Origin of the sequence: Mobiluncus sp. (genome assembly GCF_034180645.1) — a bacterium.
GTDB lineage: Bacteria > Actinomycetota > Actinomycetes > Actinomycetales > Actinomycetaceae > Mobiluncus.
In genome coordinates this window covers 1-115,343 of sequence record NZ_JAXFNY010000010.1, presented here as the reverse complement: position 1 = coordinate 115,343, position 115,343 = coordinate 1, and the positions used below count along the sequence as shown (strand labels likewise).

114 protein-coding genes (1 of these 114 running past the window's edge) are annotated in these 115,343 nt (G+C 55.9%); 23 read left to right on the top strand and 91 right to left on the bottom strand.

Features of this window, described 5'->3' with window-relative positions; genetic code table 11:
- On the bottom strand, nt 1-173 hold the beginning of the coding sequence (locus tag SPI05_RS04475) for an NAD(P) transhydrogenase subunit alpha (protein ID WP_321076509.1). 988 nt of this gene lie to the left of the window's left edge; only the first 173 of its 1,161 coding nucleotides appear in the window; it begins with the start codon at nt 171-173; its stop codon lies beyond the left edge, outside the window.
- Between the two features lie 252 nt (nt 174-425).
- A complete protein-coding gene (locus SPI05_RS04470) occupies nt 426-2,093 on the bottom strand; it encodes a fumarate hydratase (RefSeq protein ID WP_321076507.1) in 1,668 nt (555 codons plus the stop codon).
- A 413-nt stretch (nt 2,094-2,506) separates the two neighbouring features.
- Here SPI05_RS04470 and SPI05_RS04465 point away from each other — a divergent pair, with 413 nt between their 5' ends.
- Nucleotides 2,507-3,820, top strand: a complete 1,314-nt coding sequence (locus tag SPI05_RS04465; RefSeq protein WP_321076506.1) for an ATP-binding protein — start codon at nt 2,507-2,509, stop codon at nt 3,818-3,820.
- Nucleotides 3,821-3,865: 45 nt separating this feature from the next.
- Complete coding sequence (locus SPI05_RS04460; RefSeq protein WP_321076504.1) at nt 3,866-4,678, top strand: type I 3-dehydroquinate dehydratase; 813 nt, start codon at nt 3,866-3,868, stop codon at nt 4,676-4,678.
- A 110-nt stretch (nt 4,679-4,788) separates the two neighbouring features.
- Here the strand turns inward: SPI05_RS04460 and dnaG are convergent, their stop codons facing one another.
- Both dnaG and SPI05_RS04450 read right to left on the bottom strand, forming a co-directional pair.
- Nucleotides 4,789-6,873: a DNA primase gene (gene dnaG, locus SPI05_RS04455; RefSeq protein ID WP_321076503.1), complete on the bottom strand. Its 2,085-nt coding sequence runs from the start codon at nt 6,871-6,873 to the stop codon at nt 4,789-4,791.
- A 26-nt stretch (nt 6,874-6,899) separates the two neighbouring features.
- Nucleotides 6,900-8,201, bottom strand: coding sequence for a deoxyguanosinetriphosphate triphosphohydrolase (locus SPI05_RS04450; RefSeq protein ID WP_321076501.1), 1,302 nt, complete (start codon nt 8,199-8,201; stop codon nt 6,900-6,902).
- Nucleotides 8,202-8,540: 339 nt separating this feature from the next.
- On the opposite strand from SPI05_RS04450, the gene SPI05_RS04445 reads away from it, so the two are divergent.
- A complete protein-coding gene (locus SPI05_RS04445; RefSeq protein WP_321076499.1) occupies nt 8,541-9,320 on the top strand; it encodes a hypothetical protein in 780 nt (259 codons plus the stop codon).
- A 10-nt stretch (nt 9,321-9,330) separates the two neighbouring features.
- Here SPI05_RS04445 and dusB read toward each other — a convergent pair whose 3' ends face one another.
- Both dusB and SPI05_RS04435 read right to left on the bottom strand, forming a co-directional pair.
- On the bottom strand, nt 9,331-10,614 hold the full coding sequence (dusB, locus tag SPI05_RS04440; protein WP_321076497.1) for a tRNA dihydrouridine synthase DusB: 1,284 nt from the start codon (nt 10,612-10,614) through the stop codon (nt 9,331-9,333).
- 45 nt (nt 10,615-10,659) lie between these two features.
- On the bottom strand, nt 10,660-12,033 hold the full coding sequence (locus SPI05_RS04435) for a glycine--tRNA ligase (RefSeq protein ID WP_414601964.1): 1,374 nt from the start codon (nt 12,031-12,033) through the stop codon (nt 10,660-10,662).
- Nucleotides 12,034-12,314: 281 nt separating this feature from the next.
- Between SPI05_RS04435 and SPI05_RS04430 the strand changes: the two genes are divergently transcribed.
- The 7 genes from SPI05_RS04430 (at nt 12,315) to SPI05_RS04400 (ending at nt 18,975) form a co-directional block, all read left to right on the top strand.
- Nucleotides 12,315-13,085 (top strand): hypothetical protein, encoded by a 771-nt coding sequence (locus tag SPI05_RS04430; protein WP_321076492.1) that lies wholly within the window; start codon nt 12,315-12,317, stop codon nt 13,083-13,085.
- Nucleotides 13,086-13,114: 29 nt separating this feature from the next.
- A complete protein-coding gene (locus SPI05_RS04425; protein ID WP_321076491.1) occupies nt 13,115-14,398 on the top strand; it encodes an aminotransferase class III-fold pyridoxal phosphate-dependent enzyme in 1,284 nt (427 codons plus the stop codon).
- A gap of 157 nt (nt 14,399-14,555) precedes the next feature.
- Nucleotides 14,556-15,410, top strand: a complete 855-nt coding sequence (locus SPI05_RS04420; protein WP_321076489.1) for a transketolase — start codon at nt 14,556-14,558, stop codon at nt 15,408-15,410.
- 2 nt (nt 15,411-15,412) lie between these two features.
- A complete protein-coding gene (locus SPI05_RS04415; RefSeq protein WP_321076487.1) occupies nt 15,413-16,423 on the top strand; it encodes a transketolase family protein in 1,011 nt (336 codons plus the stop codon).
- A 12-nt stretch (nt 16,424-16,435) separates the two neighbouring features.
- Nucleotides 16,436-17,392 carry a hypothetical protein gene (locus SPI05_RS04410; protein WP_321076485.1) on the top strand — a complete coding sequence of 319 codons (957 nt, stop codon included), beginning with the start codon at nt 16,436-16,438 and terminating at the stop codon, nt 17,390-17,392.
- Between the two features lie 10 nt (nt 17,393-17,402).
- A complete protein-coding gene (locus tag SPI05_RS04405) occupies nt 17,403-18,149 on the top strand; it encodes a VOC family protein (RefSeq protein WP_321076483.1) in 747 nt (248 codons plus the stop codon).
- Nucleotides 18,150-18,567: 418 nt separating this feature from the next.
- Nucleotides 18,568-18,975: a type II toxin-antitoxin system death-on-curing family toxin gene (locus SPI05_RS04400; protein ID WP_321076481.1), complete on the top strand. Its 408-nt coding sequence runs from the start codon at nt 18,568-18,570 to the stop codon at nt 18,973-18,975.
- 352 nt (nt 18,976-19,327) lie between these two features.
- On the opposite strand, the gene SPI05_RS04395 is transcribed toward SPI05_RS04400, so the two are convergent.
- From SPI05_RS04395 to SPI05_RS04380, 4 genes are all read right to left on the bottom strand, one after another.
- Nucleotides 19,328-21,601: an ATP-binding cassette domain-containing protein gene (locus SPI05_RS04395; RefSeq protein WP_321076479.1), complete on the bottom strand. Its 2,274-nt coding sequence runs from the start codon at nt 21,599-21,601 to the stop codon at nt 19,328-19,330.
- A gap of 173 nt (nt 21,602-21,774) precedes the next feature.
- Nucleotides 21,775-22,686, bottom strand: a complete 912-nt coding sequence (locus tag SPI05_RS04390; protein ID WP_321076477.1) for a carbohydrate ABC transporter permease — start codon at nt 22,684-22,686, stop codon at nt 21,775-21,777.
- Nucleotides 22,683-23,654, bottom strand: a complete 972-nt coding sequence (locus tag SPI05_RS04385; RefSeq protein ID WP_321076476.1) for a sugar ABC transporter permease — start codon at nt 23,652-23,654, stop codon at nt 22,683-22,685. The genes SPI05_RS04390 and SPI05_RS04385 overlap by 4 nt, the downstream gene beginning before the upstream one ends.
- Before the next feature lie 184 nt (nt 23,655-23,838).
- The gene (locus SPI05_RS04380) at nt 23,839-25,128 is read right to left on the bottom strand and encodes an ABC transporter substrate-binding protein (protein WP_321076474.1); all 1,290 of its coding nucleotides are present in this window, start codon (nt 25,126-25,128) and stop codon (nt 23,839-23,841) included.
- Nucleotides 25,129-25,368: 240 nt separating this feature from the next.
- On the opposite strand from SPI05_RS04380, the gene SPI05_RS04375 reads away from it, so the two are divergent.
- The gene (locus SPI05_RS04375) at nt 25,369-25,626 is read left to right on the top strand and encodes a hypothetical protein (RefSeq protein WP_321076472.1); all 258 of its coding nucleotides are present in this window, start codon (nt 25,369-25,371) and stop codon (nt 25,624-25,626) included.
- 106 nt (nt 25,627-25,732) lie between these two features.
- On the opposite strand, the gene SPI05_RS04370 is transcribed toward SPI05_RS04375, so the two are convergent.
- The 3 genes from SPI05_RS04370 to SPI05_RS04360 form a co-directional block, all read right to left on the bottom strand.
- Nucleotides 25,733-26,719 (bottom strand): malate dehydrogenase, encoded by a 987-nt coding sequence (locus SPI05_RS04370; protein ID WP_321076470.1) that lies wholly within the window; start codon nt 26,717-26,719, stop codon nt 25,733-25,735.
- A 124-nt stretch (nt 26,720-26,843) separates the two neighbouring features.
- Complete coding sequence (gene pgi, locus SPI05_RS04365) at nt 26,844-28,517, bottom strand: glucose-6-phosphate isomerase (protein ID WP_321076468.1); 1,674 nt, start codon at nt 28,515-28,517, stop codon at nt 26,844-26,846.
- A 105-nt stretch (nt 28,518-28,622) separates the two neighbouring features.
- Complete coding sequence (locus tag SPI05_RS04360; RefSeq protein WP_321076466.1) at nt 28,623-30,953, bottom strand: 6-phosphofructokinase; 2,331 nt, start codon at nt 30,951-30,953, stop codon at nt 28,623-28,625.
- Nucleotides 30,954-31,109: 156 nt separating this feature from the next.
- Between SPI05_RS04360 and SPI05_RS04355 the strand changes: the two genes are divergently transcribed.
- On the top strand, nt 31,110-31,526 hold the full coding sequence (locus tag SPI05_RS04355; protein WP_321076465.1) for a hypothetical protein: 417 nt from the start codon (nt 31,110-31,112) through the stop codon (nt 31,524-31,526).
- A 121-nt stretch (nt 31,527-31,647) separates the two neighbouring features.
- Entirely contained in the window at nt 31,648-33,129 is a 1,482-nt protein-coding gene (gene amrB / locus SPI05_RS04350; protein WP_321076463.1) for an AmmeMemoRadiSam system protein B, read from the top strand.
- 59 nt (nt 33,130-33,188) lie between these two features.
- Here the strand turns inward: amrB and SPI05_RS04345 are convergent, their stop codons facing one another.
- The 19 genes from SPI05_RS04345 to SPI05_RS04255 form a co-directional block, all read right to left on the bottom strand.
- On the bottom strand, nt 33,189-34,604 hold the full coding sequence (locus SPI05_RS04345; RefSeq protein ID WP_321076462.1) for a hypothetical protein: 1,416 nt from the start codon (nt 34,602-34,604) through the stop codon (nt 33,189-33,191).
- A gap of 132 nt (nt 34,605-34,736) precedes the next feature.
- Nucleotides 34,737-35,246 carry a hypothetical protein gene (locus SPI05_RS04340; RefSeq protein WP_321076460.1) on the bottom strand — a complete coding sequence of 170 codons (510 nt, stop codon included), beginning with the start codon at nt 35,244-35,246 and terminating at the stop codon, nt 34,737-34,739.
- A 195-nt stretch (nt 35,247-35,441) separates the two neighbouring features.
- The gene (locus tag SPI05_RS04335; RefSeq protein WP_321076459.1) at nt 35,442-36,071 is read right to left on the bottom strand and encodes a TetR/AcrR family transcriptional regulator; all 630 of its coding nucleotides are present in this window, start codon (nt 36,069-36,071) and stop codon (nt 35,442-35,444) included.
- A gap of 60 nt (nt 36,072-36,131) precedes the next feature.
- On the bottom strand, nt 36,132-37,493 hold the full coding sequence (locus tag SPI05_RS04330) for a proteasome accessory factor PafA2 family protein (RefSeq protein WP_321076457.1): 1,362 nt from the start codon (nt 37,491-37,493) through the stop codon (nt 36,132-36,134).
- Nucleotides 37,490-37,678 carry a ubiquitin-like protein Pup gene (locus SPI05_RS04325; RefSeq protein ID WP_295027035.1) on the bottom strand — a complete coding sequence of 63 codons (189 nt, stop codon included), beginning with the start codon at nt 37,676-37,678 and terminating at the stop codon, nt 37,490-37,492. The genes SPI05_RS04330 and SPI05_RS04325 overlap by 4 nt, the downstream gene beginning before the upstream one ends.
- Nucleotides 37,675-39,513 carry a proteasome accessory factor PafA2 family protein gene (locus SPI05_RS04320; RefSeq protein WP_321076455.1) on the bottom strand — a complete coding sequence of 613 codons (1,839 nt, stop codon included), beginning with the start codon at nt 39,511-39,513 and terminating at the stop codon, nt 37,675-37,677. The genes SPI05_RS04325 and SPI05_RS04320 overlap by 4 nt, the downstream gene beginning before the upstream one ends.
- A gap of 35 nt (nt 39,514-39,548) precedes the next feature.
- A complete protein-coding gene (gene arc / locus SPI05_RS04315; RefSeq protein WP_321076453.1) occupies nt 39,549-41,081 on the bottom strand; it encodes a proteasome ATPase in 1,533 nt (510 codons plus the stop codon).
- A 247-nt stretch (nt 41,082-41,328) separates the two neighbouring features.
- Nucleotides 41,329-42,642: an MFS transporter gene (locus SPI05_RS04310; protein WP_321076451.1), complete on the bottom strand. Its 1,314-nt coding sequence runs from the start codon at nt 42,640-42,642 to the stop codon at nt 41,329-41,331.
- Between the two features lie 66 nt (nt 42,643-42,708).
- Nucleotides 42,709-43,773, bottom strand: coding sequence for a DMT family transporter (locus tag SPI05_RS04305; RefSeq protein ID WP_321076450.1), 1,065 nt, complete (start codon nt 43,771-43,773; stop codon nt 42,709-42,711).
- Between the two features lie 216 nt (nt 43,774-43,989).
- Nucleotides 43,990-45,117, bottom strand: a complete 1,128-nt coding sequence (locus SPI05_RS04300; protein ID WP_321076449.1) for a serine/threonine protein kinase — start codon at nt 45,115-45,117, stop codon at nt 43,990-43,992.
- A gap of 375 nt (nt 45,118-45,492) precedes the next feature.
- The gene (locus SPI05_RS04295; protein WP_282922041.1) at nt 45,493-46,242 is read right to left on the bottom strand and encodes a succinate dehydrogenase/fumarate reductase iron-sulfur subunit; all 750 of its coding nucleotides are present in this window, start codon (nt 46,240-46,242) and stop codon (nt 45,493-45,495) included.
- Complete coding sequence (locus SPI05_RS04290) at nt 46,239-48,212, bottom strand: fumarate reductase/succinate dehydrogenase flavoprotein subunit (protein WP_321076447.1); 1,974 nt, start codon at nt 48,210-48,212, stop codon at nt 46,239-46,241. The genes SPI05_RS04295 and SPI05_RS04290 overlap by 4 nt, the downstream gene beginning before the upstream one ends.
- An 18-nt stretch (nt 48,213-48,230) precedes the next feature.
- Nucleotides 48,231-49,013 carry a succinate dehydrogenase cytochrome b subunit gene (locus tag SPI05_RS04285; protein WP_321076445.1) on the bottom strand — a complete coding sequence of 261 codons (783 nt, stop codon included), beginning with the start codon at nt 49,011-49,013 and terminating at the stop codon, nt 48,231-48,233.
- Nucleotides 49,014-49,200: 187 nt separating this feature from the next.
- Nucleotides 49,201-49,713, bottom strand: a complete 513-nt coding sequence (locus SPI05_RS04280) for an N-acetyltransferase (protein ID WP_321076443.1) — start codon at nt 49,711-49,713, stop codon at nt 49,201-49,203.
- A 25-nt stretch (nt 49,714-49,738) separates the two neighbouring features.
- Nucleotides 49,739-50,464 (bottom strand): tRNA (adenosine(37)-N6)-threonylcarbamoyltransferase complex dimerization subunit type 1 TsaB, encoded by a 726-nt coding sequence (tsaB, locus tag SPI05_RS04275; RefSeq protein ID WP_321076441.1) that lies wholly within the window; start codon nt 50,462-50,464, stop codon nt 49,739-49,741.
- Between the two features lie 10 nt (nt 50,465-50,474).
- A complete protein-coding gene (locus SPI05_RS04270) occupies nt 50,475-51,599 on the bottom strand; it encodes a hypothetical protein (protein WP_321076440.1) in 1,125 nt (374 codons plus the stop codon).
- Nucleotides 51,600-51,619: 20 nt separating this feature from the next.
- A complete protein-coding gene (tsaE, locus tag SPI05_RS04265; RefSeq protein ID WP_321076438.1) occupies nt 51,620-52,231 on the bottom strand; it encodes a tRNA (adenosine(37)-N6)-threonylcarbamoyltransferase complex ATPase subunit type 1 TsaE in 612 nt (203 codons plus the stop codon).
- A 46-nt stretch (nt 52,232-52,277) separates the two neighbouring features.
- Nucleotides 52,278-53,606 (bottom strand): alanine racemase, encoded by a 1,329-nt coding sequence (alr, locus tag SPI05_RS04260; RefSeq protein ID WP_321076436.1) that lies wholly within the window; start codon nt 53,604-53,606, stop codon nt 52,278-52,280.
- 65 nt (nt 53,607-53,671) lie between these two features.
- The gene (locus SPI05_RS04255) at nt 53,672-55,237 is read right to left on the bottom strand and encodes a bifunctional ADP-dependent NAD(P)H-hydrate dehydratase/NAD(P)H-hydrate epimerase (protein ID WP_321076434.1); all 1,566 of its coding nucleotides are present in this window, start codon (nt 55,235-55,237) and stop codon (nt 53,672-53,674) included.
- A gap of 145 nt (nt 55,238-55,382) precedes the next feature.
- Between SPI05_RS04255 and SPI05_RS04250 the strand changes: the two genes are divergently transcribed.
- The gene (locus SPI05_RS04250) at nt 55,383-56,552 is read left to right on the top strand and encodes a hypothetical protein (protein ID WP_321076432.1); all 1,170 of its coding nucleotides are present in this window, start codon (nt 55,383-55,385) and stop codon (nt 56,550-56,552) included.
- Nucleotides 56,549-57,643, top strand: coding sequence for a type I pantothenate kinase (gene coaA / locus SPI05_RS04245; protein WP_321076538.1), 1,095 nt, complete (start codon nt 56,549-56,551; stop codon nt 57,641-57,643). Before SPI05_RS04250 ends, coaA begins: the two co-directional genes overlap by 4 nt.
- Nucleotides 57,644-57,682: 39 nt before the next feature.
- Here the strand turns inward: coaA and SPI05_RS04240 are convergent, their stop codons facing one another.
- The 3 genes from SPI05_RS04240 to glmM are packed head-to-tail and all read right to left on the bottom strand — an operon-like array spanning nt 57,683 to nt 61,934.
- Complete coding sequence (locus SPI05_RS04240; protein WP_321076430.1) at nt 57,683-58,426, bottom strand: DedA family protein; 744 nt, start codon at nt 58,424-58,426, stop codon at nt 57,683-57,685.
- Between the two features lie 15 nt (nt 58,427-58,441).
- On the bottom strand, nt 58,442-60,454 hold the full coding sequence (glmS, locus tag SPI05_RS04235) for a glutamine--fructose-6-phosphate transaminase (isomerizing) (protein ID WP_321076428.1): 2,013 nt from the start codon (nt 60,452-60,454) through the stop codon (nt 58,442-58,444).
- A gap of 25 nt (nt 60,455-60,479) precedes the next feature.
- Nucleotides 60,480-61,934: a phosphoglucosamine mutase gene (glmM, locus tag SPI05_RS04230; RefSeq protein WP_321076427.1), complete on the bottom strand. Its 1,455-nt coding sequence runs from the start codon at nt 61,932-61,934 to the stop codon at nt 60,480-60,482.
- Nucleotides 61,935-62,128: 194 nt separating this feature from the next.
- Between glmM and SPI05_RS04225 the strand changes: the two genes are divergently transcribed.
- Nucleotides 62,129-64,837: a C69 family dipeptidase gene (locus SPI05_RS04225; RefSeq protein ID WP_321076425.1), complete on the top strand. Its 2,709-nt coding sequence runs from the start codon at nt 62,129-62,131 to the stop codon at nt 64,835-64,837.
- Between the two features lie 283 nt (nt 64,838-65,120).
- Here the strand turns inward: SPI05_RS04225 and rpsI are convergent, their stop codons facing one another.
- From rpsI to SPI05_RS04210, 3 genes are all read right to left on the bottom strand, one after another.
- The gene (gene rpsI / locus SPI05_RS04220) at nt 65,121-65,615 is read right to left on the bottom strand and encodes a 30S ribosomal protein S9 (RefSeq protein ID WP_282922056.1); all 495 of its coding nucleotides are present in this window, start codon (nt 65,613-65,615) and stop codon (nt 65,121-65,123) included.
- 29 nt (nt 65,616-65,644) lie between these two features.
- Complete coding sequence (gene rplM, locus SPI05_RS04215) at nt 65,645-66,088, bottom strand: 50S ribosomal protein L13 (RefSeq protein ID WP_296182650.1); 444 nt, start codon at nt 66,086-66,088, stop codon at nt 65,645-65,647.
- Nucleotides 66,089-66,835: 747 nt separating this feature from the next.
- Complete coding sequence (locus SPI05_RS04210; RefSeq protein WP_321076422.1) at nt 66,836-67,489, bottom strand: hypothetical protein; 654 nt, start codon at nt 67,487-67,489, stop codon at nt 66,836-66,838.
- A 269-nt stretch (nt 67,490-67,758) separates the two neighbouring features.
- Between SPI05_RS04210 and SPI05_RS04205 the strand changes: the two genes are divergently transcribed.
- Nucleotides 67,759-68,010, top strand: coding sequence for a hypothetical protein (locus tag SPI05_RS04205; protein ID WP_321076420.1), 252 nt, complete (start codon nt 67,759-67,761; stop codon nt 68,008-68,010).
- The gene (locus SPI05_RS04200; RefSeq protein ID WP_321076418.1) at nt 67,985-68,398 is read left to right on the top strand and encodes a PIN domain-containing protein; all 414 of its coding nucleotides are present in this window, start codon (nt 67,985-67,987) and stop codon (nt 68,396-68,398) included. Before SPI05_RS04205 ends, SPI05_RS04200 begins: the two co-directional genes overlap by 26 nt.
- 90 nt (nt 68,399-68,488) lie before the next feature.
- On the opposite strand, the gene SPI05_RS04195 is transcribed toward SPI05_RS04200, so the two are convergent.
- Both SPI05_RS04195 and SPI05_RS04190 read right to left on the bottom strand, forming a co-directional pair.
- Complete coding sequence (locus tag SPI05_RS04195) at nt 68,489-69,112, bottom strand: hypothetical protein (protein ID WP_321076416.1); 624 nt, start codon at nt 69,110-69,112, stop codon at nt 68,489-68,491.
- Complete coding sequence (locus SPI05_RS04190) at nt 69,109-69,546, bottom strand: methyl-accepting chemotaxis protein (protein ID WP_321076537.1); 438 nt, start codon at nt 69,544-69,546, stop codon at nt 69,109-69,111. The genes SPI05_RS04195 and SPI05_RS04190 overlap by 4 nt, the downstream gene beginning before the upstream one ends.
- A 53-nt stretch (nt 69,547-69,599) precedes the next feature.
- Between SPI05_RS04190 and SPI05_RS04185 the strand changes: the two genes are divergently transcribed.
- Nucleotides 69,600-69,863, top strand: a complete 264-nt coding sequence (locus tag SPI05_RS04185; RefSeq protein ID WP_321076415.1) for a hypothetical protein — start codon at nt 69,600-69,602, stop codon at nt 69,861-69,863.
- Here SPI05_RS04185 and SPI05_RS04180 read toward each other — a convergent pair.
- Nucleotides 69,852-70,856: a class II aldolase/adducin family protein gene (locus SPI05_RS04180; RefSeq protein ID WP_321076413.1), complete on the bottom strand. Its 1,005-nt coding sequence runs from the start codon at nt 70,854-70,856 to the stop codon at nt 69,852-69,854. The genes SPI05_RS04185 and SPI05_RS04180 overlap by 12 nt on opposite strands.
- 40 nt (nt 70,857-70,896) lie before the next feature.
- A complete protein-coding gene (locus SPI05_RS04175; RefSeq protein WP_321076411.1) occupies nt 70,897-72,369 on the bottom strand; it encodes an aspartate aminotransferase family protein in 1,473 nt (490 codons plus the stop codon).
- Nucleotides 72,370-72,437: 68 nt separating this feature from the next.
- Between SPI05_RS04175 and SPI05_RS04170 the strand changes: the two genes are divergently transcribed.
- Both SPI05_RS04170 and SPI05_RS04165 read left to right on the top strand, forming a co-directional pair.
- Nucleotides 72,438-74,045: an FGGY-family carbohydrate kinase gene (locus SPI05_RS04170; protein ID WP_321076409.1), complete on the top strand. Its 1,608-nt coding sequence runs from the start codon at nt 72,438-72,440 to the stop codon at nt 74,043-74,045.
- A 15-nt stretch (nt 74,046-74,060) separates the two neighbouring features.
- On the top strand, nt 74,061-74,672 hold the full coding sequence (locus SPI05_RS04165; RefSeq protein WP_321076408.1) for a GtrA family protein: 612 nt from the start codon (nt 74,061-74,063) through the stop codon (nt 74,670-74,672).
- A 42-nt stretch (nt 74,673-74,714) separates the two neighbouring features.
- Here the strand turns inward: SPI05_RS04165 and truA are convergent, their stop codons facing one another.
- The 22 genes from truA to rplN form a co-directional block, all read right to left on the bottom strand.
- Nucleotides 74,715-75,611, bottom strand: a complete 897-nt coding sequence (gene truA, locus SPI05_RS04160) for a tRNA pseudouridine(38-40) synthase TruA (RefSeq protein ID WP_321076406.1) — start codon at nt 75,609-75,611, stop codon at nt 74,715-74,717.
- A 183-nt stretch (nt 75,612-75,794) separates the two neighbouring features.
- Nucleotides 75,795-76,343: a 50S ribosomal protein L17 gene (gene rplQ / locus SPI05_RS04155; protein ID WP_321076404.1), complete on the bottom strand. Its 549-nt coding sequence runs from the start codon at nt 76,341-76,343 to the stop codon at nt 75,795-75,797.
- Between the two features lie 34 nt (nt 76,344-76,377).
- On the bottom strand, nt 76,378-77,364 hold the full coding sequence (locus SPI05_RS04150; protein WP_282922073.1) for a DNA-directed RNA polymerase subunit alpha: 987 nt from the start codon (nt 77,362-77,364) through the stop codon (nt 76,378-76,380).
- Between the two features lie 164 nt (nt 77,365-77,528).
- The gene (gene rpsK, locus SPI05_RS04145; protein ID WP_282922074.1) at nt 77,529-77,924 is read right to left on the bottom strand and encodes a 30S ribosomal protein S11; all 396 of its coding nucleotides are present in this window, start codon (nt 77,922-77,924) and stop codon (nt 77,529-77,531) included.
- A 12-nt stretch (nt 77,925-77,936) separates the two neighbouring features.
- On the bottom strand, nt 77,937-78,311 hold the full coding sequence (gene rpsM / locus SPI05_RS04140; protein WP_282922075.1) for a 30S ribosomal protein S13: 375 nt from the start codon (nt 78,309-78,311) through the stop codon (nt 77,937-77,939).
- Nucleotides 78,312-78,496: 185 nt separating this feature from the next.
- Nucleotides 78,497-78,610, bottom strand: coding sequence for a 50S ribosomal protein L36 (gene rpmJ, locus SPI05_RS04135; RefSeq protein ID WP_004008316.1), 114 nt, complete (start codon nt 78,608-78,610; stop codon nt 78,497-78,499).
- Nucleotides 78,611-78,633: 23 nt separating this feature from the next.
- Nucleotides 78,634-78,855 carry a translation initiation factor IF-1 gene (infA, locus tag SPI05_RS04130; protein WP_036324108.1) on the bottom strand — a complete coding sequence of 74 codons (222 nt, stop codon included), beginning with the start codon at nt 78,853-78,855 and terminating at the stop codon, nt 78,634-78,636.
- A gap of 191 nt (nt 78,856-79,046) precedes the next feature.
- Nucleotides 79,047-79,715: a S26 family signal peptidase gene (locus SPI05_RS04125; RefSeq protein ID WP_321076401.1), complete on the bottom strand. Its 669-nt coding sequence runs from the start codon at nt 79,713-79,715 to the stop codon at nt 79,047-79,049.
- Nucleotides 79,716-79,785: 70 nt separating this feature from the next.
- Nucleotides 79,786-82,041: a hypothetical protein gene (locus tag SPI05_RS04120; RefSeq protein ID WP_321076399.1), complete on the bottom strand. Its 2,256-nt coding sequence runs from the start codon at nt 82,039-82,041 to the stop codon at nt 79,786-79,788.
- 168 nt (nt 82,042-82,209) lie between these two features.
- On the bottom strand, nt 82,210-83,079 hold the full coding sequence (map, locus tag SPI05_RS04115; RefSeq protein WP_321076397.1) for a type I methionyl aminopeptidase: 870 nt from the start codon (nt 83,077-83,079) through the stop codon (nt 82,210-82,212).
- Between the two features lie 4 nt (nt 83,080-83,083).
- Nucleotides 83,084-83,665, bottom strand: a complete 582-nt coding sequence (locus SPI05_RS04110; RefSeq protein ID WP_321076395.1) for an adenylate kinase — start codon at nt 83,663-83,665, stop codon at nt 83,084-83,086.
- Nucleotides 83,662-84,957 carry a preprotein translocase subunit SecY gene (secY, locus tag SPI05_RS04105; protein WP_321076535.1) on the bottom strand — a complete coding sequence of 432 codons (1,296 nt, stop codon included), beginning with the start codon at nt 84,955-84,957 and terminating at the stop codon, nt 83,662-83,664. Before secY ends, SPI05_RS04110 begins: the two co-directional genes overlap by 4 nt.
- Nucleotides 84,958-85,079: 122 nt before the next feature.
- Nucleotides 85,080-85,643, bottom strand: coding sequence for a 50S ribosomal protein L15 (rplO, locus tag SPI05_RS04100; RefSeq protein ID WP_321076393.1), 564 nt, complete (start codon nt 85,641-85,643; stop codon nt 85,080-85,082).
- On the bottom strand, nt 85,643-85,828 hold the full coding sequence (rpmD, locus tag SPI05_RS04095) for a 50S ribosomal protein L30 (protein WP_282922082.1): 186 nt from the start codon (nt 85,826-85,828) through the stop codon (nt 85,643-85,645). Before rpmD ends, rplO begins: the two co-directional genes overlap by 1 nt.
- Entirely contained in the window at nt 85,828-86,568 is a 741-nt protein-coding gene (gene rpsE, locus SPI05_RS04090; RefSeq protein WP_321076391.1) for a 30S ribosomal protein S5, read from the bottom strand. The genes rpmD and rpsE overlap by 1 nt, the downstream gene beginning before the upstream one ends.
- Before the next feature lie 14 nt (nt 86,569-86,582).
- Complete coding sequence (rplR, locus tag SPI05_RS04085; RefSeq protein ID WP_282922084.1) at nt 86,583-86,954, bottom strand: 50S ribosomal protein L18; 372 nt, start codon at nt 86,952-86,954, stop codon at nt 86,583-86,585.
- A 2-nt stretch (nt 86,955-86,956) separates the two neighbouring features.
- Nucleotides 86,957-87,490 carry a 50S ribosomal protein L6 gene (gene rplF / locus SPI05_RS04080; RefSeq protein ID WP_282922085.1) on the bottom strand — a complete coding sequence of 178 codons (534 nt, stop codon included), beginning with the start codon at nt 87,488-87,490 and terminating at the stop codon, nt 86,957-86,959.
- Between the two features lie 11 nt (nt 87,491-87,501).
- Nucleotides 87,502-87,900: a 30S ribosomal protein S8 gene (gene rpsH / locus SPI05_RS04075; RefSeq protein WP_004008328.1), complete on the bottom strand. Its 399-nt coding sequence runs from the start codon at nt 87,898-87,900 to the stop codon at nt 87,502-87,504.
- A 54-nt stretch (nt 87,901-87,954) separates the two neighbouring features.
- Entirely contained in the window at nt 87,955-88,140 is a 186-nt protein-coding gene (locus SPI05_RS04070) for a type Z 30S ribosomal protein S14 (protein ID WP_004008329.1), read from the bottom strand.
- Between the two features lie 2 nt (nt 88,141-88,142).
- Entirely contained in the window at nt 88,143-88,703 is a 561-nt protein-coding gene (gene rplE / locus SPI05_RS04065) for a 50S ribosomal protein L5 (protein WP_282922086.1), read from the bottom strand.
- The gene (rplX, locus tag SPI05_RS04060) at nt 88,703-89,077 is read right to left on the bottom strand and encodes a 50S ribosomal protein L24 (RefSeq protein WP_282922087.1); all 375 of its coding nucleotides are present in this window, start codon (nt 89,075-89,077) and stop codon (nt 88,703-88,705) included. The genes rplE and rplX overlap by 1 nt, the downstream gene beginning before the upstream one ends.
- Nucleotides 89,077-89,445, bottom strand: a complete 369-nt coding sequence (gene rplN / locus SPI05_RS04055) for a 50S ribosomal protein L14 (RefSeq protein ID WP_004008332.1) — start codon at nt 89,443-89,445, stop codon at nt 89,077-89,079. Before rplN ends, rplX begins: the two co-directional genes overlap by 1 nt.
- Nucleotides 89,446-89,773: 328 nt before the next feature.
- Between rplN and SPI05_RS04050 the strand changes: the two genes are divergently transcribed.
- Both SPI05_RS04050 and SPI05_RS04045 read left to right on the top strand, forming a co-directional pair.
- The gene (locus SPI05_RS04050) at nt 89,774-90,169 is read left to right on the top strand and encodes a carbonic anhydrase (protein WP_321076386.1); all 396 of its coding nucleotides are present in this window, start codon (nt 89,774-89,776) and stop codon (nt 90,167-90,169) included.
- 182 nt (nt 90,170-90,351) lie between these two features.
- Nucleotides 90,352-90,783 (top strand): hypothetical protein, encoded by a 432-nt coding sequence (locus SPI05_RS04045; RefSeq protein ID WP_295026572.1) that lies wholly within the window; start codon nt 90,352-90,354, stop codon nt 90,781-90,783.
- Between the two features lie 209 nt (nt 90,784-90,992).
- Here the strand turns inward: SPI05_RS04045 and rbsD are convergent, their stop codons facing one another.
- The 27 genes from rbsD to rpsL form a co-directional block, all read right to left on the bottom strand.
- Nucleotides 90,993-91,382, bottom strand: a complete 390-nt coding sequence (rbsD, locus tag SPI05_RS04040) for a D-ribose pyranase (protein ID WP_296183134.1) — start codon at nt 91,380-91,382, stop codon at nt 90,993-90,995.
- Nucleotides 91,382-92,305, bottom strand: a complete 924-nt coding sequence (locus SPI05_RS04035; protein ID WP_321076382.1) for a ribokinase — start codon at nt 92,303-92,305, stop codon at nt 91,382-91,384. The genes rbsD and SPI05_RS04035 overlap by 1 nt, the downstream gene beginning before the upstream one ends.
- On the bottom strand, nt 92,302-93,273 hold the full coding sequence (locus SPI05_RS04030) for a D-ribose ABC transporter substrate-binding protein (RefSeq protein ID WP_321076380.1): 972 nt from the start codon (nt 93,271-93,273) through the stop codon (nt 92,302-92,304). Before SPI05_RS04030 ends, SPI05_RS04035 begins: the two co-directional genes overlap by 4 nt.
- A gap of 123 nt (nt 93,274-93,396) precedes the next feature.
- On the bottom strand, nt 93,397-94,389 hold the full coding sequence (locus tag SPI05_RS04025; RefSeq protein ID WP_321076379.1) for an ABC transporter permease: 993 nt from the start codon (nt 94,387-94,389) through the stop codon (nt 93,397-93,399).
- Between the two features lie 14 nt (nt 94,390-94,403).
- On the bottom strand, nt 94,404-95,900 hold the full coding sequence (locus SPI05_RS04020) for a sugar ABC transporter ATP-binding protein (RefSeq protein WP_321076377.1): 1,497 nt from the start codon (nt 95,898-95,900) through the stop codon (nt 94,404-94,406).
- Nucleotides 95,901-95,912: 12 nt separating this feature from the next.
- Nucleotides 95,913-96,899, bottom strand: a complete 987-nt coding sequence (locus SPI05_RS04015; protein WP_321076375.1) for a LacI family DNA-binding transcriptional regulator — start codon at nt 96,897-96,899, stop codon at nt 95,913-95,915.
- Between the two features lie 230 nt (nt 96,900-97,129).
- Entirely contained in the window at nt 97,130-98,275 is a 1,146-nt protein-coding gene (locus SPI05_RS04010) for a MalY/PatB family protein (protein WP_321076372.1), read from the bottom strand.
- A 179-nt stretch (nt 98,276-98,454) separates the two neighbouring features.
- Nucleotides 98,455-98,739, bottom strand: coding sequence for a 30S ribosomal protein S17 (rpsQ, locus tag SPI05_RS04005; RefSeq protein ID WP_004008341.1), 285 nt, complete (start codon nt 98,737-98,739; stop codon nt 98,455-98,457).
- Between the two features lie 3 nt (nt 98,740-98,742).
- Nucleotides 98,743-98,985, bottom strand: a complete 243-nt coding sequence (gene rpmC / locus SPI05_RS04000; protein ID WP_004008342.1) for a 50S ribosomal protein L29 — start codon at nt 98,983-98,985, stop codon at nt 98,743-98,745.
- Complete coding sequence (gene rplP, locus SPI05_RS03995) at nt 98,982-99,398, bottom strand: 50S ribosomal protein L16 (RefSeq protein ID WP_282922097.1); 417 nt, start codon at nt 99,396-99,398, stop codon at nt 98,982-98,984. The genes rpmC and rplP overlap by 4 nt, the downstream gene beginning before the upstream one ends.
- 3 nt (nt 99,399-99,401) lie before the next feature.
- Nucleotides 99,402-100,223 (bottom strand): 30S ribosomal protein S3, encoded by an 822-nt coding sequence (rpsC, locus tag SPI05_RS03990; protein WP_321076368.1) that lies wholly within the window; start codon nt 100,221-100,223, stop codon nt 99,402-99,404.
- Between the two features lie 3 nt (nt 100,224-100,226).
- Nucleotides 100,227-100,952, bottom strand: coding sequence for a 50S ribosomal protein L22 (rplV, locus tag SPI05_RS03985; RefSeq protein WP_321076366.1), 726 nt, complete (start codon nt 100,950-100,952; stop codon nt 100,227-100,229).
- Between the two features lie 19 nt (nt 100,953-100,971).
- Nucleotides 100,972-101,250: a 30S ribosomal protein S19 gene (gene rpsS, locus SPI05_RS03980; RefSeq protein WP_282922100.1), complete on the bottom strand. Its 279-nt coding sequence runs from the start codon at nt 101,248-101,250 to the stop codon at nt 100,972-100,974.
- A 15-nt stretch (nt 101,251-101,265) separates the two neighbouring features.
- A complete protein-coding gene (gene rplB / locus SPI05_RS03975; protein ID WP_282922101.1) occupies nt 101,266-102,102 on the bottom strand; it encodes a 50S ribosomal protein L2 in 837 nt (278 codons plus the stop codon).
- 12 nt (nt 102,103-102,114) lie between these two features.
- Nucleotides 102,115-102,417 (bottom strand): 50S ribosomal protein L23, encoded by a 303-nt coding sequence (gene rplW / locus SPI05_RS03970; RefSeq protein ID WP_282922102.1) that lies wholly within the window; start codon nt 102,415-102,417, stop codon nt 102,115-102,117.
- Entirely contained in the window at nt 102,414-103,058 is a 645-nt protein-coding gene (gene rplD / locus SPI05_RS03965; protein ID WP_321076364.1) for a 50S ribosomal protein L4, read from the bottom strand. Before rplD ends, rplW begins: the two co-directional genes overlap by 4 nt.
- 2 nt (nt 103,059-103,060) lie before the next feature.
- Nucleotides 103,061-103,717 carry a 50S ribosomal protein L3 gene (gene rplC / locus SPI05_RS03960; protein WP_282922104.1) on the bottom strand — a complete coding sequence of 219 codons (657 nt, stop codon included), beginning with the start codon at nt 103,715-103,717 and terminating at the stop codon, nt 103,061-103,063.
- Nucleotides 103,718-103,728: 11 nt separating this feature from the next.
- Nucleotides 103,729-104,037 (bottom strand): 30S ribosomal protein S10, encoded by a 309-nt coding sequence (gene rpsJ, locus SPI05_RS03955; protein WP_004008351.1) that lies wholly within the window; start codon nt 104,035-104,037, stop codon nt 103,729-103,731.
- Nucleotides 104,038-104,403: 366 nt separating this feature from the next.
- Nucleotides 104,404-105,195: an ABC transporter ATP-binding protein gene (locus tag SPI05_RS03950; RefSeq protein WP_321076362.1), complete on the bottom strand. Its 792-nt coding sequence runs from the start codon at nt 105,193-105,195 to the stop codon at nt 104,404-104,406.
- A 3-nt stretch (nt 105,196-105,198) separates the two neighbouring features.
- A complete protein-coding gene (locus tag SPI05_RS03945) occupies nt 105,199-106,188 on the bottom strand; it encodes an ABC transporter permease (protein WP_282922107.1) in 990 nt (329 codons plus the stop codon).
- A gap of 186 nt (nt 106,189-106,374) precedes the next feature.
- Nucleotides 106,375-107,358: an ABC transporter substrate-binding protein gene (locus SPI05_RS03940; RefSeq protein ID WP_321076359.1), complete on the bottom strand. Its 984-nt coding sequence runs from the start codon at nt 107,356-107,358 to the stop codon at nt 106,375-106,377.
- Between the two features lie 125 nt (nt 107,359-107,483).
- Entirely contained in the window at nt 107,484-109,109 is a 1,626-nt protein-coding gene (locus tag SPI05_RS03935; protein ID WP_321076358.1) for an aldehyde dehydrogenase family protein, read from the bottom strand.
- Nucleotides 109,110-109,199: 90 nt separating this feature from the next.
- Nucleotides 109,200-110,822 carry an aldehyde dehydrogenase family protein gene (locus tag SPI05_RS03930; RefSeq protein WP_321076356.1) on the bottom strand — a complete coding sequence of 541 codons (1,623 nt, stop codon included), beginning with the start codon at nt 110,820-110,822 and terminating at the stop codon, nt 109,200-109,202.
- 148 nt (nt 110,823-110,970) lie between these two features.
- Nucleotides 110,971-112,167 carry an elongation factor Tu gene (tuf, locus tag SPI05_RS03925; RefSeq protein ID WP_321076355.1) on the bottom strand — a complete coding sequence of 399 codons (1,197 nt, stop codon included), beginning with the start codon at nt 112,165-112,167 and terminating at the stop codon, nt 110,971-110,973.
- Between the two features lie 208 nt (nt 112,168-112,375).
- Nucleotides 112,376-114,508: an elongation factor G gene (fusA, locus tag SPI05_RS03920; protein ID WP_321076353.1), complete on the bottom strand. Its 2,133-nt coding sequence runs from the start codon at nt 114,506-114,508 to the stop codon at nt 112,376-112,378.
- A 100-nt stretch (nt 114,509-114,608) separates the two neighbouring features.
- A complete protein-coding gene (gene rpsG, locus SPI05_RS03915) occupies nt 114,609-115,079 on the bottom strand; it encodes a 30S ribosomal protein S7 (protein WP_321076351.1) in 471 nt (156 codons plus the stop codon).
- Nucleotides 115,080-115,081: 2 nt separating this feature from the next.
- A partial coding sequence (rpsL, locus tag SPI05_RS03910) for a 30S ribosomal protein S12 (RefSeq protein ID WP_321076350.1) occupies nt 115,082-115,343 on the bottom strand: 262 nt, incomplete at its 5' end.

The following is a 115,343-nucleotide window of genomic DNA, read 5'->3' as shown; positions in this document are numbered from 1 at the left end:
ACCATCTCAGCTCCGGCCGAGACATACTCCGGATCGTGGAAGAAGGAACCTTCCCCAGCACCGGTTTCGACCAGGACGGTTAAGCCCTTCCCGACCATATCTGCCACCGTTTCCGGGGTAGCAGCCACGCGCTCTTCACCGCTCATAATTTCCTTGGGTACACCAATAATCATCGTAAAAAACCCTCCGCGAATACTTCGTTGTACACACAGCTCATGGGTTCATGAGTTGGACGATAAAAAGTGTATCGCATGGAAGTTGTTTTTATCCGTGTATTTAGCCCCATATTTAATCCAGGGGTGCATTCACGTTCTGGGGGCATTTTCACCACTAATCACCCGTATAGCGTTACAACCTGCACCTATAGAACGGGCGCCCCGAAGATTAACTCCCCCGAGGCGCCCGCCCTAGAAAACCGATGATGACTACTTCTTTGGCGGCACCTTCAAGGTGAGCACTACCTTGTCCAAGCCCTCGAAGAAATTGTTTCCCTTATCGTCCACCACGATGAAAGCCGGGAAGTCCTCGACTTCAATCTTCCACACAGCTTCCATGCCGAGCTCGGGGTACTCCAGCACCTCGACCTTCTTGATGGAATGGGCGGCCAGCTCCGCGGCGGGACCGCCGATAGAACCGAGGTAAAAACCACCGTGCTTGCGGCAGGCGTCGGTGACGACCTGGCCACGATTGCCCTTGGCCAGCATAATCATCGAGCCGCCGTGGGCTTGGAACAGATCCACATAGGGATCCATACGCGAAGCCGTGGTCGGCCCGAATGACCCGGAAGGCATTCCCTCGGGGGTTTTCGCTGGACCCGCGTAGTAAACCGGGTGGTCTTTGAAGTATTGGGGCAGGTCACCTTCCTGTTCCAGACGGTCGCGGAGTTTGGCATGAGCGATGTCACGAGCCACGATGAGGGTTCCGGTCAGGGAAAGTCGGGTCTTGATGGGGTACTTGGTGAGTTCAGCAAGGACGTCCTTCATCGGGCGGTTCAAGTCAATCTTAACCGCTTCGTCCCCGCCAAGTTCCGCGGTCGTGGGGTCGGGCATAAAACGTCCCGGATCGGTGTCCAGGGCTTCGATGAACACCCCATCCTTGTTAATCTTTGCTACGCACTGCCGGTCGGCTGAGCAGGAAACCGCGATAGCAACCGGCAGGGAAGCGCCGTGACGCGGCAGACGCACCACCCGCACGTCATGGCAGAAATACTTACCGCCGAACTGGGCGCCGATGCCCATGTGTCGGGTCAGTTCCAGGACTTCCGCTTCCATCTCGAGGTCGCGGAACCCTTGCGCCTGTTCGCCGCCGTGGGTGAGCAAGCCGTCCAGGTAGTGCGCCGAAGCGTACTTCGCGGTCTTGAGCGTGTATTCCGCGGAAGTGCCGCCGATGACGATTGCCAAGTGATAGGGCGGGCAGGCAGCCGTGCCGAGGGAACGAATCTTTTCCTCCAGGAACTGCATCATATGTTCAGGGTCAAGAATCGCCTTGGTCATCTGGTAGAGGTAGGACTTGTTGGCCGAGCCGCCACCCTTGGCCATAAACAGGAAACGGTACTCCGCTTCGTGTCCCGGGGCAGTCTCGGCATACAGCTCCACCTGCGCCGGAAGGTTGCACCCGGTGTTCTTTTCCTCGTACATAGAAAGGGGGCTGTTTTGGGAATACCGCAAGTTCAGCTTTGTGTAAGCGTTGTAAACCCCGCGGGACAGCGCTTCTTCATCCGGGCCGGGAGTCAACACGTGCTGACCGCGCTCACCCTTGATAATGGCGGTGCCCGTGTCCTGACACATGGGTAGAACCCCCGCTGCCGCGATGTTTGCGTTACGCAACAGGTCCATCGCTACGAATTTGTCGTTGCCCGACGCCTCCGGGTCGTCGAGAATCTTGCGCAACTGCTCCAGGTGAGCGGTACGCAGGTAGTGGGAAATGTCGTGGAACGCGGTCTCGGCCAGCAGGGTCAGCGCGTCTGGCGAAACTTTCAAAAATTTGGCGCCATCCGGCCCTTCGACTTCACTAACCCCCTCGCTGGTCAGTTTGCGGTATGTATAAGTGTCCTCACCGTGCGGCAGGATATCAGCATAGAAAAAATCGGCCACTTTTGCCCCTTTGCTTTGGTGTTTTTGTGCGTTTTGATTCTAACGCCCCGGCTTTGTCGCTCTCCCCTGTAAGGCTTTAAACCGGAGGATTCCAGCTCATCAGGCCTCAGAGCTATGTTTTGATTTTCGCAAGCCTGACTAAAGAAAAAACGTTCCCGCTCCGCGGCCTCGGAATAACTTGAGCCTCCACTTCGTTCCGGCTCAGTACCTCACTCGTCCTGCGTCGCTTTCCTTGGGTTGCATTTTCGACGATTCGGTACGTCCCCCAACCACGACAAGATTTGCGGAATTGCGAACAGCCAGCAATTATGCCAGTTTTACAACAAATAAAATAATTTTTTGCCACAAAACCTGTGGTAAAATCCGATTAAATGCCAAATAAATGGCTTTCAACGCACTCAAGGAGGGCAAGTATGGAACGCGACGCCATGCAGCAACTCGTGGCTTGGCGGAACACCCCAGCCCGAAAACCCCTGATTGTCCAGGGTGCCCGCCAGGTCGGTAAGACCTGGTTGATAAACGAGTTCGGACGCCTGTATTTCCGCGATGTCGCCTACTTTCACCTGCTCTATGACGAAACTGCCAGCAGCATTTTCAACGAACGACTCAATCCGGCGCGAATCATGGATGCGCTGAGCCTTCTGAGTGGCAAACGGGTTGGCACCCCGGACACCCTGATTTTTCTCGATGAAATCCAGGCCACCCCTCGGGCTTTGACTGCCCTGAAATTCTTTCAGGAAGAACACCCCGAGGTTCCGGTTATTGCCGCCGGTTCCCTGCTTGGTGTCTCGATGCATCAGGGCGTGTCCTGGCCGGTGGGTAAGGTTGATTACCTGAACATTCACCCGCTCACTTTCCGCGAATTCCTGCAAGCCTCGGGCGAGGGCCCGATGGTAGGCGCCCTGGACAGCGATGATTGGACGTTGATTTCCCCTCTACAAGCCATATTTATGGATTACCTGCGCCGGTATTTTTTTCTGGGCGGAATGCCCGAAGTCGTCCAAACCTTCCTGGACACCGGAGATTACATGGCGGCGCGCAACCTGCAGCTGAAGTTACTGCGCGATTACCGGGAGGATTTTTCCACCCACGCGGGCTCACACTTGGCTGAACGCATCCGACTGATTTGGGATTCTACCCCCGCCCAACTTGCCCGCGAGAACAAGAAATTCGTGTACTCTGCGGTGCGTACTGGGGCGCGCGCCCGCGGTTACGAGGAAGCCATCCAGTGGCTCACCGATGCCGGGCTGTTGCTGCGGATAAATCGCGTTAAGGCCGGAAAGCTGCCCTTGAGCGGATACACCGACCGTGATGCCTTCAAACTGTTCGTCTTTGACACCGGTTTACTCGGCGCCTTAAGCGGCTTGGACGGTGAAACCGTCTTGAAGGAAAACCGTCTTTTCACCGAGTTCAAGGGTGCCCTGCTGGAAAACTTCGTCTGCCAGGAGCTCGTTGCGACCGGCTGGGAGCCCCGCTATTGGTCAGCCGAAGCCTCCAGTGGCGAGGTTGATTTTGTCCTGCAACACGGCGGCAAAGTCATCCCGCTCGAGGTGAAATCCGCACCCAAGCAAAGAGCCCGTTCCCTGGGCGCGTTCATGAAACGCTACGAATTACCCCTCGGCGTGCGCGTTTCCCCTGCCGAATTCGGGCACGGCGAAAGCACCCTCAACTTGCCGCTTTACGGCCTGTCTCGCCTTGGTTCCACGCTCAACAAACCCGTTCAATAGTCAGGGTCGCAACTTTCGGATTGCCACCCGGGCTAAAATCGAACCATGACGGAATTATTTGCGGATTGGCGCCGGCCCACTTTTATAACCTCGGTGAATCCGGGGATGCTGGGCTATGAACGGCTCATCCGCGATATGCATCCGCGAGTCGAACTGGTCGAGATTCGTTTGGATGGGGCGTGGCTGTCCCGCGGATGTTTCCAAGGCACGAAACATGACTTTACCGAAGTCGCAAACCTCCTCCGGCAGGCTCGCGAACAGGTCAAACGCCCTATCTTGGCGACTTTCCGGACCGAGGGAGGACCCGTCTCTATTACCACGGAAGTTTATGAACGCCTCGTGGCGCAGGCCGCGAAGTGCGCCGACTGGGTGGATGTCGAGTCGAATTATCCTTTCATTAGCATGACTGCGGAACAAGCCGCCGCCGCGGCCGAGGATCCCCACGCGCAAGAGGACAATGAGAAACGGTTGGGGAGCCTGTTGCGTAACATTCACGCCAACGGTACGGGCGTCATCCTGTCCCGTCACTGTTGGGAGCCTTCCCCAAACAGCGAGAAGGAAGTCAGTGACCTGCTAATTTATCAGCTCAACTTGGGAGCGGACGTGTCTAAGGCAGCTTTTTCTCCGCGAACCCCCCAACAACTGGCAAATCTCCAGCAAGGCGGCAAGACCACTTTCCTGCTGACCCACAGACCCACGATTTTGATTGGGATGGGCGAACTGGGCCAGCCCACCCGTTTAGCGGGTCCACAGATGGGTAACTGGGGTACTTTTGTCACGGTGGGTGGTCCCCAGTCTGCGCCGGGGCAACTGCCCTTGGCACAACTAGAACTGCGCTATCCGGCGTCCGGTTTTTAGGTCGCAGTCCCGATAATCTTCCCTAACTTTGAGATATCCCGGCGCTTGTACGGACTATGGCGCAAGGTCGCAAATTGTGTGGATCTGCCCGCACGGGTACATAAAACAGGTCAGAATTCGGGGTTTAGTTCGCGCATTCGGTTTTCCAAATCAATGAGTTTGGCAAAAACTTCTGGCTTTTCCGGCGAGTTGGAGTCGAGACGGCGCAATTGGGCTTTCAGGCTGGCGATTTTGGCGTTCAGACCTTTGCGTTCCATGGATTCCACCGCGTTTTTCACCCAAGACTCCGCCGCGGACTGGGTTTCCTGGGCTGACTGATTCGTTTCATACAGGGGAGCCGGACGGGTCGCTAGGTTAGTCAACGCCCCCACTAAAACAGGGCCGGCCTGGGCTTTCACCGCCGCAGCCCACCGGTTCAGAGCCAGATTTCCCGGATTTGGTTCACCCGCTGCTTGGGCGGCCTCAGCTAGGCGCTGATATTCCTCGGCGCCTCCAATCGCGGCGATGACTTCAAAGATGGCGCGCAAAGTGGGTTGGGTGAAACTCTGCGGATCCAACGCGTCAAAAGCGGTCTGGGCAGCTAAACCCGGAAACTGCAAAGCTGCTATCAGCACATCACGTTCCACCCGCCAAATCGGATCGGTGTCCACCGCCGGGTCCAGCCGAGTTTGCGGAAAAATCTGGGTCGAGCCCGCCGCGGCACCACCGGCCAGGTTTGCGGGATTGACGCCGTTTCCACTACCTTGTGAAGCGTTGCCGGGTCCCCCCGGTCCCGAACGTGACGACCGGTCGGAGCTGGCGCCAGCGCGCTGCTGGGCACGAATCCGTTTCCAAGCCTCATTGACCGCGTACCAGGTGTCCCTGACATTAGCCCCCAACCAGCCGCTCAGTTGCTTCACGTATTCGGTTCGCAATGCCTTGTCGCGAATTTCCGCCACCACTGGGGCTGCCGCGCGCATAGCTTCGATGCGGGCTGCGGGGCTTTCCAAGTCATATTTAGAGATGATGGTTTTCAACACGAAATCAAATAGGGGTCGGCGACTCTCAATCAGGTCGCGAACCGCTCCGGGACCGCGCTGCATCCGCAAATCACAGGGATCCAAACCATCGTCAGCGACTGCCACAAAAGCCTGGGAGGCAAAGTCCTGATCAGTGCGGAAAGCCTTGAGAGCTGCGGCTTGCCCGGCGGCATCACCGTCAAAAGTGAAGATGACCTCTCCACCACGTGGAGGCAGGCCGCCAGGTAGCTTCAACGAGGAGGCGCTGTCCGCGGAAGTCCCAATGAACCGGCGAATCTGTTTCGCGTGTTCGTCTGTAAACGCGGTACCGCAGGTCGCGACCGCGGTGGTGATGCCGGACAAATGCGCCGCCATCACGTCGGTGTAGCCCTCGACTATGACGCAGCGCCGCTCTTTACCGATGTTCGGCCGCGCCAAATCCAGACCGTAGAGCACCGAAGATTTGTGATAAATCGGGGATTCTGGGGTGTTGATGTATTTCGGGACTTGCGGATCTGAATCGTCTAAACGCCGCCCGCCGAAACCCAGTATGGCTCCGGTCGCATCTTTGATAGGCCACATAACTCGATCCCGAAACACGTCATAGATGCCGCGTTGCCCCCGTTTACCCAGACCGACCGTCACGATTTCCTGATCGGTGAAGCCTTTCGAACGGAGGTAATCGGTGAGGTTGTTCCAGCCGGGTGGGGCGTAGCCCATGCCAAAACGGGCGGCGTCTTGGGACGTGAAAGCTCGCCCTTCGATGAAATTTCGCGCCGTCCCTGCCCCCGGCGACACGAGTTGGGATACAAAAAAGTCCTGCGCTACCTGGTTGCATTCCAACAGGCGCTGCCGTGTCCCCGGCTCCACGTGCTCTTTCGTGACGGCCGCGCCCTCTACGTAATGCATCGTGATTCCGGCTTTCGCGGCTAAAAACTCGACAGCTTCGGGGAAAGTCAGCCCCTCGATGCGCTGTACAAAGTCGATGGTGTCCCCGCCCTCACCGCAACCGAAGCAGTGCCACATATTGCGCACCGGCGTCACACTAAAAGACGCCGTTTTTTCGTCATGGAACGGGCACAAGCCCATCAGTGAACTGCCTTTACGCTGCAGGCTCACATAGTCGCTGACCACCGACTCAATGGGGATAGCTTCGCGTACCTTTTGCAGGTCATCAGGGTCGAACTTGGAAGCCATGCAATCATACTAGCCTAAGTTTTAGGTCAGACGGGTTGGGTAATCATCCCCACTAAACGGGCATGCCAGGCGGCTGCCGACAGGTCGGTCAAGCTCGCTACCTGGTCTATTACTGCCCGGAGGCGTCCGGCGTCTCGACCCAGATGATGCTCTTCCGCGCGCAGCCACTCGGCTCGATAAGGCTCCTGCAAGACCCGTTGCCCGGTGGCTTCCTGCTCCAGTAGTGCCCACACCAAGTCGGAGAGCATTTGTTGTTGCGTCAAGTGGTCATGAGTGGTTTCGCGGGGCGCCATGACGTAATACACGGCGATGCCTTTGAGCAACAGGATTTCCGCTTGGGTTTCGAGGGGGACGATTACGTCCGCGTCATAGCGAGCCAGAGGGCGTTCTCCGTATCGTTGGCAGGTAGCGTCGTGACAGGCTAACGCGAATCTCCCAATGAGCTGGGACGTCAGGTCTTTTAAAGCGGCTTGAGAACGGTAATCCGCCACCGGTTCGGTCAGCCAGAAAGGCATTTGACGCAGCCTTTCGTGGGCGGCCGCCAAATCGTCCGCACTGAACTTGCCCGGTCCGAAAGAACTCGCGTACCAACGCCTTGTGATGTCAACCACGTCAACAAAAGTTCTTTCGCTTTCCAGGTCTCCCAAGCTGGCTGACCCGAGGGCCACCGCGTCCTCGACATCGTGGACTGAGTAGCCAATGTCGTCAGCGAGGTCCATAACTTGAGCCTCGATGCAGCGGTGATTCTCGGGGGCGCCGGTGCGCAGCCACTGGAAAACGTCCCGGTCTTCGGCATAAACCCCAAACTTGGGGGAATCCGCACCATAGGGTCCCTCACCACGTAGCCAAGGGTATTTCGCGATGGCATCGAGAGTGGCGCGGGTCAGGTTCAACCCCACCCACTGACCTTGGGGACTGACGACTTTCGGCTCCAGGCGGGTCACCAGGCGCAACGTCTGGGCGTTACCCTCAAACCCGCCAATATCCTTGGCTAAATCATTGAGCACTCGCTCCCCGGAATGTCCGAAGGGCGGATGCCCTAAGTCGTGAGCCAGGCAAGCCGCATCGACCACGTCCGGGTCGCACCCCAGGCCCTTGCCAAGTTCGCGCCCTACCTGGGCGACTTCCAGGGAATGAGTCAGGCGCGTGCGCGAAAAATCATTGGCAATCGGCCCCAATACCTGAGTTTTTTCACCGAGCCGGCGTAGCGCGGAGGAATGGAGTATCCGCGCCCGGTCGCGCTCAAAATCGCTGCGTTGCCCGCGTTTATGCGTCTCGGTCACAAAGCGTTCATGCACGTCTGCCGGATATACCCCAATCTCATTCACACTTCCACCTTACCGACCCAATCCAGGTTTCACCATATAACACCTACATTTGTCGGTGTTCTTACAAAACCGTCTGATGCAAAGTGAGCATGGAGGTTTGTAAAATACCCCCATACAGAACAGGCTTCAAAACCCGGGTAAGGAGAATATGCCATGAAAACAAGAACTGTTTTTGACTCCCGTTCTGGTAATGGTCAAGGCGATATCCTGGCTCAGACATGGAATAAGGGCATATGGCTACCACCAGGACAGATTCAGGGTTTGATTACCGCCTATTGCCAAGGACCAACGTTATGCCCGAATTGGATTAATTCAGCCCGCCCAGCATAAGCGACAATCATGTTGGATTTTCTTGACATAGCCGATTTGCTTGGCTGGCATGATGTAGAAGTGATGGAATCCGTTGAAACCAGCGAGTTCCCTACTATTTACCCGGTGATGGATATCGCCAGGGATTCGGATTGGCCTTATGCTGATATGACTCGGCCTATTACCCGCGAAAGCCAGCTCAAGGAATACTTGGATTCCCGTCTGGAGCCCCTGCGGTCAAATTTTTCCTGGCGGGAGGCCTTTACCACGCTCAGCAACCTTGGGGTCTACACTTGGAAACTAAGACGTTATCTCCAGAACACTGATGCGATTAATTTTGACACCGTCACAGAAATCATGCGAGCGCACGTCGATAATTTCCTAAACCACAAGAATCAATCCGTGCGTCAGCCGAGTGGATTCGCCCTGCCAAAATATTGCAATGAATACGTTATTAGCGACCTTTTTCGAGGCGTTATTGGAATCCCCTTTGGATGGAGTGTAGTTTCCGCAGCGGTCGTAAACTCGCCAAATGTGGAGGTAGATGATTCTCTCGGTCGAGCCCATTATATATTCACGAAAAAACCAAGTTTTCAAGTAGATTGCCAAAAGCTACTGCAAGCTATTGAGGCCCGCGGAAAGGATTTATTTCCACCAGAAACAGCTAATGTGATTTCAGCGCATGATTTCACGGGAATTCCGTATCGGCGCGCCTGGGCAATGCAGCAACACGGCCAGTTGAATCAAGGCAACCTTATAGAGGAATTTGCTTCTAGACTAGCTGAGCTGCACTCACTGCACGAACAATAGACCCAGCTGACTAGGCGCCGTAAGGATCCGCCGCGTCTTCCCCCAAGTGAAGTATGCGCGCGGTTGCATCATCGATTTCGCGGGTGTCAAGCCAGCCTTCGGGCAGCTTGACGTGACGCTGGGCGCGAGAACGTCCATGTTTTCCGGTGGCAGCTTGCGGGTACGGCGTGTTCGGGTCCAGCGACTGCACAAGGTCGTGCAGGCGACTTTCCAGGTCATCTAACGTTTCGATGCGGGTCAGCTCCGCTCGAGTAGCTCCGCCCAGGTTGAAACCTCGCAAGTACCACCCCACGTGTTTGCGCATATCCCGCAGAGCCGCCGGTTCGTTGCCGAAATGTTCCACCAAGCCGCGGGCGTGAGCCAGGATAATCGCAGCAATTTCGCCCAAGGTCGGTCCCGCAGGAATCGGCTGGCCCCACAAAGCTGCCGTGATTTCACGAAAAATCCAGGGCCGGCCTTGTACAGCGCGGCCAATTTCGATGCCCGCACACCCGGTCTGCGCAAACATTTCCAGCGCGTCCTGGGCGGAAAACACATCACCGTTGCCCAACACGGGAATGTCCAACGCGTCGACCAGTTCGGCAATCCGCGACCAATCAGAGTGCCCGGAATAATACTGGTTCGTGGTGCGAGCGTGCAGCGTGAGCGCAGCTGCCCCTGCGTCCTGAGCGGCCCGCCCCGCGTCCAGCAACGTTTCGTGAGCCTCGTCAATCCCGACCCGGATTTTTACGGTGACCGGCACGTCCACGCTGCGTCCGGCCTCTCTTGACGCCCCTTGTGCCGCTCTCACCACCTGACCGATAAGGTCTCCAAAATACGCGGTTTTCCACGGCAGAGCCGCTCCCCCACCTTTGCGGGTAACCTTCGGAACCGGGCAACCGAAATTCAAATCAATAACATCAACTAGGTCCCGAATGATGAGTTCACGAGCCGCCCGGGCCAGGTCGGCCCCTACAACCCCGTAAAGCTGCAGCACTCGAACAGTTTGCCCCGGCCCGGATTGCGCCATAATCCACGAGCGCGCCGAGTCCATCAACAGTGCTTTCGCGGTAATCATCTCGTTGACAAACATTCCCTCGACGCCGCGAAGCGTCCCGGATGCCCCGCCCAGGCGGGACGCGGAAGCAAACTCCGGTGGCAGACCTTGACGGGAAAACTCCGCACACAAGTCGCGAAACGGCGCATTCGTCACCCCCGCCATCGGCGCTAACGCAATGGGTGTCGTGAACTCTACCTCACCAATCCGCAGAGGCGGGTATTTACACTGTGGACACTGTGGATGCTGTGGAGCCAAAAATGCCTCCGCCCGGTATTTCAGACGCGGAAAATCGCCGCATCACTAGCAAATCGGCAAGTAATCGCGCAGGTAGGCGACCAGGCTATCACGCCCGATACGCTCTTGGGTCATAGTGTCGCGTTCGCGAATCGTCACGGCCTGGTCCTCTAGGGAATCAAAGTCCACGGTGACGCAGTAGGGCGTGCCGATTTCGTCTTGACGGCGGTAGCGGCGCCCCACAGCCCCGGCATCGTCATATTCCACGTTCCAGTATTTGCGCAGTTCAGCGGCGATATTTTGGGCGATTTCAGGCAGCTCGTCCTTGCGAGACAGCGGCAGGACCGCCACCTTAACCGGGCTCAGGCGCGGGTCGAGGCGCAGCACGGTCCGCTTGTCCACCCCACCCTTGGTGTTCGGGGCTTCGTCCTCGGTGTAGGCCTCAATCAGGAAAGCCATCAGGGAGCGGGTCAAACCGGCGGATGGCTCGATAACGTAGGGAATCCAGCGCTTGTCGTTAGCCTGGTCGTAGTAATCGAGTTTTTGGCCGCTGGCGTCCATATGTACGCCCAGGTCATAGTCGGTACGATTGGCGATTCCCTCCAGCTCGCCCCACTTGGAGTTTTCAAAGCCGAAAGCGTACTCGATATCCACCGTGCGCTTGGAATAGTGCGACAGCTTTTCCTTCGGGTGTTCGTACAACCGCAGGTTTTCTGCCTTAATCCCCAGGTCGGTGTACCACTCAAAGCGGTGGTCAATCCAGTACTGGTGCCATTCTTCGTCGGTGCCGGGTTCCACAAAGAACTCCAGCTCCATCTGTTCAAACTCGCGGGTGCGGAAGATGAAGTTGCCCGGAGTGATTTCGTTGCGGAAAGACTTGCCAATCTGGCCGATACCAAAAGGCGGGCGCTTCCGGGCGGTCGTCATTACATTGGCAAAGTTGATAAAGATACCTTGGGCGGTTTCCGGGCGCAGGAAGTGCAGGCCGGATTCGTCGTCCACCGGGCCGAGGTAGGTTTTAAGCAGTCCCGAGAAGGCCCTAGGCTCCGTCCACTTCCCTTTGACGCCACAGTTCGGGCAGGAGACGTCATCCATGCTGACGTCATCAGGTTTCGCGATGTCGTGTTTCTCGGCATACTCTTCCTGTAGGTCGTCCTCACGCAAGCGCTTGTGGCAGTTGAGACATTCGATGAGCGGGTCGGTGAAAGCCTTGAGGTGGCCCGAGGCGTCCCACACTTTCGGCGGCAAAATCACCGAGGAGTCCAGGCCCACCACGTCCTCGCGGGAACGTACCATGTAGTTCCACCAGGCCTTTTTGATGTTTTCCTTCAGTTCTACGCCCAAGGGGCCGTAGTCCCACGCCGCGCGCGTCCCGCCATAGATGTCACCACATGGGTAAACAAAACCGCGGCGTTTCGCCAAAGAAATTACTGAATCCATCGTTGATGCCACTTGTGCTCCTTATTGGTGTCACTTTCTGCCGTCCCGCGCTTTTTCGAGTTTTCCAGCGGGAAGGTACCAGCCCTAGTTTAGCTGGCAAACCTCCGGGGACGAATTCGGTGCCGACTCCCGGCCCGAACCGCACTTGTGAATCCGAGAATATGGGAGCATTTCGGTTTAGATTACGAAAAAACACTCCCGGAAACCGCTGCACAAAATTTGGATTCCACTCTATAATTGCATTTGCCAGGTAAACACAAAACACACGATGAGGTGGGTTTATGAATCAAACTGCTATGGCTGCCGTCAATCTTAAGGCAGTTTTGCGTACACTCGAGAAGCTCCCGGAGCTCGACCCCAAGTCGAAACAGCTCTTGGAGCATGTCCCGCTGACCTTGCAATTCAAGGCAGCGAACGTCGGTTCTGTCCGGCTTAAGCTGGGCAACGGCAAAATTGAGTTCTTCCCCGGTGGAGGTCCAGCTGACATGAGCCTGGGTTTCCCCGTGCCGAACATGGTGAACAAGATGTTCGAAGGCAAGGGGATTCCCGTACCGCTGAAAGGCTTCACGAAACTGAAGTACTTGACAGGTACGTTCACCGAGATTACCGACCGGTTGTCCTACTACTTGCGGCCGACCCCGCAGCTGCTGCAGGACCCCGAGTTCGCGAGGATTAACTCCCTGCTGACTCTGCACGTGGCGGTCTATGGGATGGCTGAGATTGCCAACGAGGACCCCAAGGGCGTCCAGGTCACCAAGGGAATGTGCGACGGCACTATCGGATTAAAGATTGAAAACGGTCCGGCTTTGACCATGGTCATCAATGACCATCACGCCCGCATCGTCGACGGCGATGAGCCCAAGGCCGCGGGTCCTCACGGACGTCATGCCTTTATGGTCTTTTCCGATTTGGATACCACCGGTCAGGTCCTGCGCGGCGAGCTCGCATCCTATCCCGCTATCGGTCGAGAGCTGATTAAGCTGGGCGGATACGTTCCCCTGTTGGACAACATGAACAAGATCCTCGGCATGGTGCCGTTCTACTTGAGCTAGAAAACGCGCGTGAGGAAGGACAAAACAAAATGATGAAAACTTACGAACACACCAAGAGCCACGAATGGTACGAGCGCGCGGTTGAGGTTATCCCCGGCGGCGTCTATGGGCACTTGGGGCCGGCGGAAGGCTGTTTCATGCCTATCAGCGCCTACCCCCTGTTTGCCTCGAAAGCACAGGGCGCCTACTTCTGGGACGTGGACGGCAACAAGTACATCGACCTGATGTGCGCTTACGGCCCAATGATTCTGGGTTACAACGACCCCGACGTAGACAAGGCCGCAGCCGAACAGATTAAGACCCTGAACTGCGCGGTTCAGCCCGGCACCTTGATGGTCGAGCTGGCCGAGTTGATGGTCGACACGGTCGAGATGGCCGATTGGTCATTCTTTGCCAAGAACGGTGGCGACGCCACGAACTTCGCTTTGATGGTGGCGCGTGCCGCGACTGGGCGTGACAAGTTCATTGCCGTCAACGGCGGATACCACGGCGTGATCGGGTGGACCCAAGGCTGGGGTGCCCCGGGCGTGGGCAAGAAGGAAGTGGAAGACAAGCTGATGGTCAACTGGGGCGATACCGCGGCTGTCGAAGCATTGGTTTCCAAGTACAAGGGTGAAATAGCCGCCTTTATTGCTACCCCGTACCACCACCCCGTTTTCGAGGACAACGTGTTGCCTCCGGCGGGCTACTGGCAAAAGATCCGCTCGATCTGTGACCGCGAAGGCATCGTGTTGATTATCGACGACGTGCGTTGCGGCTGGCGTTTGGACGTGAAGGGTTCCGACTACCACTATGGCTTCAAGGCCGACCTGGAGTGCTTCTGCAAGGCCATTGGTAACGGGCACAACATCTCGGCCGTGACCGGTATCGAATCCCTGAAGGATCCCGCCGCTTCGGTGATGTGCACTGGTTCCTACTGGATGAGTGCCCCGCCGATGGCTGCGGCCATGGCCTGCATTAAGAAGATGCGCGAGATCGACGCCCCCAAGATTTGCCACGACAACGGCGTAAAGATCATTGACCGCTTAACCGAAGTGGCCAAGAAGAACGGATTCGACTACCGCTTCAGCGGCGAGCCGGCTCTGTTCTTCCACCAGATCAAGGGTCTGGAAGACAAAGAAGATCCGAACCTGTTGTTGCACCAGGCTTTCGTGGGTGAATGCGTGAAGCGTGGCGTGTTCATGACGAACCACCACAACCACTTCACGAACACCGCCTTGACCGACAAGGACATCGACTTTATCGGCGAAGTGGCCGACGAAGCCATGGGTGTCGTCAAGAACCGCTCCCGCGAGATTCTGTCGCAGGCTTAGAGGTGGGTTTTTCTGCTCGGGTCGGCTTGACCCAGAGCGGAACGAAGTGGAGCGGGTGGGTCAAAAGCCCTGAGCAAAAAACCCACCAGCCACACCACCTGAAAGCGCAAGATATCCGAAAACTTTCCCCAAAAACCTATTGAAGGAAGAAGAAAAAATGGCACTTAGTGCAGACGAACATAAGAAACTGGAAGAGACCGCGTTCCGGCTGCGGAAGCTGACCCTGGACACGGTTGTTTCTGCAGGTGGCGGTCACATTGGCGGCGCAATGTCCGCAATGGACTGCCTGACTGTCCTGTATCACCACGTCATGAACTTTAAGATGGACGATCCGACCCGCGACCGCTTCGTGTTGTCGAAGGGTCACATTGGTGTCGGCATGGCGCCGGTCTTGGCTGACCTGGGATGTTTCCCGAAGGATTGGTTGCCGACCTATTCGCATATCCAGTCCCACCTGGGCATGCACCTGGATGCCGGCAAGGTGCCCGGCCTGGACGCCTCCACCGGCTCGCTGGGTCACGGCTTGTCGCTGGCGGTTGGTATGGCCGCCGGGGCGCGTCAACTGGAGCAATCCTGGCGAACCTACTGCCTGATGGGCGACGGCGAATGCAACGAGGGCGCCATCTGGGAAGCCGCGATGAGTGCCGGCCAGTGGAAGCTGGACAACCTGTGCGGCATCGTCGACGTGAACCACGCCATGATTGACGGCATGACCGTCGACGTCATGGGCTTGGAGCCCTTCGAGGACAAGTGGCGCGCCTTCAACTGGGAAGTCATCAACGTCAAGGGCAGCTCGATCCCCGACCTGGTTGACGCCTTCGACAAGGCCAAGACCATCAAGGGCAAGCCGACCGTTTTGCTGATGGATACCGTCAAGGGCGAAGGCATCGACTTCATGGAAGGCGACTACACCTGGCACTACGGGTCAATCGACGACGAAAAGTACGCCAAGGCGTCTGAGTCATTGCAAAAACACTATGAGAAACGCCTGAGCGCGGTGAAAGGAGCGTAACCATGGCTGGAGGATTGACTTACACTTCGATTGACGCTGTCAACCTGACCACCGCTGAGGTCTATGGGCAAACCATGGTGGAGCTTGGTAAACAGGATCCGCGTATCGTCGGCTTGTCCGGCGACTTGGCGAAATCCACCAAGATCGCCCTGTTCCAAAAGGCTTTCCCGGAGCGTTTCTTTAATGCCGGCATCGCCGAACAAAACCTGTTTGGTGTGGCCGCTGGCTTGGCTAAGGCGGGCTTGATTCCCTTCGTGTCCACCTTCGCGGCCTTCGCTTCCATGCGTGCTTGCGAACAGGTACGTACAGATATCTGCTACCAGAACCTGAACGTGAAGATCATCGCCACCCACGCAGGTCTGTCCTTCGGCGCGGCGGGCACGACCCACCACGCCACTGAGGACATCGCGATTATGCGTTCCTTTGCGAACCTGGTGGTTATGTGTCCGGCCGACGGCCTTGAGGCCGCCTACTGTGTCCAGGCCGCCTACGAGCACGAAGGCCCGGTCTATCTGCGTCTGAACCGTGGTTTTGACCAGATCGTCTACCGCGACGAAATCCCGAACTTCGAGTTCGGCAAGGCGAACGTCCTGCGCGAAGGAACCGACTTGACCTTCATCGCCACCGGTTCCGGTGTGTGGCGCGCCTTGCAGGCCGCGGACATCCTGGCCAAGGAAGACGGCCTTTCGGTGAGGGTTTTGGACATTCACACCCTGAAGCCTATCGACGAGGAAGCCATCACCAAGGCCATCACCGAGACCCGGCGCATCATCACCGTCGAGGACCACAACACCATCGGTGGCCTGGGCACCGCGGTGGCTGATGTCGGCGCCACGACCCGCAAGGGCTACGTGCTGAAGAAGCTGGGCATCCCCGACGAATTCTCGGTTATCGGCCAGCCCGAAGATTTGTATTCCTACTACGGCTGGGACGAAAACGGCTGTGTCGAAGCCGCCCGCGAGGTCATGCACCTTGACTTCGAGGAGGACGACGACTGGGAAGACGAGTTCTAAGGTAGGCGCGCAATGACTGAAGAAACCAAGAAAAGCGCTGCCCCACCCAAGAAGGCGACCAAGTCGACGAAGGCGACCGGCGAGACTATTGACCCCGCCAAGGACGCCGCGGCCAAGGAAAAACCCAAGGCAAAGCCCTTCCCCATGGGACCCAGCGCCGCGATCGACGACGAGGTGCGCTACACGAACGTAGTGTTCCTCAACGCCGTCGTGCCGCTGTTGAAGCCGATCATCGCCGGGAAACCGGACTTGAGCGCGGCGTTCAAGGGCAAGCAGGGCGTGGTGCAGCTGTCGGCTTTGACCGAGGCCGGGACGTCGATTGACGGGCGACCAAAGCGCTACGCGACGCACCTGATTGTCCAGGGTGCTGACATCCAGCCGAAGCTGGGTGCACATCCGGCGCCGAACCTCGAGATCGAGTTCCCTTCCCCTGAAAAGTTCAACGACTTCTTCAAGGGCAAGATGAACTTGCCAAAGATTCGCGGCGCGCTGTCGAACCCGGGCTTGCTGGCGGCAACGGTGAAAGCCTTGCTGACCATGTCCAGCTTGCTGGGCGCGACCGAGGCTCCGAAGACCGAGGCGGATCGCAAGCTGTTGGCCAAGTGTATGTTCTACCTGTTGACCAGTGGCATCAGCCAGCTGAACAAAGCCGGGCATCCCGAGGTGCACAACTGGACCGACCCCTCGCCGGATCGCGTCTATGCTTACTCGGTGGATGGGCACCCTGAGCTGGGCGCATATATCCGCATCAAGGCCGGCAAGTCCAAGGCTTTCCGCGGCGAATACACACGGTCAGCGCCGTTCTTTACGATGCGCTTCGACTCGGTGTTGTCGGCCTTGGGGACCCTGTTGCAGACCGACGACATGTTGGAGGCCACCGCGGCTGGGCGCATGTCGATGGAAGGTTCGCCGGAATACGGTGCCGAATTGGGCGCCTTGATGATGAAGGTGGGCGATTATGCCAAGTAATGCGAAACCTGTGAAGCAAGTCAGCCTGAAGCGCCGCGCGTTCAAGAAGCTGTGCAAAGGTGCCACCAAGCTGGGTCTTTTGGCCGCGGCCGGGTATGGCGCTAAGGCCGGCGTCACGAACGCGATGGAGTACAAGGCGGTCGGCAAGGAAGAATGGGTCGAGCGCAAGCAACGCTCATTGCGGGCGATGACCGGCGGCGCCGGCATCAACTGGGGCCTGGGTCACACGGGCGTCACCGTGTCGAACTTCGAACGTTCGGTCGCCTGGTATGACCGCGTGTTCGGCATGAAGTTGATGAACTACATGGAGATCAGCGGTGATGACTTGAAGCCCGTGGAGCGCCTGTACCACGTCGAGGGTCTGAAGTTGGTCCGCCTGGGATTCATGTCGTCGCGGTCGGGCAACGTCCTGGAGCTCTTTGAGTTTGACCCGCCGCTGCCCGGATTCGATCAGCCCGGTTCGGACACCCCCGGCGGCGAGCGCGAAACCTGGAACCGTCCCGGTTATACGCACATCGCCTTCAACGTGTCCAATGTGAAGGGCTGGGTGAATCGCCTGCGCGCCGAGGGCGTGGAGTTCATGAACGAGCCCGTGCGCTCCAGCGGCGCCGATTGGGCGTTCTTCCGCGACCCGGACGGGAACCTGATCGAGGTCATTGACCTGCACGTAACCCGCCTGGCCTTGGGCAAGCTCGGTGTCCCGATTGGGACGATCATGAAGTACCTGATGTTCAAGAGCTTCTACCGTACGGATTGAACGCGGGTCGCCGCCAAAACTTAATACGCTTGTGGGCTGGGGTCCTCCCCCAGCCCACGTTTTTGAGACCACACAACAAATACGGAAAAGGCTTCTAGCCTGGCTGGTCTGCAGCACTGGGAACCGTTTTCGCCGCTGGAAGAATTACGACATCGACTGAAATGCAGCGATTCTATTAGTCCTTGCGCGATTTGATACCAAATTGATACCATAGGAATATGGCACTTACATTACGTCTTAGCGAAGCCGACGAAATCGCCCTTGAACAGCTCACTTCTTATGAGAAGGTGTCTCGACAAGAGGCGATTGTCCGGGCTATTCACGAGGCTGTCCAGACAAGAATCCATAATGAACGGGTTGACAAGGCATCAACTAAAGCCCGTGAACGTTACGCGGACGTTCTAGAGAGACTTAGCCATTGACTGAATTCTTGAATCTTCTAGACCTTCTCAAGCTCGTAGATGATCTAAACGTCGGACCGGTACGCGATTTAGGACTTCTCGAGTCGGCAGTCGCCCGCCCCCAAACCAAACTTTGGGGTAATGACGCTTACGACAATCTGGATCTGAAAGCTGCTGCCCTGCTGGAGTCTATTGTCCGCAACCATGCTTTGATTGACGGCAATAAACGCCTCGGGTGGCTCGCAACCGTGGTGTTCTTTGCAATCAACGACATCACCATTGAGGGCGATGACGATGATATATATAACACTGTCATAGACACGGCTCGCGGCACGATAAGCCTGGAGGATTTGTCAGCAAAGCTAACAAGCTGGCATCAAGACAATGGCAGCCAGAATGAAAAGTGTCCCAAACCCCTCCGTTAGCGATAGTAACGATTCCAATCCAGACTAGAAGATTGAAAATGGTCGCGGAAATCGTGACATCAAAACCCATCATGCATTTCCTGCGTTTCGCTAGTTTTCGCACTGCGTTTCACTAGTTTTACCGCGAACACGCCACCCTCCTAGAGGAGTACCACCGGCTCCTCGACCAGATCAGCGACCTCGACAACCGGCAAGCCGCCTACCACCACTACCGGGAAGAACTCGACATTGACCACATCGAATTCACCCCATACCTATGGCACACCCTCGTCGACCACGCCGAAGTGGGCACCGACAGCACCATCACCTTCACGTTCCGCGACGGTGCGAAACAAACACAGCCGCTCCCGGGTCAGAGCCGCAGCCATTCGCCTGTGCGTGATGCGGAGCATTGGATTAGGCCCTGCGGGCTGCCTTGGTAGATGAGGGTTCCGCCGTCTTCACCTGCTCCGGGGCCGATGTCAATGTTGTGGTCGGCCTGAGCGATGAGGTGCAGGTTGTGGTCGACGACGATCACCGTCAGACCGTCAGTGGTGAGCTCGTGCAGGAAGGCCGCCAGCTTGGCAACGTCGTGAGGATGCAGTCCGGTGGTGGGTTCGTCGAGGACGAGCACGCCGCCAGCATCTTGACGATGCTCCTTGAGGAATCGAACCAGCTTCACCCGTTGCAGCTCGCCACCAGACAGCGTGTCCAGCGTTTGTCCCAAGGTGACATAGCCCAGCCCAACGTTGCGCAGAAGCTCCGTCACCTGCAGCACCTTCGGTTGAGCAGCGAAAAGCTCGTCCACCTCATCCAAGCGGGCACCGAGAACGTCAGCAATCGAGCGTTGCTTCGAGCCGCTGGGAAGCGTGACAGACAGCGCGGTGTCGTTGAATTTCCGACCACCGCACTGCTCGCACACGGTTTCAACATCGTCCATGAAAGCCATGTCCACGCGAATCACGCCGCCCCCCTTGCACGCTGGGCAGGCTCCCTTACCGTTGGCGCTGAACCAGCTTGGGTTGAGTCCAGACACGGCGGCGAACACCCCGCGCACCGTATCCGCCAATTCGAGAGCCGTCAGCAGCGAGGAACGGCTGTTCGCAGCCAAAGGAGCCTGATCGATCATCGCCACCTCGGGATGTTGCTCAGCGAGCACCTCCACCAGCGAGCTCTTGCCCGAACCCGCGACGCCCGAGACCACGGTGAGCACACCCAGCGGGAAGTCAACCGAGACGTCACGTAGGTTGTGCAGCCGCGCATGTTCCACCCGGATGCTGCCATGCGGCGCTCGAGGAGCGTTGTTGAGCTGCACACCGATGCGGAGCGCACGACCCGTGGGAGTGTCTGCGGTCGCGAGTTGTTGCGGATTACCAGTGAACATGACCGTGCCGCCATTAGCTCCCGATCCGGGGCCGAGTTCGACCACAAAGTCGCAGGCCTTAAGGATCTGGGGGTTGTGCTCGACGACGATCACGCTGTTACCCTCGTCGCGCAGCCGCTGCAGCGACCGCAGGAGTCGATTGACGTCAGCCGGATGCAGCCCGCCGGAGGGTTCGTCCATGATGAACGTCGCATCGGTGATCGGTGCTCCCAACAGCTCTACGATCCGCAGCCGCTGTGCCTCGCCGCCCGACAGGGAATCGGTGCGACGATCCAACGATAGGTAGCCCAGTCCGATCTCTCGCAGATACTTGCACCGCTCTGCGATGCTCTGGCGTGGCCCGGCCACCGTTTCCTCGCGTACCCCATCAAGCCAGGAAGCAAACTTCTCGATGCTCAGTCCTTGGGCTTCGGCGATGTTGAGCCCGTGCAGACGGCTCTCCCTGGCGGCCTGGTTGATGCGCTGTCCACCACATTCACTGCACGCCACTCGGCGCACAATCCTGCGCAGTGCTTCGTCCTCCCGCTGGGTGGTTTTCGCTCCGGTCTTTTCCAGATAGGAGGCCCGCAGCCTCGGCACGACGCCGTCGAACTCGCCATGTTTCGGGTAGCCCGGCAGCGGATGTTCTAACTGGACGCCCTTGCCATACAGCAACAACTCCCGTTGACCGGCGGGCAACTGCTCCCACGGCACATCGACTGCACTGATCCCCGAGCACACCAGACGCTTCCACCGGTACGTGCCCGGCTCAAACGACGGGAACCTAATCGCGCCGTCATTCAGGCTCAAGTGCGGATCAACCAGTTCGGCAAGATTGACGTCATCGATGTACCCCAGACCGGCGCAACCCTGGCACATCCCGCTCGGGTCGTTAGCTGAATATGACGGCGAATATCCCGCCGACGGGCTGGCGGAGCGCGAAAACAACAAGCGCAGATACGGCGCGATTCCCGACGCCGTTGCCACCGACGAGCGCACATTCTTGCTGAACTTCTTCTGCCCAACGACAGCGGTAAACGTCAGACCTTCCAGCCGATCAACCTCGCCAAGGTCAAGGTTCCGCATTCTGGCCTGCACGAACGGCGGAAACAGCGAGGCCACCGCTTGCTGTGCTCCGGCCGCCAGCGTGGATACCAGCGACGACTTTCCCGACCCTGAAACCCCGGACACACCAATCAGCCGATGCTTGGGTAACTGCACCGATATGTTTCGCAGGTTATGCGTCCGCGCACCCGTGATTCTGATCGTGTCAGTAATGCCCATAAGCCTTCGAACGCTTAGACCCTTTCAAAGAAACTCATCTCAAGGAAACAATTATTTTTACCTCTACTGACCGCCGCTAGCGTATTCCCATCCGAGGAAGTGGGCGGTGTCCGGTTGAACCACTGACCCAGGTTTTGAACCACTCACGCCGCGACCGCTGCAAACGGCTCGGATTACCCTTTCACGGAGCCGGCCATCATGCCACCGACGAAGTACTTGCCCAGCGCGATGTAGACCAAGAGCGTCGGGACAGAGGCAATCAGGGCGCCCGCCATGGAACCACCGTAGTCAGCCATAATCGAGCCGTGCGCCAGCTCGTTCAGGGACAGGGTCACCGGACCGCGCTGGGAACCGCCGCCAAAGAACAGTGCGAACAGGAAGTCGTTCCACGCGGAAGTAAACTGCCAAATCAGCACCACCACGAAAGACGGAATGGAAATCGGCAACACCACATTAAAGTACGTGCGCAGCATTCCCGCCCCGTCGATACGCGCAGCCTCGATGAGGTCTCGGGGCACGCTCTCGTAATAGTTACGGAAAATTAGGGTCGTAATCGGGATGCCATAGATGATGTGCATCAAAATCAGGGTGTGAATCCCGAAACCAATCTGGGACGCTACCACCATGCGCATCATGGGAATCATGACGGCCTGGTAAGGAATGAACATCCCAAACAGAATCAGGGTGAACACCACGTTCGCTCCGGGGAACCGCCAGCGGGACAGGACGAAACCGTTAGCGGAACCGAGCATAGCCGAGATAATCGAGGACGGAATGACCATCATCAGCGAGCGCAACAGCCCGCCCTGCAGCTGATCCCAGGCTCGAGCCCAGTTATCGGTGTTCCATTCAGCAGGCAGATACCAAGTCCGGGATGGGTCGGCCTCCCCCGCACCCTTGAAAGACGTAATCAACAGCACGTACACCGGCATGAGGACCATGGCGAGGAAGAAAATCAGGAGCACGTAACGAATGACCTTGCCAACGCTGACCCCGCCACGATTCTTTCCTACCGAACCGTTGGAGTTGACCTTTTTTGTCGTAATCGCGGTCGCACCCGCGTCGATTGTAGCGGCGGAACTCATCGGTTGGCCTCCTTCGCATCGTGAATCAAGTAGGGCACCACCAGCAGCGCCACAATCACCAACAGAACCGTGCCGACCGCGGCCGCGTTCGAGTAATCCGAAATCGTCATGAAGTTATACATATCGATGGCCGGAACCTTGGTCTGATAGAAAGTCTGATCCGCGACCGCCATAATCAAGTCAAAGGACTTCAGCGACATATGCCCGATTATGATGACCGCGCTGAGTGCTACGGGTGCGAGCTGGGGGAAAATGATGTAGCGGTACAGCTGCCATTCGTTAGCGCCGTCCACACGCCCGGCCTCCCGCAAGTCGTCGGGAACCCCGCGGAATCCTGCCAGGAACAGGGCCATGACGTAGCCCGAGAGCTGCCACACGGCGGGAATCCCCACCGCCAGCACCCCGAAGGTGGGGTTGGCGATCCAGTCGTTTTGCAGTCCGCCCAGGCCAACCATCTGGAGCAAACGGTTCAAACCGGAGGCGTTCTCATCTTGAGCGGAGTTCAGCATCCAGCGCCACACCACGCCGGAGGCGATGAACGATACCGCCATCGGGAACAGGAAAACGGAACGGAAAATCCCTTCGCCTTTAATGGGTTTATCCAACAGCCATGCCCAGAGAAACCCAAAGAACAGCGTGCCCACCAGGAACATTACCGTGAACATCAGCAGGTTAATTAAGGAATGCTGGAAATCCTTGTCCGCAAATAACGCCGCAAAGTTTGCAAACCCCACAAAGTTAACCGGTTGCACCCCCGAAACTTGCGGCGCGGAGTGGTTGTCCTGCAGGGACGTTAAAAAGTTAGACCCTAACAAACCGTATACAAAAATGGCCACGAGGATGATTGATGGCGACACCAGTAACAGTCCGGGTCCCCACTGCTTAATCCCGTTCGAGCTGCGTGCTCGTTTGCGCTTCATCGGTGCCTTAGCCTTTTCAGGTGTCTTGACGGCGGCGTTGCCTGACATTTTTGTCCCCTAAATTATGGTCGATATGGTTGAGATTTTGGGGTTCGCATCGGTGTGCACCAGGTTCTCCGCTCGCCTCTGGCGACTGCACAAGGTCGGTTGATGCGCCCCAGTTCAGCCTTACGCCGGCGGGTTTTATGATTATGAAAAAACCCGCCGGCGTAAAGACTTGCCTGTTTGAGGGCTACTTCATAGCAGCCGCTGCAGCCAGCTCACTTTGGAGAGTCGCAACGTCCTTGCTGGAGTTGAACTTGCCCAGAGCGCTCTTCATCTTTTCGGTGGCCGCCAGGGGCAGAGCCGCACCGTGAGCGATAGAAGAAACGATGGTGTCCTTACCGAAGGATTCCATCGCGGAACGCTGGTAATCCGAGAACTTCGACAGTTCCTCGTCGGTCAGGTCGGAACGAGCCGGGATGGAACCCTTGACCGAGTTGAAAGCAATCTGGCCTTCCTTGGAGGAAATGGTATTCAACCAAGCCTTCGTGCCATCGGGGTGCTTCGCGCCCACCGGCAGAGTGAAGGAGTCAGCCAGGAAGTCGAACACGCCATCGGTGCCCGGAACCGGGAAGGTCACGTAGTCCTTATCCCATGCCTTCTTGGCGTTCTCCCAAGCCGGAGGCGCCCAGTCGCCCATCACGTTGTAGGCAGACTTGCCTTCGATGACCGGTTTCATGGCAGGTTCCCAGTCCTCTGAGAGCAGGGACGGATCGGCGTAGGTCAAAATCTTGGCGTAATCATCCAAAGCAGCCTTGACTTCCGGACCGGACCAATCGGTCTTGCCATTCATCAAGCCGTTGTAGGCATCGGTACCCAAGTCCGAAATCAAGACGGTTTCCAGCAATTGCAGCTGGGTCCAAGTAGCGCCAACCGTAATCGGGTACTGTACCCCGGCAGCCTTGAGCTTCTCCATGTCAGCAATCCAGCCCTTGATATCTTTCGGCGGAGCCTTGGGATCCAAGCCGGCCTTTTGCATGACCTCAACGTTGGCCCATACTACGTTTGCGCGGTGAATGTTAGAGGGGACAGAGTAAATCTTGCCATCCACAGTCAGGAGGTCTACCAGGTCAGCTGGGAAAGCATCGCGTAGCTTGAACTCGTCGTACAAGCCAGAAACATCCTCCAGGTATCCCGCGGCAATATCCGAGGAAAGCTCGGCACCAGCGTGAGCCTGATAGGTATCTGGCGGGTTCTTTGCCGCCAAGTCAGCCGCCAACTTTTGCTTTGCGTTGGTGCCGCCACCACCGGATTCGGACTGCTTAATCAGTTCCACATCCGGGTGCTGTTGCGCAAAGACTTCCTTTAAGGCATCGAAACCTTGTTTCTCCGAGCCTTGCTCCCACCAGGTCACCACGCCGACCTCAGAGGCACCCCCCGCAGCATCTGCGCCATCCTTGCCGGCATCAGAAGCCGAAGAGCAGGCTGTCATAGTTAGACCGAGGGCCAGAGCGCCCGCAGCCGCAATGAGCTTTCGCATTGAAACTCCAATCAGTTAACTTCATTGTCGTTATTCCCAGAGGGCATCTTCACCCGTCAGGGACAAGTAACATTGTCTCATATATTCCGTCAGGTCTTGAGGAAAAAGAGCCGCAACATTATGTTTTTACCTTCGGGGACCCACGCGACGGAGGTTTTTGGTCAATGTTGGTCAGCTCAAGGGCGTTCCCGCAGTGTGTCTAGGCAGCCCGCACCGGCCTAAAGCAACAGGGTGGCGCGCGTGCTGGAATGCAAGCGAGAACTCCCAGCTTTGGCAGCTGACAGTGCTTTCACGGTCCTCAGCGCCGAGCCGAACCAGCGTTTATTTGTTTTCAAAAGGGAGAATGCCACGCAAGATCTGATTGTGGCGGTCAATCCGGCGCACGCCACCGCCGAATATGATTTGGCACAAGCGCGCCCGGTGCGTTTTAGTATCGGTTCGGCTCGGGTGGTGGGAACCACGCTAAAGCTGGGACCCCAAAGTTTCGCGATTCTGTAACGCGACCCTTGTCCCCCGGCTTTCTGGGGCACCGTATTCTGAGTTGTGGTTAAACCAGTTTGGGAGCCAGAATCTGGCTCCCAAACTGAGAAATCTTGGCGACGATTTACATAATGCCCAGGGACTTCACGGTGTCGATTTCCTCGGCTGCCTTGTCAGCATTGAACTTAATCTTTGCCTTGGTCTTATCCGAGAGTTCGAGGCCTTCCACAACGGTCCATTCCTTACCGTCGGAGGTCACGGGGAAGCCGTAGGAAAGACCCTCGGGAACACCGTACTGGCCGGTTGAGGGGATAGCGGCGGTGATCCAGTCGCCCGCGGGAGTGCCGCAAGCCCAGGAATGCATATGATCGATAGCCGCGGCAGCCGCTGAGGCAGCGGAGGACTTGCCGCGAGCCTCAATGATGGCCGCACCACGCTTGGCCACGGTCGGAACGAAGTAATCGTCCAACCAAGCCTCATCGACCAGGCCGCACGCCGGCTTGCCGTCCACCTCACAGAAAGAGATGTCCGGGTACTGGTCAGCGGAGTGGTTGCCCCACACAATCATCTTTTTGATGGTGGACACCGGCACGCTGAGCTTTTCAGCCAGCTGGCTCATGGCTCGGTTGTGATCCAGGCGCATCATGGCGTTGAAACGCGAGGCGGGAACATCCGGGGCGGAGGCCGCGGCAATAACCGCGTTGGTGTTCGCCGGGTTACCCACCACCAAAATACGCACATCATCAGCGGCGTTATCGTTGATGGCCTTTCCTTGCGGACCGAAAATACCGCCGTTGGCGCTGATCAAATCCGCACGTTCCATGCCCTGCTTACGCGGCATCGAACCGACCAACAGGCCAAAGTTACAGCCCGAGAACGCCACGTTGGGGTCGTCGGTAATGTCGATACCATCCAACAGAGGGAAAGCGCAGTCATTCAGTTCCATGGCAGTGCCCTCGGCAGCCTTCAGAGCCGGGGTAATTTCCAACATTTTGATACGAACCGGCTGATCCGGGCCGAGCATTTCGCCGGAGGCGATACGGAATACCAGCGAGTATCCGATATTGCCAGCAGCACCGGTGACGGTAACATTTACAGGACTTTTAGCCATTGATTTAACTCCTTTGTATCGTGTTAAACGCTTCCACTCTGAGCGTCAGCATTCATTACTTTAGCGCAAAAAGCCACGCTGAGGGTAAACCGACCGCCTTGAAAAAACGCGGAATTTCACCTGCTTACTTGTGAGCGAAATAATATTCCAGCAGCCCCCGGGTCGAAGCGTCTGTCTGTGCCAAAGCCTCGGCGTCTCCGCTGATGGCCGGCCCCAGATCGATGGCCATTGCCTTGCCCAGCTCCACGCCCCACTGGTCGAAGGAGTCAATACCCCAGATTGTGCCTTCTACCAGCGTAATCATTTCGTACAGGGCGATGAGCTCCCCCAGCACTTTCGGGGTGAGAGCCGGCGCCATGATGGAAGTCGAGGGTCGGTCGCCGGGGAAAGTCCGGTGTGCCACCAGTTCTTCCTTCGTGCCTTCCGCCCGCACCTCATCGGGAGTTTTCCCAAAAGCCAGCGCCGCGCTCTGGGCAAAGAAGTTACCCAGGAACAGTTCGTGCTGACGTTTCCCGGTTTCGCTGTCAGTGAGGTCCCAAGTCGGGCGGGCAAAGGCAATAAAGTCGACTGGAATCAGCCGAGTTCCCTGGTGAATCAGCTGGTAAAAGGCGTGCTGGCCGTTCGTGCCGGGCTCTCCCCAGAATACTTCGCCAGTATCGTAGCTGACCAGGGTGCCGTCACGACGCACCCGTTTCCCGTTGGATTCCATCGTGAGCTGCTGCAGATAGGCGGGGAAACGATGCAGATACTGGGAATAGGGCAACACCGCGTGAGTCTGGGCGTGCAGGAAGTTGGAGTACCACACGTTCAGTAAGCCCATCAGTAGCGGCACGTTCGACGCCGGCGGGGTAGAGCGGAAATGCTCGTCGATGGCGCGGAAACCAGCCAAAAATTCCTCGAAGCCTTCCCGACCGATGGCCACCGCGAGAGACGTTCCCACCGCGGAATCCACGGAATAACGTCCGCCCACCCAGTTCCAAAAACCGAAGGCGTTGCGGGGGTCGATGCCGAAGTCCGCGACCTTGTCCAAGGCGGTGGACACCGCCACAAAGTGCTTGGAGATAGCGTCTTTCGCCGCCTCCTCGGTTTTGTCGATGACACCGCGTTCCTGCAGGCTACGCAGCAGCCAGGTGCGGGCAGCTTTCGCGTTAGTGATGGTTTCTAGGGTGGTGAAAGTCTTGGAAGCGATGATGAACAGGGTCGTTTCCGGATCCAGGTCACGGGTTTTTTCCGCAATGTCAGTGGGGTCAATGTTGGACACAAAACGGCATTCCAGGCCGGGCTTCACGAAAGGCCGCAACGCCTCGTATGCCATGTAAGGCCCCAGGTCAGAGCCGCCAATACCGATATTAACCACGGTCTGGATACGTTTGGAACTGACCCCAACCCAAGACCCGTCACGCACCGAGTCGGCGAAGTCGTAAATTCGCCCCAAGACCTCGTGTACCTGAGCGATAACATCCTTGCCGTCTACCACCAGCTGGGTTCCAGCGGGAGCCCGCAGCGCGGTGTGTAACACAGCCCGGTTTTCCGTGTTGTTGATGCGTTCGCCGTTGAACATGGCCTCGCTCAAGTCACGCACCCCGGCTTGGGCGGAAAGTTCCAATAGTTTTTCAAAAACGGCTCCGGTAATCAGGTTCTTTGACAAATCCACGTGCAAATCCGCGGCAGAGAATGAGAGGTTTTCTGCCCTGGCGGGGTCGGCCGCAAAGGCTTTGCGCAAATCCAGGTGGAAGCCTGCGGCCATTGCATTGAGGTCTTTCCACGCTGCTAGGGTTGTCGGGTCTTTCGTTTCCATTGAGTTATCCCTTCTGTTCAATAGTCTGCCCGGGACCGTTCCCGCGGCTCATTCCATTGCTGTTCTCACGTTTTGTGGTGGGTCATCCAAACCAAGAGCTGTAAGTTAGGACTTCGGACCGCTCATGTCAATGACCGGCAGAGGGAAGTCCTTGACCGGCGGATTTGAGCTGGCCATCACTTCAATCAGGGGCCGCAAGCCCATCCACCATTGGTTGATGGGACGGCGCTTTTCTGAATCAACTTGTTTCTCCATCTGAGAAATGTCGTGGTACGCCATCTGACCGTTTTCCTCACCGATATATTCAATGGCGCACTGCCCGGAATCCAGGGCGGCATCGAGGTGGCGCATAGTTTCCCACATCAGCCGCACCGCGAGAAGCCGGTCGAAGGGGGAGGGAGCCCCACCCTGCTGCAAATACCCCACCGCGTCAGTACGAACGTCAAAGCATCCCTGAGACTCCTGCTTGAACACTTTGGCCATGAACCGCATGTCATAGTGTCCCCCAGCCAGTTCGTTGCGAACCACGAGGGCGAGGCGACGGCCTTTTGCGAACGCGTCACGCATTTCGGTGGCATGTTTGCCCAGCGTCTCCAAGCTAATCGTTTCTTCCTCAAGGTAAACTCGCTCTGCCCCGGCGGCGATTCCGCTCATCAGCGCCAGGTAGCCGCAGTGGCGCCCCATAGTTTCGGTGATGAAACAACGTTTTGAGGCGGCAGCCGATTCTTTCATCAGGTCCATGGACCACACCGCATTGTTTAGTGCAGTGTCCGCTCCGATGGAGATTTCGGCTCCCGGAAGGTTGTTGTCGATGGATGCCGGGACAATGACCATCGGTATTTTCAGGGCCGGATAATGCTTCAGCTCCCCGCTGATAGCTTGGGCGGACAGATACGCGTTGTAGCCCCCAATCAGCACCATCGCGTCGATATGGTGGTTTTCAATCGAGCGGCCGATGGCATAGAACTGTTCTATCGTGGGTACCTCTCGTTTGGTTCCCAGTTCCGCGCCACCCCGGAAATCCCAGCCTTCCACGTCTTTCCACAGCAGTTTGCGAACCTTGCCGTCAATTAGCCCCTGCCAAGACCCCTCGATACCCAGGACTTCCAGGCCACGCTGCAGTCCGAAACGAACCGCAGCCCGAGCCGCCACGTTCATCCCCGGAGCCAGACCTCCCACGTGCATCACGGCAACTTTTTTCGCTTTGCGAGGCAAAGGTTTCAGCAGCGAGGGCGGGGTGGACAAGACCCGGAAAATCTCTACCATATCGGTGAAGGAAGTCCCCCGCGAGGCGATAGCCTGGTCATATTTTCCAGCCTTTATGAGCTCGTGAACATTCGAGGTCGCCGCCACGGTCTGGGTCAGGTCCAGCCGGGCAATCCGGTTGTAGCGCACCCCCATCACTTTGGCCGAATCCCCCGGCTTTGCCCCAATTACGTCCTGTACCGCGGCATACCCCAGCAGGGTGGGCATCCACCGGTCATATACCGAGGGTGTTCCCCCGCGTTGAATGTGTCCCAAGATGGTGACTCGAGCAGACTCTCCCGTGCGCTGTTCAATAGCCTCGGCGACATAGTTGGCGGTAATGGCCTGACCGTCCTGGTCCTTTGCCCCTTCCGCCACCACCACAATGGAATCGCGCCGCCCGTGCTTGCGCCCTTCGCTGAGCTTCGTACACATATCGTCTTCCCAGCCGGGTGCGGGGGGATTTTCGGGAATCAGTACATAATCGGAACCGCCCGCCACGGCGCTCATCAAAGCTAAATAGCCGCAGTTTCGTCCCATAACTTCCACCACGAAGGTGCGCTGGTGGGAGGCGGCGGTGGACGAAAGTTGATCCAGAGCCGCCAAGATGCGGTTCAAGGCCGAATCGGTGCCGATTGTCATGTCTGTGCCCGCCATGTCGTTGTCAATAGAACCGACGATGCCGACAATGCACAAGGACGGGTGGGCTTTGGCTGCGGCGGCGCTGAGGCGCTTTTCCTTCACCAACTGCTCCAATAGCTTCGGCCAGTCCTGGCGCAGTTCTTCCGTTCCTCGCAGCGACCCGTCGCCGCCGATGGAAATGAGCCGGTCAATACCGTTTTTAACCAGGTTCTCGCAGGCTTTCAGGCGCCCTTCCCAATCCCGAAACTCCGGGCAGCGCGCGGTGCCGATGATGGTACCGCCCTTGGAAATCGTATTGGACACGTCACTCCAGGTCAGTTCATGAATACAGGACCCGCCTTGAACCGCACCTAACCAGCCTTCACGTATCGCGAACGGCTTGGCTCCTAAAACTATGGCAGAACGCACCGCGGAACGCACCGCCGCGTTCATGCCCTGAGCGTCACCACCAGAAGTGAGAATGCCAATGCGTTTGCCCTGTTCCGGCTTTACTGCCTTCGGTTTCGCGTTAGATTTCCCGTTCTTTGCCGGTTTCGCAGACTCACCCATCGGTATCTCTCCCCTCGATTCTGTGCCGGCCATCCGGCCTGGTTTTATTCTCTCGAATTTTTCACCCTTTTGGGTGTTAAACGTGAACTTTCACGTCCCTAAGCTGAACGTAACCTGTCAAAGAATTGACGAAACAAACGAGCAAAGGACTAATCCATGTCTACTGAAAACTTCACGCCCGCTGGCCCTGGCGCGCCTCAGCCCGAAGTAAAAAAAACGCTGGCGTTTGTGGCGTTGGCACTGTGCATTGTGGCTTCCATCATTATGATTGCCGGTCACATCATTACCGGTCAACAAGTTGCAGCCACGACTGGTGGGGATATTAGTCAATTGGGTCTGGATGAATTGTCCAGCGCTATGGATGCCGCCACCAAGGCAGGCGATCAACTCTTAATCTACGTAGGGATTGCAGGTTTGCTGAACTTTGTCGCCTTCATCCTCAGTCTGATTGCTTTGATAAAGTCTCACCCCAAGACTCTGCCCCTCATCATCTTCATCGTGGTTATAGTTTTGCCCGCAATTGCTTTGGCTATTGGCAGAGCGGCACAAGCTAGCATTTTGCCTACCGTATAACGGCAAGATATAGATTGCTGGGGGCTCCGGATTCCTGATTCAGAGCCCCCATTGTCTGACAGACTGGTATACCCAGAGCAAAACCTGCCCGGAAGCCACTATTTTTGGGAATAATAGAACCATGAGTTTCGTACGTAAACCAGCAGTAGCAGGATCTTTTTACCCCCAGGATCCAGGTGAGCTGCGACAAACGGTTGACGACCTACTGAAAAAGGCCGCTTCCCTCATCACTAACGATGTTTCGCAAGACTCACAAGGCAGACCTCTGCGGCAACTGATGGCGGTGCAGGTTCCCCACGCCGGATACATCTATTCCGGTCTCATCGCCGCGGTCGGCTACCAGCTCGTCAGGACCTTGAGTCCCCGACGTGTCGTCATTGCCGGCCCCACACACCGTGTCGGATTTCGCGGTATCGCACTGAGTGAAGCTACCGCTTTCGCCACTCCCCTGGGGGAAGTTCCGGTGGACCAGGACGCCCAACAATACCTGGTGGAGCATAGTTCCGCCGCAGAGTTTTTCGAGCCCTCCCACGTGGAGGAACACGCCTTGGAAGTTCAGCTGCCCTTCCTGCAAACCGTTTTCCGCGACCTAGACTTCTCTATCGTGCCCCTAGCGGTTGGAGATTGCACCCCGGAGGAGGTTTGCGAAAGCCTGCAAACTCTGGTTTCAATTCCGGGAGAGAATCCTGACGATACCTTGATTGTCGTGTCCTCGGATCTGTCCCACTACCTGAGCTACGACGAGGCGCGCAAACTTGACACTACGACCTTGTCTCAAGTCATGTCGTTAGAGTACCCCCTCGATCCGCGTCAAGCCTGCGGTGCTTACGCTTGGTCCGGCCTGATTCGTTTGGCGCGCCGGCTGCAATGGCATCCGCAGCTACTGATGAACGCTAGCTCCGGGGACACCGCCGGAGGTAAATCGCGGGTTGTTGGTTATTCCTCCGTTGCTTTCTGGAAGTACAATCCGCCGGAGGATGAATTCGGCATCCCGGATTGTTATGGCTCACTGCTACCTCAGATGGCTCGTGAAATTTTGATTGATGCGTTCCGAGATGGCAATCGTATCGGCTCTATGAATACCATCAGCAAGTTCAGCGAGTCGGATCATGCTTTGCAGTTGCTGCTGCGTTCGGTCGGGGCTTCTTTCGTGACTTTGACAAAACACGGGCAGTTACGCGGATGTATCGGTTCGCTGGCTCCGCATCGAATGCTCAGTGAGGACATCTCCGCGAACACTTTGGCCGCTGCTTTTGAAGACCCGCGGTTCCCTCCTCTGCAAGCCTCGGAACTCGATCAGATTAAGATTGAGGTTTCACTCCTCACGGAACCTCAGGCTTTTGAACGTTTCGAGGGGGAGAGCAACGATTCCTATCTGTCCCGGCTGCGTCCCGGCATAGACGGAGTCATTTTGCGCCGCGGTTTCCACCGGGCGACTTTCCTGCCCCAGGTCTGGAGTGAGCTGCCCGATGTACACGACTTCATCTCGCAACTCATGTATAAAGCCGGGCTGGGCACAGAGGAATTCGGGCCGGAAATTAAACTCGAAACGTATCAGGTTCAAGCCTGGGGTGAATCCCCAGACGAACCCTCAACCAAATGAAACCTGGCATCACCCAGAAATGACGCTTCTGTGAGTCAGCCAGAATAGTTGCGTTACCTCTATACCTCCGGGGATTTCGGCTCCGACTGCGCTGTGGTTTTGTTGAGGTGGGTTTCCAGGGCGGTGCGGAGGGCTTCCATCTGGTTGTGTTGGTTTTGTTGCAACAGTTGTGTCCAGAAATTCGTTGACGCGTACGGATTCTTGGATTTATCCGCTCCCAGCATCTCATTCATAAAATTCAGTGACGCCATCGCCCCAGCCAACTGATCCACCTTAAGCAACGCCGCTTCCGACCCCTTCCGCTCAGCCAACCGATACATCATCCCCAGAGTCGACTTCTGATCTTCACTCAACGAAGTCACCACCCGAGCAACCCGACTCGAATACTTCGCAAACAACTCCAAACCATCCTGCTTAGAAACAGAACCCAGCCCGAAATCCTCACCCAAACCCGGCACCGAACCCTTACCCGAATCCGACACCGAACCAGGAACCGCACCAAACCGCACCCCCGCTTTATACGCCGGAGAACCCACCACAGGCTCAATATCCCGAGCCATCAACTCAGCCCGATCCCAAAGATCCACCCACTTCTGACGATAATCAAGCAATTTTTGCGCCTGAGCACTAGGCTGATCACTAACCGTAACCTCACCACGCGAACCACTCCGAGAATACGCATACACCAAACGCCGCACATCCTCAGCCTTACTAACCATGGCTTCCCCGCTTGAAAAACCCTTCAGGATATGCAAAAAAACGTTATCGAGATGCGACGTGTCCAACAGATTATCCTTCATCGCCGAAGACGACAACACCTCCGTAGCAATCTGCAACACACGCCGAGTAGCCTCATCATCCCCAGCAAACCTAGGCCTCTCATCAATGACTCCATTAGCAATATTATGGGCAGCCCTAATCAACGGATCTTGACTATGAAGACCCTCAGACTGATCCAGACTAAGTCCCTGAAGAAACTTGAACGTCTCAGGTTTAATACGCTGCGAACCAAAATCCGGATCTGAGGCATAACCACTGATAAAGTCGTTCATTTTATGACCGCAAGCAGCATACCCAACCATGCCACCAAAAGCCAAAGCAGAAAACCCACTACCACCCCGCACGTCAATGCCATGATCATGAGCATAAACATACAAATTAGCCATCAAGTTACGTTCCTCAGCCGTCAAACAACTCGAAGGATGATACCCCTCCGCAGAACTAAACCGACCAACATTATTCCAGTTAAACTTCTCAATAAACGGCATCTCAGTATGATCCACACCATCATCCAAACCAAAATGCCAATGCAACATCGCCGCCCAACCATTAAACCCGTCCTTAGCCGAAGTCGTCGCCAAAGCACCACCAACATGACGCTGCTCCAACGAACCAGCACCCCGAGTCGGATCAAAACCAGCCACCGAACTCACCGAACCACGCGCAGACTCAGACAACTGCACAGTATCCACCACCGGCTCACCCAAACCAGAAACAGACCCAGACCCAGTCCCCTTAACCGAACCCGCACCAGACACCCGACCCGGCACAGACGAAAAACCACCCAAACCAGAAACACTCAACGCATCCATGCTAAACAACCCCTATCACCGATAATAAACATACAAATCGTCATAACCAGGATCGTTAAACACCATCGACCCCAAAGGATCAGGGAAATTATGCTGCAAAGAAAACGTCCCATTCGCATACATCGTATTCGTAAACGCCCCACCAGTATAGTTACCATCAGCATCCACTAACATAAACGCCGAAGGCAACACCGACAATGCCCTAAGTTCTGGTTGAGATTCATAGTCACGCCAGTCCGTGCACGCCTGTGCCGTCGAAGCCCCAAACGGCATATAACACAACCGCAACCACTCCTCCGTAGGCACCGCATACTTAGGCGCCACATAATCAAACTTAGTAACCACATTCAAAGAATTCACACCCGAAGGAGTAAAAAACATACTGGTCGTACCCGGTTCAGTAGTGTAAATATTATTATGATGCTTATGCCCATGCCACGGACTAGCCGCCAAAGCCGGACTAGCCACCACCAAACTCAACAACAAAGCAAACAAACCCGCACCAACACGCCTCATGACCTTCATCAGAATCCTCCTCGAACAGAAAAGCCAACAACGTTACCGCAGATAATCCCGCGCTTACCCATACAATCGGTCAAAACAACCAAAACATGAGCATTCCCAGCACAATCACACAATTTGTACACAACAAAGAAACGAAACGACAGGCAGGGGCGCCGAGGAATTCGGGCCGGAAATTAAACTCGAAACGTATCAGGTTCAAGCCTGGGGCGAGGCCGAAGCCTGAGCGTCCGCGGCCATAGTCGGGCAGGAAAGCAGGAAACAACGGAGTTTTTCCACAACATCTTGGGGAAATTCGCCGCCCTCTGAGACTGCTTCATAAGCCAAACCGTCAATGACGGAAATTATTACATCGGGCAAACATGAGCATTCGGCGGCTTGCAGAATATCCGCGACATATTCGTCAAAGCGGGCGCGTCCCTCGCGGTTCTTTTCCACAATAGCCTGGTGTTCAGCCAGGACCAGTCCGTGCAACAGGTAGGTACGTATGTACTGAATGTCCGTGGTTTGCGGAAGCACCGCGGCGACCAAAACCTCGGGCAGCTGGTAGAGCAGTTCCTGGGGGGAAAGCTGCAGCGCTTCATCGCGGACTTTCCGAGCTCGGTCCACCCAAACCTCGACGTTCAGGCTCGCCGCCTCCATCAGCAAATCTTCACGAGTGGGGAAATGGTATTCAATCGTGGAATGAGGCAAGCCGGCTTTTTTCCCCAGAGCGCGATAGGTCAGGGCGCTGGGCGAGGAGCGGCGCAGCATCTGAGACGCCGCGGTCAATATCCTGGTCCTGGTATCTGGTTGTTTAGAATCACTGGCAATGCTCAAATTACTCAACTCCCTCTCCCCTTAGTAAGCTAGCGAAACAGATTTCGCGGTCGTTTAACCAGCCCCTACCTATTTTTGTTCCAAATTTTCAATTTTTGCAAGTAGCTCCGAGATCTCTGCGGATTCACTCTCGAGAGGATTCAGCAAGTCAATCTGGGGGCTAGGGGGGTCATCTAACCGCACGTAGGACCATCCGATTGAGGCACTCCGGTCAGCAAGGTCGCACGCTTCCACCACTTTTCCACGTAATAACGCTCTGGTATTGGCAGGAGGAATCGCCTTAGCCCGGGCAATGCAACTATCACTTACCAGCGGCTTCACACTTCCCGATTTCAAAAGCCTCTCACGCAGCCCATATTGCCTCGATAAATCGTGAAATGCTAACTCTACTCGCCGGGCTTTGGCCCCAGCAAAATTCGCCTCACCGGCGCTGACATGGGAAAGCAGCTGATATTTCAGAGACCAGTCGAGTTCACCACTCAAGGCCGTGAGATCCCCCTCGGTCAGGGCTGCTAGGCCGCGAGCGACCACGTCCCTCAAACCGAATTCGTCATCGCCCTCAGGAAACAGATTCACGCTTTCTCGCAACAGTTCCGGACAACTGACCTCAACCGGCCTGTCCCCCTGCCATGCGGACATCCGCGCATTCGGGTCGTAATTCCAGGTTTTCACGGCCGCGACCGGATCATCGAGGACGAAAAGATCCTCCTCCCTCGTGCCCTCCTCCAAGAGACGCAAAAATCGGTCGGCCAGGAAAGTCCGCAAAGCGACTGTCACCGGCAACATGGCTGAATCTGCGCAGGTCACGTGCAAGCGACGCCAGCGGGAGGAATCCGCGTGAGGTTCCTCTTTCGTGTTGATAAAAGCCTTGTTATGCGTGGGGTCAGCAGAGGCCGCCTCGGTAATATAGCGAGCCCGCGCACTAAAGCAATATTTCCCTTCCTCGTCTATACAGCCGCTTCCGCACAGGATTTGGCGAGCCGCCAGAAACGACACGAAAGCAGGCATCGAAATCGGGGCGTTCGCTCCGTATTGATAGTTTTCGTGGCAGCCAAAACTGTTTCCCCAAGAGTCAGCGTTTGTTTTCAAGACGTGAATCCGGATGCCGCGGTTCACCAAATTATTATTGGCAATATCGACTAAATCTTGAATAATCGCGTCCCCCGCCAGGTCTTGGGCCACAACGTCTGCGAGGTCAAGGCACTCGGGACCAGCATACTCGGGGTGCTCTCCAATATCGACATAGAGCCTCGCCCCGTTGGAGAGAAACCCGTGAGGAACCCGCACGGCTCGCTCCGTACTGGCAAAAATCTCTTTCACGGCCGCCTCTACGTCTAGCGGTGGTTCCTCCGAGCCGGAATCATCGGAGATGTAGACACTGGTCACACCATATTCGGTTTCGAGGCCACAGACCCTTCCGAGACGTGTCATTGTCCGCCTTGCTGCTTGAAGTTCTGGACAAAGCTCAAGGCGTTTACGTTTAAGACGTCCTCGATGTCTTCGATTAACGCATCGAGTTTGTCTTCGGAGATTTTATTCTGTGGAGCGAGTTCGACCTCTTCAACCGATTCGTTCTCACTGGCGGAGTGGCTTTCTTGAATCTGTTTCGCCATCATTTCCCTTTCTCAAATTGCTCTTTAAATCTTTCACTGGCGTAGTAGCCCTCGTCCCAAGAGTAATATTTCAAATCCGCAGGCAATTCTACTCCCAGGACTTGCAGGACTTCCGCGACGAGTTTACCCTGGTCCTCACTTTCGGAACCGAGCTTCGCCGCGCAAATCTCCACGGCTTTCTGGACTTCCTGGCGGGTGGGGTGGTATGGGTCGGGGAACTGGACCCGCACCAACTGTGGCTTGCCGATGTCAACCAAAACCGCCATCCAAGAAGCCGCCCAGAGCTGGTCGGGGAAACGCCGCAGCAGCTCAGCGCGCCCTCCGGCACGGGTTTCCGCCGGCGCCTCCCAGGAGGCCTGTTGGATTTCCTCCACGGCAAACAGTGGCTCAAAACCGCCCTTTTCCAGCGCGCGAGCCAGAGATAAACCCTCGTCAATCATGGAAAATCTCAGATCCAACAACGCCAATCTGGGGTCGTCCCAACCGCAGCTCAGTTGATCCCGCTTGCGATCCAAAAGCGCGAGTTTCGCACACCATTCCACGAGGGCAGTGGCTTCGCGCCAGCCTGCCTCGAGGGAGTTCAAGACCCGTTCCCAGTTCTCGATAACCCACTTGGTTTCACTGTCCGCCTGCTGAGATGCCCCAGAGCCAGCCTCAAAGCCAACTTCACGAATAAACTCCAGATATCCCTGCTGAATCTCGAGCGCAGTAGCTGCTCCCCCGGCCTTCAGAGGGCAAGCTTGTTGCAACGTGACGTCGCGGGAAAAGGCCTTGATTGCCGCTACCGAATCCGCCAGCGCCCACCTATCGGCGAGTTCACGAGCCCGTTCGGGGAGGTTCTCGGCCAGACTCAACAGCAGCGCGGCCGTCCCGGTGCGCAATGCGGTGGAATAGGGGAACATAGAGGAATCCGCAGTGATGACGTGGAACCGCCGATAGCGGCGAGTAGCGTGGGGCTCGTCGCGGGTGTTGACGATGGGGCGTTCCCGCGTCGTCATCAGGGAAACTTCGGTTTCGATGAAATCCGCGCGTTGAAAAATCTGGAAACCCGCGGTTTCACTGTTTTGGCCCAGCCCGAGACGTCCCGTGCCGCAAAAAATCGGGCGAGACACTAAGTACGGCATAAAGAGGTCCACCAAGAGCTGCCATTCCACGCTGCGCTCTACGAGGTAGTTTTCATGCGCGCCCCAAGCCGAGCCGTGCGCATCGGTGTTGTTCTTTAGGATTAGAGCCTTCGCCCCGGCCTCGTCAGGGGAAGTACTGTCACGCAGAGCCTGGGCCGCGCGGGTCATGATTTCATCTCCGGCACGGTCGTAGAGCGCTGTTTGGAGAGGCCCGAGACATTCCGGCGCGGAATACTCGGGGTGACCATGGTCGACGTAGAGCCTCGCTCCATTGGGAGCAATGGTGGAGTTGCCGCGGTAGTAGTGTTGACCGAACGCATCAACTTTCGTAACCCAGCGAGTTTTCACGCCGGTCAGGACGGCGCCGAGTTCCTCGTTCGTCCGGGCCTCGGGGGGCAAGTCGTGGTGTTCTTTGCCCTCGGCGTCGAGCTCCGGGTGTTCTCCCGAATAGTCGAAACGAGTGCCGGCTCCGGGGAGCATCCGCCAAGAGACGGCAGCACCTGCCGGATCGGGAACGTGATTCGTCGCCGGCACCCCCGGTGTTTTCGCTTCCTCCAGAGCCCAAGTGCGCCATAAGCGCTGGGCCAGAGCCTCCGCCTGTTGCGCGGCCTGGGTTTCAGAATCTGCCGCAACTGCCTCGGGAGAGGGACTAGCGGGGAAATCACTCAAGGCATATTCAGTTTCTATCGACATGATACGTTTCACGCTCAGCATATGTTTCCTCCTTCGCGCGGCCCCCCGCGGCGCTCTCAATCCTCTTGAATCGGGGTAATGTCCAAAATGGGGTCTAACCGTTTGGAACGCCCCACTATCCGAGCCCATTCTTCGGGGTCTGAAACTCCCGGCAGGTCTTGGTGAGCTGCAGTTTCATCCCGAATCGCGGCCAGCAGGTGTTCGAGACGAATCCCCGGCTCGCCGCGAAGCGCTTGTTGAACCGCCCGCGCCTTAGCTTTTTCGACAATCGAAGCCAGCATCGCTCCCGAAACCAGGTCAGAGAGATACCAGGTCTCTTCCTTGCCGGATTTACGCGTCACCCGCAGGATGGCTGTAGCCGCATCGCGAGTAAAGACCTTGTCGATGACCTCATCGCGCAAGGCAGCGGGGTTTACTCCCGGCGCATAGGGCAGGTCCTCACGCAGATATTTTCCGAGAATCTCGGTGCAAGCCGCCCTATTGGGCCGTGGGATGCGAATATGCATGTCGAGGCGTCCGGGCCGGACAATCGCCGGATCGATGAGGTCTTCGCGGTTGGAAGCGCCGACTATGACCACGTTACGCAGCTCCTCGACCCCATCAATCTCTGCCAGAAGTTGCGGAACGACGGTTGTTTCGACGTCGCTCGAGACACCCGTGCCGCGAGTCCTAAATAGGGCCTCCATCTCATCAAAAAAGACGATGACCGGAACCCCGTTCGCGGATTTTTCGCGGGCGCGGGAAAACACGGCACGCACGCGCCGCTCGGTTTCGCCCACGTACTTATCCAGCAGTTCGGGGCCTTTAATATTGAGGAAGTGGGCCTTCTTGCCGAGCATCTCGCTCAGCGAGGTGGCGATTGCCTTGGCAATCATGGTCTTCCCGACGCCCGGCGGGCCGTAGAGCAAAATGCCCTTGGGGGGTCGCAGCTGATAGCTTTCATAGAGTTCGGGGTGGGTCATTGGCAATTCGATGGTTTCCCGAATCAGCGTCAAGACAGATTCGAGTCCCCCGATTTGGTCCCAGTTCACGCCCGGATTGTCGTCAAGTTCCAGGCCCTCAATCTCAGGTCGCGCCAGATATTCCTGGGCAAACCCCGATTGCAAATCCACCAGCAGCGTGTCGCCGGGGCGAATCCGAGTACCGTGAAGCCGGTCGCTCAGACGTAGCAAACGAACACTATCGTTATTGACCGTGACGAGGATGCGGTCTGTATCCACGTGCTCCAAGACGACCGCGCTCACGCCGGTATCGGCGGCGGTTTCTTTCCCGATGCCAACCATTTTGTCGTTTAGCAAAATGGTGTCGCCGAGTTGGAGCCTCCCCCACGCAATCGTGTCGCCGATGGTGACGCGAAAGCGCCGTCCCATTACGGAAACATCCACGAGACGTTGTTCCGAATCGACGAGTTTCACGACAGTCCCGTGAGTAAGGGGCGGCTCCTGTAACCGTTGAATCTCTTTGCGCAGATTCTTCAACTCACTTTGAGCCTGTGCCAAAGCGGAGGCCAGCAACGTGTTCTGGTTTTCCAAGCGCTGCGGCTCGCTGGTCTGCCCGCTCGGATTGCTCGAAGCATGGCTATCCGACATGGTCACCTCCTAGTTGAACCAGTACATAATGACGAGACATCAGCGTCTCTCCTTAAACTCGGGAGATGAGGTCTCCCGGCAAGGAAACACCTCCGCCACGTGAAAGCGGATGGAGATGCCTCCTGGTCTCTGTTAAGTTTTAGGGGATTATTCCGTGTTCATCCGTAACTGTTTTGTCACGGGTTGCTTTCGCGGCTCGCAGCATCATCAAAATAACGATGCAGCAAAGCGGAATAGAGGCTACCCGTCACCTCAGCTCTTTATCCTTGTATTCCTTGGCAAAGACCATGCATACCAACGCGAAAAATGACACGCCAACCATATAGAAAGCTGGTGACAGGGGATTTCCAGTTGCCTTGATAATGAAAGTGGAAACCAGGCCGACTGTTCCGCCGAAAATGGCGTTAGCGAGGTTGAAGGACACCGCAAATCCGCTGTAGCGCACCTCCGTTGGGAAAGTTTCGGAAAGGAATGAAGACAACGTGCCATCGTTAAGAGTGAGCACGAAAGCTAAGACCAGCTCCACGATCAGAATCACCACGACTATCTTGGTGTTCAACAGCATATATCCGGGGATAATCAGCACGATGAAGCCAAGGCAGGCGGAGATGAGCAGTTTCTTTCGCCCGAAGTGATCCGAGAGTTTGCCTGCAAAGAAGATCATGGAAATATAGAGCACCAGTGTGGCGTTGGTGATCAGGTCTGCGGTAACTTTGTTGAGTTTCACGACGGTCTCAACGTACACCGGCAGGTATGTGAGCACCATGTAGAACCCGACCGCGTTTAGCGACGACACTCCGAAGGAGATCAGGGTTTGACGCCAGTACTTGGTGAAGAGCAAGCGCAGGGGTGATTTGCGTTTCTGCCCGGTCTCGTTGAGGTTTTTCACCATGTTGCGATAAATCTCGGAGTCTTCAAGTTTCAGCCACATTCTGAGCACCACTACGCCAAGAGGAAAGGCTAACAGGAAGGGGATTCTCCACCCAAACGATTGCATCATTTCCGCACTCAACGTCGCGTTCAAGACGGTGGCGAGGAAAGATCCCACCAGCAGTCCCGTTGCGGTTGAGGCGGGGACCAGAGAGCAATACAAGCCTCTCTTGTTCTTTGGCGCGTATTCTGCGATGAATACGGCGGCGCCCGCGTATTCTGCCGATGCCGAGAAACCTTGCAGCAGACGCAACAGTAGCAGCAGAATCGGGGCAGCGTAGCCAATTGCGTTAAAGCTGGGTATGAGCCCGATAGCACTGGTCGCGGCAGTCATCAACAGGATTGAGACTGTGAGTGACCATTTGCGTCCTTTTTTATCACCAAGGTATCCCCAGACGAAGGCGCCTATGGGCCGAGCCACGAACGACAGCGCGAATACTGCGTAAGTGGACATGAGCGTGACGGCGGGATCTCCTTCCGGGAAGAACACCACCGCGATTACCGTGGCTAGATAGGCATAGGAACCGTAGTCTAACCATTCCGCAAAGTTCCCCAGGAACGAGCACGTCAGCGCTCGTCGCACAATAACATCGTCAGTTTCCAGTTTCTCAGGTTGGTTGTTATTTGTCATGTTTGTCCCGAATCTGTTGCTGGAATACAGCCTAGTTCCGCTAGTATATTAAAAATTTCTCAATAGTTAGGATACGGTTGTTTCCACAACTTCTGTTGGTTGCTCCGCGCTATCTAAACGACTCTGTTTCCGGTTCTTCCGGCTCTGATGCAACATACTGATGCTCGGGTACATCCCACCTCCCACTACCAGTATTACGCCAAGAATCGTGTTGATATTCAGAGCCTCGCTGAAAACAAGCAAACCTACGAAAATAGCCACAACCACTTCCCAGTAGGCAATAATGCCGTAATCCGCAGCCGGCAGGTTTCGTCCCGCCACCAACAAGAAGCCCAACGCGATGGGTCCGCAGATAATCCACAGCAGCACCGCACCCACCCAGTTAAAGGGGGTCAGCTGCAAATCCAAAGACCAGCCGGGGACGTTACCAAGCGTTCCGATGAGGTGGAGCATCAGCGCCAAACTGCCGGCAGCAACTGTAGCGGCAATAAAGTTCCACACACCACGAGCGGTCGTGTCCGCATCTTTGCGGTAGCCGTTAAAGAACATTGATGAGCCATAGAAGATACCGGAAAGGAATCCGAACAGATTACCCAGTCCAGCGAGAGGGAATTCGGGGGTAGAAGCCGACAAGTTAAAATCAACGAAGAATCCACTGTCACCAAAGCCAATGAGCTGGTTACCAAACAACATCCCCAGGAACACCGCCACCAGACATACGTAGTGGACGATGCCCATCGGTTCTTTACGGAAGATCCGTGCCAACACAATGCAGACAACCGGGCCGATGTAGATGAGCAGCACCGCGTTGGCGACGGTGGTGAGCAAAGTCGAGGTTACGTAGCATCCCAGGGAAAGGCCAATCATGACCCCACCCATGATGATGGCTGGGGATATCTTTAGTTCTCTCCAGACCTTCACCTTTTTCGTCATCAGCATGAGGCAAACGAAAAAGATGATGCCCATAGCCATCCGTCCGGTTGCCATGAGAGCACCGACGCTATTGCCAGCGTTCAAGCCTTTAGTGCCATCGAACATATCTGTGCGCGTAGCCCACCGACTAAACAGCGGGACCAGGCCCATGCCTGTGGCAGAAATGAACATGGCGATAACGCCCCATTTGGTGTTCATTACATAATTATTTCCAGTGCTCATTGTCCTCACTACCTTTGCGAATTCTCGACCCGTAGCCCCTCTCCTTTGAGGGGCGCAAAAAATGCCTTGTTGTAGAAAAAGATTGAAATACGCTAAATAGCGTTTATAGTCCCGCTGGGGCTGCGAAAGAACTTTCCGCAGCCCCAGCATGAACTGTCATCGTGTTAATTCAGGATTGAAAACTAACTCGAGTTAGACGAGAGTCGGATCAGCAACCTGATTCGGGAAGTAATCCTCGCAGGTGCCTTCGCGGTAGACGTCTGCGGTCGAGCAGTGCAGGCCGCCGCCGAACGGGTAAGCATCGCGGAACGGAACCGGAATCACGTTCATGCCGAGCTTGTCCATTTGCTCGAGCTGGTGAACTTCGGAAGCCTCGACGATAACCGTCTTGTGGTCCAGAACCAAGCAGTTCATGGACAACCACACGGAGGAGTAGCACAGAGGCGGCGGAGTGGTGTGAGCCGGCTGCGCCGCATCGACAATCTGCCAATCGTTCGCTTCGAAGATCTTGCGCTGTTCTTCGGGCAGGCGGCGGTGCGGGTTGTTGATGATGAGGCCCGGACGCAGCGGCACGAAAGTCGCGTCGATGTGGATCGGGTAGGGGTCGCCGGGGAAGTTCACGGCGTGGACGCGCAAGTCGGGGTAGTAGCGCTTGAACCATTCCATAGCCTTGCGGTTGGTGGTCAAGCCATGCTGAATGAACAGATCCTTACCCAGACGCATCACGTCAGCAGCATCCCACAGGGGCTCAACTTCAGTGGTGACGAAGTCTTTAGCGGCGGTGCGCTCCAAGCGCTCCTCCAGAGAAATCTTCTCATCGTAGTAGTTGTGCTTGTAGGACTTATCGGTCAAACGAGGACGAGGAGCCTGGGTCCACTTGAACTCCGAATCTTCCTCGAAGTACTGGTTCATCAACGGCCAGTAAGCCAGGTACTCGAAGTAGCGGCAGCGGAAAGAGTTCGCGGCCGACATGATTTCGTTACCGATGGTCAGCAAGATGTCGCGAGGCGGCATACAGGTCATCATGGAATCGTTGCGGAAATCCGGAGTACCAATGGCCTGGTTCCACTGCAGCGGCGTAGGACGGTCGACGATAACACCGTGATCTTCCAGAATCTTCGCCAAGTTATCGAGCTGGGCATTGGCCTTCTCAACGGTTTCCAGCGGGCGCATACCCCACATACCGCGCATCTCGGAATCGACAGGAACCTTCTCAGAGGTCGCCGGTTCCTCCGGGGGAATCATAGAGTTGTCGGCGCGTCCGACAATCACTCGCTTCAAAGGATCAAAATCGTTCCAAGAACTGACGATTTTCGCCATATCAGTCTCCTTATAGTCTGATGCGCTACCTCGCACATCTGCTTGTTTATTGTTTCTGTGTTGTGCGGAGAACCGACCATCTTTGGTCTGTTCTCCGTGTCCATCCCGCGCTCCATTCACGGAATGCAAAGCCGGATTGCCAACTTTGGTATATTCCCCACTAGGCTCCAATGGGGGGTTCTGCAGGGGTGCCGAGGCATCTCTCCATCACCTGTTAGTACAAGTGTACAGCCTTTTGGTACGAATGTACAGGTTTTTTAGAACAATTCTTTTTATTTCCTAAAATACCTAATAAAAGGCGGTTTATGGGCGTAAAAATGTGGCACCCCGGATTCCGAGATGCCACATTCACCGGTTTATTTCACCGCGCTGGTTTTACCGCCCCTTCAAGAAGGCCTTGCCCAGCTGACGGTTCAGGAACGCTATGCAATCCAGTGGGATTTGCTTCGGGCACGCAGCCGCGCACTCGCCGATATTCTGGCAAGCGCCGAAGCCTTCCGCATCGTGCTGGTTCAACATCGCCACCACGCGCTCGTAGTTTTCGACCTTACCCTGCGGCAGCAAGCCCAGGTGAGTGACCTTGGCCGAAGTGAACAGCATAGCCGAACCATTCGGACAGGCCGCCACGCAAGCGCCACAGCCGATGCAAACGGCAGCCTCGAAGGCACGGTCCGCATTGGGCTTAGGAACCGGCACCGAGTGCGCCTCGGGGGCGGAACCCGTATTGACCGAGATATAACCACCGGCTTGAATAATGTGATCGAGCGCTTCACGGCTAACCACCAAATCGCGCAGAATCGGGAAAGCCCGCGAACGGTAGGGCTCTACCGTAATCGTGTCGCCATCCTTGAAGGTGCGCATGTGCAACTGGCAGGTGGTGGTGCGGTTCTTGTGCGGGCCGTGGGGCACGCCGTTGATGACGATACCGCACATCCCGCAGATACCCTCACGACAGTCCGAATCGAAGGCAACTGGTTCCTCACCTTGAGCGAATAGCTGCTCGTTGAGAATATCCAGCATTTCCAAGAAGGAAGCATCCGGGGAAATGTCCGTGAGATGATATTCATGGAGCGCGCCCTTGTCGGACGGACCCTTTTGACGCCAAACTCGTAATGTAATGTTCACTTGTAACTCCGTTGCTTCAGCTGGATATCTTTGTAAATGAGGTCCTCTTTGTGCAAGATTGGCGCAGCCCCTTCGGAGCCGCCATATTGCCAAGCTGCCACGTAAAGGAACTCGTCATCGTGACGCAGCGCTTCGCCTTCCTCCGTTTGGGATTCAGCACGGAAGTGACCACCACAGGATTCCTTGCGGTGCAGGGCATCAATACACATGAGCTCACCGAGTTCCAGGAAGTCCGCCACGCGGCAGGCCTTTTCCAGAGACTGGTTCAGTTCATCGGCGCGTCCGGGAATGCGCAAGTCCTTCCAGAACTCCTCACGTAGCTCACGAATCTCTGTGATAGCTTCACGCAAGCCCGCATCGGTACGTTCCATACCGCACTTTTCCCACATAATGTGGCCCAGGCGCTTGTGGAAAGAATCGACCGACTGAGTGCCTTGAATCGCCATCAAACGGTCCACCTTGCTGTTGACACGCTCCAGAGCTTCCTGAACGGCAGGATCATCCTGGCTCAACTTCGGCATAGCGCCGTGAGACAGGTAGTCCGAAATCGTGGCCGGCAACACGAAGTAGCCGTCAGACAAACCTTGCATCAAAGCGGAGGCGCCCAAGCGGTTCGCGCCGTGGTCCGAGAAGTTCGCTTCCCCAGCCACGTACAGGCCTTCGATGTTGCTCATCAGGTCGTAATCGACCCACAAGCCGCCCATCGTGTAGTGCACGGCGGGGTATATACGCATCGGCACTTCGTAAGGATTGTCTCCGGTGATGCGCTGGTACATATCGAAAAGGTTGCCGTACTTTTCCGAAACCTTATCCCGACCCATGCGCTCGATAGCCTCGCTGAAGTCCAGGTAGACGCCGCGAGCCACGCCGTTAATCTTCGGTCCGACGCCACGACCTTCGTCGCACATGTTCTTGGCCTGACGGGACGCAATATCACGGGGTACCAGGTTGCCGAAGGAGGGGTAGATACGCTCCAGGTAGTAGTCGCGATCTTCCTCGGGGATTTCACGAGGATCCTTGGTGCAGTCCTCCGCTTTCTTCGGTACCCAAATCCGACCGTCATTACGCAGGGACTCACTCATGAGCGTCAGCTTGGACTGGAAGTTGCCGTGCTGCGGAATGCAGGTCGGGTGGATTTGGGTGTAGCAGGGGTTAGCCATGTAAGCGCCGTGCTTGAAAGCCTTCCACGCCGCAGAAACGTTGCAACCCATCGCGTTGGTGGACAGGAAGAACACGTTACCGTAGCCACCGCTGGCCAAGACCACCGCATCAGCAATCCACGTTTCAACCTTGCCGGTAGTGAGGTCACGAGTCACGATACCGCGCGCCTTGCCATCCTTGATGATGAGATCCATCATCTCGTGACGCTCATGCGGTATGACCGTGCCGGCTTTAACCTGGCGGCTCAGAGCCTGGTAGGCGCCAATCAGCAGCTGCTGACCTGTCTGGCCACGCGCATAGAAGGTTCGCGCCACCTGCACGCCACCAAAGGAACGATTGTCCAATAAACCGCCGTATTCGCGGGCGAAAGGTACGCCTTGGGCGACGCATTGGTCAATGATGTTGGCAGAGACTTCCGCCAGACGGTAGACGTTATTTTCCCGGCTGCGGTAGTCGCCGCCCTTGACCGTGTCGTAGAACAAGCGGAAGACGGAGTCATTGTCGTTGCGGTAGCCCTTAGCGGCGTTGATACCGCCTTGGGCGGCAATCGAGTGGGCTCGGCGTGCCGTGTCTTGATAGAAAAACGCGTCAACGTGGTAGCCAAGCTCGCCTAGGGAGGCAGCCGCAGCGCCCCCGGCCAGACCGGTGCCGACCACAATGATGTGCAGCTTGCGTCGGTTAGTGGGGTTCACCAGACCGCCGCGGAACTTACGGGTAGACCAGCGCTCGGCGATAGGAACATCCATCGGCGCCCTAGTATCGGCGATTTTTTCGCCTTCGGTGTAGTAACCGTCAACCAGTTCAGTCATTATCTTTCCTTACCTTCCTTACGCCAGCATCGGCATCCCGGCGAGAATAGCCACCGGCGGAGCCAGGAACATTGCGAACACCAGCAGGCCAACCAGGCCAGAAATAATCTGAACTGCGTACTGGGTGTTGCGACGCAACCAGCCAATGGTTTGTAGTGCAGACCACACGCCGTGGGAAATGTGTAGGCACAGAGCCCCCACCGCGATGGCGTAAACCAGCACCATCCACCAATTCGAGAAAGTCGTAAACATCATGGCGTAGGGATTGCCTTCCATTACGGAAATAATCCCGGGACCAGCGGCGTCAACGACATTACCCGCCGGATCCAGAAAGACCTGGTGGGAAGCGTAGGCGGCCGCATCGCCGACCTTGACAAACTTCATGGTGAAGTTAGACAGGTGAAAAATCACAAACAGCAGCAGGATGATGCCGCCCCACCTGACCGTGCGTCCCGCGTAAGCCGTCGCTAGCGACTTTTTAACCATGTAGCGAGAACCACGCGCTAAGCTGGCTCGACGCCACAGAACGATCGCAGAAATAATGTGCACCAGGGCGAAAACTATCAGCAAAACCCTGAGAATCCACAACAGCCCTTCATAGGGCAGTATGGGCATGAGGAATGTGCGCAAATGCAGCGCATAATCGTTGTAAACGGTTGCCCCGAGGAACACCTTTAGGTTCCCGTAGGCATGCAAAATCAGGAACCCCACAAAAAACACGCCAGTGATTGCCATGGCTTGTTTGATGATAACGGTGGTCTTGATTGCTTTGTTATCTGTAGTAAGTGTTGTATTGGCCACGAAGTCGAGCCTATAAGATTTTCTGAGCGCGACTTGGCTGATTTGGATTAGGGGTTTCATTTTGCTTCCCCGGATAGGGGCTCGAACTGCGCATTTACCAGGTTGCTCAGGCCGAAAGTCCCTATTTATCCCGAGGTGTGGGCTCGCGCGTGTTCAACGGGGTCATAATTTTTACGAAACATTGGAGTTAGAAAAACATTTTCACCATGATTAGGCCGTTCTCGGTCGGTTCTCGAAACCAGAACGGCAACCGCGCCCACATCTGGAAACCTTGACTCCCATAGAGAGCTTGGGCTGCCGTGTTACTGGACCGGACCTCCAACACTGCTCCTGCATAGCCCTGGGCGCGTCCGCGGCGCAGGCCGTCTGTCAGCAGCTGCCTGGCGTAGCCTTTTCCCCGCCAAGCCGGTCGAGTCGCCAGTGAGAGAACCCGTATCAGACTGTCCCCCCGAGCCGTGGAACTAACCGCTTGGTTACGCTCAGCAGGAGGAAGGTCGCCGACAGGAATGCTCATTTCCCCAAAACCCCACACGGCCCATGCCACGAATTCCTCAGATTCGCTGAAACTCAATCGAAAGCTGATGTCTGGCTGCGCCAGCAGAGACGCCAAGGATTCCCGGTCCCACGCGTCAGATGCGAAGCACTCATGTTCGGCGTGTTCCAGGTCTGCCGCATCCTCAATCGAACCGTCGCGAATCATGGTTCACCAGCGATTTTCGCGCCAGCTATGGCTTTTGTTGAATATCCGGTCGGCGTAGATACTGCGGCTCGGTGCTCAGCAAGGCCAGTTCCCGTTGTGCCTCCGGGTCCCCGTCCGCCCCGTTCACCAGGGAGGTCGCAGCCCTCGCCAGGTCCGCAAACTTAACGTCTAGGGTCTGGCCCGTGACCTGGGTGGCAGCGTTGCCGACCAGGAAAACCCCGGCGTTGGCAAACCCCGCAAAGTCGCGGTCCCACCCTTGGGCGACTTCCTCCAGAAGGGAGGCGGAACCGACCCAGTCCGTGCCGCTTTGCGTCAAGCGACCGCCCGTCGAGTCGAGTTTGAACAGCCCAGCATAGACTTCATGGCGGCGGGCATCCATCAGGGACACTATCCAGCGCGGCGCCTGCTCCTCCGTCTGAGTGACAGAGTCAGGGTCGGACAGCACCGCTGCGCCAGCCTGCGCCTGGAGGAGCAGCTCATTCACCCCTACCACCGGGATATCCCAGGCAAAACCTAAGGTCCGAGCCGTGACCAAGCCAACCCGCAGCCCGGTAAATGGGGCAGGTCCTCGCGAAACCACAATTTTTTGCGGTCTGCCGCCTTCTTGAACCACGTCAGTAACCAGGGACGAAAGGGCCTCCACTTGGGCTTTTCCGTCAGGATTCACCTTCACCAGCACATCGCTGGGCTTCTCGGAATTCACCAGGGCAACCCCCGCCCCGGCACAGGTATCGATAAACAGGTAACTCACAGGGACAATCCTAATGCGCTTCGCCCTCAGAACCGTTCACCGCTAAAGTCGGGATAGCGGAAGTCGGGGCAGATGTCGGCACCATAATGAGTTCCGGGTCAGGCAGGGAGAGCACTTCGGCGACATCTTCCGTGCGGGATTGCCAACGGAAAGTCAGCCACACCACCAACAGCGCGACACCAACAATGGCGACAGCGAGGATGACCACCCACACCAAGGTGTTGTTGTTGGTTGGCAGGGTTTCCACAGTCGGCGTGGGGGTGGGACTGACAGTTCCCCACCAGGACTGCACCGCTTCTTGCACCTGCGCCAAAGTCACCTCTCCGACAACGCGGGCACGCGCCGCGTTAGATACCGGCAGCAAACGTTCCTCGTTCAAAATAAACCAGCCACGAACAATTGGGTCATAAACGGGACGGCTGGAACGGGCAGAATCCGGCGACGTTGCCAGCAAAGCATGAGCTAAATCAGGCAGCACATAGCTGGCGCCGGGAGCCTCCGACCGGACGGGCAGGTGAGAATTTTTCGGTTCCGGAACATACCCGCCCGCAACCAGCGAGTTATTGTCTCGCGAGTTCGAGGTGGGTTCAGGTACCCCCGCGGTAGCTTTCGGAGCCAAAGTCTCTACGTGCGCTGGCTGAGAAAGGGGATAAAGGTCTTTTTCGTCCGAGACATAGACCAATACCCCAAGATCTCGATTATCGATGCTCACCGGGGCGACCCACATGTCAATCGGTGTTACCGCACTGTCTGGATTGTAGGTGCCGCGCAGCATCCGAGCAGACCAAGTCACTACCTGGATCGGAGTTCCCACCTCAATCGGGGCTTCCGGGGAAACCTTTACACTATCCGGGAGGTATTCCCGCAAAGATTGCCCCAAAGCGGCGGCCTTGGTGTTAAACCAAACACGGACATCGTCAGGGAGGTCACTCTTGGCGCTTCGCGGCAGCTGTCCCACCGCACCTGGAACACTCCCGGTAACAACCTCGTCCGTGGTATCAGTCGGGTGAGTGGGCCCGGGGGCGGCTTGCCCAACACTGGGCGACGCGAAACTCATCACCGCCGCGCTCAGCAGGACGAGGACCCAGCCCAGAAAGGCCTTGCACCCGCGGCGCACCTGAAAAACTTTCGGCATCGGCTTTCCTATCAGCCTATTTACAAATCCGCCCCGGGCTGGCAAGTGTCTGGGGCAACACCGGATTTCACACTTGCATCTGCCTGCGCACGCAAAGCCTCCCACTGCTGCACCAAACCTGACAGATCCCAAGTCCCTTCCAGACTGCGAAAGACAACTTGACAGGTCGTATCGTCGGGCAGGTCCACGATAGTTCCCGTGATGGGGGCCTCGGCGTTTTCAGGCCGGCACAAGGACAGCTTCAGGCAGTGAGCACTGAGCCCCTCCACCTTACCGGTACCCCATTCGACCACCACCACCGCGGTCTCTAGCGCCGATTCCAAATCCAGAGTTTCCACATCGTCCCCACCCGTCAGACGATAGGCATCCACATGAACCAAGTTCGGCCCCGGCACCTCGGGGGATTTCGTGTGACTGCGGGCAATGATGAAGGTTGGAGAGGTAACCCGCTGGTTAACCCGCAAACCCGTGCCTAAGCCTTGGGTCAAAGTGGTTTTTCCAGCACCCAGCTCCCCTTCCAGAATCACCATATCGCCGGCCTGCAGAAATGGGGCTAGGGCTTGACCCAACAAACGGGTATCGTCAGCGGATTTCGTTTCGACTTCCAGCAAAAGGTTCCCCTCGCGGCTCATCGTTCCTCCTCAGTTATTCAACAGCCCCCGCGTTAGCTCTCAGAGCTCAGCGGTCTGGCTGGTCCTCAACATAAACCCGCGGCACGTTGGGGGAAATGCCGGTAATAACTTCATAGTTGATGGTATCGGTCCATTCCGCCCAGTCGTCGGCGGTCGGCAGCGGAGGAACTCCCGGAATGCCCCCGAACAAGCGGTCCTTGGCATCGCCAAAAATAATCGCCAGTTCTCCCGGCTCGACCGGGCACGCAACGGGATCCCCGGAATCGTCCACAGCCGAACCCAGGTCAACCACAATTTGATCCATCGGAATCCGCCCCACAATCGGGGCGCGCCGGCCTTTAATCCAGGTTTCACCGCGATTCTTTGCCAAGCGATGCAAGCCATCGGCGTATCCAATCGGCAGCAGCCCCAACCAGCGCGGTCCCGGCGCCACCCATTCCCCGCCGTAAGAAACCGCAGCGCCTTTCTCAACCTTTTTAACCTGGACCACGTTCGTTTCTAGTCGCATCACCGGATGCACCCCCAGCTGCCACGACGACGCGATTTCGGGATTCGGACTCAGCCCGTATCCCGAAATTCCCACCCTGACCAGGTCATAGTGGCTCTCGGGATACCAAATGATTCCCCCGGTAGCGGCGATGTGGCGCAATCTCGGGCGCAACCCCGCCTCTTGAGCAACCTCCCAAGACCGCTCAAAGGTACTCAGCTGCGACTTGGTGAAAGCCTCCGCAGCGGCCGTGTCTTCGTCCGCACGCGCCAAATGGGACCAGATAGCACTGACTTCAATGAGTCCGGCACGTTCCCGAGCCCGTGCCAGCTTGCACAGCACCGGAAAATCTTGATCAGTGGCTCCGGCTCGGCACAGTCCGGTATCGACTTTCAGATGTACCCGGCAGCGCAGCCCGACCGCGTCACAGGCGCGCGAAACCTGATCCAGCTGATCCAAGGTAGAGACAGAAATGTCGATTTCCGCTTTCACGACCTGTTGCAAATCCGTTTGCGGGGCATACAGCCAGGTCAGGATACGGGGTCGCGCCGCGGTGGGCAGACCCATCGCGGCGGTCTGATACAGACGCGAACGCATCATGGCCGAAGTGGGCGTGTCGACCAGATGGTCACGCGCGATGCCTTGCTTATCTAGGTATTTGCGCAGCTGGAAAGCCTCGCTGGCTTTGGCGACGCCCAACCATTCCGCACCGGCACCGAGTGCTGCCAGCGCCATGCGCTCGATACCGTGTCCGTAAGCATTAGCTTTCACGATTGCCATTTGTTGACAGTTCGGGGCAAAACGACGCATCTGGGCGAGATTTTCCTGATATGCACTGAGATTCACCACAGCACGTACCGGCCATTGGGGAACATCCACGTTGGTCATAATCTTCCTTTACAAAATTGTTTTCGCACTTCCTAGTTTGTCACGTTTAGGGGGACCGGGATAGTTTATAGCCCCGCCAAAGCCCGGGGAATCGCCTGGATAATGGCGGTGGCACGAGGGGTGGGCGCGGCTAAACGGCCCGCTTCGGCGTGCAGCCAAGCCGCGACAGCTGCCAGTTTCCCCAAATCCAAAGATTCTCCAGTGGTTTCGGTACGGGCATTCGCCGCGGCGAAAACATATCCCAGAATTCCCGCCAGCACGTCCCCGGAACCCGCCGTCGCCAAGTCTCGGGTGCCGTGAGTCAGGGAATAAACCTGACCTTCCGGATTGGCAATAGTGGTGGTGGGTCCTTTCAAAAGGACGGTGGCGTGCGTATCCGCAGCAAGCCGTGAGGCCCAGTCATAAGGGTTGGCCTCGATGGTTTCTCGGGTGGTTTCCCGACCGATTCGCGCGGCTAGTGCGGCTGCTTCCCCGGCGTGGGGAGTGAGTAGGCAGTTCGCATCGGATTGTATGTCTGTTCCGATGAGTCCCAATGCGCCAGCATCGAGAATCACCAATTCGCCGGGGTCACGGCGACGCCAAGCGTCTAGCATTTGTTCGCGATGCCGCGGCGAGCCGGCCACAAAACCGGGACCAATAATGCGGGCTTGGCACCGGCCTTCTCCCAATACAACTTCCGGGCAAGCCTGCAACACTACCGGCTGCACCGAGGGTTCACCGAGGTAACGCACAAAAGACTCCCCCGCATTCAAGGCGGCACTGGTAGCCAAAATTCCGGCACCGGGATAGCGCGCAGACCCCGCCATTATGCCCAAGACTCCGCGGGAATATTTGTGATCCGCGAAATCCGGCCAGGGCCACAGTTCGCATACGTCAGCGCGTTCAATCAGCCCCGCGCCGGGCTGCATCTCCTGGAGGGGAAGTCCGATATCTTGAACCTGCAGACGGCCTATCGTGAGCGCACCGGGACCGACCAACATTCCAGTTTTCGCCGCCCCCATCGTCACAGTCAGGTCAGCTGGCAGCAGTTCCTGATTCGGACCCAAATCAGCACCGCGGTACAAATCCAGGCCCGAGGGATGATCGCAGGCCACCACCAGGGGCACTGACCCCTCCGACCACTGGCCGAGCCACTCGCTGATGCCCCGGACCAGGGATAACGCGGGTTCTCGCAAGGGGGGACGGGCTCCAATACCGATAATCGCATCAATAATGGCAACCGGTTTCCACGCCTTTAGCGCGTGCAGAGCCTCCCCAACTGTCTCGGGCAACACACTGGGCCAAAACTCCACCCCGGCTTGCCGGGCGGCTCTCGCGCCGCGCTCGTGAATATGTTTCGAGGTCGGCAGGACCGCGACCGAATAGCCGCGCCGCCGCAGATACGCCGCCCCGTACAGGCCATCGCCTCCGTTGTTACCCGCTCCGACCAAAACCAAAATACGCCGGCGTCCCCGGGGAACCGATGACACAGTAATGTCTGCCCCAGCTCCGGACAAGGCTCGGTGCGTGTGATGAGCCAGCGCGTAGGCGGCTCGTCGCATCAGCGCGTCCGCGCCTTGCTCTCGGTCAGCCTGCGCGACCAGAGGTTTTTCCGTTTGTGCAATCAAATCCGGCGCATATCCCCAAATCACGATTTCAGCCTAGACGAAAATCGGCACTGAGTCAGAGACTTAGATTGCGCTTGCGGTTTTCAACCGGCAGGAAAACTAGGTAATCTTAAAGCCAGGAAATCCCGATGCCTCTAAAGCAGGGTCACTGTGTTCATGAAAGGTAGCCATGTCAAAAAAGGACAGCCTCCAGCTGTGGCTTCTTTCCACCCCAAAGCGCCTCGTCGCAGGGATGTTTCTCCTGGCCGGTGCGGGGATTGCCCTGGTGCTGGTGACGCTATTTATCGTCGCGCCACAAATTGCCGCTATGCCTAATCAGGATCCCTCTGAGACGAGTCGCTCTCAATCTGCCGAAAAGTTTTCATCCGCGCTTCTCGTGGAAGTCACCGGCCCTGATTTCCGCACCAACTCCACTTTGAGAATGGGTCAGGCAGAGTCAGAACCCGCAGAAAACCCCGATTCACCCTCGCAGACGGACACCACCGCGCAGAATTCAGAAACTCCCGATTTCCACTCGGCAGCGCTCAATCTCGAGGGTGTTCAAGACCTCAAGTATCCCAAATCGTTCAGCAATGTTTCCGAGGTATCTGTCCGACCCACCCCGAGCCACACTCTGAAACAGACCCCGACACCCAACCGTTCTACTGCGGCGAACCTTAAGAAAGACACCATCGAGTCTGGCGACCCGGTACAGTTCACCGGAATGCAGGCTTTCTTTAAGGATTTACAGAGCGGAAATTTCGGCGCTATGCAGCGCAGTTGCTGGCTGATTACCCCGGAAGTGTTTACCGACCGTTACACGACCCCGCCCGCCCAAAAGGCTCTGTTGCACGCCTTGTCGCAAACCCCGAAAGCTACCGATGAGGGCGTGTCTTGGACAGACTCCAGCGTGGAGGTGCGAGCCAGCTGGAGCCAGTTAGGTGCCCGGTATTCCTGCCCAGCGGCGATTTATGGCGGCAAAATGGATTCGGTCACCCCGGAGGACGTGTCTTACCTGCTGGCACGCATTATGGCTCGTTCCAGCTATCCATTCAATGGTGCCGACTCGGAAGAAAACTACCCGACCTTGTGCGAGAAATGGAGCCCTCCGCCAGGCATCACGAAATACACTCCAGAGGCAGCCCGGAAACTGCGCTATAACGAAGAGGGACGCCTGGACGACGACACTTTCAAGACTTTGCAGGATTTACGCTCCGAGTCCATTCACCTCTACGCAGTAAAAAACACCTACCCCATGTATATCCGAGCGGCACACTCGCAGTTAGAAGAACCTTCCGCGTTTTTTTTCCGCGACAAGGATGGCAGTTTGTGCTTGGGGTCGGTGGTCAAAAAGTCATGAGGGACACTTTCGGCGCTCCCACCACCGAGCTGATGGAGGAATTCCTGACGGATCCTCACGGCACGCAAGAGAAACTGCGTGATAGTCAGTACGGTTCGGCAATGCGAGAGATTATGGCCGCCCGTCCGCATCAGGTTTCCCCAGGTCTCGAGGAGACCGCCTCGCCTTTTGCCATGTTCACCCGGGAACAGTGGTCGGCTCTGTCGGATCAGACTCCTCTGCCGCTGACCCAGGCTGACGTGGAGCGTTTGCGCGCTTTGGGCGACCCTATCGACTTGGCTGAAGTAGACGCGATTTATCGTCCTTTGACCGCCCTGCTTCAGATTTATGCCGCTGGAACGACCAAGATTCGCTCCCGGCGCGCTGATTTCTTAGGTGAATCCGCGGTTCAGCACACTCCCTTTGTGATTGGGGTGGCCGGTTCGGTAGCTGTGGGAAAGTCCTCTCTGGCTCGGCTGTTGCGCGAGTTGATGAGCCGTTGGCCAGGCACTCCGCGGGTTGATTTGGTCACAACGGACGGATTTCTGTACCCCAATGCTGAGCTGGTGGCGCGCGGCATCATGAACCGTAAGGGTTTTCCTGAGTCGTATGACCGTCGTGGACTGTTGCGTTTTCTGGCAGCGGTAAAATCTGGGGCTCCTGAGGTAGCGGCCCCGGTATATTCGCACGTTACCTACGATATTGTGCCCGGTAAGTCCCAGATGGTTTGCGCCCCGGACGTCCTCATCTTGGAGGGGCTGAACGTGTTAGCCCCGCCTTCGATTGCCAGCGGGGGCAAAAATTCCTTGGCAGTGTCGGATTTCTTTGATTTCTCCATCTATTTGCATGCCCGTCCCGCGGACATCGAGCAGTGGTATCTGTCGCGTTTCCGTCAGTTACGAACGACCGCTTTCAAACAACCCGACTCTTTCTTCCGTGAGATTGCCGCCTGGACCGATGAACAGGCAGAATCTCATGCCCGCCAAATTTGGCGTGAAGTCAACCTTAGGAACCTCCAAGAAAACGTGGCTCCGACCCGTTCTCGTGCCACCCTCATCCTCGAGAAAGACCCTGACCATCGCGTGCACCGCCTGCACTTGCGAAAGATTTAGTCTCCGTCCCACTTCACCGGCCTCACCAGGACGTTCCGTTCACTCCTCCGATTCGCTACCGGTCGATTCTTCTGATGAATCGGGGCGTCCCGGCTGAAACCGCCGCTGTAACCGAGCGACCAACCGGTCCAGCAAGAGACTGAGGATTACTCCCCCGACCATTCCTACCAGGGTCGCTAAGAGCGGATTAATTGGCCCCAGGATACTCCCAGAAGCAAAACCGATAGACATTCCGTAGGACACCCAACAGATTACGGCAGCCAGGTCGGTGCGCATGAAGCGGCTGTGAGGAAAACCGGTCGCTCCGGCGCACATATTGACCGCCACTCGCCCGCCGGGCACAAAACGCGCCGCAAAGATGAAGGACGTACCACGCTTGTGCAAAAGTTTCGCGGTTCGTTCGAAAGCCTGTTCGCCCTTGCCGTTCCGCCACGATTTGATGCGCTGCACGTGAATACGTGTCCCCAGGAAGAAGGCGAAGGAATCACCCAAGGTCGCTCCGATGACGGCACACAGAAAAATGCCGGGTAGCGCAACCACGTGGCCGGGAGAGGCGAAATACCACGAAGTTAAGCCGATGACGATTGACTCGGCGGGCACCGGCGGGAAAAAAGCATCCGTGAAGCACAGACCCGCTAAAACCAGCAGGGCCAAAGGGGAACCGGCAAAGCTGTGAATCCATTCCGTGATGGTTTGCGAAATCGGCACCCAACCGCCATCCCCACCCGCTGTGAGCAGCAGAGCCGGGGCGGAAACCGCGTCAGGAAGCGCCGGGGTCAGCATATTGCCCGCGAGGCTCTATTCCACCGTGACCGACTTGGCCAGGTTACGCGGCTGGTCCACGTCGTATCCCAGGTGTCCCGCCATCCGCAAAGCCAACAGCTGCAACGGAATCACGTCCACTAGGGGACGCATCAAGGTGGGCGTGGGAGGCACTCGCCACACCACATCCGCAAACTCGTTCACGGAATCGTCCCCGTCTTCGGCCACCACCAGAGTCACGGCCCCGCGCGCCCGGACTTCTTCGATATTGGACACAACTTTGCGATGCAACTCGGGTCGACGCGGAGTGGGGACAATAATAACAACCGGCTGCCCGGACTCTACCAGGGCGATAGGGCCGTGTTTCAGTTCCCCAGCCGCGAAGCCTTCGGCGTGCAGATAGGCGATTTCTTTCAGTTTCAGCGCCCCTTCCAGCGCCACCGGGAAACCGACGTGACGCCCCAGGAAGATGACCGAATTGATGTCGTCAAGGCTAGCGCCTAAGTCAGTAGAGCCGGCATAACGGTCCAAGACAGTTTGCATCCGCGCCGGCATTTGACCAAGTTTTTCCAGGTAATCCGCGATTTCGTCGGCATATTTGTTGCCGCGGACCTGAGCCAGGTACAAACCTAGCAGGTAACACGCCGCAATCTGGGCCGTAAACGCCTTGGTGGAGGCCACCGCGATTTCCGGTCCGGCGTGGGTCAACAGTACCGCGTCGGCCTCGCGAGAAATCGTGGAGCCGGGCGTGTTCACGATGGCCAGAACCCGTGCCCCTTGTTCGCGGGCGTGACGGATGGCCATAATCGTGTCCATGGTTTCCCCGGACTGAGAAATCGCCACCACCAGGGTGCGCCGGCTCACCACCGGGTCCCGGTAACGAAACTCGTGTGCCAGTTCGACCTCACACGGAATCCGACACCAGTGTTCGATAGCGTAGCGGGCCACCTGCCCGGCATAGGAGGCCGTACCGCAGGCCACAATTATCACCGAAGTGATGGAACGGAACACTTCGGCTTCAATCCGCAGTTCGTCCAAGGTCAGTGCCTCGGCGGCATCCAGCCGTCCCGCGATGGTGTCCCCCACTGCCCGGGGCTGTTCCCGGATTTCCTTTTCCATAAAGGTGTCGAAGCCTTCTTTGGTGACGCGCTCGGTCGCGAAATCGACTTCAAAAGCCCGTTTGCGCTGGGCGGGATCCTGGGCGATAACTTCCAGACCTTGCGTGTGCAGGATTTCGCAACCCTGCTGGTCCATGACCAGCACTCCGGCCGGGGTCACGACCACCACTTCGTCCTGACCAATTTCCAGTGCCTGTTTCGTGCGCGCCGCGAAAGCCAACACGTCAGAACCGAGGAAATTCGTCCCTTGTGACAACCCCAGTACCAGCGGAGACGACCGCCGCGCCGCCACGATCACGCCTGGAGCGTCCGCGTGCTCCACTAACAGGGTGAACGAGCCTTCCAAATCTCTGGCGACCTTCAGCATCGCCTGCGCCAATCGGGTCGCCGCCGCCGCGCAGCTCAGGTTCGGATCCAGGCTGTGCAAGGGAATAGCACCGGGGGTAATCGACTGTTCACCGGCGCTTTCGGCGGAGTTCCCGCCCGGTTCGGCCAAGTAGGCGCGCTCCAGCAGGTGAGCGACCACCTCGGTATCGGTTTCGCTGACGCATTTGATGCCCAGAGTTTCCAGGTGGGCACGGTAAGGTTCCGCGTTTTCGATAATGCCGTTGTGTATCAGCGCCAGTTTCCCGTCATAAGACAGGTGGGGGTGGGCATTGTCACGAGTGACGCCCCCATGTGTCGCCCAACGGGTGTGCCCAATCGCGGTGGTAGCGTTGGGCAAAGGGCGCTTTTCTAAGGCTTTGCGCAGTTCGGAGAGTTTCCCAACTTCCTTTTCAACCTTAATTTCGGGACTCACGCTGGTCGCATCGACCACCGCTATTCCGGCTGAATCATAGCCGCGGTATTCCAGGCGAGACAGCCCCTCCAGGACAGTTTCCTCAGCAACCTTGGCGCTCTGAGACCCGACGGCACCGACAATTCCACACACATTTCCTCGCTTTCACGGCGCGGTTTTACAGCGCTAATAGTTCCTGCACCCGGTTGGCGAGGGTTTGCGCCTCCGCATCGGCCTGTTCCTGAGTTGCGGCTTCTACCATGACCCGCACCAGGGGTTCGGTGCCGGAAGAACGTAACAGAACCCGGCCCGTCTCCCCTAGGCGCGCTTCCGCCTGCGCAACATCCTGGGCCAAGCGCGGGTCGTCCACGCGGGTCTTGTCCACTCCGGGAACATTAATCAGGGTTTGGGGCAACTTTTGGATAGGCGACACGAGTTCGCTCAGCGGAGCTTGGTGAGAGGCCACAGTCGCCGCCACTTGCAAAGCGGTGAGGATACCGTCGCCGGTGGTGGCGTAACGGGCATTGATGACGTGACCGGACTGTTCCCCGCCCAGAATGTAGCCGTGAGCCCGCATTTCTTCCAGAACATAGCGGTCGCCTACCGCGGTGGTGGGGGTCTTGATTCCCGCCTGCTGCATCGCTAAACGGAGCCCGAGATTACTCATCACGGTCAGCACCAGGGTGTCCTCAGTCAATATTCCCGCCCTGTGCATATCCAAGGCCAGCATCCCCATGATTTGGTCGCCATCTACCAGGTTGCCGGCGCCGTCCACCGCCAGACAGCGATCGGCGTCCCCGTCGAATGCCACCCCGAAGTCTGCCCCAGCGGCTACCACCATGGATTTCAACTGCTTGGGGTGGGTCGAACCGCAGTTCAGGTTGATGTTGCGCCCATCGGGAGAGGCGTTAATCACCACGACGTCAGCGCCAGCTTCCCGTAGCGCCCGCGGACCGATTTCTGAAGCCGCCCCATTGGCGCAGTCCACCACGATTTTCAGCCCGTGCAAAGACACCGGAACTGTGTCTACCAGGTGATTGACATAGGCGTCGTCGGCGGCTTTACCGTTGGCCACCACGTCGCCAACCCCGGAACCGAGCGGCCGTTCCCAGTCCTGGCCCAGCATGGCTTGGACCCGGTCCTCCATCTCATCGGGCAGTTTGTAACCGCCGCGGGCAAAGAACTTGATGCCGTTGTCTTGCATAGGGTTGTGCGATGCGCTGATGACCACGCCCAACTCGATGTCTTGGGATTCTGTCAGATACGCCACCCCGGGAGTGGGAATGACCCCGACCCTGGTCACGTCCATGCCGGCGCTGGATAGTCCCGCCGCCAGGGCGTGATCCAGGAATTGTCCGGATACACGTGTGTCACGACCGATAATGGCTCGCGGCTTGGCGGGTTCCTCTGGGATCAGGCGAGGACGTTTAACCCCGGTGCGTGATTCCGTCATCGCCGATTCGCGCTGCTCCTTCAACAAATCTCTCACGATGGGCATCTGACCGGTGGCCATAATTCTTTCTTCCACCACCAGGCGAGCCGCAGCCACTCCCAAGTTCAAAGCCAGTTCCGCGGTGATGTCTTCGTTGGCAAGTCCGCGAACTCCGTCAGTACCGAATAAACGTTGGGTCATCTACTGCCTCCTGTTGAACCATAAAAACCTTTCCCATTATTCCACGCCTGCGCCCACCCGCCACACCACCGACCCGCGGTGGGACTCCGGCTCGAGATGATTGGGTCACTGAAAGTGTGGAAACCCGAAAAAACTGCGCGCCCCCGGGTACAATAGCGGATGCAATCATCAATTGCAATTACACGCTAATATGTATGAACTCGCATTCACTTATTCAAAGGAGAATAAATATGCATAAAAAGCGCATAGCCATAAGCTCTCTACTTGCTCTTGCACTGGGAATCGGAACTCCCACGGCTGCATTTGCTTGTACCGGGATTATTGTCGGACCCGAACTGACTACTGATGGAAGTTTCTACTTTGGTCGTACAGAGGATCTGGAGATTAACCATAATAAGGCATATGTTATTCACGAGGCCGGATATTTTCAGCCAGGACAAACTATAGAGGACGTTTCCTACGGAACTGATGCTGGCTATCAATTTACATTTACAAATCCTTCATATAGGTATAACGGAGTTAACGACACCACTCCCGAATACGGAATTTTTGATGAAGCTGGTTTTAACGAAAAAGGACTAATGGTCGATATGACCGTTTCTGCAAGCGCCAACGAAGCTGTTCTGGCCCAAGATCCACTCTTGGACGGGGAAGATGGTAACCGCGTTGGCCTGACAGAGGCTATCCTCCCCACGGTTGTTTTGGCCACTTGCGACACTCCAGAAAACGCGGTGAGATTTATTGCTGACGAACTGGCAACGAAAGGGGCAGCGGAAGGCAATGCCCTGGTAGTAGCCAGCAAGAGCGACCTGTGGTACATGGAGATTTACACCGGACACCAATTTCTGGCCATGCGCTACCCGAAAGACAAGTTCTCCGTTTTCCCCAATAGTTTCTGGATTAATGGCGTCACTTTGACCCCAGGGGAAACTACCAATAACTATGTTGTCTCCCAAGACGGCAATTACATCTTCTCGAAAGGTCTGTTCAGCACCGCTAGAGCGGCCGGAACTTTCAACGGGGACGAAGCTCGGAATTATATTGAGGCGCGGGAATCTTACGCTGATTCAGAGGTAGGTCCGCGTAACGCCTCTCGTTCTGCCTCAGGAATCAAGACTCTGAACCCCAGTGCCCAGGTTGACCCAAATGGAACCGCCTTCCCCTTCTTGCAAAGTGCCGAAAAAAAGAGCATCTCATTAGAAATGGTTATGGACGCTACGCGCAACCGTTTTGGCAATCTCGGAAATCTTCCGGGGAATGACACCGGTGAGAAAGGTTACTATCCTATCGGTAACCGTAATGTGATGGAGGCTCATGTTTTCCAAATTCCGACTACAGCGACGGATAGTTTCCCTGCCGTAGAATATTTAGCTCTGGGATCCACGCTCACCTCTCCGTACGTGCCGTACTATTTGGATCAGACTGCCGGTTTTTCCCCGGCAATGAATACGTCGAATGAGTACACTTCTAATTCGGTTTACTGGACCGCGATGGATATTTTGCACATGGTCGAGACGAATCGTTCTAAGTATCAACCCATAGTCAATGCCAAACTCTCGCCAGTTCAAAAAGAGATTCTGACTGCAACGAAATTGAGCGACGAGGGAGCGTCAGCGCGCACCGCGTGGAACACCAAAGCCGCTTCCAAGGCTTTTGCGGCTATGCAATCGGTACAAACTGAATTGCGGACTAAGCTGTTCCAAGACGGTTATACCTCCTCATCGGAGCGGGCGCGTAAAGCAGGCTTATCAGGAGGGGAATTCCGTCTCACAGTTCCGGCTGGAGTCACGGATACCGTCTGGAAGCTCAGTTTTGATTCCAAATCGAAAGCCCTTTCCATAGTTGACGCTTATGGGGAGCCTGTGGGAGTACCGGCCGGCGTACCTTTTGACATCACCATCAGGAAAGCCACTTACGAAAAGAATCCTGGTCTTACTCTGGACGGGCAACCTGTACAGGCGACTTTACAAGGTGACGTATATGTTTGGAAATACTCCACCACCGTAGGCCGCTACAGCGGTAAAAATCGCCAAGCCGTGGCAGCCAATCTGTCCAAGTCGTTCTTTACGAATGCTAAGACAGCCTTCATTGTGAATTCCCAATCTCCCAGCGATGCCATCAGTGCGGCGAATCTCTCACAGGGGCAAGCCCCGATTCTCTATACCCACGGAATCGGTCTTGACGAAGTGACTCAAACCGAACTCGCTCGATTGCACCCGCAGACAGTTGTCCTGGTCGGCGGAACCGGAGCGGTCAGCAATGCTGTGCAACAGACTGTGCGCACTCTGCTACCTTCGGCACGGGTGACGCGAATTGAAGGATCGAGTCGTTATGCAGTGAACGCGCAATCCGCAAATGAGTTTTCTCCGGATACAAACGCTATCGTGATTGCGCCGGGACAAAACAGTTTTGCCGCAGTAAACGCAGTGTCCTTCGCTAAGAATCTCAACGCTCCCGTATTCCTGGTTTCCAGCCAAGAAGTTCCGCGAGAAATATCTGAGCAAATCAAACGCCTGAATAAAGTGGAGCAGGTCGTCATCGTAGGAAACGAGACCGACGTGTCCACTGCGGTGCAATCGAAACTGGATGAATTGACAGGAGTGAAGTCCTCTCGGCTGACTTCTCAGAATCAATTCCAGGTCAGCGCCGCGCTGGCGGGGAATATCTCTGAGCCACGGCAAGCCATTGTGGCCAGCGGCGTAGACCCGGCCGATGCTTTGGTTGCTGCACCGCTCGCCCAGAGTCTCAATTTGCCGTTGGTACTTTCAAGGCCGGATCAACTTGACCCATCCGTGGTCCAGTACATCCAGGCGACGAAGTCCATCAAACAGGCGATTTTTGTCGGTGGTTCCGTTCCCCTCAGTCAGTCCCTTCGCGCACAGATGCAGGGGATTTTGAACTAGAGCACGGATTATCGAGGCGTTGTTATCACTGAGACAACGTCGCTCAATTATCCGCATAAACAAATAAATGCAGCCGGGGTCACCGTCTTGGTGTGGCCCCGGCTGCATTTTGCGAATAGTATTCCCAACCTATTTGTGTGACTAGCGATAATCGGGATTGTTGGAGTTCCACCAAAATCGCTCGCGACCAAATCACACCCGACACTTTGGTCACCTAAATGAATCCGAATTGAGTGGAACCCGGGTAATCCCGGGTTCCACTAAACTTTGTCGCAGGCAGCGATTAACGCTTCGAGTACTGCGGTGCCTTGCGAGCCTTCTTAAGACCAGCCTTCTTGCGTTCCACGGCGCGAGCGTCGCGGGTCAGGAAGCCGGCTTTCTTAAGCGCGGGACGGTTAGCGTCACGATCGATTTCGTTCAGCGCGCGGGACACGCCCAAGCGCAGCGCACCGGCCTGGCCGGAAATACCGCCGCCGTCAATGCGAGCCTTGACGTCGAAACGCCCCTGCAAGTCCAACAGCACGAAAGGTGCCATGACCAATTGCTGGTGCAACTTGTTCGGGAAGTAATCTTCCAGGGTACGACCGTTGATAGTCCAATTGCCGTTACCCGGAACCAAACGCACGCGGGCTACGGCTTCTTTACGGCGCCCCAGCCCCATGCCTTTGTCAATACGAGAATTCCCACGACCCGGTTCATCCTGAGCCGCCGGAGTCTCGGTGGTGTATTCGCTGGGGACATCCTCCAGCTCTTCGATTTCTGTAGTGGTCTTCGCCACGATACTCCTTGAGGTTTTGCGAACCGCGTTTATTGCGCGATTTGCGTGAGTTCAAAAACTTCCGGGTTCTGGCCGGCGTGCGGATGCTCCGGTCCGGCGTAAACCTTCAGCTTCGTCAATTGCTGTTTGGAGAGGCGGTTATGAGGCATCATTCCCTTAACTGCCTTCTCGATGATCTTTTCGGGTTGTTTTTCCCGCATTTCCTGGTAAGAGGTTGCCTTCAAGCCACCGGGGAAACCCGAGTGGTGGTAGGCAGTCTTTTCAGTCCATTTGTTGCCGGTCAACACGACCTTTTCCGCGTTGATAACGATGACATAGTCTCCGTTATCAAAGTTGGGAGCGAAGGTCGGCTTGTGCTTGCCGCGCAGCAAGGTAGCTACCTGGGAAGCCAAACGTCCCAGCACGATGCCATCAGCATCAACTACGTGCCACTTCGCGTCAGCGTCACCAGCCTTGGGTGAATAAGTACGCACTTCTCTAGCCTTCAATTCTTAATCGTCGTTCTCATCACTTTTGTGATGATGAAAGTTTGCGTGTGCCCCGGGATGACAGCGGTATGAGTGGGAATGGTCACCAACTCGAGGGCATACAACCGTTTAATTTTAGCGATTTCGCCCGCCCGGGTCAAAATCACGGCGTGCCTTATGTATTTTGAGCACAAGGACGGTGTGGTGCCTCACATAGTTTGAGCGCGAAAATATATTGTTGGTATGAGTGATGGAGTTGTTTCTATGGGTGCTCAAGTTGAGTTCACGAAGAGGATCGTGTTCACCGCCTAGAGGAGGACGTGATTGTAGAGAATGCTAGGTTGCGGCGGGCAGCAAACCGATCAGAAAGTGAAATCAGGGCGCAAAACCAGCCAACCACACCACAGTCGGAACCGGTGCGGTCAGTCCTGAAAGCAATACAGCCCGCCGCAAACCCGGGGAAGATTTAGCGAAAGACCTTAAAACTCGCGCCGAACAGCCCAAAGCAGAACGCGACCAAACCAAACGCCGCAAACAACACCGACACGGGCACGGCAGATAAGAACTACTTCTTCGAGGAGTGAATCTTTAAAATATAGAACGCCAAGGCTGCTAGCATAAACGCTGTTGTTGATGACGAAATCTGGGCGAGTACGAATGATGGCTCTTTTATTAGAGCAAAAATAGTCCCGATAATGCCTGTAACTACCGTAACGCAGGCAAGTACTACAATAAGTGTTCTTAGGGCACGCATTATTGTGACCAGCATGCTGGTAGTGCGTTTACAGGATTAAGAAATATTTGGATTCCTCTGCCCCATGAGTTACATAGACCGTAAACACCACCATAGGTAGCTAAGGCTCCCGCAATCGCGCCAGCAACCACAGGTCCTGCTCCGGTATAGGAGGTAATAGCTGCTGCTACTGCGGCCACACCTGCACCGCTATTGAGTGCGTTTGATACAGCGCTAGCATTGCAGCTATTCAAGAACACCGTAGGCCAAAAAGCTCTCCAGCCGTTTTTTCCTTTACAAGCGGACATGGCTTTTATCACTGCGGAGGTAGGTGAATCCGGATGCATTGTATCTGAGCTTGCCTGAAGGACAGAGGTATATTCGTCTAAAACTTTTTTATCAATCGAATCATCAGATACGGCGGCTGCATAATCGATAGTTCCATTCTTGAAATAAGGATCCAGTCTTTGCAGAGAATCGATGTCCTTGTGTATGGATTGGAATTCTTCTTCGGAAATACTGCTGATAACAGGTCTAGAATTTACCGTTACCAAGGGATCTATGGGTGTATCTGGATGCAAACTATCAGCATTTGCGGTACCAGAAACGACCATTGACAGCGCTATCGTGGTGACGGAAACTACAAGCAATCTCAAGGATTTCTTCGGAATCATGCTCTCAGTTTAAAACTGAGTGCGAACCCTAGTCAATAGCCCGGCGTACCTTATGTAATTTGAGCGCGAGGGCGGTGCGGTGCCTCACATAGTTTGAGCGCGAAAATAGGTTGTTGGCATGAGTGATGAAGTGGTTTCCAGAGGTTCCCTCGGCTACGCTCCCCACTCTGGTTACGCAACCCGTCCTGAAAACCTCCCAGAGGGTCTATTGCAAAGTTAACCCGTTTTTTCGTCTTCCCGTGCTACACGAGTTGCGCTACAATTAACCTATGACCAGCTTGACCATCAACGTTGACCCCAAAGTCTTGAAACGTGCCCGTATCAAGGCGATAGAAAACGACGAGTCCGTGAATCAGTATCTCGCCAGGAAACTCGAGGAATACGCCAACACCGACACCCAGGAATCGCATTGGAAGGAATTCCTCGACCTGGCTCGTGCCTCTACTGCCGGCAGCGGACCGGAAGGACGTACCTGGACTCGAGAGGATTTGTATCGTGAGCGCCTCGAACGTTTTTCTTGACACCAACATCTTGGTTTATTCATTCGACAGCCACAAACCCGCGAAACGCGAGCGTGCGCTTGCCGCCCTAGAACAGCTCCCCCACCGGGTACTGAGCACCCAGGTGCTACTGGAGCTATACAATGTCCTGACCCGCAAACTGAAAGACACTGCGGCCGGACAGATTGCTGATGAAATCATCGAGCATCTCAGCTTTCAAACCGTCATCTCCGCTGACGCGCGCCTGGTAAACCAAGCCGTTCAAATTGCTGGTCGTTTCCAACTCTCTATCTGGGACGCCATGATTGTTGCGGCCGCCAAACGCGGGGGCTGCAAAGAAATCTGGAGCGAGGACCTCAGTGAGGGCATGGTCTTTGACGGCGTCACCGTGGTCAATCCCCTTGAATAGCAGTGGAACCCCTTTGTGGGGTCCCACGAAATGGGTATCTGCACAGAGAGCACTCGAGCGGCGCCTCACTTGCACGTATCTGGCGAGCGCTCAGGATAGGGCAGCGCTGGACAGATTATTTTCAGGCGCCGCGTCCCCCGCAGGGCGAGTCTTGAGCTTGGACAAATCCCCGGTGAGCATAGTCACCTGCTTGGAGAGGGAATCCGCGTATTCGGAAAGGTCATTAACATCAGACTGAGCTTTGGTGACATTCGCGCAATAATTCTCCAGGTTCTCCAGGACGACACCCGAGTCATTTGCCGCGCTGGAAATTGCCTGCGCAAATTGTTTCTGCAGCTGCTCATCACGCAAACCGGACTGAGCAAAAATGTCTTGAGCGGTGTTCAAGTCGGATATGGCCTGCTTGATGGTCTCTGCAATCGGCTGGGGTTCCAGATTTTGGGTGGGATTATGGCTGGCAAATTCGTTTTGGAGGTAATCGGCTTGGCTCTGGCTGACCAGTTCGGAAACGGTACTGACCTGGTCTGAAATCAGTATTAAATCCTGGTAGCCGCGTACCTTCCCATAATAAATTTCGTCAGTTATAGCGGAACAAATCACGAACGAGGCTATGCCCAGGATTCCAACAATCCCCATCAGCAATACCTTTGTTAACACATTCAGGCGCAGCTGAGATTTCTTGTTCTTGCCTTGGCAGCTTTGCGATCTCGTCATGCTTCATTCACCCACTTGAACTGGGACAATGTCTTTTGGAGCGCTTCGAATTCCTGGGCGCTGAGCACCATGTCTTGGCTAGCTTCCTGCAATTCCTCAACAGTTTCTTCCGTCTTGGCTTCAATGCGGTACAGGTTGTCTGTAACTTGCGCGGAATCGTCTGACACTTCCGTCACGGTTTGCGCCATAGAGGAAATGGTTGCGGTTTGTTCTTCAATAGCTGCCGCCACGTTGGATTGATAGTCATTAATGTTTGAGATAATGCCGGTTATCTCAGTAATGGCCTCCATCGCCGCTTGAGTATCAGACTGAATCTTGGTGACGCTTTCAGACACTTCAACAGCGGCAGACTTGGTACCTAAAGCCAAATCTTTCGCCTCGGAGGCCACCACCGCGAAGCCTCTCCCAGATTCTCCGGCCCGAGAAGCCTCGATGGTAGTTTAGCGCCAAAAGGTTAGTTTGCTCCGCCACCATTTTGACAGTTTCAATGACCGAACTGATTGCTTCGGAAGCCTTATCCAGTTCACCCATGACATCATTAGCCTGCGCAGTCAAAGTGGTGGCCTGCGCAGCTGATTTCGCGGCTGTTGCGGCATTAGTTGAAATCTCGGTAACGGCACTACGCATCTGTTCGGTGGAAGTGGCTACATCGCCAATCTGGGTACTGACTTCCCTGGCATTACCAGCGACCGAAGCTACTGTGTCTTTAGCAGCACCCGCCAAAACCGAACTGGGAAAATCAGTCTTTTAGTTTGGAGTATTTAAACTTGTAGACCCCGTGCATGATGGTTCCATCCAGCCAACCTATCGGCTTGGATGAGGTAACCTTTGCCACCAGAGCCGCCAATGCGTTCTTACGCGCTACTGTGGCCACCGCCTGTGCTTCATCCAAATCAGCCCCCAGGAAATAGGTCGCTTTATGCCCGTAAATCATCGTCTTGCCAAACGTTTGACCGACTTTCAAGCCGACCAACTGGCTGAAGTCGTCCAGGTAGGCGGGTAAACCCGTCTGACTGAACTGCAAGAACAGCGGATCGTCCGTCGCGACCACCGCCCCGGCATCGTCTCGACGCATGAAAATGTGGATAATCTGAGGCGGCAAGCCAAAGCCATCGCGCTCAAAACACCGCACCCGCGCCGCGCCGTCCTTTTCCTTCCAGCCGGTCATCAGTTCAAACTGAGTACGACAGGCGGCTTCCACCTCTTTTGCCAAATCCACCAGTTCGTTCGCGTCTTGGCCGAACAGCACTGCCCCGTGACCTTGCATCAGAATCGCCCTGGACCCGGTCTCACGTAGTGTAGCCAACACGGCCTTATGCAGTTTCCCCGTGGAAGGTAACCCGTAAGCTGCCGTCGGCAGGGTCGTCGACCCGATACGTTCTGCCAGCTCAGCTGGGATTTCCACCGCAGCACCGCTCACGCTGAGAGCCGAGGCATAGGGCTGGTGAGTATGGATAATGAACTGGACCTCAGGCAATTCCCGATAGATTTCCGTGTGCAGCCCGCGTTCCCCACTCGGCTTCAAATCCCCGGACCACTTGCCCTCAAAATCGACCTCTACCAGTTCTTCCGGGGTCATCGTCTCGTAGCCCCGTCCTGAAGGCGTAATGAGATAACGGTCATCACCGCTACGTTGAGACAAGTTGCCCCAGGTACGAGCCACTAAGCCTTCTCTCAGCAGAAGGCGCGCGGTATCGATAATCACATTTCCGGTTTTATCGTCTTGCCCAGTATTCCCGGTCATTTTTTGTCCTTTCCTCGCTACTGCGGCTGCCCGCGCCTGTTTATTTATTGGTTGCCGGCTTCATCTCAACCTTTTGGAACACCCGCTCGAAACGGTTCAGCGCCTCGTCGATTAGCTCCGGGGTGTAGGCCGCGGAAGTGTACAGGCGCGAGCCGGCCAGAGTAATCAGCCCTTCGGCGGTGTAGGCCGCCCCCATGTATTCCATTTCTTTCTTACGTTTCGAAGTTTCGTTCAAGACGTGCGGAATCGTCCACGGTTTACTCCAATCAATAGAGAAGTGCATGGTTCCTACTGTCTCGAGGTGGCACACGGATCCTTCGTTCCAAGCCACGAAAGGCAGGTTGTACTGCTTAATGAGATCCCGCAGTCCATCGGTCAGGCGGTTGCCCATTTCTCCGGCGTATTCACAAGCATTCGTCTCAATAATGCGCTTAATCGTGTGGTAGCCCGCCACGCAGCTAATTGGGGTGGCTGCCATCGTGCCGCCAATCAACGCCTTGTGAACCTTGTCTCCCGTCTGAATCCCCGCCGCGAGGTACTTCATGTATTCGCGTTTGCCGCCCAGACCGCCCGCACCGGGATACCCTCCGGCGATGACCTTGCCAAACACCGTCAAATCGGAGTCAATCCCAAACAGCCCTGAAGCGCCCCGGTCAGAAATCCGGAAGGCGGTAACGACCTCGTCAAAAATCAACAACGCCCCGTAGCGTCGACAGAGCCGTTCCACACCCTTGAGGAAAGCCTGGTCGATTGGCCACGTCCCGGATTCCGGCCCGATGGGTTCAATCATGACCGCGGCAGTACCGCCGTGGAGCTTCTTCATGCGCAGTTTGCGCTCCAGGTCACCCAAGTCTCCGGGCATAAACTCGTCTACGTAACGGAACATGGTCCAAGGCACCCCGTGGGCTTGGGTGAACTTAGAACCCGGGATACGGATACCGTAACCAAGCTGATCAGACCAGCCGTGATAGGCCCCGCCCATCTTGAGGACGTGCTTCTTCTTGGTGGCCAGGCGGGCGACCCGGATTGCCGCCATGCACGCCTCTGTGCCCGAACCCAGCATTCGGAACATATCCACAGTCGGCACCCGTGAGGCGATGAGGTCCGCCAGTTTGTATTCGTACTCGTGGAACAGACCGGTAGACGGCCCCCCATCTTTCAACAGTTTGATGACTTCTTCGCGAACTTCCGGCGGGTTGGAGCCCAGCACGGTCGGACCGCCAGCCTGCAGGAAATCAAAGTACACGTTGCCGTCAATGTCAGTTAGTTCATGTCCGCTGGCTTTGGTGATGACCAGGGGGAAAGGATGGTTGAACGCGAGATTGTGCTGAACTCCACCGGGAATGCGATTCATTGCCGTTTCAATCATAGATTTCGAACCTGAACACTTCGCTTCGAAGTAATCTTGTTCGTAATTGCGCAAGGCTCCGGCACTAATGGAGTAAATTGGTTTCTTGATAAGGTCATCCAGTTGCTTGTTGATGGCGCGAGTGCTGGGTTGATTAATTCGCATTTGATTCTCTCCTCACTGAGCTGAAGTCATTGCCCCAATTGTATAACTCTTGAACGAAAGAAAACAGTATGTTGATACTTGCTTACGACGTCGGAACGTCAGGAGTGAAAACTTGTCTGTACCAGGCGGGGTCGGAGCTGACCCTGGTAAACTCCCGATTGGGGGCCTACGGCCTAACAATCCTGCCCAATGGGGGCGCGGAACAAGACCCGGACCAGTGGTGGGACGCCATCGTCAAAACCACTCGTGAACTTGCGCGCGAAAACCCGCAAGAAATGGCGGAGGTCCAAGCCATCAGTTTTTGCTCCCAGATGCAGGCTCTGGTGCTGGTGGATGAGTTTGGGCATCACCTGCGTCCCGCCATGAGCTATATGGACCAGCGCGCCGCGGAGCAAAAACGGCGCGGGCTGGAAACCGGCATGAAAATTTCGGGGATGAATGCCAAGAAGTTGTTGTCCAGCCTCTATCGGACCTCCGCAGTTTCCGCTTCCGTCAAGGACCCCATGTGGAAATACCTGTGGGTGCGCGACAACGAACCCGAGGTCTATGCCAAAGTCCACAAGTGGCTCGACGCCAAAGAATACCTCATTGCCCGCCTGACCGGGAATTTCGTCATGTCCGTAGATTCGGCGTTCGCCACTTTGCTCCTGGACGTACGCAGCAGTCGTCCCGCGTGGGCATCGCGTTTAGCCCGCTCTTTCGGGGTCAATCCGGATCACCTCGCGCCCATCGTCACGTCTGCTACCGCGGTCGGGAAGTTGCTTCCAGAAGTTGCTCAAGAGCTTGGCCTGCCGCAAACCACCACCGTTTATGCTGGTGGTGGGGACGCGTCACTAATTGGGGTTGGCGCTGGGGCCTGCGGGGTCAGTGACACCCACGTCTACTGGGGAACTTCAGGATGGGTCTCTACCGTCACCGATAAGCGCGCGGTTGATGTTAATTCCATGATTGCTACCGTTGACGGTGCCGATCCGGGCAAATACAACTACTTCGCCGAACTAGAAACGGCCGGAAAATGTTTCGAATGGGTTCGCAAACATTTGGCCGAGGACGAGATTGACGTCTATCTGTCTCATAAGGATCAAGCCGCGGACGTGGAAACGAAATACACCTCGCTTTACGAGTACTTGTCCGAAGTCATTGCGAAAGCTCCCGCTGGTAGCGGCGGTGTGATTTTTACCCCTTGGCTGCACGGAAACCGTTGCCCGTTCGAGGATGCCAATGCCCGGGCCATGTTTTTCAACATCTCCCTGGAAACCGGCAAAACTGAGATGCTGCGTTCCGTCATCGAAGGCGTATGTTTCCATCTGCGTTGGTTCTTGGAAACTGAAGGGAAGAAAGTTCAAACTTCCGAAGCGGTACGTTTCGTTGGTGGCGGCGCCCTCTCGCCAGTCACTTCCCAGATTCTGGCTGATGTGCTGGGTCGAACCGTAGAGACGGTAAGGGATCCACAAAACGTGGGGTCGGTCGGTGCTGCCCTAGTCGCCCTGGTGGGGGCACACGAAGTCGACAACCTGGTTCAGGCCGCCCAGAAACTCGTGAAAATCTCGGAACGTTACCTGCCTACCCCGGAACATCGCGCTGTCTACGACCGCCAATACGAAGTGTTCAAAGGCCTCTACCGCGCCAACCGCAAAGCCTTCAATCTGCTCAACAGTAACGACCAACCGAAATAACAAAGGATTACCACTATGACACAGACGGATTCTCCAACCCCACCGGAGCAGCCAGACAACTCCCCCGATGTCCCCTCGGGGGCAACGCCCTCTGGCGCTGAACAGACAGCCCCAGCCCCTCCCCCGAGCAACCCTGATGCGATTGTGGTCGGCCAGGCTTCAAAAGGCAAAGCCGCCCTCATTCAAGCCATCAAGTTTACTCTTCTGTCTATCACCGCCGCCGGGGTCGAGGTCGCCAGCTTCGCCCTGATGGTATGGATAAACTCCCTGACGGGGTGGTTCCCGTTCTGGGTGTCGCAATCGGTTTCCATCGCCCTGTCGGTTATCTATAACTTCACGGTCAACCGCCATTTCACTTTCAAGTCAGCGAATAACGTTCCCATCGCGATGCTCAAGGTCGCCTTGTTCTATGTGTTCTTTATCCCTCTGACGTCCTGGGGCGGACAAATTCTGTCCAATATGGGGTGGGCTGACTGGTTGCTGAAAGGCATCAGTTTGTTGCTGAACTTTGTCGGCGAGTTCTTGTGGTGGAAGTTCGTGGTGTTCCGCGGTTCGGAAAACACGAATTCTCTGGCGGTAAAGCAGGCCGAAAAGAGCCGGCAAAAAAGCGTATCCGCCGCGGAATAAGCCACCAGTGAACGATGCCTCACGGCTGGGGTAGGAATTTGCTCAGTCGTGTTTTGGCTGACAACCGCAGTCTCGCCGTGCCCGCGTGGTTTGTTGTCGAGCGAGCAGTTCCGCCGCGCTTTGGGGGTAATCAACCCCGGTGAGGGTCAATCCCAGGGCGGGAGCGACCGGAATGTCTGGGATGCGCGCTTTGGCGGCCAACGCTCCTGCCAGCCAGGCTGTGTCCCGTTTAGCACGTCCTACTTCAGTCAACGCGCCCACCAGGGAGCGCACCATAGAGTGACAAAAGGCATCGGCGCACACCCGGATTTCTATGATTCCCGGTTCGATTCGCAGTATCTCTAACTGTTGCAAGTTTCGGATCGTGGTGGCGCCCTCGCGCGGTTTACAGAAAGCCGCGAAGTCGTGTTCCCCCAACAGTACTGTGGCGCTCGCATTCATAGCAGCCGGGTCCAACGAGGTCGGATACCACCAACAGCAGTTGCGGGTCAACGGGTTGCGCGCTGCCACGTCATCAACAATGCGGTACGCGTAATGGCGCGCCAAAGCCGAAAACCTCGCATCGAAACTTTCCGGCACCACTCTCGCCGCGGTCACCACCAACGCATCCACGGCGTCCTGGGGATAAGCAGATGATGCATCCTCCACCGGGCTAGCCAGATTTCCGCTCAGCACCGCCCGCAATACCGCTCCCAGCCGCAGCGCCAAAGTTTCGGGGGAAACTGTGTGGTTTTCCGAATCCGGCACGGTGAAATGGGCCACTTGCCCGGTGGCATGAACCCCAGCATCGGTGCGTCCCGCCACCGTAAGTTCCACAGGTTGCCGAAAGATCACCGCCAGAGCGGATTGGAGGGCGCCCTGCACCGTAGGCAGTCCGGGCTGGACGGCCCAACCGTGAAACGGTGTCCCATCATAGCGAATATCCAGGCGTATGCGCATTACTTCCCCCTGAGCCCCACGACGCAGCCCGGTGGCGGTGTCATGCGGACTGAATCTGCGTTCACTCTAGGGCTGCTGGACATAATATCCATCCTCCCTGTTTCGCGACGAATTTGTGGCGCATCTGATAAAAAACCGGAGGGCTGGGTCCTGTGAACCCAGCCCTGCGGAAAATGAGTCGGCTTATTCGGCCTTTTCTTCGGGAGTTTCCTCCGCCTTAGCTTCAGCCTTTTCCTCTACAGGAGTTTCGGGCTTTTCCTCTGCGGCATCTTTCGCTTCAGATTCGGCCTTGGTTTCTTCCGGCTTAGCTTCTTCCGGCTTGGCAGCAGCCTTCTTCGGTGTGGCCGGCTTAGCTTTCTTCTTCTTTTCGACGCCTTCGAGCACCAAAGAGATTTCCGCCAGAGGAGCATTGTCGCCCTTGCGGTATCCCATCTTTACGATGCGAGTGCAACCACCCTCACGGTCTTTATCAATGGCCGGAGCGATTTCCTCGAACAACTTGGCGACCACGGCCTTGTTGTGCAGCTTGGACAGCACCTGACGGCGAGCGTGCAAATCACCGCGGCGAGCCTTGGTAATGAGCTTCTCAGCCAGCGGCTGAAGACGCTTGGCGCGAGCCTCGGTGGTCGTTACAGATTCATTTTCAAACAGGGCGCAAGCCAGGTTCGCGAGCATAATCCGCTCATGAGACGGACTACCACCCAAACGGGGGCCTTTCGTGGGCTTAGGCATAATTCTTGATTCTCCTTAAATCTTGTCTCAAAAGTTAGTTTTCATCACTGAACTGGGGCATGTCCGCGCCTTCGACAGCAGGCATCGGGGTGTCTTTCAAAGACATCCCCATCCCAGCCAGTTTTTCCTTGATTTCATCAATGGATTTCTGACCAAAGTTACGGATATCCAGCAAATCTGCCTGGGACCGAGCCACCAGGTCGCCTACCGTGTTAATGCCTTCACGAGTCAGGCAATTCAACGCCCGGGAGGTCAGATCCAAGTCCTCAACAGACATAGCCAAATCTTCAGCCAGAGCTGCATCGTTACCGGACGGCCCCAATTCGATGCCTTCGGCATCGTGGTTCAAGTCGCGAGCTAGCCCGAACAGTTCCACCAGGGTCTTGCCCGCGGAAGCCATCGCGTCACGCGGAAGAATGGCTTTCTTGGTTTCCACATCGACGACCAAACGATCGAAGTCAGTGCGCTGTTCCACACGAGTGGCCTCCACGCGGTAGGACACCTTAAGAACTGGAGAATAGATGGAATCCACGGGAATACGAGAAATCTCGGCTTCCGGGTCCTTGTTCTGAGACGCGGAAACGTAGCCGCGGCCGCGTTCCACTGTCAATTCGATTTCCAGCTTGCCGTCTTTGTTCAACGTGGCAATGTGCTGTTCCGGGTTGTGAATCACCACGCCAGCCGGAGGCATAATGTCACCCACGGTGACCTCGCCTTCCCCGGTCTTGCGCAGATACATCACCACGGGCTCATCATTATCCGAGGACAGGACGATTTCCTTGATGTTCAAAACAATCTGAGTCACGTCCTCTTTCACACCCGGCAGGGTCGTGAATTCGTGCAAAGCCCCCTCAATCTTGATAGAGGTCACTGCCGAACCCGGAATCGAGGACAGCAGGGTGCGACGCAGGGAATTTCCCAGAGTGTACCCGAAACCCGGTTCCAAAGGCTCTATCGTAAAACGAGAGCGCTGGTCATTTATAACTTCTTCAGTCAGCTTCGGTTGCGCTTGAATAAGCACTGTTGATTTCCTTTCCGGCATCCGCCACCACACCGGTTCAGGCTCCAAATCCTTGGCGAAGGGATTTGAGTATTTTAGGTTGTAAGTAATTTTCCAGAACCGCTTGAGCTGCCGTTTGTCCCTGGTGAGGTCCACCAGCGGCTAATCGGCCCGTACAAGCGCAATCAGACGCGGCGACGCTTCGGAGGGCGGCAGCCGTTGTGAGCCTGCGGAGTTACATCCTGGATGGAACCAACTTCCAGACCGGTAGCAGTCAGGGTACGAATCGCGGTTTCACGACCAGAACCCGGACCCTTGACGAAAACGTCAACCTTTTTCAGACCAAATTCCTGCGCGCGCCGAGCCGCGGCTTCAGCAGCCAACTGCGCTGCGAACGGCGTCGACTTACGCGAGCCCTTGAAACCGACCTGACCGGAGGACGACCAAGCAATAACAGCACCGGACGGATCCGTAATGGACACGATGGTGTTATTGAATGTGGATTTGATATAAGCATTGCCTTCGGTAACGTTCTTACGTTCCTTGCGGCGCGATTTAGTGGCTTGAGGCTTACCTGCCATGATTTATCCCCCTTACTTCGCTTTCTTCTTACCGGCAACGGTGCGCTTGGGTCCCTTGCGGGAACGCGCATTAGTCTTGGTGCGTTGGCCATGAACCGGCAAGCCTGCGCGGTGACGACGCCCTTGATAGCAGTTGATTTCAATCTTGCGGCGAATATCCGCAGCAACTTCACGGCGCAAATCACCCTCGACCTTGTAGTTGGCCTGAATGAAATCGCGCAAAGCAATCAATTCGTCTTCAGTAAGGTCCTTGACGCGCGTATCCGGGCTCACACCGGTCGCTTCCAAGGTTTCCTTCGCGCGGGTACGTCCAATCCCGTAAATATATGTTAAAGCGATTTCCATGCGCTTTTCGCGCGGCAAATCCACACCTACCAGGCGTGCCATGTATTTCTCCTGTTTTCTTATTCAGAGGCCGTCACCCTGCCTCCCACACTGTCAATAGCGCGGCCTCGGCCCCTGATACCGAGGGTTACGGCTCACGCAACACCTGAAACTCCAGGTGAAACGATTGGCCGCTGGCGGGTGCTTGACCCAAATCGGGTCGTGCGCCGGGAGCGACGCGCCGGGACTTAGCCCTGACGCTGCTTGTGACGCGGGTTTTCGCAAATCACCATCACGCGACCGTGCCGGCGAATCACCTTGCACTTGTCACAGATGGGTTTAACGCTGGGGTTAACCTTCATCATTTCCTCCGAGTTAGGCCATTTTACTTGTAGCGATACACTATACGGCCTCGAGTGAGGTCGTAAGGACTCAACTCGACTACCACACGATCCTCAGGCAGGATACGGATGTAATGCTGGCGCATCTTTCCTGAGATATGCGCCAAAACCACATGCTCATTGGCCAGTTGCACCCGGAACATCGCATTAGGCAAGGCCTCAACTACTGTACCTTCGACCTCGATGACTCCGTCTTTTTTCCCCATAGGGCTAACCAATCCTCCGAAAATGTCTTTTGGATCTTTAGAATCTGTCCTCAGGCAGGAACCCCCACCGTTAGACAGTCCAAAAGTTGATTCTAAACCTTTAATCCGCAAAACACCAAATCAGAGACTCTCCGCCAAGATGGCCAAAGCTGAGCCCAGACGAGGGAAAACTTGAGAATTACCCCGGTGGACTACTTGAGACCTTGACGGCGCAACCGCTGCCGAGTCGTTTCCAAGTTACCGGCCAAAGCCGCGGTCCGCAGCCGTGCCGCCCGCGCCTGACGTTGCGGATCACGAGCATTAATCATGGAGGTGCCAATTTGCCAGCCGGCATAAATTAGCAGCAGCTGGGCCACAAAAATCAGCACGAATGAGACTGCCGGAGGCGGAAGCAACGGGAACAGGAGCCCGAAGAAAGGAACCTTGTAACGAAACTCACCGCGAACCATATCCAGAGTGACTGTTTCATCACTGGCCTGCGCCTGGGGATTGTCAGACTTGACGCCGAACTGCATCTCGTCGCCGGAACCCATGACTTCGCTGACTCGCGCAATCTCGTATTTCACCGCTTCGGTCGGCTGATAAGCAATAACGTCACCCGGATTGAGCTGTTGGGCTCCCTGCTGGCGCAGCTTTTGGAACAGCAACACATCCGATTGGGAGAAAGTCGGATTCATAGAATCGTCAGGTATGGTCGTGGCGACGTAGCCTTGGGTGCGAGGAATCACGGTGGTCATGATGAAAGTCATGCCCACCAGAACCAGGATGACCCAGCCAATCATGAATAAGATTGCATTACGCAAAGGGTGCTGAGACTGCTTGTTCAGCAGCGAAACAATGCGGTTGGCCTGCGTGGTCATGTCTGGGCTCACCTCCCTGAGATTACTGCTATTTTACCTGTTATTGGCTACTGCTTGCGGTCCTTCGACGTTACTTCTTTGACCTCTTGGAGAAAAGCCGGGAAAAGAATCCCTGTTTGACTGGCTCGACCGCGGCTTCGGCATCTTCGTAACCAGCTGCGAACAGCTCTTCGTCAGCGCCTGGCACGCCCTCTGCACTTGCGGTCGGATCCCATTCGGGGTATCCCTCCTGCATAGCTTCTGGAATGTCGCCTTGTACCTGGGGAATCTCGAAGGATAGTTCCTCCTCATCACCTTCCGTTTCAGCCTGATTGGCTTGGGCCAGCATTTCCTCGGCGTTTTCACCCAGGTAAGGCAAGTCAGCAGCGGCCGGCTCAGTCCCTTCACTTTCCTCAGCGGTGTCCCCCTCGGTCAGCTCGTCTGACATGTCGACTGGCAGTTCGGCCGGAACTTCGGACTCTGAATCGGCAAAATCTCCCAAATCGATTTCTTCCTGATTGGCCCAATCTGAATCTTGGGAAGCATCCGGCTCCTCCATCCCAATGGCCTCACTACCAGGCAAAGCCGTTTCCTGCGAAGTTTGGACGTCCCCGGGCAATTCGGCGGGACTTTCGTCCGCGAGTTCAGCTGCCTCTGCCAGCTCGGCATCGGCGAATTCTTCCATCGGCCCATCAAGACTGGGTTCTTCCGGCGTCTCAATCTCAGCCGACTCGAGATCGAGTTCCAAATCGTCCAACTCGCCCAAATCCAGATCCACCAAGTCAACATCTGTTTCGGCGAAGGTTTCTTCCGTCTCGGCTGCCGGAGTCAGCATCTCCGGGAGTTCCTCAGGGATCTCCGTCTCAGGAATCTCAGCCGGTTCCGTTTCCTCAACCAGGGTTTCCTCCGTAAGTTCAGGGCTGACCTCATCCACCGGCTCCTCGGGGGCGGAATCTTGCAGAGTCAGCTCCGTCTCGATTTGGGGCTCATTAATCTCCGTTTCCTCCAGCAGTGCGGCTGCCGGTAGTTCCGCGGCGACTTCCGCGTCCTCGGGCAGAGCGGTTTGTTCAGGAGTGGCCTCAAGTTCAGTTTCAGAAGCCACCTCGGCCGGTGCCTCATCTGACGCGACCGCGGGCTGGTCGGGCTCTAACGGGAGGACTTCCTCAGGTTCCTCGGGGGTGACAGCCCAATGCGCCATCTCGCCTTCCACGTCACCTACGTAAAGTTCGTCATCGTTACCTTCGGACTCCAGCACGTCATCGTCGTAGACACGCTGACCGACCAAATCCTCTGCGGCGGAGAGTTCCGCGGCGAGAGTCTGTTCGGCCGATTCACCGTCCGCTGGCTCAACGGGAAACTCCTCAGGCAGCGCCTCGGGCAATTCCTCGGAAAGTTCGTCAGGCAATTGTTCCAGCAGGTCCTCAGGCTGTTGCTCAGATAATTCTTCGGGTAGTTCCTCAGGTAGCTGTTCAGGCAATTCTTCAGGAAGCTCGATTTCTTCAGCGTCAGTGGCCGCATGCTCTTCGGGCTCAGACCAAGGCTCGGCCTCGTCCTGTGCGCCTTCCGGCGCCTCGCTATCAGGCAGTTCTTGGTCAAGAGTGGGTGCAGCCGTTTCCGAGGTAGATTCGCCTGCCGCCATCGGCTCTCCGAACGGCGATAAGGTTTCTTCCGGCGCCTCGGTTTCAGCAACCGCATCCTCAGGAGCGTGAGCTAGAGGTACTCCGATTTCTGGAGCTAAAGGTTCTGCCGCGTCTGTCGGGGTTGCAGCTGTTTCTGACCAGGTCGTTTCACTGGACTGCCAGTCGGCTCCACGGTCAGAAGTTTCTGTCGGCAAGGTTTCAGGTTCAGGTTCGGCTGGCATCTCAGGAGTTGGAGCCGCGGCGGAAGACGCCCGCGCGGCTGCAATGATACTCAGACCGGGAATCTCTGCTGCGGCGGGATCATTAGCCAGCGGTAGTGGCCGGCGGGATCCCGTTTCGAGAGCCTCGATGGCGCAATCCGCAATGGCTTTCCAGTCAAAACCGGCCTTGGCAAGCTCGGAGGTTTCGACCTCGGGCAAGGGCGTGTTGGGAATGTCATGGTCACTGCGGGCGGAACGCACGTGGCTGGCTAGTTCATCCAACAGTTCCGGCACGCTGGGCAGCTGGGACGGCAAGGAAACCCCGTTTGTATAGATGTAACCAGGGTTATGTTTACGTACCTTGGCCCGCAAGCGTTCCACGTCCTCACGACCTTGAGCCGTCAACGTAGGGGGACGATACCCATCATCTTCGGGCATAAACGAGGAAAACCTTTGGGCTCCCATGTTGAAACGAGGGGGGGTTGCGGGGTTGCTGCTTTCAGCCACGTTGTATTCTCCTTGCCATTCACAGTGCCGGACGGCACAGCTCTAATTATTCTATATTAGGCACCCCTAGTGAAACCTAAATCTAACTGCAAAACTTGCCAATTAAAGAGGTTTATTGCCCAAAATGACCGTAATTCAACACTGACGAAAAGTAAACTTGGAAAAACCTCAACCGCGGGGCGCGATTGCCCGCGGTGAAAGCCCGAAGGGAGCCAACCCGGCGCGTCCTCCGTCTGGAGCTGTCAAAACCCACACTCCGCCGGGCAGAACCGCAACAGTGTGCTCAAAGTGGGCCGCTCTGGACCCATCCACGGTGACTGCCGTCCAACCATCGGATAGCTCTTTGGTTACAGAGCCTCCACGGGTCAACATCGGCTCGATGGCCAGCACCATCCCCGGTTTTATCTTTGGACCGCGGGCACGGGTGGAATAGTTCAACACATCGGGAGCCTGATGCATGGCGGTGCCGATACCGTGGCCCACGTACTCCTCCACGATGCTGGCCTCCCAGCCGTAGCGGAGCGTATCCTCCGCTACAACTCTCTCAACAGCATCGCCGATTTCGCCCAGATACTTGGCGTTTGCCAGGGCAGCTATCGCTGACCACAGGGCTCGTTCGGTCGTGGAAAGCAGCTGCAAATCATCGGGACGAGCATGTGTTTCACCACCGCAAATCATCGAAAATGCGGCATCACCGTGCCACTGGCGAGAAGCGTTGTCCACGATATAGGCGCCACAGTCAAAGCTCACTAAGTCGCCAAACTGCAACACCCGATTGCCTGGAATCCCGTGGACAACTTCCTCGTTAATCGAGACACAAACGGTGGCGGGAAAGCCGTCGTAGCCCAAAAAGTTAGGCTTTGCGCCCATACGTTTGATGACAGCGGCGCTAATCTGATCCAGTTCTCCGGTAGTGATTCCCGGCTCACAAGCCTCACGAAGAGCCTGGTGAATCGCGACTACCACCATTCCGGCGCGGCGCATTTTCAGAATTTGATTGGTGGACTTAATCTCAATGCGCCGGTCTTGGACTGACACCGAGCTAAATCCTTTCGATTTCTTCCATCACCGCAAGCAAGCGCTGGGCAATTTCAGAAATGGTGCCCTCCCCATCGACCTTGCGCAACACGCCTTCCTGCTCATAAAAATCCAGCAAGGGCTGCGTAGCTTCAAAGAAAACCTCCAGACGGTGGTCGATGACTTCGGGGGTGTCGTCGGTACGGCCTTCAATTTCGGCACGTTTCAATAGCCGCCGTTTTACCTCGGCAGCGCTGACATCCAGGTAAATCACCGCATCCACCCGTTCGTTGGTTTCAGCCAAGACGGCTTTGAGAACCTTAGCCTGGGGAATGGAGCGGGGATAGCCGTCCAGCAAAAAGCCGGCGGTGGCATCAGTCTGACTGATGCGCTCACAGACAATCCGGTCCGTGACCGAGTCGGGAACGAACTCACCCTTGTCAATATAGGACTCAATGAGTTTGCCCAGTTCAGTCTTTTCCGCCTTATGCTTACGGAAAATATCACCGGTTGAAATCCAAGGAATCTGAAAGTGTGTTGCAATCTCTTTGGCGTGGGTCCCTTTACCCGCGCCGGGAGGACCCATAATCACCAAATTTTTCGTCATGCCATAAATCCTTCGTAGTGGTGCTGATGCAGTTGAGCGTTGATGTCCTTCACCGTTTGCAGGCCAACGCCAACAATAATCAGAATTGTAGTACCACCGAAGGGCAATTGGGGCACGTTCATCGCGACCATCGCAATCTGGGGAACCAGAGCCACGATAGTCAAGTAAACCGCACCGGCCGTAGTGATTCGAGTCATCACGTAGTGCAGGTAGTCGGCCGTGGGACGTCCCGCACGCAGACCGGGGACGAAGCCGCCGTACTTCTTCATATTGTCCGCGACTTCCTCGGGGTTGAAAGTAATCGAGGTATAAAAGAACGCGAACGCAAAGGTCAGCAAGCCGTAAACGACCAGGTAGAACCAGGAGCTAGAACGGAAGTTCATGCTAATCCATTGAATCCACTTGGCATTTTGGTCACCGAACTGAGCCAGCATCATCGGCAGGGACAGAATTGAGGAAGCAAAGATGACCGGGATAACGCCGGACATATTAATCTTTAGCGGAATGTAGGTGGTGGTGCCGCCGTACATCCGGCGTCCCACCATGCGCTTGGCGTACTGCACGGGGATGCGACGCATGGACTGTTCCACATAGACCACAGCCAGGGTCACCAACAGAATCAGGGCAATAATCGCCAAGAACTTTTGGATACCGCCGTTACCGCCAGCAATAGCGAACAGCTTCTGCGGCAAGTTGGCGATGATAGAGGTGAAAATCAGGATGGACATACCGTTACCGACACCTTTTTCGGTAATCAGCTCGCCCATCCACATAATCAAGCCGGTAGCGGCCGTCATCACCAGAATCTGGAGGACGAAAATCCAAGCGGAATCCGAGGGGATAATCTTTTCATTAGAAGCCCGGCCGAAAAGTGTGCCGGTGCGCGCCGCGGTGATGATGGAAGTTGATTGCAGCACGCCCAAGGCAATAGTCAGGTAGCGCGTGTACTGGGTCAGTTTCGCTTGACCGGTCTGACCTTCCTTGTGAAGATCCTCAAAACGAGGAATGACTACACGCAGCAACTGGATAATAATCGAAGCCGTAATGTAAGGCATGATGCCCAAGGCAAAAACAGAGAGCTGCAGCAAAGCACCACCGGAGAACATGTTCACCAAGTCGAGCAGCGACCCGTTGTTCTGAACATCAGAGATGACCGCCTTTAACGCGGCATAGTCAACACCCGGCAGGGGGATAAACGAACCCCAGCGGAACAGAGCCATGATAAAGAAGGTGAACAACAGCTTCTTACGGAGATCAGGCGTTTTGAAAGCCTGAATAAAAGCGGTAAACAAGTGTCCTCCAAAGTTTTTCGGCACGTCAGTGAGCGTAGCCCACTTCCTAGCTAAACATGATACCGGTTCAACAGAAATTGGTGGAAACGGCGGGGTACCCTTTGTGTACCCCGCCGTAATCCTCAGCGTACGCGTGCGGTCAAGGACCCGCCTTGCGCCTCGACCTTGGTCTTAGCTGAGCTGGACCAAGCGTCTACAGTCAAGTCAAACTTGGCTGTCGCTTCACCGGTTCCCAGCACCTTGACCAGGGAATTCTTACGGACCAGACCCTTGTCAACCAAGTCGTCAACCGTCAAAGTGCCGCCCTTGGGAAACACTTTGGACAGGCGATCCAGGTTCACTACCTGGTACTCGACATGGAAAGGATTCTTAAAGCCGCGCAGTTTGGGCAGGCGCATATGCATCGGCATCTGACCGCCCTCAAAGCCCAAAGGCACTTGGTAACGTGCCTTGGTACCCTTGGTGCCGCGACCCGAAGTCTTACCCTTCGAACCTTCACCGCGGCCGACGCGAGTCTTGGCTTTGTTGGAGCCCGGAGCCGGACGTAAATCGTGCAGGTAAGTCACCTTAACGTCGTCACTGGCTGTGGCCTTTGTAGCGGTAGCTGCCGGCTTCTTGGTAGCGGCCGGAGCTTTCTTTGCCGCAGGTTTTTCCGCAGCGGTCTTTTCCTCTTCGCTCTCGCTCATCAGTCGACCTCCTCCACGCTTACTAGGTGGCGCACCTTATGCACCTGGCCGCGCACGGCCGGATTATCAGGGCGAACCACAGACTGACGAATTTTCTTTAGTCCCAGGGAAGCCACAGTAGCCCGCTGATCTCGCGAGGAACCAATCGTGGACTTCACCTGAGTGATTTTCAGGTTCTTAGCCATTACGCACTCACTCCTTCGGCAGCCAATTCAGCCTCGGCTTTAACCGCTTCGGCGCGCACCTGAGCTTCACCTTCGGCGCGAGCCCGCAACATGCCGGCAGGAGCCACGCGCTCCAGCGGCAAACCGCGGCGAGCCGCTACGGCTTCCGGCTGTTCGAGTTGCTTCAACGCATCCACGGTACCGCGCACGATGTTCAACGCATTGTCAGAGCCCAAAGACTTGGACAAAATGTCGCGGATTCCGGCGCATTCCATAACCGCACGCACCGGGCCGCCGGCAATTACACCGGTACCGGGGGAAGCCGGCTTGAGCAGTACTACGCCCGCAGCATCCTCACCGAGGACCTCGTGGACGATAGTGTGGCGAATCATCGGAACATGGAACATGGACTTCTTAGCCTCTTCCACGCCCTTAGCAATCGCTGCCGGAACTTCCTTAGCCTTGCCGTAACCAACACCGACGGTACCTTCCCCGTCGCCAACCACGACCAGAGCGCAGAAGGACATGTTACGACCGCCCTTCACCACCTTGGACACACGGTTGATGGTCACCACGCGTTCAATGTATTTGTCATCAGCGCTGCCGCCACGACGATTGTCACGGCGGTCATCGCGTTCACGGCGATTTCCGCGGCGCTCCCGGCGACCGCCACGATCCTGGGCATCATTAGCACCAAAGTCCGTGGTCTGGTCCACAGAGTCTGCGGTCTCGCCTGTAATCTGCTGTTCTTGTTCAGCCATTTTCTCAACTTTCCTTACAGACTCAGTCCGCCCTCGCGGGCACCTTCAGCCACAGCCGCAACGCGACCGTGATACATATTTCCACCGCGATCAAACACACACTGGGTAATCCCAGCGGCTTTGGCACGCTGTGCAATCAACTTGCCAACTTCGGTCGCCTTGGCCACCTTGTTGTCCTTAGCACCGCGCAAAGCGTCTTCCATGGTGGAAGCGCTGACAATGGTCTTGTGCTCGTAATCGTTGACAAGCTGGGCGACCATGTGCCGGTTAGAACGGGTCACGACCAAACGCGGCTTTTCCGCAGATCCGAACATGCTCTTGCGGACCCGCTGGTGGCGACGCAGACGCGACAGCCGCTTGCCTTTACCCTTTACAGAATAAGCCATGATTACTTACCTGCCTTTCCAACCTTGCGGCGAATATTTTCGCCCAGATAATGCACGCCTTTACCCTTGTAAGGCTCCGGCGGACGAATCTTGCGCAGATTCGAGGCGACCTCGCCGACCTGTTCCTTCGAGATACCCTCGACGGTGACCCGGTTGCCTTCCACCTTGAACGTGATGCCCTCGGGGGGCTCCACGTTGACGGGGTGCGAAAAACCGAGTTGGAACTCCAGGCCAGCGCCCTTTTGGTTGACACGATAACCAGTGCCCTGAATCTCCAGAACCTTGGAATATCCGTTGGTGACACCCTCAACCATGTTGGCGATGAGGGTACGAGTCAAACCGTGCAGAGAACGGGATTCGCGTTCATCATCAGGACGGCTCACGACCACGGTCGACCCATCAACCTTTGCGGTAATCGGGCTGGCCACGGACATGGTCAAGGTACCCTTGGGGCCCTTGACGGAAACGTCTTGTCCATTGATATTTACTTCCACACCGGCGGGAATTTCCACCGGAATCTTACCGATACGCGACATGTCAGCCTCCTTTACCAGATGTAGGCGATAACTTCTCCGCCTACACCCTTGTCGGCTGCCTCGCGGTCAGTGAGCATACCGGACGAGGACGAGATAATCGCCACGCCCAGGCCGCCCAGGACCTTCGGCAGTTTGGTGGACTTTGCATACACCCGCAAACCGGGCTTGGAGACGCGTTTCACACCGGAAATCGCGCGTTCACGTTTGGCGCCGTACTTTAGGTTAAGCGTCAAAGTTTTGCCGACTCGCGCTTCCTCGACTTCGTAGTCTTTGATGTAACCCTCAGTCTGAAGAATGTTCGCGATTGCGGCCTTCATTTTCGAGTACGGCATAGATACCGACTCGTGGTACGCCGAGCTGGCGTTGCGCAGACGTGTCAGCATGTCTGCTATGGGATCAGTCATTGTCATTGGGCTTGGGCCCTTTCTGAGGCGGTTTCGTAATCGACCTGCCCCCTAATGTGTTTACCAGGAAGACTTCTTAACGCCGGGGAGCTCGCCATTATGGGCCATCTCACGCAGGCAGATACGGCACAAGCCAAACTTGCGATACACCGAATGAGGGCGACCACAGCGCTGGCACCGAGTGTAGGCACGCACCGCAAACTTGGGTTTGCGCGCAGCCTTGTTCTTCAAAGCGGTTTTAGCCATTCTTAATCCTCCTTGAACGGGAAACCAAGGTACTTCAGAAGTGCCCGGCCTTCGTCATCAGTAGCAGCGGTGGTTACGACCGTGATGTCCATCCCCCGTACATGGTCGATGGAGTCCTGGTCAATCTCATGGAACACAGATTGCTCGGTCAAGCCGAAAGTGTAGTTTCCGTGACCGTCGAACTGCTTGGAGCTCAAACCACGGAAGTCGCGGATACGCGGCAAAGCCGTGGAAAGCAAGCGATCGAGGAACTCCCACATGCGGTCACCGCGCAGGGTGACATGAGCCCCAATCGGGGAACCTTCACGCAACTTGAACTGGGCGATGGACTTGCGAGCCTTGTCAACCACGGGCTTCTGGCCGGTGATGGTGGACAAGTCAGAGATAGCGCCTTCCATGAGCTTGTGGTCGTGCGCGGCGGCACCCACACCCATGTTCACGACAATCTTTTCCAGCCCGCCAACCTGGTTGACGTTCTGGTGCTTGAATTCCTTGAGCAGCTGGCCCTTGATTTCTTCGCGGTACTTGGTCTTAAGCCGCGGGGTGTATGTTTCCTCTGCCATTACAGATCCTTCCCGGTAGCTTTGGACACGCGAATCCGAACGGTCTTTTCTTTACCATCGCGATCGACGACCTCTTCGCGCATTCCCACCCGGGTACCCGCAATCTTCTTGGTCGTGTTGCCCAGCTTGGCCTTGGCGGCCGCGGGCTCATAGTACATCACGTTGGAAATATGAATGGAGGCCTCTTTCGTTTCGATGCCACCAGTCGGACCTTGGTGGGTCCGCCCCGCCTTGTTGTGGTGCTTCATCATCATGACGCCCTCGACCACCACGCGTTCACGCTTCCGGTCGATTTGCAGAATCCGGCCATGCTTGCCCTTGTCGCGGCCAGTTATCACCACGACTTCGTCGCCGACCTTTAACTTTGCTGCCATCAGATCACCTCCGGGGCGAGTGAAATAATGCGCATGAACTTCTTTTCACGAAGTTCACGCCCGACGGGCCCAAAAATACGGGTGCCGCGCGGCTCCTCATCGTTCTTGAGGATGACAGCGGCGTTCTCGTCGAAACGAATGTAGGAACCGTCCTTGCGGCGGGTTTCCTTCTTGGTGCGGACTACGACAGCCTTGACAACCTCACCCTTTTTCACGTTGCCGCCAGGGATAGCATCCTTGACGGTCGCGACAATGGTGTCGCCGATGCCTGCGTAGCGTCGCTTCGAGCCGCCCATCACACGGATACAAAGGATTTCCTTAGCCCCCGTGTTGTCGGCGACCTTCAGTCGCGACTCCTGCTGAATCATCTTTTCTCCTTCGTCTGGCCGGTTCTCAACAGAGCCTTGCCGAACCTATCTTGCGTTGCAAGGGCGCACAAATCTCACCTCAAACGGGCGGAATTGAAACCCCTGGCTGACACAGACACATTTGTGAGAGGTCTCAGCCAAAAGCAACCCTCCAAGTTTAGTATTTATTGGCGGGGGTGGCAAACCGCAGCCAAACCAGTATTCGCCCCGCCGAGAAAACCGCTAAGCTGAAATTGCGTTTGATAATCTCTTACAAGCTAATGCTCAATACGCCAAAAACTTCCCCTACCGTGGCCTACCCGGCGCTCCCGCGCATGGGTTGCTGATTGTGACTTGTATGGATTCCCGTCTTGATCCTCTCGAGATTTTTGGGCTAAAGGTTGGACAGGCCAAGGTTCTGCGCACTCCCGGTGGATTCCTGAAACCCAGCACATTGGCAGGAGCCATCTCAGCAGTTCATAAACTCAACGTGGACCGAATTATGGTGCTGGAACACACCAATTGCACCATGGCTTCTACTGACGAAGCAGGATTACGGGCAGCTATTGCCAAACAAGCTGGACAACCCGTTGGAGATTTGGTCTTTGGCGCAGATCCGAACCAAGACCGACATTTGCGTGATGACGTGGAGACTCTGCGCAACCACGCCCTGATTAAAGGGTTTGCCGAAGTGGGCGGGTTTATGTATGACGTAGAAACCGGACAAGTCACCCAGGTGTGTTAAACCCCAGCACGTTTAACTGATGCGTCACAATAGACTGCCTCACATCCCAGACTCTGCAACACTGGTCAGCCTTTGCGCGACTTGACGTTCCTGAAGCCCGCAACGATTAATGGGTAGCGAACCAAGGAATTTTCCTGATAAGTTGGGACACAGGTGTTGCTATTTATTCTTGAGGAGGAATTATGTCCAACCCTTATCAGCCCCAGCAAAGTAATCCTGGTCAAGTTCCCGGGCCGCAGCCCGGCCAGCCGATGGGTCAACCGATGGGCCAGCAGATGCCGGGTCAACCCATGCCCGGTCAATTCGCCCGCCCTTATGAGCATCCCCAGGAACAGACCGTAATGGTACTGGCTATTATCGGCATCTTCTTTTGGCTTTGCTCACCTATTGCCTGGTATCTGGGCAGCAAAGCGAAAAATGAGATGGTGGCTCAAAATATGGAACCTACTTCCAGACTAAGGACTTGGACCACGGTCGCTATGGTAATCACGATTTTGGGACTCATCGGTATCGGTATCACTATCATCTTGACAGTTGTGGGAGGACTGGCGTTCATGGGAGCAGTGGCTAGCGAATCGAGCGCGGGTCTCTTGCCGGCACTGAGCGCCATCTAAATCCGTCTCGATTCCATCACGAGCCTCCGATGGGCCTTACCTGCGGGTGAGGCCCATCATGGTTTTTAGCGCCCAAAAGGCACCATCTGTCGGACTCCCCCGTAAAGTCTCATCTACGTTGAGAAGACACCGATGTCTTCACGAGGAGACAGAACCGTAAAATAACTGTTTTCCCAGGCACTATGCCCGGGCAAACAGTTATTTAGTGCTCATTTTCCGAAAGGCACGCCGCAACGCAAAATCACATTCGCCCACGGAGTATCTTCCCCAGTTCTGACTACAAAAGCTGCTTGCGCTACCCGGCGCTTGAGTTCCTCATGTGGAATCGTGTCATGAGTCCCAGGAATCTCGGCAAACCAAGATTCCACCTCGGTGCCGATAGCCTCGGAGGCATAGCAGCACGCTTCTATTTCAAGCTCTGACAACAGAGCCTGGAGTACCGGTTGAAAACGAGGCAAACCGAACACCACACTCAAATCCACCACAGGAATATCCCGAGGAATCGGTAGGCCACAGTCCGCCAACACGAGAGTGTCTGTGTGTCCCAAACATGCGATTTGAGCGAGAAGATTGCGATTCAAAATGCCTTGTTTCTTCATCAGATTCCTTTCAAGGTTTTGGCTGTCTGCCAATAAGAAGATTGCGCGCCAGGGTATTTTACTGTTTCGGAAGCAAATCGCGTCGCAGCCAATGCGCTATCTTGGAGGGATTGACCCTCAGCTAATTTTGCCGCTAGCACTCCGGTGAACGCGTCACCTGCACCTACTGCATCCACAGCTTGAACGGGAATTGCGTCGATATGTGAAACAATAATGTCACCTTTCGACGTGTGTTCCCCCAACAGCGATCCTTGCGAACCGAGAGTCAGAACCACAGAGGGCACTCCCGCTTCCAGCAATGCTTTCGCGACATCAATGTCCTCAGCATTATTGAGATTCAATCCCAAGCAGCTTGCCGCTAGACGGGACTCGGACTCATTTACTACCAGCGGATTACTATGCAAAAGTAGCCATGGATTCACAGCTATCGCAGGTGCGAGATTCAAAACCACCCGCTTGCCGGATTCCACAAATCGTTTTGCAGCCTCCAGAATGCAGTCTTGCGGAATTTCTGCCTGCATCACCAGGATATCGGCTTGGTGCAATGCTGGGTTAATCCACTCGATTTCACCACTATTCATAGTTCCGTTTGCTCCGGGGACTACTATAATGAAGTTTTCGCCTTCCTGTTCAACGGTTACAACCGCCAGACCGGTGGGAGTGTCTACTTGACGCACTAAACTCAAGTCTACACCAGCTTTTTGTAGAAACTCCACCACCACCTGCGCATTGGCGTCCCTTCCAACCTGTCCAATCATCATCACGTGGTGCCCAGTCAGAGCGGCAGCAAGAGCTTGGTTCGCTCCCTTACCTCCGGCACTAACTCCGCCACCCCCACCTAAAAGGGTCTCTCCCGGCTGGGGGTGGCGAGCCACTGTCAGATTCAGGTCGGCGTTCAGAGACCCGAAAACAGCTATTGTCACTTGGCATACTCCGCAACATTTTCTTTGGTGACAGTCTTGACCTCTACCGGAACATTGGCATCGGCCTTCCCGCTTTCCAAGAACTTAATTGCTTGATCCACGGCGATTTTCCCCAGTTCTTTAGGTTGCTGAGCAATCGTTCCAAGCATGGTTCCATCCTGCACAGCCTGCAAGCCATCATTCGTGCCATCGAAGCCAAAGACGAATACATCTTTACCAGCCTTTTCCGCTAAGGCTTTCAAAGCTCCCAATGCCATCTCATCGTTGTGTGCAAAGATAGCCTTCACATTTGGATTAGCCTGCAGCAGGTTTGATGCCACGTCCAGCCCCTCGGCGCGGTCAAAGTTAGCGGTCTGGGAAGCAACTACCTTGATATTCGGGAAGGCCTTGATGCCTTCCTCGAAGCCCTGACCACGGTCACGAGTCGCGGAGGCACCCGGGACCCCCTGAAGCACAATGACGTCTCCTTTCTCGCCGATGGCCTTGGCAATCTGCTCCGCCGCAAGTTTGCCGCCGAGTACGTTATCCGAAGACACAAAAGAATCCAGTTTGCCGGTAGTGACGCCGCGATCAACTGCAATAACAGGAATTTTCGCACCATTCAACGCTTCAACAGAGGGTCCCGCCGCATCGGAATCCACAGGGTTAATAATTACCGCACTCACGCCCTTGCTGATGGCATTTTGTGCCTGGTTAGCCTGGGTGGCCGAGTCATCCTGAGCATCAGAAATCTCCAACGTGTAGCCCTTAGCTTCCGCTTCAGCCTTGGCGCCATCGCTCAGGTCGACAAAGAAGGGGTTGCTCAGAGTAGAAACTAGCAATACCAGGTTTTTCCCACCTGAGGCACTGCCGTTCTCCCCTGAGGAGGCTCCGTTATTGGCGGCATCGGTGCCGCCGCAAGCACTCAAGCCTAAGATTCCTAGAGCCAGAACGGCTCCGGATGCAAATATCTTGTGAAATTTTTTCATAATATGTTTACCTTTCTGGTTGTCTTGTTCCGGGATTTTCCTCGAAACATGTTGTTTATTTATTACAAAGTCTGAATGCGCAAAGGAGGCTTCTCTTCCCAGGGCAAGCCCTACTCTTGTGGTTTAGTGTGCAGATTCTTTGTTCTTCAAAGCATCAATCCCCACTGCTATGGCGATGACCAGTCCTATAACCACCTGTTGCCAGAAGGAAGGAACATTCATAATGTTGAGCCCGTTACGAATTACCGCCAGCAAGAGAGCCCCGACCAGAGTTCCGGAAACCTTACCTGAACCACCGGCCAGGGATGCGCCTCCAATCACAACCGCGGCAATAGCGTCAAGCTCATATCCCACACCGGCTTGAGCTCCAGCGGAATTAAGCCGACCAGCCATAACCATTCCTGCCACACCCGCATAGAGTCCGCACAACGCAAACACGGTTACCTGCACTTTTTTCACGGGAATGCCCGAAAGCCGAGCAGCCTCGATATTGCCGCCGACAGCATACATGGCACGTCCCATAGCGGTACGGTTGAGGATTAAAGCCGCCACGATTCCCGAGAGAGCAAACACGATAATCGGGACGGGAATCGGGCCTAGACTCCCACCTAGCAAATTCACTGCGGGTGGGGTAGGAATCGGTTTACCTTGGGAAATGACCAGCGTGAGTCCACGCGCTATGGACAGCATCGCTAGAGTAGCAATGAAAGACGGCAAACGAAAATATGCATTGCTAATCCCGTTTACTGCCCCGCACATGATCCCAGCTAACAATCCGACTAGCAAAGCCAGCCAGCTGGGGACACCTATAACAGTGAAAGCGTAAGCACCCACCATGGCTGACAGGGCCAACATGGAACCAACCGACAAGTCGATACCAGCTGCCACGATTACGAAAGTCATTCCAAACGCAAGAATGGCAGTGACGGCTGTCTGCACACCGATTTGGGTAATGTTATTGACCGAGAGGAACACCGGTGACGCTAGACTCAAAACGATGGCCAGAATTACCAAACCAACTAGGGCTCCATTGTTGGCAAGGAAGGTTTTGACCTTAACCAGTCCGCTAGACTGTTTCACTTCACGTTTAGTACTTGGTTTCGTTACTGTTTGCATATTGACCTTCTTTTCTAGATCTGTGACAACTCTGCGACATTGGAAACCGCCAGTGTCATGATTTCGTCTTGAGTGGTTTCTTTACCTGGGAGCTCCCCGGCAACTCGGCCTTCCGACATCACCAGAATCCGATCTGACATACCAAGTACCTCAGGCAATTCACTTGAAACCATCACCACCGCGCCACCATCGGACACGATTTGATTAATAAGTTCATAAATCTCGACTTTTGCGCCCACATCAACCCCGCGAGTCGGCTCATCTAGTAGTAGCACCTTCGATTCGGCCAACACCCACCGTCCAAAGACTAGTTTTTGTTGGTTTCCACCCGAAAGCTCTTTGACTTTCTGATCAATGCTCTCCATACGAACTCTCATCCGCTGGGACACTCCCTCAGCTTGTTTACGCAACATTCCTCGTTGCGCTATCCCCAAACGAGCACTGGGCATGAGTTTTGCATAGCCGAGGTTTTCGCAAGCCGTAGCACCCAAAACCAGGCCCTGAGCCTTTCGGTCTTCAGGAACCATGCCCAGACCTAGAGAAATCTTCTTAGCAATCTGGGAATTTGGCACTTCTTTTCCCTGAATTCGGATTAGTCCTGAGTCAAATGTGTCGGCTCCCGCGATGGCTCTCAAAACCTCAGTTCTTCCTGCACCAACCAGTCCGGCGATGCCCAGCACCTCCCCAGCGCGAACATTGAAACTGACATCGGAGAATTTCCCTGCTGAACTGAGATTTTTAACCTCTAGCATTATCTCTCCGGCTTTAACCTTGCGAGCAGGAAACTGCTCGTCAATAGAACGTCCCACCATGAGACGCACTAGCTCGGGCTCTGGAGTTTGCGCATCTACTTGCGCCACTAGTGTTCCATCCCGCAGCACCGACACCATGTCTCCGATTTCAGCCAGTTCGTTTAGATGATGAGAGATAAAAATCATCCCCACACCCTGTGACTTAAGTGAGCGCATCAGTTCGAACAAGACCTTTATCTCTTTTGTCGTCAAGGCAGCTGTAGGCTCATCAAGAATCAGTATTTTGGACTTCACTGAGAGAGCCTTGGCGATTTCCACCAGTTGCTGACCTGCTATCCCCAATTCACCCACGGGCTGTTTGAGGTTGAGCTTCATGCCTACCAAATCCAAAGCCTCTTGCGCTTGGCGATAAAGTTCTCGTTTATCTAGCACTCCGGCCTTAGTTGGGAGTCTACCCAGCAGAAGGTTCTCTGCCACACTCATCTTGGGGACGAGGTTGAGTTCCTGGTGAATTATCGAGATTCCGTGCGCCTCCGCGTTTTTAACGTTAGCTATTGTCACAGGTTTGCCATCCAGGAACAGCTGGCCCTTGTCTGCACCATATATTCCGGCAATGATTTTTATGAGGGTGGATTTCCCGGCGCCGTTCTCGCCCAACAACACATGTACTTTCCCTGGTTCTACACGCAGAGAAACGTCTTTTAACACCTCTACTGGCCCAAAAGACTTATAAATATGCTTTAGCTCCAACGTTGTCATCTGCGCTGCTCCTTACTTTGCCCGCGCCGTGGATTTGCGAAGTATGAGAGATGTTGGCAAGTGAAGGCTTTGCGCTTCTTCCCCCGAAATAAGTTTCTGCAACTCCTCAACGGCCAGAGAACTCATTTGCTCGATGTCCTGATTAATCGTGGTCAACGGCGGATTGAGATGCTCCATGATCGGCAAGTCGTCATAACCGATAATTGATAAATCCTGTGGTACATGGATTCGCTGTTTACCGAGGTAACTGAGTATCGGCCACAGGCGAGGAGTGTAGGCAATGATGGCTGCGCTGACATTGGCCTCCAGCAACTCTTTCATCAACGCAACTGAGTGTTCTTCACCTGTTGGCTTCGGATCAACCACAGTTTCCAGCCCTAGTTCAGCCCCAACCTCTTGAAAGGCTCGAAGACGCTGTTGAGTAGTTGAAGTATGTTCTGGACCCAATACCATCCCAATGCGTTTGTGTCCCAGCCCCTGCAGGTGAATCAGCGCCTCCCGAATTCCCGGGTAGGCATCTGAATCTACTGTAGGTACCTCGTAACCATCCATCGTGCGGTCAACAAACACAACAGGAACTCCCGCTCTTTGCACCTTTTTCAGAGCTGAGGAATGTCGGCTCTGAATAACCAGAATCATCCCATCCACTCGATGTTCCAAAGCTTGATGAAGAAATTGCTCCTGTTGCTCAAAGTTCTCTGAGGCGTTGCCGATAATCATGGCATACCCGGATTCTGCCAGGCTAGTTTGCAGTCCGTGGGCAAGGAGACCGAAATAGGGGTTGCGCACGTCCGAAACAAGTACTGCCACAACCCGATTCTGTTTTGAACGCAAAGAACGGGCTAGGCCATTAGGGGTGTAGTGCAGCTTTTTAATCGCCGTATACACCTGCAGTTTTGCCTTTTCAGAAGCCGATTTTCCCGAGAGAACGCGCGACACGGTAGCCACCGAAACTCCAGATTCCTCGGCTACATCTTTGATAGTCACGTTATCACGCATTGACTCTCCACTCCATTGTGTAAACGATTACATGTAAACGTTTACACAAATCCTGCCATACAAAAGTGTGCCCTGTCAAGCAAAACAGAAAAAGAAAATTTCCTCCCGGCCAGAACCCCTATTCAACTACATTTAACAGGGAAACTACTCGCGCTGGAACGTGAGGTCTGTATCCGTATGCTCCTCTAAACCTCCTAACAGGAAGAGGTAACAATGATGTTTTGGAAAACTTATATTCCCGCTTCTATAACCCCCAAAGCTGCGTGCAGCACTTCGGGGGTGGTCGCCAGGTTCAAACGGAAGGACTTTTCAAAGCCTTTGCCCAAGTCCGCACCATCGTTGACAATTAGGCCGCGATTCCGCAGGGTCTGGGCGGGGCAATCTCCGAGGATCCCATCAGTTTCCCACCATGACAAATAGGTCGCCTCAGGCAGGAACACCCGGAAGTGCTCACCGTGATTTGTCAGCCAGTTGCGGACAGTTTCCCGGTTTTCGACAATCTGCGCTTTTACTTCCCCCAGCCATTCGCGGCTGTCACGGAAAGCGCTGATGGCTGCCAGCATCCCCCACGGGGTCGCCCCGGAGGCAAAAACTTGCAGAGGGGTGCGTAAACGTTGCCGCAGCGATTCATCGGGAATAATCCATTGCGCACAGTGCAGACCGGGGATATTCCAGCCTTTTGAGGCAGCTGAAGCAGTCACGGTCCGGGAAGCTGCCAAATCAGAGAAAATGGCGAAAGGCTGGAGTTTTCCGTCCAAGACTAGCGGGGAATGAATCTCATCTGAGAACACTAAAACGTTCGGATAATGTTCCAAAATATCGCACAAGCCAGACATTTCGGCGGGGCTCACGCACTTGCCCACGGGGTTCCAGGGGTTGCACAACACCAGCATTCCCCCGGCCGGGGCCGAGCGGAAAACCTGCGAGATTCCCTCCAGGTTCAGCTGATATTGACCAGTTTGCGCATCATAGTTGGACACGACCTGGACGACTTCGTGGCCTTGGTCCTGGGGCATCGTCAAAAATGGCATATAGGCCGGGGTCGGCACCACTACCGGAGCCTGCGGGGGAAGAATACTCATCACCGCTTGCAGCACCGACAATACGTCCGAGGCCACACCAACCGCATCGGGCTCGATTTGCCAGCCAAATTCATCCGCATAGAACTCGCGCATCGCCTGGCACACCTGCTGGGATAGACCTACGGGAGGATAACCGGTAACGGTGTCATCGAGGGCGGACTGCAGGGTATCCCTCACGGCGGGCGCGATTCCAAAGTCCATTTCCGCGACCCACATTCCCAGGAATCCGGGGTGGATGCTCCACTTCAAGGAACGAGAATTTTTCAATTCAGACAAAGACGGTAACGCAATCACCCCTATATTCTAGAGGGAGATGCGCGCCAAAATGAGGCCAAGCGCCGCACCTTTCCACTGTCGGGATGAGCAACGACTAGGAAATAAGAACGGGCTCGGATACATAATGTATCCGAGCCGCGTCCTTTATCCAGATTGAAAGGTCTTAAAGACCTCAACCGAGTTTTAGTTGTGGAGAATTACTTGGCCTTTTCGGCAATCTCCACCAGGCGCCAGTGCTTCGTCTTGGACAGCGGGCGCGTTTCCATGATGACGACCAAGTCACCGATACCGGCGAGATTTTGCTCATCATGAACCGTAACCTTCTTGGTTTTGCGCATGACCTTGCCGTAAAGCGGGTGCTTCACGCGGTCTTCGAGCTGAACCACGATGGTTTTTTCCATACGATCGGACACCACGTAACCGCGGCGCACCTTACGGTGATTGCGTTCGGTCGTTTCGGTAGTCATAGTTTCGTCTGCCATTGATTACTCCTTAACGCTGGGCTCGGTACGAATGCCGAGTTCCCGCTCGCGGTAAATGGTGTAGATACGGGCGACATCGCGGCGAACCGCCTTAATGCGGCCGTGATCTTCGAGCTGACCGGTAGCTTGGGCGAAACGCAGGTTGAAAAGCTCCTGTTTCGCGTCCTTCAGCTTCATCGCGAGCTGCTCGTTGTCCATGGCATCCAAATCGTTAGGAGCCAGTCCTTTGGAACCTATCATGTTCATTCACCACCCTCTCGGGAAATAAAACGGGTCTTGATGGGCAGTTTGTGCTGGGCGCGAGACAGAGCTTCGCGAGCCAGTTCTTCACTAACACCGGCGATTTCAAACAGCACACGGCCAGGCTTCACCGGAGCCACCCACCATTCGGGGGAACCTTTACCAGAACCCATACGAGTTTCCGCGGGCTTCTTGGTCAGCGGACGATCCGGGAAGATGTTAATCCAGATCTTGCCACCACGCTTGACGTGACGAGTCACGGCAATACGAGCCGCTTCAATCTGACGGTTAGTCAGGTAAGCGCCCTCCAGGGCTTGGATACCGTAATCGCCGAAAGCGATTTCGGTGCCGCCCTTAGCGTAGCCACGCCGGCCCGGACGGTGCTGGCGACGCCACTTAGTACGACGAGGAATCAGCATTGCTTATGCCTCCGTTTCTGTGGTTGCCCCGGCGGCGACAGTCGCGGCTTCGGGGGTTTCGTTTACGTTTTCGTTGGCCGCGTTGTCAGCAGGACGGTCGGCACGAGAACGGCGGGTCCCCGCGTGACGGTCGTTGCGACGACCCGTACGGCCGGCCTGTTCAGCCTGCATCCGGTTCCAATCCCGTTCGGTCATGTCACCCTTGTAAATCCAGACCTTCACACCGATGCGCCCAAAAGTGGTCCGCGCTTCGTAAAAGCCATAATCGATGTTGGCACGCAGGGTGTGCAGCGGCACGCGACCTTCCCGGTAGAACTCGGAGCGTGACATTTCCGCACCGCCCAAACGACCAGAGCACTGCACGCGGATACCTTTGGCACCCGCACGCTGCGCGGACTGCATTCCCTTACGCATCGCGCGACGGAAAGACACACGGGCGCTGAGCTGTTCAGCAATGGACTGAGCGACCAGCTGGGCGTCCAAATCGGGGTTCTTAACCTCGCGAATGTTCAACTGCACCTGTTTGCCCGTCAGCTTTTCCAGCTGGGCGCGCAAGCGATCTGCTTCCGCGCCGCGGCGTCCGATGACGATACCGGGACGAGCCGTGTACAGGTCAACAGACACACGATCTCGGGTTCGTTCGATTTCGACCTTAGAAATACCGGCGCGTTCCAGCTTGTCCTGCATGAGACGACGAATCTCGACGTCTTCCTTCACGAAGTCGCGGTAACGCTGACCGGACTTCGTAGAGTCAGCAAACCAGCGGGAACGGTGTTCCGCGGTTACGCCCAGACGGAAACCAGTGGGATGTACTTTCTGACCCATTATTTACTCCGCTCCCTTCTCAGTGCTTTTCGCGGCGGTCTTTTTTGCCGCCGTGCTCTTCGTAGCCGTGGACTTGGTCGTGGACGACTTCGTGGTCGTAGACTTTGCGTCCGTAGTCTTGGTGGCAGTGGACTTCGTCGTTGTCGACTTAGTGGTCTTGGACTTCGCAGCCGTGGACTTAGTCGCGGCAGGCTTCTTGGCAGGAGCCTTCTTGTCCGTGGTCGTGGACTTCGCAGCCGATTCTTCCTGAGCCTCTACCGGCTTAGCTGCCTTTTTTGTGACAGCGGCCGCAGCAGCCTTCTTTGCGGCGGAAGCCGAAATCCGATCAGCTTCCGGACGGCGCTGGGACGGCAAGTACGGAGCGGCAAGTTCCTTCTTGTCTTCCGCGTCTCCCACCACAATGGTCAGGTGAGAAGTACGCTTCAAGATACGCGCCCCGCGCCCTCGTGCCCGAGCCCGGAAACGCTTCATCGTGGGTCCGTCATTGACGTAGGCCTCGATGACGTACATCTCATCGGAATCAAAAGACGTACCGGCGTTGCGAGCCGCCTGCTCGGCGTTAGCCAAGGCGGAAACCAGAGTCTTGCGAATCGGCAAGGCCGGCTTTTGCGGAGCAAACTTCAGCACGTCAAGCGCCTTGTTCGCTTCCATTCCGCGCACCTCATTCATGATGCGGCGAGCCTTTTGCGGAGTCACACGCACATAGCGGGTATGAGCAGTAGCTTTCATGTTCTATCCCTCCCCCGCTTTAGCGGCGACCTTTCTTGTCTTCCTTGTCGTGACCACGGAAGGTACGAGTCGGAGCAAATTCACCCAACTTGTGACCGACCATGGATTCGGTGATAAACACCGGCACGTGCTTGCGACCGTCGTGCACCGCGATGGTGTGACCCAGAAAATCCGGGGTAATCATCGAACGGCGCGACCAGGTCTTAATGACGTTCTTTGTGTTGGCCTCGTTTTGTGCGTCCACCTTCTTTTGCAGGTGAGCATCAACAAAGGGGCCTTTCTTCAAACTGCGTGGCATAAACAAACTCCCCTATCAGCGATTCTTGCCAGTCTTACGGCGACGGACAATGTACTGATTCGACGCCTTCTTCTTGCTACGAGTACGACCCTCGGGCTTGCCCCAGGGGCTCACCGGGTGACGGCCACCGGAAGTGCGGCCTTCGCCACCACCGTGCGGGTGGTCAACCGGGTTCATAACCACACCACGGACCTTCGGACGGCGTCCCAACCAACGGGAGCGACCGGCCTTGCCCAAGTCGATGTTGGCATGATCGGAGTTGCCGACTTCACCAATAGTGGCGCGGCAACGAGCATCCACGTTGCGGATTTCGCCAGACGGCATCCGCAGCTGAGCAAAGCGACCTTCCTTAGCCACCAGCTGGACAGAAACGCCAGCGGAGCGGGCAATCTTGGCCCCGCCGCCCGGACGCATCTCTACAGCGTGAATCGTGGTACCCAGCGGAATGTTCTTCAGCGGCAAGTTGTTGCCGGGCTTGATATCCGCGGTGGGGCCCTGTTCGATGGAATCGCCCTGCTTCAGCTTGGACGGAGCCAAGATGTAGCGCTTTTCGCCATCGGCGTAGTGCAGCAAAGCGATGCGCGCCGAACGGTTCGGATCATATTCGATATGAGCCACCTTGGCGGGAATACCATCCTTGTCGTGACGACGGAAATCAATCAGGCGATACTGGCGCTTGTGGCCGCCACCGCGACGACGAGAGGTAATCCGACCTTTGTTGTTGCGCCCACCGGTCTTGTGCAGCGGACGAACCAGGGACTTTTCCGGGTGATCACGCGTAATTTCCGCGAAATCTGACACGGAAGAACCACGACGGCCCGGAGTTGTTGGCTTGTACTTACGAATTCCCATGAGTTATCCCCCTTAGGCCTGCATCCCAAAGACGTCAATCGAGCCCTCTTTGAGGGTGACGATGGCGCGCTTGGTGTCGTTACGCTTGCCCCAGCCGGTGCGGGTGCGCACGCGCTTGCCCTCACGGTTCTGGGTATTGACGGAAGCAACCTTTACCTTAAAGATTTCTTCGATAGCGGACTTGATTTCGACCTTGTTTGCGTCGGGAGCCACCACGAAGGTGTACTGGCCGTGGTCAATCAAGTTGTAGGCTTTTTCGCTGACGACGGGCTTAATAATCACGTCGTGCGGGTTCTTAGTCTTTTCCAAGCTCACTTGTCTTCTCCTTTCCCAAGGAAGGAGTCCAACGCCGTAGCCGAGAACACCACATCGTCGTTAGCCAACACATCGTAGGTGTTCAGCTCGCCGACGAACAGAGCGTGGTGTTCGCTGAGGTTATTCACACTCAACGCCACGACGTCATCAACTTCCGGGGTCAACACAATCAGGGCGCGACGATCATCGACAACACCCTGCAAAGCTGCCTTCGCGGCCTTGGTGGACGGGGCTTCCTTGACACCGAAGTCGCTCAACACGTGGATACGCCCAGCGCGCGCCCGATCAGACAAAGCCTGGCGCAAAGCGGCAGCTTTCATCTTTTTCGGGGTGTTCTGGGAGTAGTCACGAGGCTGCGGACCGTGTACGGTACCGCCGCCAGCGAACTGCGGGGCGCGAATGGAGCCCTGACGAGCCCGGCCGGTACCCTTTTGGCGCCACGGCTTCTTGCCGCCGCCGGCGACGTCACCACGAGTCTTGGTGGAGTGGGTCCCTTGACGAGCGGCCGCCAACTGAGCGTTTACGACCTGGTGTACCAAGGGGTTGTTAAAGTCGAGGTCGAAAACCTCTCCGGGCAGCTCTACGGTGCCGGTTTTCTTGCCGACGCCATCAAAAATGTCTACGCTGCGGTTTTCAGTCATTGTTAGGCTCCCTTCACTGCAGAGCGGATCATGACGATGCCGCCTTTGGGGCCGGGAATCGCGCCGGTCAAAACGACCAGACCCTTTTCCGCGTCCACAGCCTGAACCTTCAAGTTCATGATGGTGCGACGGTTACCGCCCATGCGGCCAGCCATGTTCAAGCCTTTGAACACGCGGCCCGGGGTGGCGCAAGCGCCGATAGAGCCAGGCTTGCGGTGGTTGCGGTGTGCACCGTGAGAAGAGGACACGCCCTGGAAACCGTGACGCTTCATCACCCCGGCAAAGCCTTTGCCTTTGGTGTTTCCGGAAACGTCCACCAGGACTCCCGCGTCAAAAACATCTGCGCCCAGTTCCTGGCCGAGCTCGTAGGAGCTGGCGTCGTTGGTGCGAATTTCCGCGAGGTGACGGCGCGGCTCAACCCCGGCCTTGGCGAAGTGACCCGCCATCGGCTTGGTGACCTTGCGCTCGTCCATCTTGCCGAAGCCCAGCTGGACAGCGTCGTAGCCGTCGGTTTCATTGGTACGGATCTGGGTGACGACGTTCTTTTCGACCTGGACCACCGTCACGGGAATCAACTTGCCGTCTTCATCCCAGACCTGGGTCATGCCGAGCTTGCGCCCCAGTAATGCCTTAACAGAGGCCATGGTGTCGTTAGTCATCGTGGTCCTCCTTACAGCTTAATCTCAATATTCACGTCTGCCGGCAGTTCGAGACGCATCAGCGAATCAACTGCGGAAGGCGTGGGATCAATAATGTCAATCAGACGCTTGTGGGTGCGAACTTCAAATTGCTCCCGGCTGTCCTTATATTTGTGCGGCGACCGAATCACAACGTAAACGTTCTTTTCGGTCGGCAGGGGCACAGGTCCGACTACGGTAGCGCCAGCACTGGTTACCGTCTCGACAATTTTCTTTGCCGAGGAGTCAATGACCTCATGGTCATAAGACTTCAGCCGAATGCGGATTTTTTGTCCCGCCATGGGCTAACCTCTCTCTAACTGGTTCTTCACCGGTACACGCTTTCGGGTGTGTCGCATTTATAAACGCAACACAAGCGAAATCTCGCACCGTTGGATTTCCATTCCACCTGACTTTTGCCAGGCAAGTGCGCACTGGGAGGCGTGAACCCGCCTCAAGATACGCCGAGGAACTAGCTTACACTTATTGGCTCTCCCGTGGCAAATTCTGCGGTTGGTTCAAGCCCACAGCAAAAAACTGTTCACGAACAATGTTGCACGCTTTCGGCTATTTCTAACTTTAAATGCTGGTACAAACCCAAGCCGAGACGCCACTACGCCGGGAAATACCCAAAACGGCTGAACCGAGCGGCAGGCTCGGGACAAAAATTAGGACAGCATGGTCCGGTCAGATAGCGCCGCGCCTTTGAACTTGGCAAACTGGGCCAGCAGGTCGTCCACAGTCGCGTTTTCCTTGTCTTTCCCGCTCAGTTCCATAATGACCTCACCCTCATGCATCATGATGAGCCGGTTGCCCAGGTGCAGCGCTTGTTCCATGTTGTGGGTCACCATCAGGGTGGTCAGTCCGTGGCGCGCCACCAACTCTTGGGTCAAGCGGGTAATCAACTCGGCACGCGCCGGATCCAAAGCCGCCGTGTGTTCGTCCAACAGCAAAATCTTCGGCTGAGTGAAGACGGCCATCACCAGGGACAGCGCCTGACGTTGCCCGCCGGAGAGCAACCCCACACGAGCCGTCAAGCGATTTTCCAAGCCTTGTTCCAAAACCTTGAGCTCTTCGCGGAACTGCGCCTTGCGGGCTCGGGTCACCCCGAGGCCCAGCCCGTGGCCATGCGTGCGCGCCCAGGCAATCGCCAAGTTCTCTTCAATAGTCATGTGCGGGCAGGTTCCCGCCATCGGGTCTTGAAACACGCGTCCCACGTAACGCGCGACTTTGTAGTCAGGTTTGCGCGTCACATCGTGGCCGTCAATATGTATCTGTCCCAAGTCCGGGCGGTAGCGCCCCGAGACGATGTTCAGCAAGGTTGATTTGCCCGCTCCGTTGGAACCAATGACGGTCACAAAGTCGCCCTCGTCCAACTGCAGGGAGATGTCACGCAGAGCAATTTTTTCGTTAACGGTGTGACGGAAAAACGCCTTGGAAATATGCGAAAGTTCAAGCATGGTTCACAGCCCCTTCCGTCGGGTCCGTTTGGTGATATGTTTATCCGCCGGGCGGGTATCGCCGGAGTCAAGCTCCTCAGCGTCGGCCGTGTCCCAGGGCTGTACTCCGGAGAACTCCGCAATGGGATGGTTCTTTTGCCACGAGAGAAAGCCTTTCCACCGCGGGGCAATGAGGAACACCACCACAATGATGGCGCTCAACAGTTTCATGTCGTTGGGGTTGAATCCCGGAATCATCAAGGCTGCTTGAATAATGACGCGATACACTACCGAGCCGCCCACCACTGCCAACACTGCCATCCAAATGCGTCCGGTCGGGATGACCGCGGTGCCGATAATGACCGAAGCTAAACCGGCAATAATCAACCCGATACCCATAGAAATATCCGCAAAACCTTGATATTGAGCGATGAGGGAACCGGACAGCGCCACCAAGCCGTTGGACAGCGCCAAGCCGACCAGTTTGGCCAAGTCGGTGTTCACCCCTTGGGCACGCGCCATTTCTTCGTTATCGCCAGTGGCGCGTAAAGCCAAACCCAGATTGGTGGACAGGAACCACACGACTATCCCGCAGGCTACCAGCAGGACCACCAGCAAAATCGCTACGCTGACCCACGTCCCCACCAGATTTGCCTCTCGCAGTGGCGTAAACAGCGATTCTTCACGCCGAAACGGCAGGTTGGATTTGCCCATAATGCGCAGGTTCACCGAATACAAACCAATCTGGGTCAAGATTCCAGCCAGCAGGGGGTGAATTTTCCCCGCCGTATTCAGCAAACCGGTAATCAGCCCAGCAATCAGTCCCACCGCAAATCCTGCCAAGGTTCCCAGCCACGGGCTGCCACCGCCGAGGATAACGACCGCGCAAGCTGCCGCTCCGGTGGTAAAACTCGAATCAATCGTCAAATCGGCGAAATCGAGGATTCTGAATGTGAGGTACACCCCTAAGGCCATCAGCCCATAAATCAGGCCCAGCTCCACCGCACCAATCATATTTTTTCAAATCCTTACGTGTATTCCCAAGGCTCCCCGGTCACGTTTTCGGGTTGGCTCACCCACCCATTAAAACACGAGCCTGACACCCTGGCCAAAATAGGGCCGCGGGCACTCGCACCTTTCCAGCATCGCAAAAGCCCACCCCGCTTTTAGGCAGGATGGGCTTTTGTCTAAACACTTCGGTTACTTGACAACCTTGTCGGCTTTATCCAAAAGCTCAGCGGGAATCGGGTGTCCCTGCTTCTTGGCGGCCTCCGGGTTTATCACCAGTAACGGAGTTTTTTGGGCTTCCACCGGCATAGCTTTGGGTTTGGCCTCTCCCTTTAAGATCTTTACTGCCATTTCTCCGGTCTGATGACCCAGGGTCTTGTAATCCAGCCCGAGAGTCAAAGCCGCACCGTTATTGACCGAACTGGCCTCACCAGCCACCGTGAGGATGCCCTTTTCCTCCGCGACCTGCAGCACGGAATCCAACGCAGCTACCACGGTGTTATCGGTAGGAATGAAAATGGCATCGACTCCGGTCAGAGTCTGGGCGGCCTGCTGGACTTCGGCGGTGTTAGTGATGGTTTTTTCCACCACTTCCAGACCTTGCTTGTTAGCTTCAGCTTTCGCCAATTTGACTTGTACCTGCGAGTTTACCTCTCCAGAAGAGTAGATAATGCCAACCTTATGAGCATCGGGAATCACCTGTTTGACCAGGTCAATCTGTTTCGCCACCGGATTCATATCCGTAGTGCCGGTCACATTGTAACCCGGCGCCTCGTTAGATTCCACCAGCTCCGCTGCCACCGGATCCGTCACCGCCGTGAACAGTACCGGGGTATCGACCACGTTTTGGGCAATGGACTGAGCCATGGGGGTGGCGATAGCAAACACCAAATCGTAATCGCCCGCAGCGTACTTCGAGGCGATGGAGTTCACGTTGGTCTGGTCTCCTTGGGCATTGGAAGCGTCATAGGAGACTTCCAGGCCAGCTTCACTTAAAGCAGCTTTAAATCCAGCTACTGCCTCGTCCAAGGGCGGGAAACTGGCGTACTGAGCAATAGCGACTTTGTATTCGCCGTCATTACTAGCAGCACCTCCCTTGGCGGCGTCTGTAGAGGAGCAACCCGCCAGCGCCAAAGCGGACATACCGACAACTATTGAGGCAATTATTCTACGCATCAGGAAAATCCTTCGTTTTGGTGAATATTGAAACTCACCATAACGCTATTCACGTTTTGAAAAAAACTCGTCTCACATATCGAACTACAGGGTTAGCGAAAGGAATCCAACCGGAAAGCAAAAGATTACACCGGGCCGACAAATCGGTCTCGTATCCACCGGAAGACATTTCTGATCCCATCCGCGACCACGGTGTCGGTCACGTTACGCGACAGCCAGGAATATAACCCCATAAGCCAGAAAGTCAGGCGTTCCGTCCAGTTTCCGGAACGCCAGTCTTTCGGCACCCAGGAAATGGACTTCAAACGCGAGGCCGAAAATACCTGGGTGTATTGCAAAATTGCTTCCAGACCATGACGAATCCCCTGGCCGCTTTCGCTTTTGCCCTGAATCGGCGCTTTCCACGACATATCCATAGAGAAATACGTGTCGTTGACGCTGACTGTGGCAAACTGTGCATTGTTAATCAGGTTTCGCACGAAATCAATGTCGCGAGTAAAAACGGCGGCAGAGTCAATGACTCGTGACCCCGTTACCAGGCGCACCACGTTCGCGATGTCTTTGAACGATAGCAGCGCCACTACCGGTCCGTACACTTCCGTTTCCAGAAGGTCCAAATCAGGAGGCAAATCCGCCACGATGGTCGGCTCAAAAAAAGTCGGACTAATCTCGGGACGCGGATGGGATCCTGTCAGTACCCGGGCGCCGTTCTCAAGAGCCCGTTTCACAACTTTTTCACAATTCTTGACTCGGCCAGGGTACATCATGGAGCCCATAGTGGCGTTCCGATCCACGAACCGCCCTACCCGAATCTGCTCATGGGTATATTGGAGCATCATCTGTTCAAACGGTTCTCGCACTGATTCATGCACAAAAATAATCTCGACAGCTTTCGTGGATTGGCCGGCGTTCAGGAAAGCCGAACGGGCACAGGTTTTCGCCGCATCCCACAGTTTCGCGTCATCCATCACCAACGCAATGTTTTTAACCCCTCCAAAGCAAGAAATGGGCACCGAGTGGCGCGCACACTCCATCGAGATATTTTGACACATCCGGTTCGGTCCGATGGCTGAAACATAGTCGAGGGCCGGAATGAACTGCATCCCGAACTGTGAAGATTCCGAAACCACGATGCGCCACACGTCTGCGGGCATCCCGGCATCCACCAGCACCGCTTTCATCAACAGGGCTCCCAGAGTCGCCTGGGGAGTCACAAAATTGACCACTGCGTTACCGGCCATAATAGGGTTCAAGATATCGCAGACCATAGAAATTGGATTGTCCGCGGAAGTGAACATCCCTACTACCCCCATGGGGCGGTACCAGACCCGATAGGTGGACAGCGGTACCGCGCCCCCACCCCGGCGCGGTTTCCACAGATACCGCAAATGTCGCTTAATACCCCGTACCTGGGTAATCATGTAAAAATACTCTGAGGAAGCGTCCAGCCAGGATTTCCCGCTCAACAGCTGGTCGAGCCCAATAATCGGCTCGTAATAGCGCACGACTCGTCTCAAGAATCGGTGCAGAATGCGTGAACGCGTGTAAATGCTCTCTTGTGACCACTGTTCACTCACGGCATGAGCCCGAAACACGGATTGTTCTCCATCAGAGAAGGTGGAGCAATGCAGGGTTCCGAAGGGTTCCCAAGTCTGGACATTGTAAACCGGAGCATCAGCACCGCTCTGTCCACGACCGGCAATGAGCAGGGCTGTCATGAACTTGTCGTCGATACCCTTGGGGTATTCCATATCTCCTCCTTCCTGATTGTAATCTAATGGTTCGTTTCTCCAGTTTGTCCGAATCCGTTGTCACTCTGACGTAGCGAAACGAAAGCAGTTCTATACCGGGCCGTGAACCCGATTCTTAATGTGATGCCGCAGGTTGCGCCACGCATAAGCAATCACGGTATCCGTGAACAGAATCGAGGCAATCACCGCGGCGCGGCTAGAGAAAAAGCTCCACCGTTCCATCCGGTTTCCCGGCTGGAGGTCATTTGGAATCCAGGGATGACCTTCCTGCCTCGCCACGGATTGAACGCGGGAGTACTGCAGAATCGACTCCAACCCGTGACGGATGCCGGAGCCGGTACTCCTGATACCCTGAATCGGAGCTTGCCACGTCGAGTACAGACTCATGTAGGAGTCGTTTATGATTAGCGCTGCGCCGTTGGCCGCCTGGATGAAATCGCGCATCATGAACTCGGATTCAGTGAACATATAGATACAGTAACTGTGCCGAGACTTGCCCAAGAAGCGTGATACTTCCGTGAGGTCCTGGAATGGTTGCAGATAGATGAGGGGCCCGTGAAGCTCACTTGCACAGATTGCGGCGTCCTGCGGCACTCTGGCAAGGATGGTCGGTTCATAGAAGGACGGTCCCAGGTCCGGGGCGGTGCTGCCGCCTAGGACTAGCTCAGCTCCTCGTTGGATCGCGTCGTCCACCAGCTTCTGGATGGTTTGCGCCCGCTGCGGTGTCAGCATGGAACCCAAGGTGGTTTCAGCAGAGTCCAGAGAACCAATGGTGACCTGGTCTGACACAAAGTCTTTCAAGGCGAGTTTAAAGTAATCAAAAATTGATTCCTGCACCCAGATGACTTCGGCACTGTTTACGGTTTGTCCCGCGTGTTGGAAACCAGCGCGGGCCATCGCCCGGACTGCATGATCAAAACGGCAATCTTCACAAATCACGCCAACGTTAAGCACCTGCAGGAAACCCTTGAACGGAACTCGGTATTCCTGGCAAACTCTCGAAATCCGGCGCCCCAGCTTTTCCGAGCCTAAAACCGTGACCATATCCAGACCGGGAATGACGGCGCGCCCCGCTTTTGAAGTTGTGTCCGGAATAATCTTCAACAAACCGTACGGCATTCCCGCATCTACCAACATGGCGTGCATCAGTACAGCGCCCAAGGCCGCCTGGGGGGTCACGAAGTTTATGACTGCATTGCCCGCCGCAATCGCCTGTAGGACATCGTTGATTGAAGAAAGCGGCCAGTCTGGTGACGTGAACATTCCCACTACGCCCAAGGGGCGCTGGTAAACACGCCATCGCGAACCGGGTAGAGCTCCCCTACCAGCTCGGTATTTGCCCAGCCTACGGCTGTTATATTTGATGTTTTGCGCGGTGGACAAAACATCGAGGAGCTCTTCGTGGGCATCAATTAGTGATTTGCCGCTGAGCATTTGCGACAGGGCGACCATTTCGTTTTGATACTTCCACACTATCTGGGAAAATCGGGCCAAAACTTTGGCGCGCCCATAGGACCCCATTTCAGTCCAGACCACCTGTGCTGCCTGCACCGTCATCAAAGATTCCTGGGCGTCTTCGGGGGAAGCCGTAGCGACCCGGGTCAGCAACCGTCCGGATTCCACATCGACCACGTCTTTGCGGGGACCGTGCATCCAGGACAAAAATTCTGCCAAAGTGGCGAAAAAGCTGTCATCCAAGACGTCGGATTCCACCGGCGGCCTCCCTGGGGCTGAAAACGGGCATGTGTATCTTCAAGAATTATAGCTAAAAGCCACAGCTGCTTTTACAAAACGCGGGAGGGCAAGAACCGAAGCTCTTGCCCTCCCGGAAAGTTATTCGCTAACTGATGCGTTTTGTTGATTACTCAACGATCTTGGTCACCTTGCCGGAACCAACGGTACGGCCGCCTTCGCGGATAGCGAAGCCGAGGCCTTCTTCCATAGCGATAGGCTGAATCAACTCCACGCTGATTTCAGTGGTGTCACCAGGCATAACCATTTCGGTGCCTTCGGGCAGGTGGATAACACCGGTAACGTCGGTGGTGCGGAAGAAGAACTGCGGGCGGTAGCCATCGTAGAAGGACTTGTGACGTCCGCCTTCATCCTTCTTCAGGATGTAGACCTTGCCCTCGAACTTGGTGTGCGGGGTCACGGAACCAGGAATGCAGATAACCTGGCCGCGCTCGACATCTTCACGCTTGGTGCCGCGCAGCAGCAGACCACAGTTCTCGCCGGCGTAGGCCTCGTCCATGGACTTGTGGAACATCTCGATACCGGTAACGGTGGTTTTTTGCGTCGGACGAATGCCCACGATTTCGACTTCGGCGTTCAACGGCAGCTTGCCGCGCTCCACACGACCGGTCACCACGGTGCCGCGGCCGGTAATGGTGAAGACGTCTTCGATAGGCATCAAGAACGGCTTGTCCATGTCGCGCTCGGGCTCGGGGATGTAGGTATCGACAGCCTCGATCAGCTCTTCAACCTTCTTGGACCACTCAGCGTCGCCTTCCAAGGCTTTCAGAGCGGAGACGTGGATAATCGGGCAGTCGCGGTCGAAGCCCTGCTTCTCGAGGTCGTCACGGATTTCGTCCTCAACGATCTCCAGCATGTCTTCGTCCACATCCGGGGAGTCGCACTTGTTCAGAGCGACCAGGATGGAGGGCACGCCGACCTGCTTGGCCAACAGGATGTGCTCCTTGGTCTGAGCCATCGGGCCGTCGGTAGCAGCCACAACCAGGATAGCGCCGTCCATCTGAGCAGCGCCGGTAATCATGTTCTTGATGTAGTCGGCGTGGCCGGGGGCGTCCACGTGGGCGTAGTGACGGTTGGGGGTTTCGTATTCAACGTGAGACACGTTGATGGTGATGCCGCGCTGACGTTCCTCAGGAGCGTTATCCACCTGATCGAAGGGGGTGAACTTGTTCGCGGGCAAATCCGGATACTTGTCGGCCAACACCTTGGTGATGGCGGCGGTCAAAGTAGTCTTGCCGTGGTCAACGTGACCGATGGTGCCGACGTTAACGTGCGGCTTGTCGTGAGTGTAAGTGCCTTGTGCCACTTCTTTCTTTCCTCCTGGACTTTAGGTAGTTTTGCTCCGTAATAAATAAGCAGATGTCAGATTACCACTATCTTACGGATTTTCCTACCTGGGTTTTTCTTGATTTATCTTCTTGCGGATTTTGCGGGTTTTTCCTGGAGTATCCCCAGCGGCTTTCGGGACGCGCCCGGCTACGCGCCGGGGACACTACCAAAAAGGAAAAGAACCCTTATGCACCACGGTTGTTGGCGATGATTTCTTCGGAAATCGAACGCGGAACCTCGGCGTAGGAATCGAACTGCATGGTGAACACCGCGCGACCCTGGGTCTTGGAACGCAGGTCGCCGATGTAGCCAAACATTTCTGACAACGGTACCTTGGCGCGAATAACTTTCACGCCCTGGCCGTCGTTCATGGAGGCAATGTTGCCGCGGCGGGAATTCAGGTCGCCGATGACGTCGCCCATGTATTCCTCGGGGGTGCGGACTTCCACATCCATGATGGGTTCCAAGATGACGGGGTTCGCCTTCTTGGCGCCTTCCTTGAAAACCATGTTGCCGGCAATCTTGAAAGCCATTTCCGATGAGTCGACTTCGTGGTAAGCGCCGTCCTCCAACGTCGCCTTCACGTCCACCATCGGGTAGCCGGCCAAAACGCCGGATTCCATAGCTTCCTGGATGCCCGCGTCAACGGAAGGAATGTATTCGCGCGGGACGCGTCCCCCGGTGACCTTGTCTTCGAAAGCGTAGGTCTTGCCTTCGCCCCGTTCTTCCTCACTCAACGGTTCGAACGTGACCAACACCTTCGCGAACTGGCCGGAACCACCGGTCTGCTTCTTGTGGGTGTATTCGACCTTCTCGACCTTCTTCTTGATGGTCTCGCGGTAAGCCACCATGGGCTTGCCGACGTTAGCTTCCACCTTGAACTCGCGCTTCATTCGGTCCACGATGATGTCCAAGTGCAACTCGCCCATACCGCCGATAACGGTCTGGCCGGTTTCCTCGTCCAAACGCACGGTAAAGGTCGGGTCTTCTTCGGCCAGCTTCTGGATGGCGATACCCATCTTTTCCTGGTCGGCCTTTGACTTCGGTTCCACCGCCACGTGAATCACGGGTTCGGGGAAGCTCATGGATTCCAGCACAATCGGCTTGTCAATGGCGCACAACGTGTCGCCAGTAGTGGTTTCCTTCAAGCCGATGAAGGCGTAGATGTGACCAGCGTGCGCAACTTCCACCGGGTTTTCGTGGTTGGAGTGCATCTGGAACAGCTTGCCCACGCGCTCTTTCTTTCCCTTAGTGGAGTTGTAAAGCTGGGTGCCTTGTTCGGCCTTCCCGGAGTACACTCGCACGTAGGTCAGCTTGCCGTAGAACGGGTGCACGGCCACTTTGAAAGCCAAAGCGGCAAACGGCTCGTTCTCGTCAGGCTTGCGGGATTCGGTTTCGCCCTCTTCCTCGTGACCGGGACGGAAACCGCGAACCTCCTCCACGTCCAACGGGCAGGGCAGGTAGTCGATAACCCCATCCAAGCAGGGCTGCACGCCCTTGTTCTTAAAGGCGGAGCCACCATAGACCGGGTAAATCTCGGAACGGACGGTACGCGCCCGGATTCCTTGCTTAATCTGGTCAACGCTCAGTTCACCGTTCTCAAGGTAGGCTTCCATCAGCTCATCGCTGGCCTCGGCAGCCTCTTCGGTAGCGGTCTCCAGGTATTTGGCGGCCTTGTCCTGGTATTCCGCGGGAATGTCTTTGTATTCAACAACGGCGCCCTTGGTATCGTTACCGTCGGCGTCTTTCTCAGGGAAGTACACGGCTTGCTGACGCAAAACGTCAACGACGCCGACAAAGTCGGATTCCGCACCCATCGGGAAAGTCATCACTACCGGACGAGCCCCCAAGCGGTCAATGATGGTCTGGACCGAAAAGTCGAAGTCCGCGCCCAGCTTGTCCATCTTGTTGATGAAGCAGATACGCGGCACGTTGTACTTGTCAGCCTGGCGCCACACGGTTTCGGACTGCGGTTCCACGCCTTCCTTACCGTCAAACACCGCTACCGCTCCGTCAAGGACGCGCAGGGAACGTTCCACCTCAACGGTGAAGTCCACGTGTCCGGGAGTGTCGATGATATTGATTTGATTGTTGTTCCAAAAACAGGTCGTAGCCGCGGAGGTAATGGTGATACCGCGTTCTTGTTCCTGTTCCATCCAGTCCATAGTTGAAGCGCCATCGTGCGTTTCACCGATTTTGTAGTTGATACCGGTGTAGAACAGGATGCGTTCCGTCGTGGTCGTCTTACCAGCATCGATGTGTGCCATGATGCCAATGTTGCGGACCTTTTTAAGGTCAGTTAGCACGTCAAGTGCCACGGGCGTGTCCCTTCGTTAGTGTTTGTTATTTCTTAGTATTTCTAGTAAGTCACTCGGTGCGGGTTTGAATCCGGAACTTACAGGAGCGACTGCCCGGCGACTACCAGCGGTAGTGGGCAAAGGCGCGGTTAGCTTCAGCCATCTTGTGAACGTCCTCACGGCGCTTCACCGCGGCACCCAACCCGTTGGAAGCATCCAAGATTTCGTTCATGAGACGTTCTGTCATGGTCTTTTCACGACGCTGACGGGAGAAATCCACCAGCCAACGCAACGCCAGAGTGGTCGCGCGAGAGGCTTTGACTTCCACCGGAACCTGGTAAGTTGCCCCACCGACGCGACGGGAACGAACCTCCAGATGCGGGCGAATGTTTTCCATGGCGCGCTTGAGTACCACGATGGGGTCCTGCTCGGTCTTGTGAGCTACGCCTTCCAGCGCGCCATAGACGATGCTTTGAGCCACGGACTTTTTACCGTCCAACAGGACGCGATTAACGAGCTGGGTAACCAGCGGAGAGTTGTACACCGGGTCTGCAATGAGTAGGCGCTTAGGCGCCGGTCCTTTACGAGGCATTCTTACTTCTTCTCCTTCTTCGCACCGTACTTGGAACGACCCTGTTTACGGTCGCGCACACCTTGGGTGTCAAGAGCGCCGCGCACGATGTGGTAGCGCACACCCGGAAGGTCCTTCACACGGCCACCACGTACCATTACGATAGAGTGCTCCTGGAGGTTGTGACCCTCGCCCGGAATGTAAGCATTCACCTCTTTCTGGTTGGTCAAACGTACACGTGCCACCTTACGCATTGCCGAATTAGGCTTTTTAGGGGTAGTGGTG

Coding starts and splice junctions, on each gene's coding strand:
- SPI05_RS04465 (WP_321076506.1), top strand. CDS start 2,507: ATGGAACGCGACGCCATGCAGCAACTCGTGGCTTGGCGGAACACCCCA.
- SPI05_RS04460 (WP_321076504.1), top strand. CDS start 3,866: ATGACGGAATTATTTGCGGATTGGCGCCGGCCCACTTTTATAACCTCG.
- dnaG (WP_321076503.1), bottom strand. CDS start 6,873: ATGGCTTCCAAGTTCGACCCTGATGACCTGCAAAAGGTACGCGAAGCT.
- SPI05_RS04445 (WP_321076499.1), top strand. CDS start 8,541: ATGTTGGATTTTCTTGACATAGCCGATTTGCTTGGCTGGCATGATGTA.
- SPI05_RS04435 (WP_414601964.1), bottom strand. CDS start 12,033: ATGGATTCAGTAATTTCTTTGGCGAAACGCCGCGGTTTTGTTTACCCA.
- SPI05_RS04430 (WP_321076492.1), top strand. CDS start 12,315: ATGAATCAAACTGCTATGGCTGCCGTCAATCTTAAGGCAGTTTTGCGT.
- SPI05_RS04425 (WP_321076491.1), top strand. CDS start 13,115: ATGATGAAAACTTACGAACACACCAAGAGCCACGAATGGTACGAGCGC.
- SPI05_RS04420 (WP_321076489.1), top strand. CDS start 14,556: ATGGCACTTAGTGCAGACGAACATAAGAAACTGGAAGAGACCGCGTTC.
- SPI05_RS04415 (WP_321076487.1), top strand. CDS start 15,413: ATGGCTGGAGGATTGACTTACACTTCGATTGACGCTGTCAACCTGACC.
- SPI05_RS04410 (WP_321076485.1), top strand. CDS start 16,436: ATGACTGAAGAAACCAAGAAAAGCGCTGCCCCACCCAAGAAGGCGACC.
- SPI05_RS04395 (WP_321076479.1), bottom strand. CDS start 21,601: ATGGGCATTACTGACACGATCAGAATCACGGGTGCGCGGACGCATAAC.
- SPI05_RS04390 (WP_321076477.1), bottom strand. CDS start 22,686: ATGAGTTCCGCCGCTACAATCGACGCGGGTGCGACCGCGATTACGACA.
- SPI05_RS04385 (WP_321076476.1), bottom strand. CDS start 23,654: ATGTCAGGCAACGCCGCCGTCAAGACACCTGAAAAGGCTAAGGCACCG.
- SPI05_RS04380 (WP_321076474.1), bottom strand. CDS start 25,128: ATGCGAAAGCTCATTGCGGCTGCGGGCGCTCTGGCCCTCGGTCTAACT.
- SPI05_RS04370 (WP_321076470.1), bottom strand. CDS start 26,719: ATGGCTAAAAGTCCTGTAAATGTTACCGTCACCGGTGCTGCTGGCAAT.
- pgi (WP_321076468.1), bottom strand. CDS start 28,517: ATGGAAACGAAAGACCCGACAACCCTAGCAGCGTGGAAAGACCTCAAT.
- SPI05_RS04360 (WP_321076466.1), bottom strand. CDS start 30,953: ATGGGTGAGTCTGCGAAACCGGCAAAGAACGGGAAATCTAACGCGAAA.
- SPI05_RS04355 (WP_321076465.1), top strand. CDS start 31,110: ATGTCTACTGAAAACTTCACGCCCGCTGGCCCTGGCGCGCCTCAGCCC.
- amrB (WP_321076463.1), top strand. CDS start 31,648: ATGAGTTTCGTACGTAAACCAGCAGTAGCAGGATCTTTTTACCCCCAG.
- SPI05_RS04340 (WP_321076460.1), bottom strand. CDS start 35,246: ATGAAGGTCATGAGGCGTGTTGGTGCGGGTTTGTTTGCTTTGTTGTTG.
- SPI05_RS04330 (WP_321076457.1), bottom strand. CDS start 37,493: ATGACACGTCTCGGAAGGGTCTGTGGCCTCGAAACCGAATATGGTGTG.
- SPI05_RS04325 (WP_295027035.1), bottom strand. CDS start 37,678: ATGATGGCGAAACAGATTCAAGAAAGCCACTCCGCCAGTGAGAACGAA.
- SPI05_RS04320 (WP_321076455.1), bottom strand. CDS start 39,513: ATGCTGAGCGTGAAACGTATCATGTCGATAGAAACTGAATATGCCTTG.
- arc (WP_321076453.1), bottom strand. CDS start 41,081: ATGTCGGATAGCCATGCTTCGAGCAATCCGAGCGGGCAGACCAGCGAG.
- SPI05_RS04310 (WP_321076451.1), bottom strand. CDS start 42,642: ATGACAAATAACAACCAACCTGAGAAACTGGAAACTGACGATGTTATT.
- SPI05_RS04305 (WP_321076450.1), bottom strand. CDS start 43,773: ATGAACACCAAATGGGGCGTTATCGCCATGTTCATTTCTGCCACAGGC.
- SPI05_RS04300 (WP_321076449.1), bottom strand. CDS start 45,117: ATGGCGAAAATCGTCAGTTCTTGGAACGATTTTGATCCTTTGAAGCGA.
- SPI05_RS04290 (WP_321076447.1), bottom strand. CDS start 48,212: ATGACTGAACTGGTTGACGGTTACTACACCGAAGGCGAAAAAATCGCC.
- SPI05_RS04280 (WP_321076443.1), bottom strand. CDS start 49,713: ATGATTCGCGACGGTTCGATTGAGGATGCGGCAGACCTGGAACACGCC.
- SPI05_RS04270 (WP_321076440.1), bottom strand. CDS start 51,599: ATGCCGAAAGTTTTTCAGGTGCGCCGCGGGTGCAAGGCCTTTCTGGGC.
- tsaE (WP_321076438.1), bottom strand. CDS start 52,231: ATGAGCCGCGAGGGGAACCTTTTGCTGGAAGTCGAAACGAAATCCGCT.
- alr (WP_321076436.1), bottom strand. CDS start 53,606: ATGACCAACGTGGATGTTCCCCAATGGCCGGTACGTGCTGTGGTGAAT.
- SPI05_RS04250 (WP_321076432.1), top strand. CDS start 55,383: ATGTCAAAAAAGGACAGCCTCCAGCTGTGGCTTCTTTCCACCCCAAAG.
- coaA (WP_321076538.1), top strand. CDS start 56,549: ATGAGGGACACTTTCGGCGCTCCCACCACCGAGCTGATGGAGGAATTC.
- SPI05_RS04240 (WP_321076430.1), bottom strand. CDS start 58,426: ATGCTGACCCCGGCGCTTCCTGACGCGGTTTCCGCCCCGGCTCTGCTG.
- glmM (WP_321076427.1), bottom strand. CDS start 61,934: ATGACCCAACGTTTATTCGGTACTGACGGAGTTCGCGGACTTGCCAAC.
- SPI05_RS04225 (WP_321076425.1), top strand. CDS start 62,129: ATGAACTCGCATTCACTTATTCAAAGGAGAATAAATATGCATAAAAAG.
- SPI05_RS04210 (WP_321076422.1), bottom strand. CDS start 67,489: ATGATTCCGAAGAAATCCTTGAGATTGCTTGTAGTTTCCGTCACCACG.
- SPI05_RS04205 (WP_321076420.1), top strand. CDS start 67,759: ATGACCAGCTTGACCATCAACGTTGACCCCAAAGTCTTGAAACGTGCC.
- SPI05_RS04195 (WP_321076416.1), bottom strand. CDS start 69,112: ATGACGAGATCGCAAAGCTGCCAAGGCAAGAACAAGAAATCTCAGCTG.
- SPI05_RS04185 (WP_321076415.1), top strand. CDS start 69,600: ATGACCGAACTGATTGCTTCGGAAGCCTTATCCAGTTCACCCATGACA.
- SPI05_RS04180 (WP_321076413.1), bottom strand. CDS start 70,856: ATGACCGGGAATACTGGGCAAGACGATAAAACCGGAAATGTGATTATC.
- SPI05_RS04175 (WP_321076411.1), bottom strand. CDS start 72,369: ATGCGAATTAATCAACCCAGCACTCGCGCCATCAACAAGCAACTGGAT.
- SPI05_RS04170 (WP_321076409.1), top strand. CDS start 72,438: ATGTTGATACTTGCTTACGACGTCGGAACGTCAGGAGTGAAAACTTGT.
- SPI05_RS04165 (WP_321076408.1), top strand. CDS start 74,061: ATGACACAGACGGATTCTCCAACCCCACCGGAGCAGCCAGACAACTCC.
- truA (WP_321076406.1), bottom strand. CDS start 75,611: ATGCGCATACGCCTGGATATTCGCTATGATGGGACACCGTTTCACGGT.
- rplQ (WP_321076404.1), bottom strand. CDS start 76,343: ATGCCTAAGCCCACGAAAGGCCCCCGTTTGGGTGGTAGTCCGTCTCAT.
- rpsK (WP_282922074.1), bottom strand. CDS start 77,924: ATGGCAGGTAAGCCTCAAGCCACTAAATCGCGCCGCAAGGAACGTAAG.
- rpsM (WP_282922075.1), bottom strand. CDS start 78,311: ATGGCACGCCTGGTAGGTGTGGATTTGCCGCGCGAAAAGCGCATGGAA.
- rpmJ (WP_004008316.1), bottom strand. CDS start 78,610: ATGAAGGTTAACCCCAGCGTTAAACCCATCTGTGACAAGTGCAAGGTG.
- infA (WP_036324108.1), bottom strand. CDS start 78,855: ATGGGGAAAAAAGACGGAGTCATCGAGGTCGAAGGTACAGTAGTTGAG.
- SPI05_RS04125 (WP_321076401.1), bottom strand. CDS start 79,715: ATGACCACGCAGGCCAACCGCATTGTTTCGCTGCTGAACAAGCAGTCT.
- SPI05_RS04110 (WP_321076395.1), bottom strand. CDS start 83,665: ATGACGAAAAATTTGGTGATTATGGGTCCTCCCGGCGCGGGTAAAGGG.
- rplO (WP_321076393.1), bottom strand. CDS start 85,643: ATGAGCGAGAGCGAAGAGGAAAAGACCGCTGCGGAAAAACCTGCGGCA.
- rpmD (WP_282922082.1), bottom strand. CDS start 85,828: ATGGCTAAGAACCTGAAAATCACTCAGGTGAAGTCCACGATTGGTTCC.
- rpsE (WP_321076391.1), bottom strand. CDS start 86,568: ATGGCTGAACAAGAACAGCAGATTACAGGCGAGACCGCAGACTCTGTG.
- rplR (WP_282922084.1), bottom strand. CDS start 86,954: ATGGCTTATTCTGTAAAGGGTAAAGGCAAGCGGCTGTCGCGTCTGCGT.
- rplF (WP_282922085.1), bottom strand. CDS start 87,490: ATGTCGCGTATCGGTAAGATTCCGGTGGAAATTCCCGCCGGTGTGGAA.
- rpsH (WP_004008328.1), bottom strand. CDS start 87,900: ATGACAATGACTGATCCCATAGCAGACATGCTGACACGTCTGCGCAAC.
- SPI05_RS04070 (WP_004008329.1), bottom strand. CDS start 88,140: ATGGCTAAAACCGCTTTGAAGAACAAGGCTGCGCGCAAACCCAAGTTT.
- rplE (WP_282922086.1), bottom strand. CDS start 88,703: ATGGCAGAGGAAACATACACCCCGCGGCTTAAGACCAAGTACCGCGAA.
- rplX (WP_282922087.1), bottom strand. CDS start 89,077: ATGGCAGCAAAGTTAAAGGTCGGCGACGAAGTCGTGGTGATAACTGGC.
- rplN (WP_004008332.1), bottom strand. CDS start 89,445: ATGATTCAGCAGGAGTCGCGACTGAAGGTCGCCGACAACACGGGGGCT.
- SPI05_RS04045 (WP_295026572.1), top strand. CDS start 90,352: ATGTCCAACCCTTATCAGCCCCAGCAAAGTAATCCTGGTCAAGTTCCC.
- rbsD (WP_296183134.1), bottom strand. CDS start 91,382: ATGAAGAAACAAGGCATTTTGAATCGCAATCTTCTCGCTCAAATCGCA.
- SPI05_RS04030 (WP_321076380.1), bottom strand. CDS start 93,273: ATGAAAAAATTTCACAAGATATTTGCATCCGGAGCCGTTCTGGCTCTA.
- SPI05_RS04025 (WP_321076379.1), bottom strand. CDS start 94,389: ATGCAAACAGTAACGAAACCAAGTACTAAACGTGAAGTGAAACAGTCT.
- SPI05_RS04020 (WP_321076377.1), bottom strand. CDS start 95,900: ATGACAACGTTGGAGCTAAAGCATATTTATAAGTCTTTTGGGCCAGTA.
- SPI05_RS04015 (WP_321076375.1), bottom strand. CDS start 96,899: ATGCGTGATAACGTGACTATCAAAGATGTAGCCGAGGAATCTGGAGTT.
- rpsQ (WP_004008341.1), bottom strand. CDS start 98,739: ATGGCAGACGAAACTATGACTACCGAAACGACCGAACGCAATCACCGT.
- rpmC (WP_004008342.1), bottom strand. CDS start 98,985: ATGAACATGATAGGTTCCAAAGGACTGGCTCCTAACGATTTGGATGCC.
- rplP (WP_282922097.1), bottom strand. CDS start 99,398: ATGCTGATTCCTCGTCGTACTAAGTGGCGTCGCCAGCACCGTCCGGGC.
- rpsC (WP_321076368.1), bottom strand. CDS start 100,223: ATGGGTCAGAAAGTACATCCCACTGGTTTCCGTCTGGGCGTAACCGCG.
- rplV (WP_321076366.1), bottom strand. CDS start 100,952: ATGAAAGCTACTGCTCATACCCGCTATGTGCGTGTGACTCCGCAAAAG.
- rpsS (WP_282922100.1), bottom strand. CDS start 101,250: ATGCCACGCAGTTTGAAGAAAGGCCCCTTTGTTGATGCTCACCTGCAA.
- rplB (WP_282922101.1), bottom strand. CDS start 102,102: ATGGGAATTCGTAAGTACAAGCCAACAACTCCGGGCCGTCGTGGTTCT.
- rplD (WP_321076364.1), bottom strand. CDS start 103,058: ATGACTGAAAACCGCAGCGTAGACATTTTTGATGGCGTCGGCAAGAAA.
- rplC (WP_282922104.1), bottom strand. CDS start 103,717: ATGACTAACGACACCATGGCCTCTGTTAAGGCATTACTGGGGCGCAAG.
- rpsJ (WP_004008351.1), bottom strand. CDS start 104,037: ATGGCGGGACAAAAAATCCGCATTCGGCTGAAGTCTTATGACCATGAG.
- SPI05_RS03950 (WP_321076362.1), bottom strand. CDS start 105,195: ATGCTTGAACTTTCGCATATTTCCAAGGCGTTTTTCCGTCACACCGTT.
- SPI05_RS03945 (WP_282922107.1), bottom strand. CDS start 106,188: ATGATTGGTGCGGTGGAGCTGGGCCTGATTTATGGGCTGATGGCCTTA.
- SPI05_RS03940 (WP_321076359.1), bottom strand. CDS start 107,358: ATGCGTAGAATAATTGCCTCAATAGTTGTCGGTATGTCCGCTTTGGCG.
- SPI05_RS03935 (WP_321076358.1), bottom strand. CDS start 109,109: ATGGAATACCCCAAGGGTATCGACGACAAGTTCATGACAGCCCTGCTC.
- rpsG (WP_321076351.1), bottom strand. CDS start 115,079: ATGCCTCGTAAAGGACCGGCGCCTAAGCGCCTACTCATTGCAGACCCG.